This is a genomic window from Streptomyces cyaneus, assembly GCF_004028635.1.
Taxonomy (GTDB): Bacteria; Actinomycetota; Actinomycetes; order Streptomycetales; family Streptomycetaceae; genus Streptomyces; species Streptomyces cyaneus.
Genome location: NZ_RQJW01000005.1, coordinates 510,476 through 620,544, shown reverse-complemented (window position 1 = coordinate 620,544; position 110,069 = coordinate 510,476). Strand labels below are relative to the sequence as shown.

113 protein-coding genes, 1 tRNA gene, 2 pseudogenes and 1 riboswitch (1 of these 117 cut by a window edge) are annotated in these 110,069 nt (G+C 70.6%); of the genes and pseudogenes, 56 read left to right on the top strand and 60 right to left on the bottom strand.

Annotated features, from left to right (window positions below; translation table 11 throughout):
* Positions 1–129: 129 nt before the first annotated feature.
* The gene (locus EHO50_RS21460; RefSeq protein ID WP_128432187.1) at positions 130–1,401 is read right to left on the bottom strand and encodes an MDR family MFS transporter; all 1,272 of its coding nucleotides are present in this window, start codon (positions 1,399–1,401) and stop codon (positions 130–132) included.
* 190 nt (positions 1,402–1,591) lie between these two features.
* Between EHO50_RS21460 and EHO50_RS21455 the strand changes: the two genes are divergently transcribed.
* Positions 1,592–2,353 (top strand): phosphoglyceromutase, encoded by a 762-nt coding sequence (locus EHO50_RS21455; protein ID WP_128432184.1) that lies wholly within the window; start codon positions 1,592–1,594, stop codon positions 2,351–2,353.
* Between the two features lie 96 nt (positions 2,354–2,449).
* On the opposite strand, the gene EHO50_RS21450 is transcribed toward EHO50_RS21455, so the two are convergent.
* The 6 genes from EHO50_RS21450 to phoU all read right to left on the bottom strand — a co-directional run bounded on the left by EHO50_RS21450 (position 2,450) and on the right by phoU (position 6,609).
* Positions 2,450–2,782, bottom strand: a complete 333-nt coding sequence (locus EHO50_RS21450) for a carboxymuconolactone decarboxylase family protein (RefSeq protein ID WP_128432181.1) — start codon at positions 2,780–2,782, stop codon at positions 2,450–2,452.
* A gap of 154 nt (positions 2,783–2,936) precedes the next feature.
* A complete protein-coding gene (locus EHO50_RS21445; RefSeq protein WP_128432178.1) occupies positions 2,937–3,281 on the bottom strand; it encodes a carboxypeptidase-like regulatory domain-containing protein in 345 nt (114 codons plus the stop codon).
* 10 nt (positions 3,282–3,291) lie between these two features.
* Entirely contained in the window at positions 3,292–4,224 is a 933-nt protein-coding gene (locus EHO50_RS21440) for a trypsin-like serine peptidase (protein WP_128432175.1), read from the bottom strand.
* Positions 4,225–4,830: 606 nt separating this feature from the next.
* On the bottom strand, positions 4,831–5,082 hold the full coding sequence (locus EHO50_RS21435; protein ID WP_128432172.1) for an SCO4226 family nickel-binding protein: 252 nt from the start codon (positions 5,080–5,082) through the stop codon (positions 4,831–4,833).
* Positions 5,083–5,107: 25 nt separating this feature from the next.
* On the bottom strand, positions 5,108–5,356 hold the full coding sequence (locus tag EHO50_RS21430; protein ID WP_128432169.1) for an SCO4226 family nickel-binding protein: 249 nt from the start codon (positions 5,354–5,356) through the stop codon (positions 5,108–5,110).
* 563 nt (positions 5,357–5,919) lie between these two features.
* Positions 5,920–6,609: a phosphate signaling complex protein PhoU gene (phoU, locus tag EHO50_RS21420; protein ID WP_128432164.1), complete on the bottom strand. Its 690-nt coding sequence runs from the start codon at positions 6,607–6,609 to the stop codon at positions 5,920–5,922.
* A gap of 374 nt (positions 6,610–6,983) precedes the next feature.
* Between phoU and phoR the strand changes: the two genes are divergently transcribed.
* A complete protein-coding gene (gene phoR / locus EHO50_RS21415; RefSeq protein WP_128432161.1) occupies positions 6,984–8,273 on the top strand; it encodes a two-component system sensor histidine kinase PhoR in 1,290 nt (429 codons plus the stop codon).
* 5 nt (positions 8,274–8,278) lie between these two features.
* Positions 8,279–8,950, top strand: a complete 672-nt coding sequence (gene phoP / locus EHO50_RS21410) for a two-component system response regulator PhoP (protein WP_004000192.1) — start codon at positions 8,279–8,281, stop codon at positions 8,948–8,950.
* Between the two features lie 91 nt (positions 8,951–9,041).
* Here phoP and EHO50_RS21405 read toward each other — a convergent pair whose 3' ends face one another.
* Positions 9,042–9,743 (bottom strand): copper chaperone PCu(A)C domain-containing protein, encoded by a 702-nt coding sequence (locus tag EHO50_RS21405; protein WP_128432158.1) that lies wholly within the window; start codon positions 9,741–9,743, stop codon positions 9,042–9,044.
* A gap of 614 nt (positions 9,744–10,357) precedes the next feature.
* On the opposite strand from EHO50_RS21405, the gene EHO50_RS21395 reads away from it, so the two are divergent.
* From EHO50_RS21395 to EHO50_RS21365, 6 genes are all read left to right on the top strand, one after another.
* Entirely contained in the window at positions 10,358–10,840 is a 483-nt protein-coding gene (locus EHO50_RS21395; RefSeq protein ID WP_128432156.1) for a CarD family transcriptional regulator, read from the top strand.
* A 298-nt stretch (positions 10,841–11,138) separates the two neighbouring features.
* The gene (gene ispD / locus EHO50_RS21385) at positions 11,139–11,891 is read left to right on the top strand and encodes a 2-C-methyl-D-erythritol 4-phosphate cytidylyltransferase (RefSeq protein WP_128432153.1); all 753 of its coding nucleotides are present in this window, start codon (positions 11,139–11,141) and stop codon (positions 11,889–11,891) included.
* The gene (gene ispF, locus EHO50_RS21380) at positions 11,881–12,375 is read left to right on the top strand and encodes a 2-C-methyl-D-erythritol 2,4-cyclodiphosphate synthase (protein ID WP_128432150.1); all 495 of its coding nucleotides are present in this window, start codon (positions 11,881–11,883) and stop codon (positions 12,373–12,375) included. The genes ispD and ispF overlap by 11 nt, the downstream gene beginning before the upstream one ends.
* Positions 12,376–12,463: 88 nt before the next feature.
* Entirely contained in the window at positions 12,464–13,861 is a 1,398-nt protein-coding gene (cysS, locus tag EHO50_RS21375) for a cysteine--tRNA ligase (protein ID WP_128432148.1), read from the top strand.
* Between the two features lie 98 nt (positions 13,862–13,959).
* The gene (rlmB, locus tag EHO50_RS21370) at positions 13,960–14,901 is read left to right on the top strand and encodes a 23S rRNA (guanosine(2251)-2'-O)-methyltransferase RlmB (protein ID WP_128432145.1); all 942 of its coding nucleotides are present in this window, start codon (positions 13,960–13,962) and stop codon (positions 14,899–14,901) included.
* Between the two features lie 134 nt (positions 14,902–15,035).
* Entirely contained in the window at positions 15,036–16,694 is a 1,659-nt protein-coding gene (locus EHO50_RS21365; protein ID WP_128432582.1) for a DoxX family protein, read from the top strand.
* A gap of 386 nt (positions 16,695–17,080) precedes the next feature.
* On the opposite strand, the gene EHO50_RS21360 is transcribed toward EHO50_RS21365, so the two are convergent.
* From EHO50_RS21360 to EHO50_RS21350, 3 genes are all read right to left on the bottom strand, one after another.
* Complete coding sequence (locus EHO50_RS21360) at positions 17,081–17,812, bottom strand: nucleotidyltransferase family protein (protein ID WP_128432141.1); 732 nt, start codon at positions 17,810–17,812, stop codon at positions 17,081–17,083.
* Between the two features lie 64 nt (positions 17,813–17,876).
* Positions 17,877–18,332 (bottom strand): hypothetical protein, encoded by a 456-nt coding sequence (locus tag EHO50_RS21355; protein WP_128432138.1) that lies wholly within the window; start codon positions 18,330–18,332, stop codon positions 17,877–17,879.
* A gap of 231 nt (positions 18,333–18,563) precedes the next feature.
* Positions 18,564–19,652 carry an ABC transporter ATP-binding protein gene (locus EHO50_RS21350; protein ID WP_128432136.1) on the bottom strand — a complete coding sequence of 363 codons (1,089 nt, stop codon included), beginning with the start codon at positions 19,650–19,652 and terminating at the stop codon, positions 18,564–18,566.
* Positions 19,653–19,869: 217 nt separating this feature from the next.
* On the opposite strand from EHO50_RS21350, the gene EHO50_RS21345 reads away from it, so the two are divergent.
* The 5 genes from EHO50_RS21345 to EHO50_RS21325 all read left to right on the top strand — a co-directional run bounded on the left by EHO50_RS21345 (position 19,870) and on the right by EHO50_RS21325 (position 22,424).
* Positions 19,870–19,947: transfer RNA gene (locus EHO50_RS21345), tRNA-Thr, on the top strand.
* A 196-nt stretch (positions 19,948–20,143) separates the two neighbouring features.
* Positions 20,144–20,371 carry a hypothetical protein gene (locus EHO50_RS21340; protein WP_128432133.1) on the top strand — a complete coding sequence of 76 codons (228 nt, stop codon included), beginning with the start codon at positions 20,144–20,146 and terminating at the stop codon, positions 20,369–20,371.
* Positions 20,372–20,740: 369 nt separating this feature from the next.
* Complete coding sequence (locus tag EHO50_RS21335; protein WP_181449667.1) at positions 20,741–21,112, top strand: hypothetical protein; 372 nt, start codon at positions 20,741–20,743, stop codon at positions 21,110–21,112.
* Between the two features lie 341 nt (positions 21,113–21,453).
* The gene (locus EHO50_RS21330) at positions 21,454–21,804 is read left to right on the top strand and encodes a hypothetical protein (protein ID WP_128432131.1); all 351 of its coding nucleotides are present in this window, start codon (positions 21,454–21,456) and stop codon (positions 21,802–21,804) included.
* Positions 21,805–22,076: 272 nt separating this feature from the next.
* Entirely contained in the window at positions 22,077–22,424 is a 348-nt protein-coding gene (locus tag EHO50_RS21325) for a hypothetical protein (RefSeq protein ID WP_246101299.1), read from the top strand.
* A 136-nt stretch (positions 22,425–22,560) separates the two neighbouring features.
* Here EHO50_RS21325 and EHO50_RS21320 read toward each other — a convergent pair whose 3' ends face one another.
* The 3 genes from EHO50_RS21320 to EHO50_RS21310 form a co-directional block, all read right to left on the bottom strand.
* Positions 22,561–22,866 carry a hypothetical protein gene (locus EHO50_RS21320; protein WP_128432128.1) on the bottom strand — a complete coding sequence of 102 codons (306 nt, stop codon included), beginning with the start codon at positions 22,864–22,866 and terminating at the stop codon, positions 22,561–22,563.
* 256 nt (positions 22,867–23,122) lie between these two features.
* Positions 23,123–23,416: a hypothetical protein gene (locus EHO50_RS21315; RefSeq protein WP_128432125.1), complete on the bottom strand. Its 294-nt coding sequence runs from the start codon at positions 23,414–23,416 to the stop codon at positions 23,123–23,125.
* A 506-nt stretch (positions 23,417–23,922) separates the two neighbouring features.
* Positions 23,923–24,408 carry a hypothetical protein gene (locus EHO50_RS21310; protein WP_128432123.1) on the bottom strand — a complete coding sequence of 162 codons (486 nt, stop codon included), beginning with the start codon at positions 24,406–24,408 and terminating at the stop codon, positions 23,923–23,925.
* Positions 24,409–24,879: 471 nt separating this feature from the next.
* Between EHO50_RS21310 and EHO50_RS21305 the strand changes: the two genes are divergently transcribed.
* The 6 genes from EHO50_RS21305 to EHO50_RS21280 all read left to right on the top strand — a co-directional run bounded on the left by EHO50_RS21305 (position 24,880) and on the right by EHO50_RS21280 (position 30,257).
* Positions 24,880–25,698 carry a hypothetical protein gene (locus EHO50_RS21305; protein ID WP_128432120.1) on the top strand — a complete coding sequence of 273 codons (819 nt, stop codon included), beginning with the start codon at positions 24,880–24,882 and terminating at the stop codon, positions 25,696–25,698.
* Positions 25,699–25,788: 90 nt separating this feature from the next.
* On the top strand, positions 25,789–26,067 hold the full coding sequence (locus EHO50_RS21300; protein WP_128432117.1) for a hypothetical protein: 279 nt from the start codon (positions 25,789–25,791) through the stop codon (positions 26,065–26,067).
* A gap of 112 nt (positions 26,068–26,179) precedes the next feature.
* A complete protein-coding gene (locus tag EHO50_RS21295; RefSeq protein WP_246101296.1) occupies positions 26,180–27,439 on the top strand; it encodes a WS/DGAT domain-containing protein in 1,260 nt (419 codons plus the stop codon).
* A gap of 37 nt (positions 27,440–27,476) precedes the next feature.
* Positions 27,477–27,752, top strand: coding sequence for an acyl carrier protein (locus EHO50_RS21290; protein ID WP_128432112.1), 276 nt, complete (start codon positions 27,477–27,479; stop codon positions 27,750–27,752).
* The gene (locus tag EHO50_RS21285) at positions 27,749–28,957 is read left to right on the top strand and encodes a beta-ketoacyl-[acyl-carrier-protein] synthase family protein (protein ID WP_128432110.1); all 1,209 of its coding nucleotides are present in this window, start codon (positions 27,749–27,751) and stop codon (positions 28,955–28,957) included. Before EHO50_RS21290 ends, EHO50_RS21285 begins: the two co-directional genes overlap by 4 nt.
* A gap of 55 nt (positions 28,958–29,012) precedes the next feature.
* A complete protein-coding gene (locus tag EHO50_RS21280; protein ID WP_128432108.1) occupies positions 29,013–30,257 on the top strand; it encodes a wax ester/triacylglycerol synthase domain-containing protein in 1,245 nt (414 codons plus the stop codon).
* Here the strand turns inward: EHO50_RS21280 and EHO50_RS21275 are convergent.
* From EHO50_RS21275 to EHO50_RS21265, 3 genes are read right to left on the bottom strand one after another with little or no spacing between them, the layout of a single operon-like run.
* Positions 30,243–31,394: a DUF4037 domain-containing protein gene (locus EHO50_RS21275; protein ID WP_425472238.1), complete on the bottom strand. Its 1,152-nt coding sequence runs from the start codon at positions 31,392–31,394 to the stop codon at positions 30,243–30,245. The genes EHO50_RS21280 and EHO50_RS21275 overlap by 15 nt on opposite strands.
* Positions 31,395–31,439: 45 nt before the next feature.
* Positions 31,440–31,934, bottom strand: coding sequence for a GNAT family N-acetyltransferase (locus EHO50_RS21270; RefSeq protein ID WP_128432106.1), 495 nt, complete (start codon positions 31,932–31,934; stop codon positions 31,440–31,442).
* Positions 31,935–31,943: 9 nt separating this feature from the next.
* Complete coding sequence (locus EHO50_RS21265; protein ID WP_425472245.1) at positions 31,944–32,858, bottom strand: aminoglycoside phosphotransferase family protein; 915 nt, start codon at positions 32,856–32,858, stop codon at positions 31,944–31,946.
* Between the two features lie 26 nt (positions 32,859–32,884).
* Here EHO50_RS21265 and EHO50_RS21260 point away from each other — a divergent pair, with 26 nt between their 5' ends.
* A complete protein-coding gene (locus EHO50_RS21260; protein WP_181449666.1) occupies positions 32,885–34,291 on the top strand; it encodes an NAD(P)/FAD-dependent oxidoreductase in 1,407 nt (468 codons plus the stop codon).
* Positions 34,292–34,390: 99 nt separating this feature from the next.
* Positions 34,391–37,648: an IPT/TIG domain-containing protein gene (locus tag EHO50_RS21255; RefSeq protein WP_128432102.1), complete on the top strand. Its 3,258-nt coding sequence runs from the start codon at positions 34,391–34,393 to the stop codon at positions 37,646–37,648.
* Positions 37,649–37,820: 172 nt separating this feature from the next.
* On the opposite strand, the gene EHO50_RS21250 is transcribed toward EHO50_RS21255, so the two are convergent.
* Both EHO50_RS21250 and EHO50_RS21245 read right to left on the bottom strand, forming a co-directional pair.
* A complete protein-coding gene (locus EHO50_RS21250; RefSeq protein ID WP_128432099.1) occupies positions 37,821–38,801 on the bottom strand; it encodes a zinc-binding dehydrogenase in 981 nt (326 codons plus the stop codon).
* Positions 38,802–38,880: 79 nt separating this feature from the next.
* Positions 38,881–40,059, bottom strand: coding sequence for an FAD-dependent oxidoreductase (locus tag EHO50_RS21245; protein WP_128432097.1), 1,179 nt, complete (start codon positions 40,057–40,059; stop codon positions 38,881–38,883).
* Positions 40,060–40,234: 175 nt separating this feature from the next.
* On the opposite strand from EHO50_RS21245, the gene EHO50_RS21240 reads away from it, so the two are divergent.
* Complete coding sequence (locus tag EHO50_RS21240; protein ID WP_181449665.1) at positions 40,235–40,930, top strand: pentapeptide repeat-containing protein; 696 nt, start codon at positions 40,235–40,237, stop codon at positions 40,928–40,930.
* Positions 40,931–41,011: 81 nt separating this feature from the next.
* Here the strand turns inward: EHO50_RS21240 and EHO50_RS21235 are convergent, their stop codons facing one another.
* Positions 41,012–41,512 carry a hypothetical protein gene (locus tag EHO50_RS21235; protein ID WP_128432093.1) on the bottom strand — a complete coding sequence of 167 codons (501 nt, stop codon included), beginning with the start codon at positions 41,510–41,512 and terminating at the stop codon, positions 41,012–41,014.
* A gap of 41 nt (positions 41,513–41,553) precedes the next feature.
* Here EHO50_RS21235 and EHO50_RS21230 point away from each other — a divergent pair, with 41 nt between their 5' ends.
* Positions 41,554–42,945, top strand: a complete 1,392-nt coding sequence (locus tag EHO50_RS21230) for a M1 family metallopeptidase (RefSeq protein ID WP_128432091.1) — start codon at positions 41,554–41,556, stop codon at positions 42,943–42,945.
* Between the two features lie 13 nt (positions 42,946–42,958).
* Here EHO50_RS21230 and EHO50_RS21225 read toward each other — a convergent pair whose 3' ends face one another.
* Positions 42,959–43,438, bottom strand: coding sequence for a hypothetical protein (locus tag EHO50_RS21225; RefSeq protein ID WP_128432089.1), 480 nt, complete (start codon positions 43,436–43,438; stop codon positions 42,959–42,961).
* Between the two features lie 234 nt (positions 43,439–43,672).
* Complete coding sequence (locus tag EHO50_RS21220) at positions 43,673–44,248, bottom strand: TerD family protein (RefSeq protein ID WP_030050335.1); 576 nt, start codon at positions 44,246–44,248, stop codon at positions 43,673–43,675.
* A 179-nt stretch (positions 44,249–44,427) separates the two neighbouring features.
* Here EHO50_RS21220 and arfB point away from each other — a divergent pair, with 179 nt between their 5' ends.
* Together arfB and EHO50_RS21210 are read left to right on the top strand one after the other, a co-directional pair.
* Positions 44,428–44,865, top strand: coding sequence for an alternative ribosome rescue aminoacyl-tRNA hydrolase ArfB (arfB, locus tag EHO50_RS21215; protein WP_128432087.1), 438 nt, complete (start codon positions 44,428–44,430; stop codon positions 44,863–44,865).
* A gap of 532 nt (positions 44,866–45,397) precedes the next feature.
* Positions 45,398–46,270 carry a sigma-70 family RNA polymerase sigma factor gene (locus EHO50_RS21210; protein WP_128432085.1) on the top strand — a complete coding sequence of 291 codons (873 nt, stop codon included), beginning with the start codon at positions 45,398–45,400 and terminating at the stop codon, positions 46,268–46,270.
* Here the strand turns inward: EHO50_RS21210 and EHO50_RS21205 are convergent.
* Together EHO50_RS21205 and EHO50_RS21200 are read right to left on the bottom strand one after the other, a co-directional pair.
* Positions 46,267–46,743: a GNAT family N-acetyltransferase gene (locus EHO50_RS21205; RefSeq protein ID WP_128432083.1), complete on the bottom strand. Its 477-nt coding sequence runs from the start codon at positions 46,741–46,743 to the stop codon at positions 46,267–46,269. The genes EHO50_RS21210 and EHO50_RS21205 overlap by 4 nt on opposite strands.
* Positions 46,744–46,809: 66 nt before the next feature.
* Positions 46,810–47,409 carry a flavin reductase family protein gene (locus EHO50_RS21200; RefSeq protein WP_425472237.1) on the bottom strand — a complete coding sequence of 200 codons (600 nt, stop codon included), beginning with the start codon at positions 47,407–47,409 and terminating at the stop codon, positions 46,810–46,812.
* Between the two features lie 338 nt (positions 47,410–47,747).
* Between EHO50_RS21200 and cdgB the strand changes: the two genes are divergently transcribed.
* Positions 47,748–49,403, top strand: coding sequence for a diguanylate cyclase CdgB (cdgB, locus tag EHO50_RS21195; protein ID WP_128432081.1), 1,656 nt, complete (start codon positions 47,748–47,750; stop codon positions 49,401–49,403).
* Positions 49,404–49,520: 117 nt separating this feature from the next.
* Positions 49,521–50,483: a CBM35 domain-containing protein gene (locus tag EHO50_RS21190; protein ID WP_128432078.1), complete on the top strand. Its 963-nt coding sequence runs from the start codon at positions 49,521–49,523 to the stop codon at positions 50,481–50,483.
* A 1-nt stretch (position 50,484) separates the two neighbouring features.
* Here the strand turns inward: EHO50_RS21190 and EHO50_RS21185 are convergent, their stop codons facing one another.
* From EHO50_RS21185 to EHO50_RS21175, 3 genes are all read right to left on the bottom strand, one after another.
* Positions 50,485–51,414, bottom strand: coding sequence for a 1-phosphofructokinase family hexose kinase (locus tag EHO50_RS21185; RefSeq protein WP_128432076.1), 930 nt, complete (start codon positions 51,412–51,414; stop codon positions 50,485–50,487).
* A gap of 142 nt (positions 51,415–51,556) precedes the next feature.
* Positions 51,557–52,768, bottom strand: a complete 1,212-nt coding sequence (gene nagA / locus EHO50_RS21180) for an N-acetylglucosamine-6-phosphate deacetylase (protein ID WP_128432073.1) — start codon at positions 52,766–52,768, stop codon at positions 51,557–51,559.
* Positions 52,768–53,721, bottom strand: a complete 954-nt coding sequence (locus EHO50_RS21175) for an ROK family protein (RefSeq protein ID WP_128432071.1) — start codon at positions 53,719–53,721, stop codon at positions 52,768–52,770. The genes nagA and EHO50_RS21175 overlap by 1 nt, the downstream gene beginning before the upstream one ends.
* 120 nt (positions 53,722–53,841) lie before the next feature.
* Here EHO50_RS21175 and EHO50_RS21170 point away from each other — a divergent pair, with 120 nt between their 5' ends.
* The 3 genes from EHO50_RS21170 to otsB all read left to right on the top strand — a co-directional run bounded on the left by EHO50_RS21170 (position 53,842) and on the right by otsB (position 56,565).
* Positions 53,842–55,122, top strand: a complete 1,281-nt coding sequence (locus tag EHO50_RS21170; protein ID WP_484422067.1) for an extracellular solute-binding protein — start codon at positions 53,842–53,844, stop codon at positions 55,120–55,122.
* 43 nt (positions 55,123–55,165) lie between these two features.
* A complete protein-coding gene (locus EHO50_RS21165) occupies positions 55,166–55,414 on the top strand; it encodes a DUF3263 domain-containing protein (protein WP_128432067.1) in 249 nt (82 codons plus the stop codon).
* A 281-nt stretch (positions 55,415–55,695) separates the two neighbouring features.
* On the top strand, positions 55,696–56,565 hold the full coding sequence (gene otsB, locus EHO50_RS21160; RefSeq protein WP_128432065.1) for a trehalose-phosphatase: 870 nt from the start codon (positions 55,696–55,698) through the stop codon (positions 56,563–56,565).
* Here the strand turns inward: otsB and EHO50_RS21155 are convergent.
* Positions 56,553–58,082, bottom strand: a complete 1,530-nt coding sequence (locus EHO50_RS21155) for an alpha,alpha-trehalose-phosphate synthase (UDP-forming) (RefSeq protein ID WP_128432063.1) — start codon at positions 58,080–58,082, stop codon at positions 56,553–56,555. The genes otsB and EHO50_RS21155 overlap by 13 nt on opposite strands.
* A gap of 97 nt (positions 58,083–58,179) precedes the next feature.
* A complete protein-coding gene (locus EHO50_RS21150; RefSeq protein ID WP_128432060.1) occupies positions 58,180–59,124 on the bottom strand; it encodes a glucosyl-3-phosphoglycerate synthase in 945 nt (314 codons plus the stop codon).
* A gap of 133 nt (positions 59,125–59,257) precedes the next feature.
* Positions 59,258–59,432: riboswitch (SAM riboswitch) on the top strand.
* An 18-nt stretch (positions 59,433–59,450) separates the two neighbouring features.
* Between EHO50_RS21150 and thrC the strand changes: the two genes are divergently transcribed.
* From thrC to groL, 4 genes are all read left to right on the top strand, one after another.
* Positions 59,451–60,737, top strand: coding sequence for a threonine synthase (gene thrC, locus EHO50_RS21145; protein ID WP_128432058.1), 1,287 nt, complete (start codon positions 59,451–59,453; stop codon positions 60,735–60,737).
* Positions 60,738–60,841: 104 nt separating this feature from the next.
* On the top strand, positions 60,842–61,117 hold the full coding sequence (locus EHO50_RS21140) for a ubiquitin-like small modifier protein 1 (RefSeq protein WP_128432056.1): 276 nt from the start codon (positions 60,842–60,844) through the stop codon (positions 61,115–61,117).
* 458 nt (positions 61,118–61,575) lie between these two features.
* Positions 61,576–61,782 (top strand): cold-shock protein, encoded by a 207-nt coding sequence (locus EHO50_RS21135; protein WP_007493268.1) that lies wholly within the window; start codon positions 61,576–61,578, stop codon positions 61,780–61,782.
* Positions 61,783–62,167: 385 nt separating this feature from the next.
* On the top strand, positions 62,168–63,790 hold the full coding sequence (gene groL / locus EHO50_RS21130; RefSeq protein ID WP_128432054.1) for a chaperonin GroEL: 1,623 nt from the start codon (positions 62,168–62,170) through the stop codon (positions 63,788–63,790).
* Between the two features lie 88 nt (positions 63,791–63,878).
* Here the strand turns inward: groL and EHO50_RS21125 are convergent, their stop codons facing one another.
* Positions 63,879–64,553 (bottom strand): class I SAM-dependent methyltransferase, encoded by a 675-nt coding sequence (locus EHO50_RS21125; protein WP_128432052.1) that lies wholly within the window; start codon positions 64,551–64,553, stop codon positions 63,879–63,881.
* A gap of 198 nt (positions 64,554–64,751) precedes the next feature.
* On the opposite strand from EHO50_RS21125, the gene EHO50_RS21120 reads away from it, so the two are divergent.
* Together EHO50_RS21120 and EHO50_RS21115 are read left to right on the top strand one after the other, a co-directional pair.
* On the top strand, positions 64,752–65,879 hold the full coding sequence (locus EHO50_RS21120) for an NADH:flavin oxidoreductase (RefSeq protein WP_128432050.1): 1,128 nt from the start codon (positions 64,752–64,754) through the stop codon (positions 65,877–65,879).
* A 159-nt stretch (positions 65,880–66,038) separates the two neighbouring features.
* Positions 66,039–67,523: an MFS transporter gene (locus EHO50_RS21115; protein ID WP_128432048.1), complete on the top strand. Its 1,485-nt coding sequence runs from the start codon at positions 66,039–66,041 to the stop codon at positions 67,521–67,523.
* A 43-nt stretch (positions 67,524–67,566) separates the two neighbouring features.
* Here the strand turns inward: EHO50_RS21115 and EHO50_RS21110 are convergent, their stop codons facing one another.
* The 6 genes from EHO50_RS21110 to EHO50_RS21085 all read right to left on the bottom strand — a co-directional run bounded on the left by EHO50_RS21110 (position 67,567) and on the right by EHO50_RS21085 (position 71,485).
* On the bottom strand, positions 67,567–68,136 hold the full coding sequence (locus tag EHO50_RS21110) for a hypothetical protein (protein ID WP_128432046.1): 570 nt from the start codon (positions 68,134–68,136) through the stop codon (positions 67,567–67,569).
* Between the two features lie 5 nt (positions 68,137–68,141).
* The gene (locus tag EHO50_RS21105) at positions 68,142–68,720 is read right to left on the bottom strand and encodes a Uma2 family endonuclease (protein ID WP_128432044.1); all 579 of its coding nucleotides are present in this window, start codon (positions 68,718–68,720) and stop codon (positions 68,142–68,144) included.
* A 59-nt stretch (positions 68,721–68,779) separates the two neighbouring features.
* Entirely contained in the window at positions 68,780–69,655 is an 876-nt protein-coding gene (locus EHO50_RS21100; protein ID WP_246101294.1) for a hypothetical protein, read from the bottom strand.
* Positions 69,656–69,886: 231 nt separating this feature from the next.
* Positions 69,887–70,432: a DinB family protein gene (locus EHO50_RS21095; RefSeq protein WP_128432042.1), complete on the bottom strand. Its 546-nt coding sequence runs from the start codon at positions 70,430–70,432 to the stop codon at positions 69,887–69,889.
* 26 nt (positions 70,433–70,458) lie between these two features.
* Positions 70,459–70,662, bottom strand: coding sequence for a DUF397 domain-containing protein (locus tag EHO50_RS21090; RefSeq protein WP_128432040.1), 204 nt, complete (start codon positions 70,660–70,662; stop codon positions 70,459–70,461).
* The gene (locus EHO50_RS21085) at positions 70,646–71,485 is read right to left on the bottom strand and encodes a helix-turn-helix domain-containing protein (RefSeq protein WP_128432038.1); all 840 of its coding nucleotides are present in this window, start codon (positions 71,483–71,485) and stop codon (positions 70,646–70,648) included. The genes EHO50_RS21090 and EHO50_RS21085 overlap by 17 nt, the downstream gene beginning before the upstream one ends.
* Before the next feature lie 115 nt (positions 71,486–71,600).
* Between EHO50_RS21085 and EHO50_RS21080 the strand changes: the two genes are divergently transcribed.
* The 3 genes from EHO50_RS21080 to EHO50_RS21070 all read left to right on the top strand — a co-directional run bounded on the left by EHO50_RS21080 (position 71,601) and on the right by EHO50_RS21070 (position 73,481).
* Positions 71,601–71,864, top strand: coding sequence for a hypothetical protein (locus EHO50_RS21080; protein WP_128432036.1), 264 nt, complete (start codon positions 71,601–71,603; stop codon positions 71,862–71,864).
* Positions 71,865–71,901: 37 nt separating this feature from the next.
* Positions 71,902–72,591, top strand: coding sequence for a haloacid dehalogenase type II (locus EHO50_RS21075; protein WP_128432034.1), 690 nt, complete (start codon positions 71,902–71,904; stop codon positions 72,589–72,591).
* A gap of 65 nt (positions 72,592–72,656) precedes the next feature.
* Positions 72,657–73,481, top strand: coding sequence for an alpha/beta fold hydrolase (locus tag EHO50_RS21070; protein WP_128432032.1), 825 nt, complete (start codon positions 72,657–72,659; stop codon positions 73,479–73,481).
* Positions 73,482–73,526: 45 nt separating this feature from the next.
* Here EHO50_RS21070 and EHO50_RS21065 read toward each other — a convergent pair whose 3' ends face one another.
* The 3 genes from EHO50_RS21065 to EHO50_RS21055 form a co-directional block, all read right to left on the bottom strand.
* On the bottom strand, positions 73,527–74,369 hold the full coding sequence (locus tag EHO50_RS21065; protein ID WP_128432030.1) for an aldo/keto reductase: 843 nt from the start codon (positions 74,367–74,369) through the stop codon (positions 73,527–73,529).
* A gap of 51 nt (positions 74,370–74,420) precedes the next feature.
* Entirely contained in the window at positions 74,421–75,353 is a 933-nt protein-coding gene (murQ, locus tag EHO50_RS21060; RefSeq protein WP_128432027.1) for an N-acetylmuramic acid 6-phosphate etherase, read from the bottom strand.
* Positions 75,354–75,491: 138 nt separating this feature from the next.
* Positions 75,492–76,457, bottom strand: coding sequence for a MurR/RpiR family transcriptional regulator (locus EHO50_RS21055; RefSeq protein ID WP_128432025.1), 966 nt, complete (start codon positions 76,455–76,457; stop codon positions 75,492–75,494).
* A gap of 55 nt (positions 76,458–76,512) precedes the next feature.
* Here EHO50_RS21055 and EHO50_RS21050 point away from each other — a divergent pair, with 55 nt between their 5' ends.
* The gene (locus tag EHO50_RS21050; RefSeq protein ID WP_128432023.1) at positions 76,513–76,899 is read left to right on the top strand and encodes a hypothetical protein; all 387 of its coding nucleotides are present in this window, start codon (positions 76,513–76,515) and stop codon (positions 76,897–76,899) included.
* Positions 76,900–76,948: 49 nt separating this feature from the next.
* Positions 76,949–77,218, top strand: a complete 270-nt coding sequence (locus EHO50_RS21045; protein WP_128432021.1) for a DUF4031 domain-containing protein — start codon at positions 76,949–76,951, stop codon at positions 77,216–77,218.
* A 32-nt stretch (positions 77,219–77,250) separates the two neighbouring features.
* Here EHO50_RS21045 and EHO50_RS21040 read toward each other — a convergent pair whose 3' ends face one another.
* The 4 genes from EHO50_RS21040 to EHO50_RS21025 form a co-directional block, all read right to left on the bottom strand.
* A complete protein-coding gene (locus EHO50_RS21040) occupies positions 77,251–77,724 on the bottom strand; it encodes a carboxymuconolactone decarboxylase family protein (protein ID WP_128432019.1) in 474 nt (157 codons plus the stop codon).
* An 86-nt stretch (positions 77,725–77,810) separates the two neighbouring features.
* Complete coding sequence (locus EHO50_RS21035; RefSeq protein WP_128432017.1) at positions 77,811–78,230, bottom strand: PPOX class F420-dependent oxidoreductase; 420 nt, start codon at positions 78,228–78,230, stop codon at positions 77,811–77,813.
* Between the two features lie 40 nt (positions 78,231–78,270).
* Positions 78,271–79,389 carry a GNAT family N-acetyltransferase gene (locus EHO50_RS21030; protein WP_181449664.1) on the bottom strand — a complete coding sequence of 373 codons (1,119 nt, stop codon included), beginning with the start codon at positions 79,387–79,389 and terminating at the stop codon, positions 78,271–78,273.
* A 27-nt stretch (positions 79,390–79,416) separates the two neighbouring features.
* Complete coding sequence (locus EHO50_RS21025) at positions 79,417–80,061, bottom strand: HD domain-containing protein (protein ID WP_128432015.1); 645 nt, start codon at positions 80,059–80,061, stop codon at positions 79,417–79,419.
* 66 nt (positions 80,062–80,127) lie between these two features.
* Between EHO50_RS21025 and EHO50_RS21020 the strand changes: the two genes are divergently transcribed.
* Both EHO50_RS21020 and EHO50_RS21015 read left to right on the top strand, forming a co-directional pair.
* On the top strand, positions 80,128–80,802 hold the full coding sequence (locus EHO50_RS21020; protein ID WP_181449663.1) for a maleylpyruvate isomerase family mycothiol-dependent enzyme: 675 nt from the start codon (positions 80,128–80,130) through the stop codon (positions 80,800–80,802).
* Positions 80,803–80,891: 89 nt separating this feature from the next.
* Positions 80,892–81,587, top strand: a complete 696-nt coding sequence (locus tag EHO50_RS21015; protein ID WP_128432010.1) for a copper homeostasis protein CutC — start codon at positions 80,892–80,894, stop codon at positions 81,585–81,587.
* Between the two features lie 339 nt (positions 81,588–81,926).
* On the opposite strand, the gene EHO50_RS21010 is transcribed toward EHO50_RS21015, so the two are convergent.
* Complete coding sequence (locus EHO50_RS21010; RefSeq protein WP_128432008.1) at positions 81,927–83,975, bottom strand: HelD family protein; 2,049 nt, start codon at positions 83,973–83,975, stop codon at positions 81,927–81,929.
* Positions 83,976–84,256: 281 nt separating this feature from the next.
* On the opposite strand from EHO50_RS21010, the gene EHO50_RS21005 reads away from it, so the two are divergent.
* Positions 84,257–84,439, top strand: coding sequence for a hypothetical protein (locus EHO50_RS21005; RefSeq protein ID WP_181449662.1), 183 nt, complete (start codon positions 84,257–84,259; stop codon positions 84,437–84,439).
* A 16-nt stretch (positions 84,440–84,455) separates the two neighbouring features.
* Positions 84,456–85,700 carry a glycosyltransferase 87 family protein gene (locus EHO50_RS21000; RefSeq protein ID WP_246101290.1) on the top strand — a complete coding sequence of 415 codons (1,245 nt, stop codon included), beginning with the start codon at positions 84,456–84,458 and terminating at the stop codon, positions 85,698–85,700.
* Between the two features lie 219 nt (positions 85,701–85,919).
* Here the strand turns inward: EHO50_RS21000 and EHO50_RS20995 are convergent, their stop codons facing one another.
* On the bottom strand, positions 85,920–87,563 hold the full coding sequence (locus EHO50_RS20995) for a DNA repair helicase XPB (protein WP_128432004.1): 1,644 nt from the start codon (positions 87,561–87,563) through the stop codon (positions 85,920–85,922).
* Between the two features lie 167 nt (positions 87,564–87,730).
* Here EHO50_RS20995 and istB point away from each other — a divergent pair, with 167 nt between their 5' ends.
* A complete protein-coding gene (istB, locus tag EHO50_RS20990) occupies positions 87,731–88,966 on the top strand; it encodes an IS21-like element helper ATPase IstB (RefSeq protein WP_246101288.1) in 1,236 nt (411 codons plus the stop codon).
* On the opposite strand, the gene EHO50_RS20985 is transcribed toward istB, so the two are convergent.
* From EHO50_RS20985 to EHO50_RS20980, 3 genes are all read right to left on the bottom strand, one after another.
* A complete protein-coding gene (locus tag EHO50_RS20985) occupies positions 88,944–89,150 on the bottom strand; it encodes a hypothetical protein (protein ID WP_128432000.1) in 207 nt (68 codons plus the stop codon). The genes istB and EHO50_RS20985 overlap by 23 nt on opposite strands.
* Positions 89,151–89,248: 98 nt before the next feature.
* Positions 89,249–89,377, bottom strand: coding sequence for a hypothetical protein (locus tag EHO50_RS45665; RefSeq protein ID WP_281288228.1), 129 nt, complete (start codon positions 89,375–89,377; stop codon positions 89,249–89,251).
* 193 nt (positions 89,378–89,570) lie between these two features.
* Positions 89,571–92,138: a helicase C-terminal domain-containing protein gene (locus tag EHO50_RS20980; protein WP_128431997.1), complete on the bottom strand. Its 2,568-nt coding sequence runs from the start codon at positions 92,136–92,138 to the stop codon at positions 89,571–89,573.
* Between the two features lie 268 nt (positions 92,139–92,406).
* Between EHO50_RS20980 and EHO50_RS20975 the strand changes: the two genes are divergently transcribed.
* Together EHO50_RS20975 and EHO50_RS20970 are read left to right on the top strand one after the other, a co-directional pair.
* The gene (locus tag EHO50_RS20975) at positions 92,407–93,444 is read left to right on the top strand and encodes a hypothetical protein (protein WP_128431995.1); all 1,038 of its coding nucleotides are present in this window, start codon (positions 92,407–92,409) and stop codon (positions 93,442–93,444) included.
* 95 nt (positions 93,445–93,539) lie between these two features.
* Positions 93,540–94,169, top strand: a complete 630-nt coding sequence (locus tag EHO50_RS20970) for an HAD family hydrolase (RefSeq protein ID WP_128431993.1) — start codon at positions 93,540–93,542, stop codon at positions 94,167–94,169.
* Here the strand turns inward: EHO50_RS20970 and EHO50_RS20965 are convergent.
* Positions 94,142–94,396 (bottom strand): hypothetical protein, encoded by a 255-nt coding sequence (locus EHO50_RS20965; protein WP_128431991.1) that lies wholly within the window; start codon positions 94,394–94,396, stop codon positions 94,142–94,144. The genes EHO50_RS20970 and EHO50_RS20965 overlap by 28 nt on opposite strands.
* Before the next feature lie 165 nt (positions 94,397–94,561).
* Between EHO50_RS20965 and EHO50_RS45660 the strand changes: the two genes are divergently transcribed.
* Both EHO50_RS45660 and EHO50_RS20955 read left to right on the top strand, forming a co-directional pair.
* Positions 94,562–94,945, top strand: coding sequence for a cold-shock protein (locus EHO50_RS45660; protein ID WP_128431989.1), 384 nt, complete (start codon positions 94,562–94,564; stop codon positions 94,943–94,945).
* A gap of 18 nt (positions 94,946–94,963) precedes the next feature.
* Positions 94,964–95,332: a hypothetical protein gene (locus tag EHO50_RS20955; protein ID WP_246101286.1), complete on the top strand. Its 369-nt coding sequence runs from the start codon at positions 94,964–94,966 to the stop codon at positions 95,330–95,332.
* 16 nt (positions 95,333–95,348) lie between these two features.
* Here the strand turns inward: EHO50_RS20955 and EHO50_RS20950 are convergent, their stop codons facing one another.
* The 4 genes from EHO50_RS20950 to EHO50_RS20935 all read right to left on the bottom strand — a co-directional run bounded on the left by EHO50_RS20950 (position 95,349) and on the right by EHO50_RS20935 (position 98,852).
* Positions 95,349–96,212 (bottom strand): 1,4-dihydroxy-6-naphtoate synthase, encoded by an 864-nt coding sequence (locus EHO50_RS20950; RefSeq protein ID WP_128431987.1) that lies wholly within the window; start codon positions 96,210–96,212, stop codon positions 95,349–95,351.
* Positions 96,202–96,849: a futalosine hydrolase gene (locus EHO50_RS20945; protein WP_246101283.1), complete on the bottom strand. Its 648-nt coding sequence runs from the start codon at positions 96,847–96,849 to the stop codon at positions 96,202–96,204. The genes EHO50_RS20950 and EHO50_RS20945 overlap by 11 nt, the downstream gene beginning before the upstream one ends.
* A 23-nt stretch (positions 96,850–96,872) precedes the next feature.
* On the bottom strand, positions 96,873–97,343 hold the full coding sequence (locus tag EHO50_RS20940; RefSeq protein ID WP_128431985.1) for a DUF2771 domain-containing protein: 471 nt from the start codon (positions 97,341–97,343) through the stop codon (positions 96,873–96,875).
* Between the two features lie 81 nt (positions 97,344–97,424).
* Entirely contained in the window at positions 97,425–98,852 is a 1,428-nt protein-coding gene (locus tag EHO50_RS20935; protein WP_128431983.1) for an MFS transporter, read from the bottom strand.
* 345 nt (positions 98,853–99,197) lie between these two features.
* On the opposite strand from EHO50_RS20935, the gene EHO50_RS20930 reads away from it, so the two are divergent.
* Positions 99,198–100,124, top strand: a complete 927-nt coding sequence (locus EHO50_RS20930) for a DUF3027 domain-containing protein (protein ID WP_128431981.1) — start codon at positions 99,198–99,200, stop codon at positions 100,122–100,124.
* A gap of 35 nt (positions 100,125–100,159) precedes the next feature.
* On the opposite strand, the pseudogene EHO50_RS20925 reads toward EHO50_RS20930, so the two are convergent.
* The 4 genes and pseudogenes from EHO50_RS20925 to EHO50_RS20910 all read right to left on the bottom strand — a co-directional run.
* Positions 100,160–100,408: pseudogene (locus tag EHO50_RS20925) on the bottom strand (hypothetical protein); the annotation flags it as partial.
* Positions 100,409–101,285 (bottom strand): annotated as a pseudogene (locus tag EHO50_RS20920) (hypothetical protein).
* A 40-nt stretch (positions 101,286–101,325) separates the two neighbouring features.
* Positions 101,326–102,189, bottom strand: a complete 864-nt coding sequence (locus EHO50_RS20915) for a helix-turn-helix domain-containing protein (protein ID WP_128431976.1) — start codon at positions 102,187–102,189, stop codon at positions 101,326–101,328.
* A 140-nt stretch (positions 102,190–102,329) separates the two neighbouring features.
* Positions 102,330–102,863: an ATP-binding protein gene (locus EHO50_RS20910; RefSeq protein WP_128431974.1), complete on the bottom strand. Its 534-nt coding sequence runs from the start codon at positions 102,861–102,863 to the stop codon at positions 102,330–102,332.
* A 156-nt stretch (positions 102,864–103,019) separates the two neighbouring features.
* Between EHO50_RS20910 and EHO50_RS20905 the strand changes: the two genes are divergently transcribed.
* Together EHO50_RS20905 and EHO50_RS20900 are read left to right on the top strand one after the other, a co-directional pair.
* On the top strand, positions 103,020–103,895 hold the full coding sequence (locus tag EHO50_RS20905; protein WP_128432557.1) for a helix-turn-helix domain-containing protein: 876 nt from the start codon (positions 103,020–103,022) through the stop codon (positions 103,893–103,895).
* Complete coding sequence (locus EHO50_RS20900; protein WP_128431971.1) at positions 103,892–104,104, top strand: DUF397 domain-containing protein; 213 nt, start codon at positions 103,892–103,894, stop codon at positions 104,102–104,104. Before EHO50_RS20905 ends, EHO50_RS20900 begins: the two co-directional genes overlap by 4 nt.
* Here EHO50_RS20900 and EHO50_RS20895 read toward each other — a convergent pair.
* Positions 104,086–104,760 (bottom strand): contact-dependent growth inhibition system immunity protein, encoded by a 675-nt coding sequence (locus EHO50_RS20895; protein ID WP_128431969.1) that lies wholly within the window; start codon positions 104,758–104,760, stop codon positions 104,086–104,088. The genes EHO50_RS20900 and EHO50_RS20895 overlap by 19 nt on opposite strands.
* Positions 104,761–104,782: 22 nt before the next feature.
* Positions 104,783–106,909: an RNase A-like domain-containing protein gene (locus tag EHO50_RS20890; protein WP_128431967.1), complete on the bottom strand. Its 2,127-nt coding sequence runs from the start codon at positions 106,907–106,909 to the stop codon at positions 104,783–104,785.
* 176 nt (positions 106,910–107,085) lie between these two features.
* Here EHO50_RS20890 and EHO50_RS20885 point away from each other — a divergent pair, with 176 nt between their 5' ends.
* Positions 107,086–107,676 (top strand): hypothetical protein, encoded by a 591-nt coding sequence (locus EHO50_RS20885; protein ID WP_128431965.1) that lies wholly within the window; start codon positions 107,086–107,088, stop codon positions 107,674–107,676.
* Positions 107,677–107,727: 51 nt separating this feature from the next.
* Here the strand turns inward: EHO50_RS20885 and EHO50_RS45655 are convergent, their stop codons facing one another.
* A complete protein-coding gene (locus tag EHO50_RS45655; RefSeq protein WP_281288227.1) occupies positions 107,728–107,853 on the bottom strand; it encodes a hypothetical protein in 126 nt (41 codons plus the stop codon).
* 270 nt (positions 107,854–108,123) lie between these two features.
* Between EHO50_RS45655 and EHO50_RS20880 the strand changes: the two genes are divergently transcribed.
* Positions 108,124–110,069, top strand: the 5' portion of a protein-coding gene (locus tag EHO50_RS20880) for a sacsin N-terminal ATP-binding-like domain-containing protein (protein ID WP_128431963.1). The gene runs 1,186 nt beyond the window's last position; the window shows 1,946 of its 3,132 coding nt (coding positions 1–1,946); it begins with the start codon at positions 108,124–108,126; its stop codon lies beyond the right edge, outside the window.

Below are 110,069 nucleotides of genomic sequence, written 5' to 3'. Positions count from 1 at the left end.
CCACCCCCACCCCAGCGGCCCCAACGGCCCTCGTACCGCAACCTCTTGTATACCCCGCACGCCCCGCGACGCAGGCGGGAGTAGGAGAAGAGCGGCGGCCGGAGAGGAGGGAAGGGGGGAAGGGGGGCGTCAGGCCGCGCCCATCTCCGCCTCCGCCCCGGTCCCGGCCGGGGATTCGGTGGCCGGGGCCACCTCCGTCCCCGTGTCGTCCGGCAGCCTCCGCATCAGCGCCCCGTACCCGAGCCCCGCCACCGTGCCGACCACCGCGCACAGCCCCCACAGCCACTCGGCGCCGAAGCGGTCGATGACGAAGCCGGACATCAGGGGGGCGACCAGGCCGGCCACGGACCAGGACATGGTGTACATGCCCTGGTAGCGGCCGCGCCCATGGACGGGGGAGAGGCGTACGACGAGGCTGGTCTGCGTGGGTGCGTTGACGATCTCGGCGAGGGTCCACACGCACACGGTGAGCGCGAAGACGCCGACCGAACCGGCGAAGGCGGTGAGTCCGAAGCCGTACCCGGCGAGGACGGACGAGATGATGAGCAGCCGCCCTGGATCGCGGTGCTCGATGAACCGGGTGACCGGGATCTGCAGCGCGACGATCAGGATGCCGTTGACGGCGACCGCGAGACCGTAGTCCGCAGAGGTGAACCCGGCCTCGCCCATGGCGACGGGCAGGCCGACCGACCCCTGCTGGAAGATCAGGGCGACGAGGAAGGACAGCCCGACGACGCTCATGAAGCGCCGGTCGCGCAGGACGGTGCCGAGCCCGACCTCCGCCTCGGCGGCCTTGGCCGCGGCCACCGGCTTGGACTCCGGCAGCTTCAGGAACACGACGATCGCGCAGACCATCGTCATGCCGGCCTCGATCAGGAAGCCGGCGAGGTAGCTGACCTCGGCGATGAAACCGGCGGCCATGGTGGAGATGGCGAAGCCGAGGTTGATGGCCCAGTAGTTGAGGGAGAAGGCGCGGACCCGGTCCTCGGGCCGGACGATGTCGGCCATCATCGCCTGCACGGCCGGGCGGGAGGCGTTGGAAGCCATGCCGACGAGGAACGCGACGGCGGCGATCGCGACGGGATCGCGCATGAACCCGAGCAGCGCGACGGAGAGGGCGGTGGAGGCCTGTGCGACGAGCAGCGTGGGCCGCCGCCCGAGCCGGTCGGTCATGACGCCGGCCCCGAGGGAGGAGATCACCCCGCCGAGTCCGTGGAGTGAGGCGACGAGACCGGCGTAGGAGGCGGAGTAGCCGCGGTCGAGGGTCAGGTACAGGGCCATGAAGGTTGCGACGAAGGCCCCGAGCCGGTTGACGAGCGTGCTGGTCCACAGCCACCAGAACTCGCGGGGGAGCCCGGAGACGCTTTCACGGGTGGCGCGTCTCAGGCTGGCGAGTGGCATCGGGACCCCATGGAGGTGAGCGACGGACGTAAGCGACCGGAGGTAAGCGACCGGATGTAAGCGGCTCAGGCGGCGCTCACAACTTACGAAGGTCCACTCCCCGTCGGCTACTCAATTAACAGATGCAGTCAACTGTCCGGCCTTCGGGCAGCCACGCGAGGGGGCGAAAGCGTGGATTACGCTCTGAGGCATGGCCGACGCACCGTACAAGCTGATCCTCCTCCGCCACGGCGAGAGCGAGTGGAACGCGAAGAACCTGTTCACCGGCTGGGTGGACGTCAACCTCAACGAGAAGGGCGAGAAGGAGGCAGTCCGCGGTGGCGAGCTCCTGAAGGACGCCGATCTCCTCCCCGACGTGGTCCACACGTCCCTCCAGAAGCGGGCGATCCGCACGGCCCAGCTGGCGCTGGAGGCGGCCGACCGTCACTGGATCCCGGTCCACCGTTCGTGGCGCCTGAACGAGCGCCACTACGGCGCCCTCCAGGGCAAGGACAAGGCGCAGACCCTCGCCGAGTTCGGCGAGGAGCAGTTCATGCTGTGGCGCCGCTCGTACGACACCCCGCCGCCCCCGCTCGAGGACGGCACGGAGTTCTCCCAGTCGGACGACCCGCGCTACGCCACGATCCCCCCGGAGCTCCGTCCCCGCACGGAGTGCCTGAAGGACGTCGTGGTCCGCATGCTCCCGTACTGGTACGACGGCATCGTCCCGGACCTCCTGTCCGGCCGCACGGTCCTGGTGGCCGCGCACGGTAACTCCCTGCGCGCCCTCGTCAAGCACCTCGACGGCATCTCCGACGCCGACATCGCGGGCCTGAACATCCCGACGGGCATCCCCCTGTACTACGAGCTCGACGCCGACTTCAAGCCGGTGACGCCGGGCGGGAAGTACCTGGACCCGGAGGCGGCCGCGGCGGCCATCGAGGCGGTCAAGAACCAGGGCAAGAAGAAGTAACGCCGACTGGTCAAGCCCCCTACCTGCAGATCTCCTGCGGGCAGGGGGCTTGTCGCTGTCCTGTGGTCGGCTCTGTGGTCGGCCCTGTGGTCGTCTCTACGCCCGGCCCTGAGCCTCGGCTTCCGCGTCCGCGACAGCAATCGTGATGCCGAGCGCCTTGGCGATGTTGCCCGCTGCCGTCATCACACGCGCCGTGCCCACCACGGGGGCGATGGCGACCAGGACATCCTGCACCTGCTCGGCAGTCAGCCCGGCCTGGATGGCAGGGTCGATGTGGGCGACGTACGAGATCGGCGGGGCGTCCGAAGCGGCGAGGGCTGCGATGCGGGTGAGCATGAAGGTCTCCGGGACCAGCCCGCACCGTTCGACCGAGTCGACCGTCATGGCGGCGAGGGTGTCCAGTACCGGGGTTTCAGAGGCTGTGGCCATGGCAGGTCGTCTCCTGTTGGTGTCGTGGGGGAAGTCGACGGGCGGCGCCGGCGCGTGAGGGCACCTCACCCGGTGCAGCGCCCACCGCTCGACCGTAAGTCCGTTTCGCCCGGATCGCCTGTCGAGTGGGCGCCTCCTCAGCCGAGCGTCGGCGTCAGCCGAGCGTCAGCTCGACCCGTACCGCCGCCGCCTCCGTAGCCCCGTCCCCGACCACTGCCCCCACACGCACCGTCGTCTCCGCCGTGCCGGGCGGCCCCATGGCGGGGTCCGCCCGGCACAGGAGGGCGTACTCACCCGGTGCGGGGGCGGTGAGGGAGAACCGTCCCTCGGTGTCCGTCACGGCAGCGATGTCCGGCAAGGGCTGGGGCCCGTCGGTGAACAGGACGTGGGCGCCCGGCACGGGTACCCCCGAGGCGTCGTGGACGACGCCGGTGATCTCCCTGGCGGACCCTGCGGACCCTGCGGACCCCGCTGCCCTTGCCGACCTGCTGTCGTTCATGGGGCTTCGCTCACGCTTTCCAGGCCACGTAGTTGTTGTAGACGGGTGTGGTGAACCGGGTACCCGAGTTCACCCGGGCTCCGCCGTAGGCGTGGATGGCGAAGCCGTAGCGGTTGCCGTTGTCGATGCGGTAGACGGAGCTTCCGCTCTGGCCGCCGGCCGTGTCGATGTCGTAGTACACCTTCCGCGCGGTGACGGAGTCGACGCCGCGGGCCGCGTACCAGAGTGTGCCCGGCGGCTTGTCGCCCGGATAGCCGGCGATGTTGCCGGTCGTCTTGAGCAGGTCCGAGTCGGACCAGACGCCGAAGCCGAACCAGCCGGTGGTGGAGCCGATGTTGGACGGCGTGACGATGGCGCCGTAGTCGAAGTTCTCGTCGCCGTCATTGGTCCAGCCGGTCACGGAGCGGAAGCTCGTGCAGGTGACACTGCCGTACGGCAGCACGGAGCCGTTGCGTCCGGGCATCACCTGGATGCTCTTCACCCAGCCGTCCCGGCCCGCCACGCCGCTGCCCTTGATGTAGACGCAGTGGCCCGCGGTCGCCACGGTGTGCGGTCCGACGAGCCAGCCGGTGCCCTGGTAGAGGGTGTTGTCGCGGGCCGTGATCAGCAGGTAGCAGTGCACCCGCCACGGGTACACCGCGGTGTTGGTGATCTGGACGCGGTCGTCGGGGCCGTGCACCGTCTTCTGCGCCGACGGCGGCGGACCGAACGACGCTTCCCCGATGTCGGGCAGGGCGACCGTCGGGGCGGTCCAGGCCTCGGGCGGGAACCCCTCGGGCAGCCGATAGCCTTCGACCGGCTCCAGTCCCTCGCCCGTGCCGTGCAGTACCTCGCCCTGCGCGCCCTCCGACGGCGGTTGCAGGACGGCTTCCTGCTCGGGGGCCAGAGATACGGTCACGTCCTCCGGCTCGTTCGACACGGCGTTGTGCGGGTCGTGCGGCATTCTCGATCACCCAGCCTCTCGGAGCTGTGTTGTGATGCCTTGCGATGCCTGACGCCGCGGCCGCAACGTTTGGGTCACTGCCCTTCTACTGCCGCCGGACAGGTGCGGCAATGTGCCTTTTGCGCCGACCCGGTGGGTGCCCGCGCCCGCTGCCGGGGGAGTGCGGGGCGAGGGCTGCGGACCTGTCGCCGGAGACCCTTCAGGGCCCCGGGGGCGCGCAGTCACCCGTCGCCCCAGCGCGAGCAGCTGGGCCGGGGCCTCAGTCCCCTAGGGCAGCCCCGGCGGACACGCAGACCCCGAACGCATGGCCGTCCTCTTCCTCGTCTCGTCCCCTGCTCGTCCCGGCCGGCGCCCCACGCCTCGCCCCTCGCAGACCGAAGGGCGCGCGCCGTGCCCTAAATCGATCCCTACAGACAGCAGCAAAAGGGAAGCAAAAGCGAAATTCCACGCTCCATCCGAAATTCCATGCCCCATCCGAACAATCACCCATACCGGACGGCAGCCGCTCAGGAGCGGTGCTCCCGCGGCCATGCGTCGGCCCCCGGCTGCGTCGCCCGCAGGCCGGGGGCCGTCTCCTGCTCAGTTGTGTCCTGCGTCGTGCCGGACTCACACCGCCAGCGGCACCGCGTGGATCTCGTCCGGCGCCCCGCCGCCCCCGCGCTCGTGGGCACGTCGGACCGCCTCGGCCGACGGACCCTCGCTGAGGCAGTACACCGTGCCGGACTCCGGGTCCGCCCAGGCGTGTGCGAAGTGGACTCCTTCTTCCTGCTCGACCGCGGCGGCGGCGTCGTGGCCTTGCTGCAGCTGTTGGGCCGTGATGCCCTGCATTCCGTGGTGGACGTCCATGAACCGCGTCACGGGCCTCGCACCTCCTTCCCGTGTCTCAGACCGACAGCGGGACCGGATGGATCTCGTCGGCCTTGTGGCCGGCGCGCTCGTGGATGCGCTGGACCGCATCCGCCGAGGGGGCCTCGGAGAGGCAGTAGACGACGCCGGACTCGGGGTCGGCCCACGCCCGCTCGAAGTGCACGCGCTCGTCCTTCTCTATGGCGAGGTCCGCGTTGTGGGCCTCCCTTAGCTGGTCAGCCGTGATGCCCTTCATGTTGTGGTGTACGTCCATGTACTGAGCCATGCCTCGCACCTCCTGACGATCCTCGGACTTCTGGTCCTCGGAGTGCGCTCGCCTGATCTCACTCTCCTTCCATGCTGCGCCCGTCCGGGACGACCAGCACGACGAAGAGCGCCGGGCACGGAACGAAGGCCCTGGCATCGACGAAGGGCCCCGGGCATGGAACCAAGGCCCTGGCATAGGACGGTGAAGGGCCCCGGCATCCACGCCGGGGCCCTTCACCGTCGTACGAGATCCACGGCGTCGTACGCCGCAGTACATCCGCACACCTACACCCTCACCGGCTCACCCGCACTGGCAAGGATTCCCCGACTGGCACCCGCACCCGCACCCCGAGCCGCAGCCGCAGGCGCCGAAGAGTGGGAGGCTCCTGATGTCGGTGGGCTGCTCGGACGGGCGTTCCCGGGTGGGGTCGGGTGTCGTGCCGGGGGTGCTGGGGGATTCGGCCATGGTCCCTCCTCAAGGCTGGTGCCTGTGCCCATTCCATGCCCGCCTCGCTGGGCGCATCAACGGCGCACAGAGGCTTGCGCACGCCCCGAGCGGTCCCCAGTAAGCCTGCTTACGGCTTACGCCCCCTCCACACCCGAAACCGGCTGGATGTCGGCCTGCAGCTCATCCGCGTGCTCACCCGTCACCAGGTACACCACACGCTTCGCAACCGCGACCGCATGGTCGGCGTACCGCTCGTAGTAACGGCCGAGCAGCGTCACGTCGACCGCCGTCTCGATGCCGTGCTTCCAGCGCTCGTCCATCAGGTGCTGGAAGAGGGTGCGGTGGAGGAGGTCCATCGCGTCGTCGTCCTGCTCCAGCTGGAGGGCGAGGTCGACGTCCTTGGTGATGATCACCTCGGCCGCCTTCGCCATCAGGCGCTGCGCGAGCTGGCCCATCTCCAGGATGGTGGCGTGCAGGTCCTGCGGGATCGCGCGCGCGGGGTAGCGCAGCCGCGTCAGCTTCGCCACGTGCTGGGCGAGGTCGCCCGAGCGCTCCAGGTCCGCCGACATGCGGAGCGAGGTGACGACTATCCGCAGGTCGGTCGCCACCGGCTGCTGGCGCGCCAGCAGTGCTATGGCCTTGGCCTCCAGGTCGTGCTGGAGGTCGTCGACCTTCTGGTCGGCCTCGATCACGCTCTCGGCCAGCTTCAGATCGGCGTCGAGGATCGCCGTCGTGGCGCGTCCGATCGCCGACCCGACCATCCGGGCCATCTCCACCAGGCTGTCGCCGATCGAGTCCAGTTCCTCGTGGTACGCGTCCCGCATCAGGGTCCCTCTCTTACGTCTGCCTCGGGGGGTTCCGGGGGCCAGGAGACTGTCGTCGAACCGGCAGTCTTGTCGTCCAATCCGGCAGTCTTACTGTCGTGACCTCCGACCATACGGCTGCCGTGAAAACGACAGTCGGACTGTCGTGAAACCGCCAGTGCGATCACCATGCGATCACACCGTGGTCATTCACGCGATCACCATCCGAAATCGCCTGTGCGAACCCCACGCTCCTACCTTCCGGCCGCTACGCGTCCGTTTCCGCCACCCCAAATGAACCAACACTGGCTCCAAGGTGAACTCTGGGCGACGAGTGTTCGAGCTCGCACTCCGACGGCTGTGGCCACCGCCTGCGCCATGCCTAACCTGGACGCATGGACGTGAACGCGGCGGTCGCCGCAGCGGCAGCGATCGCCGGGGTGCTCACCGGCGTCATCGCCATGCTGGCGTTCCGCTGGAGCGAACGCGACCTGAAGCGACCCACCCGAACCTCCCTGCACACCGACCCGGTCCTGCCCCCCGGCGTGGACACGGTCCTGTCGGTGCTGCGCTCCTCCGCCGTCGTCCTCGACGAGGGGGACGCCGTCGTCAAGGCCAGCTCGGCGGCGTACGCCCTCGGTCTGGTGCGCGGTGGCAAGCTCTCCGTCGAACCCATGCTCCAGATGGCCCGGGACACCAGACGTGACGGGGAGATACGGCAGGTCGAGCTGGACCTGCCCAGGCGCGGCACCGGACGCGGCGATGCCCTCGCCGTGTCCGCGCGCGTCGCGCCCCTCGGCTCCCGCCTCGTCCTCCTCCTCGTCGAGGACCTCACCGAGGCCCGGCGCATAGAGGCGGTGCGGCGCGACTTCGTCGCCAACGTGAGCCATGAACTGAAGACGCCGGTCGGCGCGCTCTCCCTGCTGTCCGAGGCCGTCATGGACGCGTCCGACGACCCGGAGGCCGTGGAGCGCTTCGCCGGGCGCATGCAGATCGAGGCGACCCGGCTCACCAGCCTGGTGCAGGAGCTCATCGACCTCTCCCGGGTGCAGAACGACGACCCGCTGGAGGACGCCGAGCCCGTCGGCGTCGACGAACTCGTCGCCGAGGCCATGGACCGCTGCCGGCACGCCGCAGGCACGAAGCAGATCACCATGGCCGCCGGAGGCACGGCGGACCTCAGCATCTGGGGCAACCGCGGCCAGCTCGCCGCCGCCCTCGGCAACCTCGTCGAGAACGCCGTCAACTACTCGCCCGCCCGCACCCGCGTCGGCATCGCCGCCCGCCGGGTCAGCGCCCCGGGCGGAGACCTCATCGAGATCGCCGTGACCGACCAGGGCATCGGCATCTCGGACAAGGACAAGGAGCGCATCTTCGAGCGCTTCTACCGCGTCGACCCGGCCCGTTCCCGTGCCACCGGTGGCACCGGCCTCGGTCTCGCGATCGTCAAGCACGTGGCCGCCTCGCACGGCGGGGAGGTCACGGTGTGGAGCTCCGAGGGACAGGGCTCCACCTTCACCCTGCGGCTGCCGGAGGCCGGTGCGGCCCGAGACCGCGCACAGCAGCACCCCGACCTCGACGACGAGGCCGGACAGACCGCCGGATCGCATCCCCGCAGATCCCCCGACTCACCCCCTGACTCAACCGCGTACGAAACGCTTTCCGCCCCGGAGGTCCTTCCGTGACCCGTGTGCTCGTCGTCGAGGACGAGGAGTCCTTCTCCGACGCCCTGTCGTACATGCTCCGCAAAGAGGGCTTCGAGGTCGCCGTCGCGACCACCGGGCCCGACGGACTCGACGAGTTCGAGCGCAACGGCGCCGACCTCGTCCTCCTCGACCTGATGCTGCCCGGCCTGCCGGGCACCGAGGTCTGCCGTCAACTGCGCGGCCGCTCCAACGTCCCGGTGATCATGGTCACCGCCAAGGACAGTGAGATCGACAAGGTCGTCGGCCTGGAAATAGGAGCCGATGACTACGTCACCAAGCCGTTCTCCTCGCGCGAGCTGGTCGCCCGTATCCGGGCCGTCCTGCGCCGCCGCGGCGAGCCCGAGGAGGTCACCCCGGCCGCGCTGGAGGCGGGCCCGGTCCGGATGGACGTGGACCGTCACGTGGTCACGGTCTCCGGCTCCAAGGTCGACCTCCCCCTCAAGGAGTTCGACCTCCTGGAGATGCTCCTGCGCAACGCCGGCCGCGTCCTGACCCGCATGCAGCTCATCGACCGCGTCTGGGGCGCCGACTACGTCGGTGACACCAAGACCCTCGACGTCCACGTCAAGCGCCTGCGCGCCAAGATCGAGCCGGACCCGGGCGCCCCGCGGTACCTGGTGACGGTGCGTGGCCTCGGCTACAAGTTCGAGCCGTAAACAGCACGACCACCACGACCACCACGGTCGCCACGTAGAAGGGCGGGACCTCCGTTTCCGGAGGTCCCGCCCTTTTATGCGCTACGACCGCTCAGTGACCGGCCGTCGTCTGCGAGGTGCTGTCGGACGGGGTCGCCGCGCCGGCGCCGGTCCCGGCGCCGCTCCCGGCACCGGAACCTGCCGCGGTGCCGGCCTCGTCGGTCGGGGCGGCCGGGGTGCCCTCGGCCGGGGACTCGGTCGGCGAACCGGTCGGGGAGGGCGACTTGCCCGGCACCGACGGGACCTCGCTCGGGCCCCAGCTCTCGAAGTAGTGCTCGGCCGGGACGACGAACGCACGCAGGCTCACATCACCGGTCTTGCTGAAGGTGAAGGTGATCTTCTGGGCGTTGCCGTCCTGGATGGCCTCGCGGCTGCTGGGCAGCACGGCGGAGGCGTTGTCCTTGCCGCCGAGGATCAGTGAGCCGCCGGCCGGGATGGTCAGGCTGCCCCCCTTGGCGGGCTTGAGCTCGGCGGTCTTGTCGGCGCCGTCCACCTTGATCGCGTCCAGCGTCTGGGCGGTCTTGCCGGAGTTGAACAGGGTCGCGGAGACCGCGGCCGGACCGGTCGACTCCAGGTCGGGTTGGGTGATGACGATGGCGTTCTGGATCTTGATGTCGCCAACGGTCGTCGCCGCGTTGTCCGGCTTGATCTCCAGCGTCTGGCTGTTGTTGCCGGCGGCGCACGCACCGAGCGACGTGATCGAGAACGCGATGGCGGCCGCGGCGAGGGCGCCGCGTCGAAGGCTGCTGCTCACGGCGGCGGCAACTCCTTGACTCGAACGGGGCGGGCGCATAAAGCCGCCCTAAGTGTCTGTCAGCGGCCTTAGGTTACCGAGCCGTTCCCGCGCGACTGCACCCGACCCTCCCCTGAGCGGCCATGTGCCGTCGAAGTACCTCTTCCACCACCCATCACTTCACCCACAAGTGACCCGGGAGTCACATTGCCCGCAGGCCCGTCCGCCATTCACATAAGTCCCCTTGCAAGCCCCCGCGCAAAATTTCCGTGAAGGAATGCACGACCCTCCCGAAATTGATCAACGGCTGTGCTGCCGACCTGGCCGTGATCAATTCCGGATTCGTCCGGTACCCGACTCCGGACGCCGAACGGAGTAGCGGAAGTCGCACACTTGGAACCGGACATATGCGGACGTTCGGCCACTCGGACACGCCTCCGGATGTGTGTAACGTGCGCGTTTCACCTCACCCGCAGAGCCGCTCCGACCTGCGAATACCTTCTTCCGGTCGGCCCGCGAAGCACGTTCCTGTTGGAGTTGTCAAGCCCCGAGATATGCCCTGACCTGCGAAAACGCCATTCAGAACCCGCAGTTTCCGTGTTACCCTGGATAGCCACGGAAGGGGTACCTGTCACATGACGTTCAAGGTTGGCGACACCGTGGTCTATCCCCATCACGGGGCCGCGCTGATCGAGGCCATCGAAACTCGCCAGATCAAAGGCGTGGACAAGACCTACTTCGTGCTGAAGGTCGCCCAGGGTGACCTGACGGTACGTGTGCCAGCGGACAATGCGGAGTTCGTCGGCGTGCGTGATGTGGTCGGTCAGGACGGGCTGGACCGGGTCTTCGAGGTGCTGCGCGCGCCGTACGCCGAGGAGCCCACGAACTGGTCGCGTCGTTACAAGGCAAATCTGGAGAAGCTCGCCTCCGGCGATGTCATCAAGGTCGCGGAAGTCGTGCGTGACCTGTGGCGTCGTGAGCGCGAGCGTGGACTCTCCGCCGGTGAGAAGCGCATGCTCGCCAAAGCCCGCCAGATCCTGGTGAGCGAACTCGCTCTCGCGGAGAACACCAACGAGGACAAGGCCGAGGCCCTGCTCGACGAGGTCCTCGCGTCCTGACGCGGTCCATCCGCCTCAGTTCAGCACACGGCTGAGTGTTCATCAGCACACAGCTGAGTTGTTTCAAAAAAGTGCCGCGGTGCCCGATGACGTATTTCTCGTCGCCGGGCGCTGCGGCATGTTCGTACTCGGACGCCGTACGCGGGTTCACCCTCGGAGGAAGATCCCCCGATACTTGGCGTGCCGGGCCCGGGCTGCTGGCTCGACCGGTGTCACGGAAGGGTCCGGTCAAGGCGTCGCGCCCGGCACGCTGAGGCCATACCCACGTAGGCCGAGCACACAAACCTGACAGGAACCGATGTCTGACGATTCGCGCCCTTCGCCCGCGGAACTCCGTACCGCCGCCGTGATCCCGGCCGCCGGCCGGGGCGTACGGCTGGGTCCGGGCGCCCCCAAAGCGCTCCGCGCGCTGAACGGCACGCCGATGCTCATCCACGCCGTGCGCGCGATGGCCGCGTCCCGCGCCGTCTCCCTGGTCGTCGTCGTGGCCCCGCCCGACGGCGCCGCCGAGGTCAAGAGCCTGCTCGACGCACACGCGCTGCCCGAGCGCACCGACTTCCTGGTGGTCCCCGGCGGGGAGTCCCGCCAGGAGTCCGTGAAGCTCGGCCTGGACGCGCTGCCGCCGGTCTACGACATCGTGCTGGTGCACGACGCCGCGCGCCCCCTGGTGCCGGTGGACACGGTGGACGCGGTGATCGAGGCGGTACGCGACGGGGCGCCGGCCGTGGTGCCCGCGCTGCCGCTCGCGGACACGGTCAAGGAGGTCGAGCCGGCCGCCGTCACGGGCGGGCCCGAACCGGTGGTGGCCACCCCGCAGCGCGCTCGCCTCCGCGCCGTGCAGACCCCCCAGGGCTTCGACCGGGCCACACTGGTCCGCGCCCACGAGACGGTCACCGACAACGTCACCGACGACGCGAGCATGGTCGAGCAGCTGGGCGAGACGGTCGTGGTCGTCCCCGGCCACGAGGAGGCCTTCAAGGTGACGCGCCCGCTGGACCTGGTCCTGGCCGAGGCGGTCCTGGCGCGCCGGAGGCTGAACGATGGCTTCTGAGCAGCTTCCGGTCCCCCAGGTCGGCATCGGCACCGACATCCACGCCTTCGAGGAGGGCCGCGAGCTGTGGTGCGCGGGCCTGAAGTGGGAGGGCGAAGGGCCGGGCCTCGCCGGTCACTCCGACGCGGACGTGGTCGCGCACGCCGCGTGCAACGCGCTGTTCTCGGCGGCCGGCCTCGGCGACCTGGGGCAGCACTTCGGCACCGGGCGACCCGAGTGGTCGGGCGCCTCCGGCGTCGTACTCCTCACCGAGGCGGCCCGGATCGTGCGCGAGGCGGGCTTCCGGATCGGCAACATCGCGGTGCAGGTCGTCGGTCCCCGCCCCAAGATCGGCAAGCGCCGCGACGAGGCGCAGAAGATCCTCTCGGAGGCGGCCGGAGCACCGGTGTCGGTGTCGGGCGCGACCACGGACGGACTGGGCTTCCCGGGACGCGGCGAGGGCCTGATGGCAGTGGCGACGGCGCTGGTGGTGCGGGTCGGCTGAACGGCCTTGAGCACGGGGGATGTCACGAATACGTCCCCTTGAGTGGGAAGGTCGCAAGGCACTCGCTCCCGCCCACTACCCTGGACTCGTGACTATTCGCCTGTACGACACCAGCGCCCGGCAGATCCGTGACTTCACCCCGCTCACGCCGGGCTGTGTCTCGATCTACCTCTGTGGCGCCACCGTGCAGGCCGCGCCGCACATCGGGCACATCCGCTCCGGCCTCAACTTCGACATCATGCGCCGCTGGTTCGCCTACCGCGGCTATGACGTGACGTTCATCAGGAACGTCACGGACATCGACGACAAGATCATCACCAAGTCGGTCGACCAGAACCGCCCTTGGTGGTCCATCGGCTACGAGAACGAGCGCGCCTTCACCGACGGCTACACCGCGCTCGGCTGCCTCCCGCCGACGTACGAGCCGCGGGCTACCGGCCATGTCACCGAGATGGTCGAGATGATGCGCGGTCTCATCGAGCGCGGACACGCCTACGAGGCGGACGGCAGTGTCTACTTCGACGTCCGTTCCTGGCCCTCCTACCTGGAGTTGTCCCGGCAGGACCTCGACGAGATGCGGCAGCCCGCCGAGGAGGGCATCACCGGCAAGCGGGACCCGCGCGACTTCGCGATGTGGAAGGCCGCCAAGCCCGGCGAGCCCGACTGGGAGACGCCGTGGGGCCGGGGCCGCCCGGGCTGGCACCTGGAGTGCTCGGCCATGGCCCACAAGTACCTGGGCTCCGCCTTCGACATCCACGGCGGCGGCCTCGACCTGATCTTCCCGCACCACGAGAACGAGATCGCCCAGGCCAAGGCGTACGGCGACGACTTCGCCCACTACTGGGTGCACAACGCCTGGGTCACCATGAGCGGCGAGAAGATGTCGAAGTCGCTCGGCAACAGCGTGCTCGTGTCCGAGATGGTCAAGCAGTGGCGCCCGATCGTGCTGCGCTACTACCTGGGCACCCCGCACTACCGCTCCACCATCGAGTACAGCGAGGAGGCCCTGCGCGAGGCCGAGTCGGCGTTCGCGCGCATCGAGGGCTTCGTGCAGCGCGTGGTGGAGAAGGCGGGCGTCGTCGAGCCGTCCGCCGAGGTGCCGCCCGCCTTCGCCGAGGCGATGGACGACGACCTGGGCGTCCCGCAGGCGCTCGCCGTCGTGCACACCACCGTCCGCCAGGGCAACAGCGCACTGGCCGCCGACGACAAGGAAGCCGCCGTGGCGCGCCTCGCCGAGGTGCGGGCCATGCTCGGCGTCCTCGGCCTGGACCCGCTCGATGAGCACTGGGCCGGCGAGACCGACCGCGGCGACGATCTGCACGGCGTGGTCGACACCTTGGTCCGCATGGTCCTCGACCAGCGCGAGGCGGCCCGCTCCCGCAAGGACTGGGCCACCGCGGACGCCATCCGCGACCAGCTCAACCAGTCGGGCCTCGTCATCGAGGACGGCCCGCAGGGCCCGCGCTGGAGCCTCGGCCCGCGCTGACCGCTTGCGATCACCGAAGATCGATTGTGCCGCCCGGCCCTGCGGGCGGCACACTGCATAGACGTACGAACATTTCACCGACGTAGGACAGGTAGGTCATGGCAGCCAACAACCGCCGCATGTCCGGCAAGAAGGGCGCGCAGGTCGGCAGTGGCGGCCAGCGGCGCAAGGGTCTTGAGGGCAAGGGCCCGACCCCGCCCGCCGAGATGCGCAAGAAGCACAAGAAGAACCGCATCGCGACCGCCAAGGCGAAGCAGGCCGCGCGCCGCCCCGCACCGCGCGGCCGTGGCGGCAAGGGCACGTCCGAGATGGTCGTGGGACGCAACCCGGTCGTCGAAGCCCTGCGCGAGGGCGTCCCGGCCTCCACCCTCTACGTCCAGCAGTTCATCGACAACGACGAGCGCGTCCGCGAGGCCCTCCAGCTCGCCGCCGAGCGCGGTGGCATCAACCTCATGGAGGCCCCGCGCCCCGAGCTGGACCGCATGACGAACGGCCTCAACCACCAGGGCCTGGTCCTCCAGGTCCCGCCGTACGAGTACGCCCACCCCGAGGACCTGGCGAGCGCCGCCTACGACGACGGCGAGGACCCGCTCATCGTCGCCCTCGACGGCGTGACCGACCCGCGCAACCTCGGTGCCGTGGTCCGCTCGGTCTCCGCCTTCGGCGGCCACGGCGTCGTCGTACCCGAGCGCCGCGCGGCCGGCATGACCGCCGGCGCCTGGAAGACGTCCGCCGGCACCGCGGCCCGCACTCCCGTCGCCCGCGCCACGAACCTCACCCGCGCCCTGGAGGCGTACAAGAAGGCGGGCATCGCGGTCGTCGGCCTCGCCGCCGACGGCGAGGCGGAACTCGGCGAGCTGCAGGCCCTGGAGGGCCCGGTCGTCATCGTGGTCGGCAGCGAGGGCAAGGGCCTGTCCCGCCTGGTCGGCGAGACGTGCGACTTCCGCGTACGCATCCCGATGCCGGGCGGCGCGGAGTCCCTCAACGCCGGTGTGGCGGCAGGCATCGTCCTCTACGAGGCGGCTCGTCGACGCGTCTGAACAGACATCCGTGGCATCACCCGTGCGGGTTAATTCTGGTGACAGTGGTGCGACCTGCGCATCCTTGACGGGGTCCGGACAGATCGGACCGGTCAAGGCAGTGTCCTAACCACACGTCACTCGGTTAGTTGAGTGTGGACACCAGAACACCCCGCACACCCACGGGGGACCGCTCGTCGGGATACGACGACGCTCCCGCGCTGAGCATGGTGAAGGTGCCGAGCGATCCGGCGCAGATCATCGTCAATCACGCGAGCTTCCGCGTGCTGTTGGGCACGTCGACGCGGCGCGCCCAGTCCCCGCGGATCGCACGGCACCTGAGCGCCACCGAGGACACCACCCGCATCCCCGTCACCAACGCGGCCGGCAGAGCGGGCGCGGCCACCGGCGCCCGCCGCCGGGTCGCCGTCTGGAACGGCACGTCCGCGCCCGACGACACCGGAGCCCACCGCCTGCTCCAGGCCGTGCGGGACGGCAGCGTCCGCCACGGCGACGAACCGCTTCCCGGTGCCGGGGGCACCCAGGTCATCCCGCGCGTCGAGGTCGGCGGCTATGACCGGGGCTACGAGGGCGGCTACGACGACGACTTGACGCAGACCGTCGAAACCCCGATCGTCGGCCCGCAGCGCACCCACGAGTCCGTCGAGGCCCGGCTGCTGCCGAACATGCGCACGGTCGAAAGCGCATACGACGAGGAACTCCCTTACGAGGAACTCCCCTACGAAGACGAGGAGTTCGACGAGCCCGACACGGCGGACGGGGCCGCCGCGCCACTCAAGCGGCCCGGCGGCGACGACCCCGCGCGGCACGCCTACTACCCCGGCCGCCGCATGAACCTCGGCGTCGTCCTCCTCCCCCTCCGCGTCTTCCTCGGCTTCATCTCCATCTACGCCGGCATGGGCAAGCTCTGCGACCCCGTCTACTTCGACGGCGGCAAGCGCGGCTCGATGGTGAAGTGGCTCAACACCCTGCACCCCTGGGAAGTCGCCGAACCCCTTCGCCAGTTCGCACTCGAGCACCCGGTCGGCTCCGGCCTGGTCATCGCCTTCTTCCAGGTCATCGTGGGCGTCCTCACGGTCCTGGGGTGCTGGCAGCGGGTCGCCGCGGTCGTCGGTGCGCTGCTGTCCGCCGCGCTGCTGGTCACCGTCAGCTGGAAGAGCGTCCCTGCCTACGACGCCCCCGACATCATCTATCTCGCCGCGTGGTCCCCGCTGATCATCGCCGGCGCGCCCGTCTACTCCATCGACGGCCGCCTCGCCGGCATGGCCTGGCGGCGCCTCGGCCCCCGCTCCGACATCTGGGAGCTCCGCAGCTACGTCCTGCGTCGCGGCGCCCTCGTCACCGCGATCGTCACCGGCCTCACCCTCCTCATCGGCTCCGTCCTCGGCGGTGCGGTCCGCGACGCCGACCGCGTCGTCGTCCCCGGCCCCGGCGAGGCGCCGCGCAACGAACTGCCCGGCTCCCCGCTCCCGCAGGAGCCCGACAAGCGGCACAAGAGGACGCCGTCGGCCTCCAACTCGCCCACCCAGGGCGCCACGTCGGGCACGGCCAGCCCCAGCGCGGGCGCCGCGACCACGCCGGGCGCCACCAGCGACGCGGGCACGGCGGGCGCTGGTATGCCCAGCCAGACGCAGGGCACGGCGGGCCAGGCCCCGCCCCAGCAGTCCACCCCGACCGACGAGGCCCCCAGCACCAGCACCGGCCCGACCTCCGGCGGCCCCTCCTCCAGCGGCGGCTCAACGGGCGGCGGCTCACCCGACGAACCTGGCCTGGTAGGTGGCCTGTTGGGATGAACGGACCGGTGGACGACCTACTCGGCCCCAAACCCACCGGCTGACAAGCCCCCCGACGACGATGGGCCCCGGACGCGAATCCGTCCGGGGCCCATCGTCGTGCCGCCCCAGCGGCACGACTGCCCGCGGCCTGACGGGCGGTGGATGGCTGTACCCCCACGGGCCCGCGCCCGCCCACGGCGGGAAGGGGACGTGTCGGGGGGTGTCCGCCCGCAGTGGCCGGCGTCAACACGCGGGACCTTTTGGCTTAAGGCGGCCGCCGGTCCGAGGACGGACACCCCCCGACACGTCCCCGACCCACCCACCGAACCCTGGGCGCTACGCGCACCCCCACCGAACGGCAACGGGCCGCCGCAGGCATCCACGCGCACCCCCACGCGGAGCTCTCAGCGCCCCAGAGCCGCCAGTTCCTTCGCCGCCTCCGTCAGGTCCTTCGCCGTGTCGATGGCTCGCCAGTACGCCCCCTGGGGGATCGGGAAGCCGGCCAGGCGGCGTTCCCGGGCCAGGTGGGGGAACGTGGTGCGTTCGTGGTCGCCGCGTTCGGGGAGGAGGGAGGCGAACCCGGGCGAGAAGACGTAGACGCCCGCGTTGATCTCGAACGTCGACGGCGGGGCCTCGATGAAGTCCGTGATGTGGCCGAAGCCGTCCGTCTTCACCGCACCCCACGGGATACGGGGCCGGGCGAGGGCCAGCGTCGCGACCGCGTCGCGCTCGGTGTGGAAGTCCGCCATGTCGCGCAGCGAGAAGCGGGTCCAGATGTCGCCGTTGGTGGCGTACCAGGCCTTCTCGGGGTGCGGAAGATGCGCGGCCGCGTACTTCAGGCCGCCACCTCGCCCGAGCGGCTCCGTCTCGACGACGGTCGTGACACGGACCGGAAGATCGGCTGACTTCAGCCAGTCCTGCAGCACCTCGGCAAGGTGCCCACAGCTGACCACCACGTCCGTCACGCCCTCCTCGGCGAGCCAGGCGAGCTGGTGGCCGATGATCGGCGTCCCCGTACCGGGGATCTCGACCATCGGCTTGGGCCGGTCGTCGGTGTAAGGACGCAGCCGAGAACCCTGGCCACCGGCCAGAATGACGGCTTGAACGGGGCGGGACGCGGCGTTCGGATCAGTCATGCCCGAACTGTACGCGGCGCCCCGCTCGCGGCATTCGCCTGCAACCGTTCCTTAATCAACCGGGCTAGCTGTGCGCCGCTGCCACCCCCGAAGCGAAGGCGGTGTCGCAGACGGGCCGCGCGTACGACTGCGCACGCGTCGGACCGTACATGCGCACCGCGGCGCGGCCGAGGGCGCGGGCGATCGAGGCGCAGTGCCGGCCCAGGGACGGGCGCTCGTCGACGGCCTGCTGGAGGTGGGTGAGGGCGACGCCCGGGTTCTTCGCCTGCAGCTCGGTCAGGAGCTGGTCGCGCAGCACGTCCTGCGGAGCACGCGGGGCGGTGTTCTTCGCGCCCGCGCTCGTGACGTCGGTCGCGGTGAGCACCGAGTCCGAGGGGTCCCCCGACCAGTTGACCCGGGTGACCGCGAGGGTCCCGGAGAGCACCAGGACGACGGGCAGGACGAGGGCGAGAGTGCGGCCGAGCTGGCGGGCGGGGCCCCGGTGGCCGCGTCGTGTCTGTTGGGTGGTGGAGTGCTTCACGCGAGTGAGAGTAGCGTTCGGTGCTGACATGGCGACATTCGGTCACCGGTTTGGGGGACGGAGCGGGCCCATTTCTCGGCGGTGCGTTGACGCACAGTGCTCGAAATGACCGATCTGCCGGGGTATTTGTCGACAACGAGAAGGGCCCCGCAGGCATCTGCGGGGCCCTCTTCGTCAACCTGGGTGAATTACCCGGGGTTGTGCTGCCTGTACCTGCCCTGAAGCGCGTTCTCAGTCGGAGAGCCGCGCACCCGTGGAGGTCGAGAACACGTGGGTCTCGCCGGAGCGCGGGACGATGTGCAGCGTGCTGCCCTTCTCCGGGACGGCACGGCCGCTGACGCGGACGACGAGGTCCTTGGAGTCCTCGCCGACCTTGGCGGTGCCGTAGACGTACGCGTCGGCGCCCAGCTCCTCGACCACGTTCACGGTGACCGCGAGGCCCTGCTCCGACTCGGAGCCGGCCACGTCGAAGTGCTCGGGACGGACGCCGACGGTCACGGTCTTGTCGGTGGCGGCGGCGAGCGCGTCACGGTCGACCGGGACGACGGAGTTGCCGAACTTCACGCCGCCGTCGGTGATCGGGACCTCGACCAGGTTCATGGCCGGGGAGCCGATGAAGCCGGCGACGAAGAGGTTGGCCGGGCGGTCGTACATGTTGCGCGGGGTGTCGATCTGCTGGAGCAGACCGTCCTTGAGGACCGCCACGCGGTCGCCCATCGTCATGGCCTCGACCTGGTCGTGAGTGACGTAGACGGTGGTGATGCCGAGACGGCGCTGCAGCGACGCGATCTGCGTACGGGTCGACACGCGGAGCTTGGCGTCCAGGTTGGACAGCGGCTCGTCCATGAGGAAGACCTGCGGCTCACGCACGATGGCGCGACCCATGGCGACACGCTGACGCTGACCACCGGAGAGGGCCTTCGGCTTGCGGCCGAGGTAGTCGGTGAGGTCGAGGATCTTCGCCGCGTCCTCGACCTTCTGCTTGATCTCTGCCTTCGGCACGCCGGCGATCTTGAGCGCGAAGCCCATGTTGTCGGCGACGGTCATGTGCGGGTACAGCGCGTAGTTCTGGAACACCATGGCGATGTCCCGGTCCTTCGGCGGCAGGTGCGTGACGTCGCGGTCACCGATGCGGATGGCGCCGGCGTTGACGTCCTCGAGCCCCGCCAGCATGCGGAGCGAGGTGGACTTGCCGCAGCCGGACGGGCCGACCAGAACGAGGAACTCTCCGTCCTCGATGTGGATGTCGAGCGCGTCCACGGCGGGCTTCTCGGTACCCGGGTAGATCCGGGTCGCCTTGTCGAACGAGACAGTGGCCATGGTGAATGGGCCCCCTTCTACCGGCAGGAACGTGCCGGACGATCCGTTGTAGGAAGGTGGTTGGTTTAGTCCACATGTGCGGACTGGCTCTGGACGGTACCTGGCGTTCGCCTGATCTGTCAGTACCTGGAGGCATGTGAACTTCGCGGAAATTTTCGACAGGGCCCACTCGGAACCTGGGTACACTGCACGGGCGCGTGCGTGACAGCGCGTGCAGGCCTCCTTAGCTCAGCTGGTCCAGAGCGGCTGTCTTGTAAACAGCAGGTCGTCGGTTCGAATCCGACAGGGGGCTCCACCCACATCGACAACCCGGCCTGCACCAGGCCGGGTTTGTTTTGTTTCCGTCACCCGTCGGCAACGCTGCGTGCACCCATCTCCCCCCTCGGACACGGGACATGCACCGGCATGGAACGCTGTCGCTACTGCTAGTGTTCGTTCAGTCACAGTAGGCAATCAGCCTCAATGTATTGGTAATGAAAACCGAGGGTTCCATGCGCAAGCTTCACCAGGTCATGATCGTCGCCGCGGCGGCCGGCAGCCTGTCCGCCGTCGGTGCGGGCACCGGCGTCGCCTACACGGCGAGCACCGACCTCTACCGCCCCTACCAGGAGTGCAGCCCGCAGACGGTGGCCGCGACCGACGTCCCGATTGCCGTGCTCGGTCTCTCCGAGACCTTCGACACCACCTGCGGTCAGTTCAACAACGCTTTCACTGGCTGAGGTCGGCGGCGTAGTCGTGCGCGACGCCTTCCGCGGGCCCCTTCGGGGTCACCCCCCGAAGGGGCCCGTTCGCGTACGGGCGCGATGGCAGTGAACTCCGGCGCGTCGATGAGTGGTTGCGCGCGCACGACCTGAACCTCGATGCCCTGAAGCCCTCGGCTCGGGCAGGGGTTGTGGCACCAGCGCCCTCCAGCAGGTCGGTCCTTCACTTCACTTCAGGTCAGTCCTTCACTTCGTAAGCAATGCGGCCCCGCGCGTCCTGGACACGAGTCGGACGCCGGGGCCCGCCTCTCCGACATCCCCGGGGCCTACCGCGGCAGTTCGCGGTGCACGGCACCCGGGGCACCCCTCACAAAGGAGACGCAGGACATGTTCAACGGAAAGAAGATCGCGGCCGTCTCGGGGCTTCTCGGAGGCCTCGCCATGACCTGGATCGGCGTCGGCCAGGCTTACGCCGCGGCGCTGCCGGGCGTCTGTGGCGCCGACGCTCAGGGCAACATCATCTGCACCCAGCGGATCGTGGGTGAAACGAAGGAGGGCGAGGACATCTCCCTGCGCCGGTCGGTGACCTGCCAGCCGACGCAGCCGGTGACCTTGCCCGCGGCCGGCCTGCTGAACCCTGGGCGCGTTCGGGTCGGTCCCGAGATCACCTGCGCCCACGAGGCGCCCGAGCCGTTGGTGCCCCAGAGCGACAACAACAGCTTTGAACCCCGTTTGAGCCAGCTCGGATTGCCCATCTGAGCTCCGGGGCGGAACCTCCCGACTTCCCTGTCTTCAAGCGGCGGATGGCCGGACCAGCGCGACCTGGTCCGGCCATCCGCCGCTTTCGTGTCCATGGACGCTGCGTCGGCAAACGGGTGACCGCTGCGCGCTGCCCGTGACTCGCCCTCGGGGAACTGTCGTTTCTCTCAAGGGAGAACAGTGCCTTTCACGTCCATGGCGAAGCGGACGGAAGGGTTCCTTGGCATGAGCCGACACGACACAGAGAAGGGTCGAAGATCCCAAATTGCTACGGTTCGCATGTATATGCTCACACTAAGTAGTCAACCAGGGCCTCGTGCCCGGGAAGAAAGGGTCAAACTATGCGCAGGTTTCAGCGCGTTGCGGTCGTAGCTGCGGCGGTTGCAGGGCTGTCCTTCGGTGCCGGTGCGGGTGCCGCCTTCGCCGGTGAGGGCGACTGGGGCGGTCAGAACGCCACCGCGGTGGCCACCTCGACTGCCAACGCGGTGGCCACGTGGGGTGGTCACCCGGACGACAAGTCGTACGCTGCCCCCGCTGCCGCCCCCGCTGCCGCCCCCGCCGCCGCGCCCGCCGCCGCGCCCGCGGCCACCACGGAGGCCGCTCCGCAGGCTGCTCCGGAGGTCGCTCCCAAGACCGTCGCCGCTCCGGAATACGGCTACGGCGAGTACGCCGCTCCGACCGCGGCTCAGTAAGGAAATGTCGAGGGGCCGGTGCGCGAGTTTCAGGGCACTGCGGTTGTCGTTGTGACGGCAACGTCGCGACAGGCGCATCGACTTCCCTCGGAACACCGTGGTCAACGGTGTGCTGGACAACACCCTTAGCAAAGCAGCCCGGACGCGCAGCAGACCCATCAGGGTGCGCGGCCGGGCTGCACCCAATCGTATTTCGACTTTCTCCCAGGCTCGGGCGCGTGCCGATCGGCGGCACAGGCGTTCGGGCCTCGATTTGCAAAGGAAGGCAGCACATGATCGGTCGACAGAGGATCGCAGCCGTCTCGGGGCTCCTCGGCGCTCTCGCCGTGCTCTACAGCGGTGCCGCGCCGGCTTACGCCGATGACCCCAAGGGTGACTGCACGATCTCCGAACAGGGCGACATCGTCTGCATCAAGAAGAGCGAGGTCGTCCACAAGGGCAAGCGTGGCAAGTATGTCGTCAAGCAGAAGCAGGCCTGCGAGACGATCGAGCGGCCGCGCTTCGTGCATCCCGAAGGGAACTTCTTGAATGGTGGGGACGTGAAGTCCGGGCCGGTTGTGGAGTGCTCCAACGAGGCGAAATTGCCCAAGGGGTTCAAGATGCCGAAGATCAAGTTCTGAGGGGCGTGATCGGCGAATGCCGGACCGGGGTTCTCCCGATCCGGCATTTCGGCTTTCTGGGGCGACGGGCTGCCGAACAAAAGCCCGGTGCCCCGGCCTGTGCGGCCGGGGCACCGGGAGAAGGACTTGGCTTACCTCACTTGCCGACGGCGTTGTTGCAGCCCATCGACGAGCCCAGGGAGGTCTCCTGCGTGCCGGGGTTGCCCTCGCCGTTCAGCAGGTTGCCACCCAGACCGTTGGCGATGCCGACCTGGCCGAGGACGTCGACGTTGGCGTCGTGCGACCGGCAGGTCGTGCTCTGCAGGATGCTGAGGCTCGAATTGCTCCTGCCTCCGCTCTTCGAGCCCCAGCCGCCCTGGTCGGCGTGTGCGGCGCCGGCGGTCAGGAGCCCGACGCTGCCGAGGGCGGCGACCAGGACGGCAGCCTTGCGAAGCTTGTGCATGTCATCTCCGGTGGAGTGGAGTGGTGCGATCTATTTCAGATCGACTTCGTACGGTTACGGAGGCTAATAGGACGTAATCCAAAGTAATCGGCGGCACGCCGAATTCGGAAAAGTCTCACCACCTTGGCCGATGGCCGGGAAATGCTGACTGCGCGTTGAATATCAACACAAAAAAAGGGGGTCCCGGTACCGTGCCTGAGGCTCGGTACCGGGACCTGTTTCCCGTCGTCGGCCGCCTGTGCGACCCGTCAGGCTCTTAGAAGGCGCTGTTGTTGCAGCCCATGGTCGAGCCGAGGTGGGTGTCCTGGCCACCGGCGTTGCCCTCGCCGTTGAGGCCGTTGCCCAGCAGGCCGTTGAGGATGCCGACCTGGCCGAGGACGTCGAGGTTCAGGTCGTGCGACTTGCAGTTGGAGCTCTGCAGGACGCTGAACTTGTCTCCGCCCTTGCCGCCGTGCCCGTCGTTGCCGTGCGCGGTGGCGGTGCCGGCGCCCAGAAGCCCGACGCTGCCGAGGGCGACGACCAGGACGGCAGCCTTGCGAAGCTTGTGCATGTCATCTCCGGTGGAGTGAGGTGGGTGCGATCCGTGAGAGATCGACTTCGTACAGTTACGGGAGTTAATAAGAAATATCCGTAAATGTCCCGACGACGCGCCGGTGTTCGTGCTCTCGTGGTGGAAGCACCCGGAAGCCGCATTGCGCGCGAGCGGGCCCTTGTCCAGGAGGGACGATCCTCGAGAAAGTACGGGTCACGGCCGCTCGTTGAGAGTGGCGGCAAGGTGTGGCCGGTTCGCGGCGACGGGAGCGCGCGTCTCGGGATCGTGCAGTGGATGCCGCGTGTGCGCGGGTAGTTGGGGTTCGCGCGGGAGCCGTGCGCGCTGCGGGGAGCGTTCGCACCGCGCCGTTGATCGGCTGCCGTTTTGCGTGCTCAGGCGGACGGCCGGACTTGCTGCCCTCGGGGCAACGGTGCGTCCGGCGCCGCCCGCTGAGCCTTCGTCGGATCTTCTCGGGTCGCTCGACGTGATCAGCGCACGACGTCGATCTGCGGCTGAAGTGCGCGCTAGCTGGTGGAGCGGGCGCTGGCGACGGCGTTCGCCTGGCTGTTGGCCTGGTGGCAGTCGATGCCACGGTTCTCGGCGGCGGCGAGTACGGCGACCGGGACAGCGGCGTTGAGCAAGGACTGCGGGCTGCACTCCTGGTACGGGCGGAAGAGGTTGGAGTTGTGCAGCGGGGCTTCCTGCGAGGCCGGCTGAGGGGAGATCTGCGGGTTGATCTGCGGGCTCAGCTGGGGGTTGAGCTGCGGGCTGACCTCGGCGCCCCGCTGAGGGGGTGCCGCCACCTGCCGGTGCGGGGCCGGGGCGTTGGAGGTCTGGACACTGGCCTGCGAGCGGGTCCACGTGGCGGCCTGGGCGTCCGGCCGTGGCGCGGGAGCCGGAGCGGCACCGCCGTACCCGACGGGAGCGTCGGCGACGCTGGGGCCGACGCCGATGGCGGACAGACCACTGGCTGCTGCGACGACGAGCGCGACCTGGTGAAGCTTGCGCATGGAACCTCGGCCCTTCATTGACCTGTGCATGGAACGTATGGAAATGCTATGAGTCGGTGCAGCTTTTGCTTTTCTGCTGCCCTACGGCTGCGATGGGCCATCGCTCTGGCCCTGTGCGGAACGAGATAAGTGCGGGTCCGGTCACGTGGGTGAGGGTGTGGTCACCCATTCGCTTTCCTTGTCGGGGTGACAAGTCCGGAGAACCGGTTATCCGATCGATGGCAATTGAGTGACGGCCTTTTAGATCCCGTGACCTGGCCGGACAAATGTCGTTGCCAGCTGAGAGAGGGCAGCGATCAGGAAGTCAGAGAGAGGGCACGGGATCTGCTGCCGGCTCCGGCGTGAAGTCCACATGACAGCTCAGGCATTACCCCTGTAAGGGCGCAGTACGAATATCAGACTGAGCGCACGCAAGATTGCACTGAAATACAACGGATTTCCCTGCACAGGTAATGAAGGGCCGAGGGTTCCATGCGCAAGCTTCACAAGGCCGCGCTCGTCGTAGCAGCGGCCGGCGGTCTGACCGCCATCGGCGCCGGCGTCAGCGAGGCCGCCGACTACTATCCCCCGGGGTACAGCGGTGCCCCGGCGCCTGCCCCCGAGTACCCGGCGCCTCAGTACGCCCCGGCGCCTGCTCCGTATTACGCGCCGCCGCAGTACGCGGCCCCGGCGCCCCCTCCGCAGTACGCGCCACCTCAGTACGCCCCGGCACCCGCGCCGCAGTACGCGCCGCCCCAGTACGCGGCCCCCGCCCCCCAATACCAGGCACCTCAGCATGCCGTCGCCGAGGCTCGTTCGACGGGTGTCGCGCAGGCCGCGGCTCCGCAGCCGGCGCCTCAGTACCAGGCCCCGGCGCCCGCTCCGGCCCCCGCGCCCGCCCCCGCCCCGGCGCCTGCCCCGGCTCCGGCGCCCGCTCCGGCGCCCGCCCCGCACTACGCCTCCGCCTCGGCCTCGTCGGGCGGCGCCGCGCAGGCCTCCAGCGCGCCGCACGCCCAGCAGCAGGCCGCCCCGCAGCAGTCGCCGGTATCTCAGGTCGTGCCGCAGGTCACCCCGCAGACAGCGCCGCAGGTCATGCCGCAGGTCGCTCCGCAGGTCAACGCGCCTCAGGTCTTCAACCCGGAGCCCCCGCCGCGTGTCGCGCCGCAGGTCAGCCCGCAGGTCAACCCCCAGGTGAACCCGCTCATCAACCCGCTGCTGTCGCCGGCGAGCGCACCGCAGGTTCCCGGGCTCGGCCTCGGCCAGGTCGCGGCGCCTCCCGTGGGCCAGTTGGGGCTGCCCCGGGTCGGCTGAGGGGCCTTTCCGCTGAGGGTCTTTCCGTACGTATCCACCGTCCCAACTCGATCTGCTGCACAGCACATCCGCTAGACCAACGGAGAAGTAATGCACAAGCTTCAGAAGGTCGCCCTCCTGGGCGCCGTCCTCGGCAGTGTCGGTTCCCTCGGCGTCGGCACCGCCTTCGCGCACGGTGAGGGCGGGGCCCACGACCTCGACATCACGCAGGGCATCGAGTGCCGCTCGCACGACATGAACATCGACATCCTCGGCAGCGTCGGCCTCGCCAACGGCCTGGCGGGCAACCTGCTGAACGGCGAAGGGTCGCCGGGTGCGCAGCCCAGCCACCTCGGTTCGGACATGGGCTGCAACAGCGCGGTGAAGTAGCCCGCGTGAAGCGTTAGGCCCGACGCCCGCTCCACCACGGGGCGGGCGTCGGACTGTGAGGTCGGAGCCCGACGGCGGCGGACAGCAAAGGAAGAGGATGGCGACCTATCGCATGAGACTGTCCTGTGCCGACGAGATGTTGCTGCTCAACGGGTGTCCGGGAGTCATCGGACTGGCGGCGGTCTTCGCCGGTGAGCAGCCCGATGTGGCTCAGGTGCGGGCACGGGTCGCCGAGCGGTGGACGGGCCTGGAGCGGATGAACTGTGTGCTCGACCGGTCACCGGGCAACGCCGGGACGGTGCGGCCGGGGCGTGTGCGGTGGGCCGTACCGGGACCGTTCGATCCGGCTGTGCATGTCACCGTGGCGAGCAACAAGTTGGACGACCTGTGGGCGCAGAGTGTGGACCGGCCACTCGTCGGTGGTGTGCCGCCGTGGCGGCTCTTCGTGGTCCCGGACGCGGCGCACGGCGGCGACTTCGCTCTGGCGCTCGTGGCTCAGCATGTGCTGCTGGACGGGCGCTCCCTGGCGACGTTGATGCGCTTGCTGATGGACAGCCCTGTTCAGGCCCGTGAGTCGGGCCGGTCGGCGCCGCTGTCGCGTACCGGGCTGCGGGCTGCGGGCAGGGAGCTCAGGGTGATGGCGGCCGCGGGGCAGGCCCTTCCGATGCGGTCACCGGAGCAGACGTATGCCTCGGTCGCGGTGAGCGAACTGCCCGCGCACACGGTTCGGTCCGCGCGCCGGCAGCCCTCCGACGGCCGGGGCGCGACGTTGAACGAACTGCTCGTGGGTGCGGTGGCCGGGGCACTGCGGGCCCAGTACGGTCCGGTACGGCGGTGGCGGCAGCGGGACGAGCCCGTGTACACGGCCGTACCGTGCGATCTGCGCACCCGGTCGAACCCGAGGGAACTCGGGAACACGCTCACCGTTGTTCGGGTTCCGTTGCCCGTCGACGTGGAGGGGCCCGTGGCGCGGCTGCGGGCGTGTCAGGCCGCGATGGCCACCGTCCCCGACCGGGCCGCGGTGCACGCCACCGTGCTGTTCCCGGCTGCGGAAGCGGCACGCCGGACGGGCCCCTGGGTGACCAGGCTCCTGGCCGATCGCGGTCGGAACTCCTGCTTCGCGGCGACCGCGACCACGGCCATGAAGTGGCCCGGCGGATCGAGCACCTTCCAGGACCGTCGGCTCGTGCGCACGGTCGGGCTGCCGCCCCTGCAGCACCCGGGCACGGTCAGCTTCGCCCTGGCGCAGGCGGCGGACGCGTTCACGCTCACCGCGGTGTGCAACCTGCGCCCGAACGACGCGAGACGGCTCGCCGACGCGGTCGTCACGGAGTTCGAGACATGGGCCCGGACGGCGACGCCGTCGGTGTGAGTCAGCCCTGACGGCACCAGGAGATGGAGGCAGTTGCATGGATGTGGAACACGGCGACGTATGGGAAGCGCTGCGCCCGCTGTGCGCGCGGGTGATGTCGGTGCCGCCGGAGGCGGTCGTGCCGCAGGCCCGGCTGGTGGCCGACCTCGGAGCCGACAGCCTGGACATCACCGAACTGGAAGTGGCCTCGGAGGAGTTGTTCGGAGTGTCCCTGAAGGGGACCGACAAGGCCGGCGTGTCCACCGTGGGTGACGTGGCCGACCTCATCGTGAGGCTGCGCACCCATGACGCCCACAGCCCCCTCGCCCGATGATCCGCCGACCCGCGGTCGCCGTCACCGGCCTGGGAGTGCGGTGCGCCGCCGGAGCGAGTCCGGCAGCGCTGTGGGAGAGCCTGGCGGAGTGCCGTTCGGCGACGTCGCTGCATGTCTTCGACGACGAGGGCGCCGTCGTGTACCCGGCGTGTGCGATGCCCGACTTCGACCCGACCGGCTATCTGACGCCCAAAGAGGTACGACGGGCCGACCGTTCGGTGCAGATGGCCGTGTGCGCGGCCGCGGACGCCGTGGCGGACGCCGGGGGGCTGCAGGTCGGTCCCGGCCGGCGGGCGGTGGTCACCGGTACCGGCTACGGCGGGGTGATCAGTCAGGAGAACGGCATCGGGCATCCCGATGTGCTGTACGCGCCTCGGCTGATGCACAACGCGGGGGCGTACTGGATCAGCGCCCGGCTCGGGATCACCGGCCCGAGCCTCACGGTCTCCACCGCCTGTGCCTCCGGGACGCATGCGGTGGGTGAGGCGATGCAGATGATCCGGGCCGGGTGCGCTGACGTGGTGGTGGCAGGAGGCCATGACAGCCCCCTGACTCCGACGACCGCGCTGGCCTTCGGGCGGGCCGGTGCGATGGTCACCGAGTGCGATGATCCCGCCGCCGCCTCACGGCCGTTCGACGTCGCGCGGCAGGGATTCGTCCTCGCCGAGGGGGCGGCGTTCCTGGTGCTGGAACGGCTGGACCTCGCCCGCGCTCGTGGCGCCCGGATCTACGCCACGCTGACCGGATACGGCCGGACCTCCGACGCCCACCACCTCACGGCACCGCACCCCGACGGTCTCGGTGCCCGGGCGTGCATGGAGCAGGCGCTCGCCGACGCCGGTACGACCGCCGACGCCGTCACCCATGTCAATGCGCACGGCACCGGCACCGAGCTGAACGACCTCGCGGAAGCGCAGGCGATCACCGCCGTGTTCGGCTCCCGTGCGGTGCCGGTCACCGCCCCCAAGGCCGTGACCGGGCACGGGTTGGGGCTGGCGGGAGCGCTGGAAGCCGTGATCACGGCGTGGTCCGTGCACGAGGGGCTCGCGCCTCCGACGGCTCATCTCACGCGGCTGGACCCGCGATGCGAACTGGATGTGGTCACCGCCGAGCCACGCAAGATCCCGGACGGGCCCGTGATCAGCAACAGTTTCGCCTTCGGGGGCCACAACGCCTGTGTCGTGTTCGATTCACCCCACGCCTGATCACGGGAGGCGGGAGGCGAGTACTCAGGGGGGCTTGGGAACGAGAGGCTGGAACATGAGGCTGACGGCCATCGAGGAAGGGCACCTCCGCAACGGAATGCCGGGGACGATCGGCATCGCGGCGGTGTTTCCCGGGGGGCCGTTCGACCTGGCGCAGGTGCGGTCCCGCGTGCGTGACCGGTGGGGCGGACTGGACCGGATGAGCCTGGTCCTCCAGCCCCCCACCGGGCCGGCGGCGCTGTCCGGCCACCGGTGGTCGGCCGCCCGGCCGTTCGATCCCGCCGCGCACATCACCGCCACGGACCAGGAGCTGGAATCCCTGCTCGCCGACGGTGTCAGTCACCGGCTGCCGGTCGAACGGCCCCTGTGGCGGCTGCTGGTCACGCGGCAGGCCATCGTGTTGTTCGCCCATCACGCGCTGCTGGACGGCAGATCCCTGGAGACTCTGTTCCGGCTGCTGATGGACGACGCCGCAGCGCCGGGGCCGCTGGGGCGGGGGGCGGCACACCCGCTCGCGGCGGGGCAACAGCGCCCTGCCGTCGGTCCCGCCGCTGTGTGCAGGGAATTGCGCCGCATCGGGGTTTTCGGCCAGCCCCTCCCGCCGGCTCCCCTCGGCGAACCGCGGCCGTCGGTGGCCGTGATCGAGCTCGACCCGCAGGTCATGCGCACCGCCCGCCGCCAGCCGGCCGACGGGCGGGGATCCACCCTCAACGAGCTGCTGCTGAGCACGTACGCCGGCGCCCTGCGCGCCTGCCACGGCCCTCTGCGGTCCTGGCCGAAGGGACCGACCCCGTTCTACGCCACGGTGCCGGTCGACCTGCGGACCCGCCACAACGCCCACCACCTCGGCAACGGCGTCACCGCGCTGCGCATGGCGCTGCCCGTCGACCTCGCATCCCCGGTGGCGCGTCTGCGGGCGTGCCAGGACGAGGTCGCGGCGTTCGACGGACGCTGCGACGCCCACCGTGCGATCCTTCCCGCACTGCAGGCCGCCGCGCGTACCGTGCCGTGGCTGGCCGGCGCGATGGCCAAGAGGCTGGCACGCCCGGAACTCACCACCAGCCTGTGCACCGCCTTCAAGTGGCGTGACAACCCTAGCCACTTGCACGGCCGTCCCCTGTCGCGCATCGTCCCCCTGCCGCAGCTCTCCCCGCCGGGCACGGCGAACCTCTGCCTCGTCCACACCGCCGACGCCTACACCCTCACCGTCGTCGGCAACCTGCGTGGGGGAGACGCCGGGACGATCGGTGAGGCCGTGGAGCGGGAACTGAAGGCGGTCGCGGCGTCAGATCCGTTCTGAACCGGGCTTTCGCAAGTCCTGGCCGACGGCCCTGGTCAGTTCGGGGCGGGTCAGGACGTCGGTGCTGTCGAGGAACTGGTCCACCGCGCCGACGAGCGGCAGGTCGCGCAGGACCGGGTCGGTGATGCGGGCGGTGAGGGCCTCGGTGAAGCGGTCGGCGCGCAGGACCTGGAAGGGGCGTGAGTGGTACGGGCGCGTGGTGGGGGCGACGCGGTCGGTCAGGGCGAGCTCGTTGTGCAGATGCGCGACGATCTCGTACGCGTGGGTGAGGTGCTGTTCGCGGGTGTGCCAGTCGGTGGCGGCGAGGACGGCCGTGAGGTCCGGGGTCAGGCGGGGGCCGACGCGGCTGCGGGCGAACGCGCTGCCGAGCCACTTGCCGTACGGCGGGTAGCGGCGGTCCATCAGGAGGCAGAGCCGCATCAGGTCGCGGACCAGGCGGGCGGCGGTGACGGCGGAGCCCAGTTCGTCGCCGACCTCGCCCGAGCGGCCCACGAAGGCCTCCTCCTGCGCGATGCGCTGCCACTGGCACGCCAGGACGTACAGCCAGACGTCGTGGGGGTACCAGCGCAGCGCTCGGCGTAACGGGGTGAGCGTGTGCAGGCCGTCGTGGAAGACGGCGCCCGCGGTGACCTCGGCGAGCAGCTGGGTGGGGGTGGCCAGCCAGTCGGCCGGGGTGAGGCCCTGCGCCGGGTCGAAGCCGAGGGTGTCGGTGAACCAGGTGGAGGTGCCGGTGACTTCGACGCGGTGGTGGACGGGGCCGTCGGTGAGCCGCATGACGCGGATGTCCCGGTCCTCCTCTCCCGCCGGGGCGAAGTGGGTGGGGTGGCCGAGGAACGTCTTCGGGAGGTGCTCGGCGAGGACGTGTCTGATGCGGGCCGCATGGCGGGGCACGTCGTGGCGGTGGAGGAAGACCTGTAGGCGCGGGCCCCACTCGTGGTCGGCGGAGCGCGCGGTGTCGTAGCCGAGGACCTCGGAGCCGCTGCCCATGCGGGCGGCGGAGTGGGGGACGCCGGGGGCGGCCTCCTCCAGCAACGGGCGTACGGCGTCGGTGTAGTAGCGGCGGGACAGTTCGAGGCCGGGGATGAAGTCGGGTTCAGGCGCGGGGGAGTTCATGCGGCGCATATTCGTGTGGCTCATGCCGGGAAGCCGTGCCCATTCGGTGGCGTGTCATGCGCAGGACGTTCACACCGCCCCGCGCTCCGGTGCGGCGCCCAGCTCGGCGAGCGCCTCGTCCGTCAGGCGGTACACCGTCCACTCGTCCTGGGGGCAGGCGCCGAGGGCCTCGTAGAAGGCGATGGACGGGGTGTTCCAGTTCAGTACGGACCACTCCAGGCGCTCGTAGCCGCGCTCCACGCAGAGCCGGGCCAGTTCGGTGAGCAGGGCCTTGCCGTGGCCGGCGCCGCGGGCGGTGGGGCGGACGTAGAGGTCCTCCAGGTAGATGCCGTGGACGCCGCGCCAGGTGGAGAAGTTCAGGAACCAGATCGCACAGCCGACGGTCTCGCCGGTCACGTCGTCGGCCGCGATGTGCGCGTAGGCGGCCGGGTGGTCGCCGAAGAGGGCCTCGTGGAGCTGCTGCGGGGTGGCCTTCGCCTCGTGCGGGGCCTTCTCGTACTCGGCGAGTTCGCGGATCAGGGTGTGCAGGGCGGGGATGTCGGCGGGCGTGGCGGGTCGGATCATGGGGCGAGGCTAACCGGGGTGGCTCCGCATGCGCCTCGCGATTTCCATGTGCTCGTCGAGCGGGGCGCCGCCCTCCTCGATCTGCCACAGCGAGTTCTGCAGCACTCGGCCCAGCGTCCAGGCGCGAGCCCGGTCCCGGTCGAGGCCGAGAACCTCGGTCATGGCGTCGAAGCGCCACCGCACCTCGTCCGCGTCGAAGCGGTTCCACAGCGCCGGGAACAGGTCGAACCCGGGGTCGCCGGCCAGCGGCTTGGGGTCGATGGCGAGCCAGGGCGCCCGGTCGGAGCCGAGGACGTTCTCGAAGTGCAGGTCCCAGTGCAGCAGCCGGTCGCCGGGCTCGGCGGCGACCTCGCGCACGGCCGCCGCGCAGTCCGCGACGAGGCGGCGGACGGCCGGGTCCGGGAGGTGCTCCAGGGCCGCCGGCGTCTCGTCCAGCATCTCCTCGGCGATGTCGCCGAGGCCGCGCATGCCCGGTGGGGCCGGGGTGGCGGTGAGATGCGCCAGCAGACGGGCGATGACCACCGTGGCCTCGCGGGAGTCCGGCAGATCGTCCAGGAGCCGGTTCGCGTCGAGCCGCTCCAGCAGCAGCGTGCCCGTTTCGTCGTCGGAGTCCAGAAGCAGCACTGCCCCGTCGCCCCGCCACGCCCGCAGTGCGACCGGCTCTCCCACGGTCTCCTCGTCGACGTCCTGGAGCTTGAGTACGGCCCGTGTACCGTCGGCCCGCAGCACGGGCAGGACCAGCGCGCAGCGGCCGTACATCGTCGGCCCGTCCAGTCGCAGCCGCCAGTGCTCCAGGAAGCGCGCGGCACGCTCCGCGAGCGTGGTGACGTAGGCACGGCCGGCCTCTCCGTCGTAGCGCACGTGCTGGGCGATGAGCGCGTCCGGAATGTCGATCACCTTGTGACCGTACTGGGCTGCCGCAATCGGCTCACCCCAATTACCGTCCTCGCATGAGCAGCTCTGTCAGTGGTGCCGTGAACGGCGGCATTTCCTTCTGGTACGCGGACGACGGCCTCCCCGAGGTGCGGGAGCCGCTCGCGGGGGACGCCTCCGCGGACGTGGTGATCGTGGGCGGTGGGTACACGGGACTGTGGACCGCGTACTACCTGAAGAAGGCGGTCCCCTTCCTCCGGATCACCGTCCTGGAGCAGAAGTTCTGCGGATACGGCGCCTCGGGGCGCAACGGCGGCTGGCTGTACAACGGCATCGCGGGGCGCGACCGGTACGCGAAGCTGCACGGCCACGAGGCCGCCGTACGGCTGCAGCGGGCCATGAACGACACCGTCGACGAGGTCGCCCGAGCCGTCGCCGAAGAGGGCTTCGACGCCGGGCTGCACAAGGGCGGTGTCCTCGAAGTCGCCCGCACCCCCGCCCAGTTGGCGCGACTGAAGGCCTTCCACGAGCACGAGCTGGCGTACGGCGAGAAGGACCGTGAGCTGTTCGGCGCCCGCGAGACCGCCGAACGCGTCAAGATCGCGGACGCGGTCGGTTCGACCTGGACGCCGCACGGGGCAAGGGTGCACCCGGTGAAGCTGGTGAAGGGCCTCGCGGCGGCCGTGGAAGCGCTCGGGGTCACCCTTCACGAGCTGACGCCGGTGACGGAGATCCGGCCCAAGCACGCGGTCACGCCGTACGGCACCGTCCGCGCGCCCTATGTCCTGCGCTGCACCGAGGGGTTCACCGCCGCCCTGAAGGGCCAGAAGCGGACCTGGCTGCCCATGAACTCCTCGATGATTGCCACCGAGCCGCTGACGCAGGAGCAGTGGGAGTCGGTGGGCTGGGACGGGGGCGAGACGCTGGGCGACATGGCGCACGCCTACATGTACGCGCAGCGCACCGCCGACGGACGGATCGCGCTGGGCGGGCGCGGGGTGCCCTACCGCTTCGGCTCGCGGACCGACAACGACGGGCGTACGCAGGACGCGACGGTCGAGGCGCTGCGCGAGATCCTCGTGCGCTTCTTCCCGCAGCTGGCCCCGGTCCGGATCGAGCACGCCTGGTCGGGCGTGCTGGGCGTGCCGCGCGACTGGTGCGCGACGGTCACCCTGGACCGGTCGACGGGGCTCGGGTGGGCGGGCGGCTACGTCGGCTCGGGCGTCGCCACCGCCAACCTGGCGGCCCGCACGCTGCGGGACCTGGTGCAGCAGGACTCGGGCCAGGGCGGGCGCACCGAGCTGACCGAGCTTCCTTGGGTCGGCCACAAGGTGCGCAAATGGGAGCCGGAGCCGCTGCGGTGGCTCGGAGTGCACGGGCTGTACGCCACCTACCGGGCGGCGGACCGGCGGGAGCACACCGCGAACACCGCGGAGTCCTCGAAGCTGGCGCGGTTCGCCGACCGGGTGGCCGGGCGGCACTGACGAAAGTTTCGCCGGCTTTCACCCCTGGATACTCGCGCGTGCGTTGTCGCACCCCTGTGCGACCATCGCCTCAACGACCAATGATCCAGGGGGGATTCCATGTCCGACGACGACTCCTGTCTGCCTGCGAGACGGGGGCGGGCGGCCAGGTCTGCGGCCGTCTTCGCCGCTGTCGTCTCGCTGTTCGCCTCACTGCTGACCCTGACCGGGGCGAGCCCCGCCGTCGCCGCCGACGGGGAGTGCGCGCCGCTCGCGCTCGCGTCCTTCGGCGACCCGGGGGACGCCGTCGGCAAGGCGACCGTGCCGGCCCAGGACAGCGCCTGCTTCTCCGTGACGGCTCCGCAGGCGGGCCTGTACCGGATGTTGCTGGACGACAGCGGGAACAACGCGTACGCGCAGATGTACGCCGCGGACGGCACCCAAGTCGACTGCTACGACGTGCAGTCCTACGACAACGGCTGGTGCCAGGTGCCCGCGGCCGGCACCTACACCGTCAAGGTCGTCAACAACGGCTGGGTGGACCCGGAGCAGGCCGCGGTCACCGTCGTCCCGCTCGGCTCGGCCACGCCGGGCTGCTTCGAGCCGGTCGGCACCTCCTGGGACCTGCCCACGGTGAGCCGGACCTCGGCGAGCCCGCTGGAGGTCGACTGCCAGGCGTTCGAGGGCAAGCCGGGCCAGCGCGTCCGTCTCACCCGGGGGACGAGCGTCTACGGCTTCGTCGTCGCGTGGATCACCGACGCGAGCGGCGCCCGGATCTGCCCCCGCGTCACCGAGGACGACGAGGACACCTTCAGCTGTGTGCTGCCCGGCGAGGGCCCGTACCGGGTGCTGTCCCAGGTCACCGAGGCGGAGAACGGCTTCCCCGCCCAGTACGCGGTCAAGGTGCGCGCGCTGACCGACCCGCAGGGCTGCCGGACCGCGTCCGTGCGCCCCTTCGGGCGGCCGGCGGGCCTGGACTTCGGCACCGACCCCTGCTTCACCTTCACCGTCGGCAAGGCCGGGGCCTACCTGGTCCACGCGGTCGACGACGACTCCGCGAGCCCCGTCCTGGTGTACGACGCGGCCGGGAAGATCGCCTGCCGGGAGAGCGACCCGTGCCGGCTGCCGACCGCGGGCACGTACACCGCGATCCTCGACGGCACCTCCCCCTACAGCGGCGCACATGACGACCTGCTCGTCCTCGACCGCGCCTCGGACGCCGGGTGCGTGCCGACCGGGATGGGGCTGTACAAGGGCGAGTTGAGCAAGGCCGGACAGTACGACTGCCTGACGCTGGACGCCCCGCAGGGTGCCCGGATCGCCGCGCTCACCTCGCTCTCCTCGGCCGGGCTGACCCCCGAGGTGGAGGTCCTGGACCGGGCCGGCACCCCGCAGTGCGACCAGGACGAGCTGAGGGGCGGCGACTGCGCGCTCACCGGCGAGGCGCCCTACCGGGCGCTGGTGCACACCGACGACGAGGGGGACTCGGCGACCGGCGCCTACGCGGTGGCCTTCCACCGCACCGACATCGCGCAGGGCTGCCCCGTCCTGCCCGCCGGCAGCTTCGCCGCGGACGGCGAGAAGGCCACGCTGACCACGGGCGACGGCGTCTTCTCGCAGTGCCTGGGCATCCCGGCGGGCGCGCACACGAACGCCGAGGTCTTCCAGCTGATCGCCACCTCCCAGGCCGCCTCCGCGGAGTTCTCGGTGCTGGACTCCGACGGCAAGCGGGTCTGCGAGCGCTACGCCACCACCAACGGCTGGACCATCTGCTCCCTGACCCCGGGCAAGGCCCACACCGTGCTGGTGACCGGCCGCGACCAGGCCGCCACCTACACCCTGGCCCGGCGGGACGTCACCGCGAGCGCCTCCTCGGCGGGCTGCACGAAGACCGCCGCCGCGAAGGTCGGCGGACCCTCCGTGAAGAGCGCGTACGGCACCCCCGGCACCCTCGACTGCCGTCAGGTGACCACCGCCGCGGACACCGACGTCGTGCACGTCAACGTGCGGGACGCCCTCGGCACCGCCAACTCCGCGGTCGTCGCCGGGGACGGCCGTGTGGAGTGCTCCTTCCGCAACACCTCCTGCGCGGTCACCGGGTCCACCACCCACCAGGTCCTCGTGCAGACCCCGGTCAACCTCAGGGCCGCGCCCGAGTACCGCCTGGACGCCCTGCGCATCGCGACCGCCGACGGGCCCGCGCCGGAGTGCGTCAAGGTGCCGTCCGTGGCCTACGGGTACGGGCCGATCACCGGCACCCTGGACGAGTCGCACACCGCGGTGTGCGCGGCGCTGCCGACCGCCGGGTTCGACCGCTTCGAGACCGACATCAAGGACACCGCCGGCGCCACCACGACGGCGGTACCGGTGCTGTACAACACGTCGACCTGGGACAACGGCTGCACGCACTACATCCCGGAGGGCTACGACTGCGACGCGCTCGGCTCGTCCCCGCAGAGCACGCCGACGCTGTTCCTGCTGGGCCTGCCCGAGAAGGCGCCGAGTACGGCCTACAGCGCCAAGCTGACCTGCACGTCCGCGCCCTGCGGCACCGAGGAGACGGCCGTCACCGCGGTCAGCCCCGACACCGGGGCGGCCGGCGGCAAGGTGAAGCTCACGGTCACCGGAACCGCGCTCGGCCCCGACGTCACCGTCCGGCTGAGCCAGGCCGGGAAGACGATCACGGCGGCGGCCGACTCGGTCTCCGCGGACAACCGGACGGTGACCGCGACCCTCGACCTGACCGGCGCGGCCACCGGTACCTGGAACGTCAGCGTGATCACGCGCGGCTGGGAGTTCGGGCGCGGCACCTTCACCGTGACCGCCCAGCCCAAGCTGGAGAACACGGCCGCCCCCAAGGTGACCGGCACGGCCAAGACCGGCGCCAAGGTGACGGCCTCGCCGGGCAGTTGGTCGGCGACCCCGTCGTCGTACACGTACCAGTGGAAGGCGAACGGTACGGCGATCAGCGGGGCGACGGCGTCGACGTACACCGTCCCCGCCTCGATGGTCGGCAAGAAGCTCACCGTGACCGTCACCGCGGTCAAGTCCGGCTGGGTCAGCGGAACGGCGACCTCGGCGGCGGTGACCGTGGCCAAGGGTGACGCGCCCAAGGCGACCAGGCTGCCGGTGATCAGCGGGACGGTGAAGGTCGGCAAGACGCTGAAGACGTCCAAGGGGACGTGGAGCCTCGCGCCGACCTCGTACTCGTACCAGTGGTACGCGAACGGCAGGGCGATCAGCGGGGCGACCAAGTCGTCGCTGGTGCTGAAGTCGGCGCAGAAGGGCAAGAAGATCACCGTGAAGGTGATCGCGCACCGCACGGGTCACAAGGACGGGTCGGCGGTGAGCAACGCGACGAAGGCGGTCGCCGGCTGACCCGGCGACGGCAGGCAGACCGTCGACGGAGGGTGGGGGAGGGGCTCCGCGGTCCGGTGGGGCCCCTCCCGCCGTTTTTCCCCCGTTTCTCAGGCCCCCGGCTCCGGGGAGGGCTGAGGGATCCCCTCTCGGGAAGGGCGAGGTATCGCCTTCGAGGAGTGCCTGCGGCTGGTCACGGCTCCAGAACCACCTTTCCGGTGGTTCCGCGCGTTTCGAGGGCGCGGTGGGCGGCCGCCGCCTCGGCGAGCGGGAAGCGCTGGACGGCCGGGGTGAGGCGGCCTGCGGCGGCTTCGGTGAGGGCGCGCAGTTCCAGGGTGCGTACGGGGTTGGGGCCGCCGGCCTTCTGCATCATCACGGGGCCGAGGACCTGCTGGGAGACGCCGTCGACGAAGTAGGGCTCGCCGTCGTGCAGCCCCGCGCCGGACCAGCCGAAGACGAGGTGCCTGCCGCCGGGCCCGAGCAGGGCGACGGACTCGCGGGCGACGTCGCCGCCGACGCCGTCGAAGACGACGGTGGCCGGCCGCCCGCCCAGGAAGGCGCGGACCTTCTCGGGCCATGCCGGGTCCGTGTAGTCGACGGCGAGGTCGGCGCCGTTCTCCTGCACCCGGGCGACCTTCTGAGGGCCTCCGGCGAGGCCGATGACGACGGCGCCCGCGTTCCTGGCGTACTGCACGAGCAGGGTGCCGATGCCGCCGGCGGCGGCCGGGATCACGGCGACCGCGTCCGGGCCGAGCTCGGCGAACTGCAGGATCCCCATCGTCGTACGGCCCGTGCCGATCATGGCGACGGCCTCGGCGAAGTCGAGGTTCGCCGGGACCTCGTGGACGCGGTCGACGTCGGCGACGGCCAGCTCGGCGTAGCCGCCCGGCGCGAAGCCCAGGTGCGCTACGACGCGCTTGCCGAGCCAGAGCGCGGCGACACCCTCGCCGAGGGACTCGACGACGCCGGCGACCTCGCGGCCGGGGATCGTGGGCAGCGTGGGCGGCTGCGGCGCCGGGCCCTGGATGCCCTGGCGCAGGGCCGTGTCGAGGAGGTGGACACCGGCTGCCGCTACGGCGATACGAACCTGGCCGGGGCCCGGTTCGGGGGCGTCGACGTCCTCGTAGGTGAGGTTCTCGGCCGGGCCGAAGGCGTGCAGGCGGATGGCGTGCATGAGGGTCCCCCATCGTTTGAACTCGGGTCTGTCAGGCCGCCCACCCCGTCGCCGGAGGCGGCTGCTCGATGCTGCAACCTCAAGCCTGCTTGAGGTCAAGGGCGTGCCGCCCGAGGGCCAGGGACACGGCCGTGAGGGCGCTGTTGAAGGAGACCTCGGACAGGACGCCGGGGGCGGCGACCTGATCGCCCGCCAGATAGATCCCGTCGCCGCGGTCGAGGGCCGGACGGTCGCGCCAGCTGGTGCCGGGCAGGTCGACTGCGCCGGTACGGCCGCTCGCGACGGACTCGCGCCGCCAGGTGACGCGCTCGCGCCAGCCGGGGAAACCGAGGTCGAGAAGCTGCTCGGCACGGGCGATGCCGTCGGCCTTGGACTCGTGCGGGGCGATGGGGATCTGGCCCTGGATCAGCTGTTCACCGGCCGGCGCGAGGGACCGGTCCTGCGCGGTGAACCGCTCCAGCCACCCGGTCTCGTCGAGGTCGGAGACGGCGAAGGCGTCCCCGCGCCGGGTCCGCACGGCGAGGTCGATGAGTGCCGTTCGGCCGCTCGTCCACGTCAGCGAGTCGTCCTTGAGGAGGCGACGGGCGGCGTCGAGGGAGGTGGCGACGACGACGGGCGCGTCGCTCGCCGGGCGGTCGAGGTCGTCGAGGCTGTCGACGCGGGAGAGGGTCTCCATCCGCACCCCGAGATTCCAGGCCCGGGCCGCCATCCGGTCGATCATGGTCGCCCATCCGCCCCGCGGATAGTGCGCCTCCGGCGGCAGCTTGGTGGCCCGGCGCAGCCGCTCCTGCACGAACGCGGCGGACAGGGCGCCGGGGTCGTGGTGGAACAGGGCGACGGCGGAGTAGTGGGCGGCGGCACGGGCGCCCTCCTCGCCGGCGATGTCCGTGGCCCACGTCATGAAGTCGACGTCGACGGGCGCCTGCGGCAGGCCGCGCCGCAGCAGCTTGAGCATGGCGAACGGCGGCGTGCGACGCAGGACGCCGCGGTGCCGCAGCCGCAGCCGGGCGGCCTCCAGGGGCGGGATCGGCGCGAGCGGCCCGATGAGGTCGCGCTGCTTGAGCCAGGCCCAGTGCGGGCCGCCGTTGTACAGGGCGTGCGGTCCTTCGTTCGTCCGGTACGGCCCCTCGGCGGTCCGCGCCCGCCCGCCGAGGGTGTGGTGGGCCTCGTACACGGTGACCTTGGCGCCCGCCTCGGCGGCGGTGATGGCCGCGGTGAGTCCGGCGAAGCCGCCGCCGATGACGGTGATGCGGTGCATGGCTGTGGGTCTCCCTCTGTGTGGGGCTCTTGCTCGGGGTCGCCTTTCTTTCCCTCTGTCGCCACTACGACGGTTCTGGGCCCCGGAATGTGACATCGGTGGTGTCGGCTGTGGCGTCGGCGGGGTGTCGGTGCAGGTCAGGGGGATTGTCAGTGGTGGGGTGCAGCATGGGGTCATGGCGAGGAGAGCGATGGGTGCGGCCGGCGGTCCGGGCAGGGGCGGCGTGAAGGGGGCGCGGCGGCCCGAGGTGCGGTTGCCGCCGCTGGAGCCGTACCGGGACGGGGGGTTGGAGCCGGACGGGGACTACGACGGCCTGGAGTTCCGGGAGGAGGACCTCGGCGGACAGGACGGCGGGGGCGCCCGCTTCATGGACTGCGCGCTGCGGGGCTGCGCCCTGGACGAGACGAGACTCCATCACGCCCGGATCCTCGACTCCGTGCTCACGGGCCCACGGGGCGTCGGCACCGATCTCGCCGAGTCGACCCTGCGTGATGTGGAGCTGGTGGACGCCCGCCTGGGCGGGGTGCAACTGCACGGCGCCGTGCTGGAGCGGGTGCTGATCCGAGGCGGCAAGATCGACTACCTGAACATGCGCAAGGCCAAGCTCAAGGACGTCGTCTTCGAGGGCTGCGTCCTGGTCGAGCCGGACTTCGGGGGCGCCCGCCTCGAGCGGGTGGAGTTCGTGGACTGCGCGGTGAAGGGGGCGGACCTCACCGGGGTGACGCTGGCGGACGTGGACCTGCGCGGGGCGGCCGAGCTGGACATCGCTCGGGGTGTGGAGCGGTTGGCGGGGGCGGTGATCAGTCCGGGGCAACTGCTGGATCTGGCGCCGGTGTTGGCGGCGCAGTTGGGGATCCGGGTGGAGGGTTAGAGGGCGGTCCGAGGCAGGTCGGTCGATCCGGGGAAGGCGGGAGTCGGCGGGGTCGTCCGACGTGCTCGGGCTGAAGTGCGCTCACCCCACCCGGGGAAACCGTGCCTGGAGTGTCCAGATCGCCGGGTTCTCGGCCAGGTCCTCGTGCAGGTCGATCAGGTCGGCGATCAGGTCGTGCAGGAAGTCGCGGGCCTCGCGGCGCAGCTCGGTGTGCGAGAAGGTCAGCGGGGGCTCCTCCGTCGGCATCCAGTCCGACTCGATGTCCACCCAGCCGAAGCGGCGCTCGAAGAGCATGCGGTCGGTGGACTCGGTGAAGTCCAGCTCCGCGTGCTGGGGACGGGAGGCGCGGGAGCCGGCCGGGTCCTGGTCCAGCTGCTCGACGATGTCGCACAGGGCCCACGCGAAGTCAAGCACCGGCACCCATCCCCAGGCTGTGGACAACTCCCGGTCCGCCTTGGTGTCGGCGAGGTAGACGTCGCCGCAGAACAGGTCGTGGCGCAGGGCCCGGACGTCCGCGCGACGGTAGTCCGTCTGCGGGGGGTCCGGGAAGCGGGTGGAGAGGGCGTAGCCGATGTCGAGCACGGGGGTGATGGTGTCACGACCGACCTCATAGGATCACTGGCGTGTCCCGTTTCGCACCTGTTGCCCTGACCGTCACCTCCGCCCTGCTCGTCCTCACCGCGTGCAGCAGCGGCGTCCAGGGCACCCCCGGCGGCTCCGGCGTGCGCGACCCGTACTTCCCCAAGTCCGGCAACGGCGGCTACGACGTCACCCACTACGCCCTCGACCTCGCCTACGACCCCGACGACGACCACCTCACCGGCACGGCGGAGATCACCGCACGCGCCACCCAGGACCTCTCCGCCTTCGACCTCGACCTGTTCGACATGGACGTCGAACGGGTCGGCGTGGAGGGCCAACGCGCTCGCTGGAGCCGCAACGGCCAGGAGCTCGTCGTCCGTCCGCACGACGAGCTCGACGAGGGCGAGACCTTCCGGCTCACCGTCCGCTACTCCGGCACCCCCGAGACCGTCACCGACGCCGACGGCTCCGAGGAAGGCTGGCTCCCCACCGCCGACGGCGCGCTCGCCCTCGGGGAGCCGATGGGATCCATGGCGTGGTTCCCCGGCAATCACCACCCGTCGGACAAGGCGACGTACGACATCGACGTGAGCGTGCCGGAGGGCCTGGAGGCCGTCTCCAACGGGGAGTTGGTGAACCGGACCACCAGCGGCGGCCGTACGACGTTCCGTTGGCACACCTCCGAACCCATGGCGAGCTACGTCGCCACGCTCGCCATCGGCGACTACAAGATCAGCCGCTCCACCACCGACGGTGACCTGCCCGTGTACGTCGCCGTCGACCCGCAGCAGGCGGACGACAGCCGCGAGGTGCTCGCCGAGCTCCCCGAGATCATGGACTGGGCGGAGGAGAACTTCGGCCCGTACCCCTTCTCCTCCACCGGCGCGATCGTCGCCGACGCGGACGCCGCCGACTACGCCCTGGAGACCCAGAACCGGCCCGTCTTCCCCGGCGCCCCCGACACCGAGCTGCTCGTCCATGAACTCGCCCACCAGTGGTTCGGCAACTCCGTGACGCCGAAGAGCTGGCGGGACATGTGGCTCAACGAAAGCTTCGCGACGTACGCGGAATGGCTGTGGGAGGAGGACGACGACGGCGACAGCGCGCAGGAGACCTTCGACGCCCTGTACGACCACGGCGAGGACGAGCACGAGGGCCTCTGGGACTTCCCGCCCGCCAAGCCCACGAGCGCCGCGCACATCTCCGACGCCCCCGTCTACGAGCGCGGCGCGATGGTCCTGCACAAGATCCGCCAGGCTGTCGGCGACGACACCTTCTACGACATCGTCCAGGGCTGGGCGGCCGAACACCGGCACGGGAACGCGGACACCGACGACTTCACGGCATACGTCGAGAAGAAGGCACCGGACGAGGACTTCACGCCCATCTGGGAGGACTGGCTGTACGGCGACGGAAAACCCGACCAGCCGTAATGCCGGCCGCCCTTCAGGCCGGCCCCTCCAGATCCCGCCGCATCGCCGCACGCGCCGCCCATATCGCCTCGGCGTGCCGCAGGCGCCGCTCCTGCAACTCCGGGGAGTCGAGCGGCGGATCACCGGCGGCGAACACGTCCTGGAGCTCCCGCAGGGTTTCGTAGACTTTTTCGAGTACGTCCGACATCTCCTGAGGGGCGCAGATCAGAGCGGTCTCACGGGCCTCGTCGCAGCCCGACGCCCGGAACGCCTCCCGTACCGCCGCGGCCGTCTCCCGGGCCCCGTCCGCTTGGTCGCGACCGGTGACGGCCGCCGCGTGCATGGCCTCGTAGGCCAGCCGGTACTTCGTCAGGACAGTCACATAGATCTGCCTGCGTTCCTGCCGGGTCCGGTCGGCCAGATCGCGGCGCCAGCGGGCCCGGTCGGCGAGCAGCGTCGAACCGACGCCGACGACGGCGCCCAGCGCGGTGCCGGCCAGGGTCGTCCAGTCCACGTCGGTTCAGGCCCCCCTTGCCCGCGTCCCACTCGTCCAGCAGCCGTGCCAGATCCGGTGGCCACACCGCCTCCGGGGCCGAGGAACACGTGGGGCAACTTATCGAAGCCGCGATCGACGTCCCCGAACGCCAAGCCCTCCAACGCCAAGCCCTCCAACGCCAAGCCCTCCAACGCCGGGAGCCCCCGGCCACGGCGTACCGCAGCAAGGGGCTCCTGCTCAGTGCAGCGTCCGTCAGACGTTCACGCCGAAGTCCTGCGCGATGCCCACCAGGCCCGAGGCGTAGCCCTGGCCGACCGCGCGGAACTTCCACTCGGCGCCGTTGCGGTAGAGCTCGCCGAAGACCATGGCGGTCTCGGTGGCCGCGTCCTCCGACAGGTCGTAGCGGGCGATCTCGGCGCCGCCGGCCTGGTTGACGATACGGATGTAGGCGTTGCGCACCTGGCCGAAGTTCTGCGAGCGGTTCTCCGCGTCGTAGATCGAGACCGGGAAGACGATCTTGTCGACGTCGGCCGGGAGGCCGGCGAGGTTGACGTTGATCGCCTCGTCGTCGCCCGCGCCCTCGCCGGTGCGGTTGTCACCGGTGTGGACGATGGTGCTGTCCGGGGTCTGCTTGTTGTTGAAGAAGACGAAGTGGGCGTCCGAGTAGACCTTGCCCGTGGGGTTGACCGCGATCGCCGAGGCGTCGAGGTCGAAGTCCGTGCCGGTGGTGGTGCGGACGTCCCAGCCGAGGCCCACGGTGACGGCGGTCAGGCCCGGAGCCTCCTTGGTGAGCGAGACGTTGCCACCCTTGGACAGGCTTACAGCCATTGTTGGGAGTCCCTTCCCTCGTTGCGGTACGGCTAGAAGCTACAGCTACCCCTATGAACGCGAAGAGGGGTACCTCAAGTTCCAGGTGTCTTTACTTTCTTTGCCAAAGAGCACTCTCAGGGGCTCTCAGGGGCTGTCAGGGGATATTCGCGTGACGTGGACCGGACAGGACAGGGAACATGGACGGCATGTCTGGTCCCTACGTCATCCGTGGCTCCGTCTCGCTCCCCGAGGCCGAGCTCATGTGGCGTTTCTCGCGGTCGAGCGGCCCGGGCGGCCAGCACGTCAACACCAGTGACTCGCAGGTCGAGCTGCGGTTCGACCTGGCGAAGACCGAGGCGCTGCCCGAGGTGTGGAAGCAGCGGGCGCTGCAGCGGCTGGCGTCCCGCCTCGTCGACGGCGTCGTCACCGTCCGCGCCTCCGAGCACCGCTCCCAGTGGCGCAACCGCGAGACCGCCGCCGTACGCCTCGCCGCGCTCCTCGCCGAGGCGACGGCCCCGCCGCCGAAGCCGCGCAAGCCGACCCGGATCCCCCGGGGCATCAACGAGCGGCGGCTGAGGGAGAAGAAGCAGCGCTCGGACACCAAGCGGGGACGGTCCGGGCGGGACTGGGGGTAAGAACTCCGGCCCCGGCCGGCACGCACCCTGCGCCGGGGCAGCGCTTCACGCCGTGATCGGCACCCTGCACCGTGGCCGTGCTTCCACGCCGTGATCGGCACCCCGCCCCGCAGCCACACCTCCGAACAGACCCGCACCGCGCCGTCCCACATCCGCACTCGCGCCGCCGGGCGCCCGCGCCGGACGGTCGCGCATCCGCACTCGCGCCGTCGGGCACTCGCACCGGACGGTCGCGCATCCGCACTCGCGCCGCCCCGCGCCCGCACCGGACGGTCGCGCATCCGCACTCGCGCCGCCCCGCGCCCGCACCGGACCGTCCCGCACCCGCACTCGCGGCGTCAGGCACCCGCACCGCGCCGCCACGCACTCACACCGGACCGTCCCGCGCCCGCACCGCGCCGCCACGCACCCACACCGGACCGTCCCGCGCCCGCACCGCACCGCCACGTACCCACACCGCGCCTGTCACATCCCCGTCGCGCGGTCCGTCATGCCACTGATGGCGGACCGCGACGAGAGGCGTGACGGACGAATGAGTGACAGCGACTTCCTGGCCCAGCGCTTCGAGGCGCACCGTGCCCACCTGCGGGCCGTCGCCCATCGCATGCTGGGGTCGGCCGTCGAGGCCGATGACGCGGTGCAGGAGGCGTGGTTGCGGGTGAGCCGCTCCGACATCACCCGTGTCGACAACCTCGGCGGCTGGCTGACGACCGTCGTCGGCCGGGTCTGCCTGGACATGCTCCGCTCCCGCAAGTCCCGCGCGGAGCAGCCCCTGGACACCACGGCACCCACGGCCGCCGCTCCGGCCGCTCCCGCCGCCTTCGCCCCCGCCGGAGCGAGCGACCCCGAGCAGGACGCGCTTCTCGCCGACTCGGTGGGCGTGGCCCTGCTCGTCGTACTGGACGCCCTGACGCCCGCCGAGCGGCTGGCGTTCGTGCTGCACGACCTGTTCGGGGTGTCGTACGAGGAGATCGCGGCCGTGGTGGACCGTACGCCGGCCGCCGCCCGGCAGCTCGCCAGCCGTGCCCGGCGTCGGGTGCAGGGGGCGGACGCGCCCGAGGCCGACCGCGCCCGGCAGTGGCAGGTCGTGGACGCCTTCCTCGCCGCCGCGCGGGACGGTGACTTCGACGGGCTGCTCGACGTCCTGGACCCGGACGTCGTCGCCCGCACCGAGGTCGGGGTGGCCACGGGCGCGGCGGCGGTGGCGCGGGGCGCGGCGACCATCGGGCCCCTTGCCGGTGCTGGGCGGCCCGCGCTGGTCGACGGCGTCGTCGGGTACGTGGTGCTCGCCGAGGGGCGGGTGGAACGGGTCTTGAAGTTTGCGTTCGTACGGGATCGGATCGCCGTGATCGACATCGTGACGGACGCCGAGCGGGTGTCCCGGCTCGAGGTGGCTCTGATCTAGCCGAGCTCCAGCACGCCCACCGTCTGGCCCCCTGACGTCTCCCCATGGGTGCGGAAACCCAGCCCTAGGTAGAACCCCTCCGGGCCGTCGGGGCCGGGATGCCAGGTGACGTACATCTGCTTGCCGCCCCGGCGGCGGATCTCCGCGGCCACGGATTCCACCGCGAACCGCCCGTAGCCGTGGCCCTGTTCCCCGGCCGCGATGTTCAGCCGCCACAGTCCGGAACGGAAGACGGTGCCGTCGCCATGCCAGTCGATGTCGAAGAAGGCCATCAGGAACCCGACCGGGCGGTCGTCGTCGACGATCAGGCGCGGCCAGGCGACGCCGGCGGGGTGGACGTATGCCTCGGCGAGGGACTGCATGACGGGGGAGACCGCGTGTTCCTGGTCGGGGCGGACTCTAATACCGGTGGCGGCCTCGAAGTTTCCGGGTGTGATCTTTTCGAGCCGGGGCGCTGAAGTGGTCGACGTCATCCCGGCACGGTAAGGCGGATGATCAGTTGTGGGCCATGGAATTGTTCCCGCCCCCGGCTGCGGAGTTCACCCCAACTGCCGGTACCGTCCCCGGAAATACGTCAGTGGCCCGCCGTCCGAACTCGGCAGCGAGGCCGACAGGACACGGCCGATCACCAGAGTGTGGTCGCCCGCCGTAACCCGTTGCTCGGTGCGGCACTCCAGGGTGGCCAGCGCGCCACCCACCAGAGGGGCGCCGCTCTCCTTGCCGCGGATGTAGGGGATGTCGGCGAACAGCAGTCGGTCGCTGACGCGGCCCTTCATGGCGAAGCGGCCGGCGATGTGGCGCTGGCTCTCGGCGAGGACCGAGACCGCCCACAGGGGCTGCTCGGCGAGCAGGTCGTCCATGCGGGAGCCCTCACGCAGGCTGACCAGCACCAACGGCGGGTCCAGGGACACCGACATGAACGCCGTCGCCGTCATGCCGACGTCCTCACCGGCCGGCGCGTGCGGGTCGTCCGGGTCCAGCGGCGGCTCCAGCGCGGTCACCAGGACCACACCCGCGGCCAGCCGCGACATGGCGGCACGGAACTCGTCGTTGCTCACTCCCACAGCATGCCCGCAAGCACTCCGGGCGGTGGGGAGGAGGGCGGTCACGGGCGGCGCGGGGGGAGAAGTGTTCGGCACGCCGAAAACGCTAATGTCAGTCCCGCACACGCCACATCGGCCCTTCGCCCGAGAACGGACCTAGGACTCCGGACGGACTCCGGACGCGCCTGTTCAGAACCGGTTCGTGGCATCTCCACACGCACACAAAGTTTGCGTTCAGTAAACGCACAGGAAAAACGCAGAAACACCGCTCAATTGTTCACGTTTACCTGTGACTTGAGTCACAAGGGCCATTAATTGTTGACCCTGTGTACCGAGTGGGCAGCGCGCTGTGATTCAGTGGCGGGGACTAGCAAGGGACGTTACGCCGAAGTAGGACCCTTGATTCGCTGCGAGGTCTCGGGGGGAGGGCGAGCATGGAGACCGAGTCGGAGCCGTATGTCCGTCTTGCGACCCTGCGACAAGTGCACCAGGTCATGGCTGACATGAATACGGCCCGCAGCCTGGCGGACACGCTGCAGACCGTTGCCGACGGCGTTGTAGCCGGCCTCGGCTACGAGCTCGCGTGCGTCAACCTCGTACGCCCCGACGGCGATCTCGTCGTCGCCGCCTTCTCCGGCAACCCCGCCGCCGAGGCCCTCATCACCGGCCGCGTCGGCTCCCGTGACTCCTGGGAGCGCCGGCTGGCCATGGGCGAGCGCTGGGGCGACCTGGTCTTCATCCCGCACACCGAGGGCTGGATACTCGACGACGACGACGTACCGCAGTGGTACACCGACGGCCCCGCGCCCCGCTTCGAGGACGAGTGGCACCCCTCGGACCGGCTGTTCGCGCCGATGTACACACCCGGCGTGCAGGGCAGCGCATGCGGTGAGCTGATCGGCGTCCTGTCCGTGGACCGGCCGCGCAACGGCCGGCTGCCGGGCGCCTGGGGGCGCGAGGCGCTCCAGATGTACGCGTTCCAGGCCGCCATCGCCATCAGCAACGCACGTCTACGCGCGAATATGCAGCGGGCACTGGTCCGGCTGGAACGCGAGCAGCAGGCCCTGCGCGCGAGTGAGGAAAGCTTCAGGCAGGCCTTCGAGTACGCCCCCTCCGGCATGGCCATCGCCGAGATGGGCGGTGACCAGCACGGCCGGATCCTCCGGACCAATGACGCGCTCTGCCGTCTGCTGGGCCGCCCCGCCTCCGCGATGCGCCGCTACTCCTTCTCCGACCTCGTCCACCCCGAGGACATCGGCACGCTGCTGCGTACGTCGGCGGAGGGCGGCCGGGCGGAGCTCAGGCTCGGGCGCCGTGACGGGTCGTACGTCTGGGTGTCCCTGCGCAACAGCGTCGTCGCCGACGCCGCCGACGGCCCCCGCTTCCTGCTCACCCACGTCGAGGACATCGAGGAGCGCAAGCGCCGCGAGCTCCAGCTCGCCCACCGCGCCTCCCACGACTCCCTCACCGGCCTGCCGAACTCCGCCGAGCTGCGCTCCCGCCTCTCCGCGCGCCTGTGCAAGCGCCCCGCCCACGCGGGCGCCCTGGAGTCCACGGACGCGGCCTACGGCCACCCCGCCGTCTACGACGCCAACGGGCACGGCTTCGACTTCCCCGGCGCGGCGGCGTACGACGCATACGACCATCACGTGCACACCGTCGCCCCGGTCGAGGGCGGGCGCGACGACGGCGCCAAGGGGCTCGCGGTCCTCTTCTGCGACCTCGACGGCTTCAAGTCGATCAACGACCGGTTCGGGCACAACGCGGGTGACGCGGTTCTCATCGAGGTCGCCAGGCGGCTGACGCGCGGGGTCCGCGACGGCGACACCGTCGCCCGGCTCGGCGGCGACGAGTTCGTGATCCTCGCCGACGGGCTCGGCCGGGCCGACGCCCAGGACCTCGCCGTACGTCTGCGCAACGAGATCATCCAGCCCATCCGGGCGGAAGGCCGTGCCGTACGGGTGGGCGCCAGCTTCGGCATCGGGTGGGCGCACTGCGGGATGACTGCGGACGAAGTGTTGAAGTCCGCCGACGAGCGGATGTACGTAGAGAAACGATCTCGTCCCAAACAGCACAGACGCGCTGGGTAACTCCCAGGTCAGCGAGCTGATGCGATCCGAGTCACCCGTTTGGGTCAGCAGGAGCGGGTAGGCTCGCCATTCTGACCCCAATCGCATCCGCCCGCACCTGGTGAGGAGTACCTAGGGATGACGTCCGGCAACAACGGCGCCACTACGCCCGAGGACGACGACCCGTTCGGCTACCTCTACGCCGACGGGCAGGCCAACGGCGCCCAGCCGCCGTCCGGGGGCGGGGGCTACGGCTACCCGGGCTCGGTCAACCGGGTGCGAGCGGTCGGCCAGCGCCAGTACGGCCAGCAGCAGTCGACGGCGGCCTACGGCCAGGTACCGCAGCAGCAGGGCACGTACGGCCAGCCGAACGCCCACTACTCCGCACCGGAGACGTTCCCCGGCGGGGCACCGACGGCCCAGCAGCAGCCGGCGTACAGCGGCGGCAGCGGCTCCGGGGGCGGCCGCGGCGGGGGCCCCAACACCAAGGGCCTGCTGATCGGCGCGATCGCGGTGGTCGTTGCGGTCGTCATAGGCATCGGCGTGGCGATGCTGGGCGGCGACGACGACAAGGGCGACAAGGGCAACGAGGCGCAGTCCACGCCGTCGCAGTCCCAGCAGAGCACCGCGCCGAGCCCGTCGAACAGCAACAGCCAGGCGGCCGAAGAGGACCTCCCGACGATCGACGTCAAGGCCCTGGCCCTCGGCGGCACCGCCGCCACCGCGTCCGACATCAAGGGCGCCAAGGCGGACGGCGGCGTCTACGTCCAGGGGTTCAACCAGGTCGGCTCCTCGGTCACCTGGACCGTCAACGGCATCCCGAAGTCCGGCAAGTACACCGTGTTCGTCGGCTACAGCGTCCCCGGCAAGGACCAGAACGCCACCCTCACGGTCAACGGCACGCCCTCCGACTCCCCGGTCGACCTGAAGAACTGGTCGGGCGGCCCCGAGGGCGACTACGCGAAGGGCTGGACGAAGACCTACAACTGGATCCAGCTCAACAAGGGCACGAACACGATCAAGGTCTCGTGCGAGCAGGGCAACCAGTGTGACGCGCTCCTCGACCAGATGTGGCTGGTCAAGGGCTGGTACGAGTCGTAGATCAGGCCGCGGTGACCTCCCCGGTCACCGCCACCCGCCCCAGCAACTCCTCGTAAGCCCTCCGCTCGAACTCCCCCGCCACCGGTGCCAGCACGGTCGCCGCGCTCAGCGCCGCCGCGCGGGCCAGCCGGTCCGGCCACGGCAGGTGCTCGACCAGGCCCGACAGCAGGCCCGCGACCACCGCGTCGCCCGCGCCGGTCGGGTTGCCGTGGAGGCGCGCGGGTGGGGTGGCTCGCCAGCGGCCCTCGGGGGTCGCCGCCAGCAGGCCCTCCGTGCCCAGGGAGGCGATCACCGCGCGCGCCCCGCGTCGACGGGCGTCCTGGGTGGCGCGCAACGGCTCGTGGGAGCCGGTCAGTTCGGCCAGCTCGTCGGCGTTGGGCTTGATGATGTCCGGGCGGGCGGCGACGCCCCGGCGCAGTGCCTCGCCGCTGGTGTCCAGCAGCACCGGAACCTCCGCCGCGCGTGCGGCCCGTACCAGACCGGCGTACGCCCCCACCGGCACGCCCGGCGGCAGGCTGCCGCACAGGGCCACCGCGGAAGCCGACGGGAGAAGATCCTCGTACGCCTCCTGGAAGGCGGACCACTCGGCGGAGGTGATCGTCGGGCCCGGTTCGTTGAGCTGGGTCGTGTCGCCGGTTCGCTCGTCGACCACGGCGATCGTGCGTCGGGTCGCGCCCGTCACCGGGACCAGCGCGTCCACCACGCCCGGCGTGGCCGTGAGCTGCTCCTGTACGACGCGGCCCGTCGCGCCGCCCGCGAAGCCGGTGACCGTCACCTCGTGCCCCAGGGCCGCCAGGACGCGGGCCACGTTCAGGCCCTTGCCGCCGGGGCGCTCTGTCACCTCGGAGACCCGGTGGGACGCGTGGGGCCGCAGTGCCCGTACGCGATAGGTGATGTCGAGAGCGGTGTTCAGCGTGACCGTGAGGATCACCTGGGCCGACCTCCCCCGAAGAAGTTCGCGATGTGTTTGCCGTCTGTCTGCCGGACGCTTCGCCCGGAGGCCTGATCATGCCAAACGGGCGGCGGCCGTCCCAGTCTCCCAGGACAACCGCCGCCCTCAACAGCGGGACACATCACCCCAGTTGGGGTTCAACCACCCATTCGCCCCGGCGCATCACGCCCTTGAGGTCGAAGTCGGAGTCCAGCAGGACCAGGTCGGCGTCCTTGCCGGGCTCCAGTGAGCCGATGCGGTCGTACCGGCCGAGCAGCCTGGCGGGGTTGGCGGACAGGGCCGCCACCGCGTCCTCGACGGGCAGTCGGTCGATCGTCACCGCCCGCTTGAAGGCGCGGTCGAGGGTCAGGGTGGACCCCGCGATCGAGCCGCCCTCGACGAGGCGGGCCACACCGTCGGCGACTTCCACTTCCAGCGGGCCGAGCATGTAGCGGCCGTCGCCGAAGCCGGCCGCGTCCATCGCGTCCGTGATGAACGCGACCCGGTCCGCGCCCGCGTGACGGAACGCCAGCCCCAGGGCGGCCGGGTGCAGGTGGGTGCCGTCGTTGATCAGCTCGACGGTCACCCGCTCGTCCTCCAGCAGGGCCGCGATCGGGCCCGGCTCACGGTGGCCGAGCGGCGGCATCGCGTTGAACAGGTGCGTGGCGACCGTCGCGCCCGCCTCGATCGCCTCCACCGTCTGCTCGTACGACGCGTCCGTGTGCCCGATCGCCGCGATGACGCCGTGCTCGGCGAGGAGGCGTACGGAGTCGAGGCCGCCGGGGAGTTCGGTGGCGAGGGTGACCATCGTGGCCCTGCCCCGCGCGGCGTCGATCAGCTTGCGGACCTCCGCCGGGTCCGGGTCGCGCAGCAGTTCCTCGGAGTGGGCGCCCTTGCGGCACGGGGAGATGAACGGGCCCTCGAAGTGGATGCCGGCGATGTCGCCCTGCTCGGCCAGTTCGGAGAGGAGGCCGGCCCGCTGGGTCAGGAAGTCCATGTCGCCGGTGACCGTGGAGGCGACGAGGGTGGTCGTGCCGTGCAGGCGGTGGGTGTGGATGCCCTTGACCACGTCGTCCGGCGTGCCTGAGGTGAACGAGGCTCCACCGCCGCCGTGGTTGTGGATGTCCACGAAGCCGGGTACCAGCCAGTGGCCGGTGAGGTCGATGCGGTGAGCGTTTTCTGAAGCTGTGTCGGCGATTCGGGTGCCGTCGACGATCACTTGGGCGTCTTTGAGGGTTCCCGTCGGCATGACCACGTTGGCGCCGGACAGGACGAGGGGCGCCTTGGCGGTTGCGGGGTGCGGGTTGTGTGTGGTTGCTCGCGCAGTTCCCCGCGCCCCCAGGTCGGCTGCCATCAGGGAGTTACCTCCGTACGGTTGATGTGGTCGAGGAGATCCCAGGCCAGTAGGCCGGCGCCGAGGCAACCGGACGTGTCTCCGAGGGCCGCCGGGACGATCTCCGGCAGCTTCTGGAACGTGACCCGCCGCCGGACGGCGTCCCGTAGCGGTGTGAACAAGGTTTCCCCCGCCTCGGCCAGGCCGCCACCGATGATCAGGGTGCGGGGGTCCAGCAGGGTGAGGGCGGTGACCAGGCCGTCGGCGAGGGCGTCCACGGCCTCCTGCCACACCCGTACGGCGTTCGGGTCGCCGGACGCGACGGCCTTGGCGCAGTCCGCCGCGTCCGCCTCGGGGTCCCCGCAGGCGGCGGCCCACGCCTCGCTCACCGCCGCCGCGGAGGCGAACCGCTCCAGACAGCCGCGCTGCCCGCACGGACAGGCGGGCCCGCCGGGCCGTACGACGATGTGGCCGATCTCGCCCGCGAAGCCGTGCGCACCCGCCTCGACCCGGCCGTCGATGCCGATGGCGCCGGCGATCCCGGTGCCGAGCGGTACGAAGAGGAAACGGTCGGCGCCCTTGCCCGCGCCGATCCGGCCCTCGGCGAGACCGCCGGTGCGCACGTCGTGGCCGAGGGCGACCGGGATGCCGCCGAGCCGTTCGGTGAGCAGCTGCCGCAGGGGTACGTCCCGCCAGCCCAGGTTGGCCGAGTAGGCGGCGATGCCGCGCTCCTCGTCGACGATGCCGGGGACGGCGACGCCGACGGCGGCCGCGGGCTCGCCGAAGTGCTGCTCGCCGTGCGCGCGCAGCTCGGCGGCGAAGTCGAGGATGCCCTCGACGACCGCGTCCGGCCCGCGCTCGCGCCCGGTCGGGCGGCGGGCCTGGTGGAGCAGGGGCGTCACAGCGCCGCTCGCTGCCGCCAGGGCGGCCTTCATCCCGGTGCCGCCCACGTCGAGGGCGATGACATGTCTCACGGGGAACAGTGTGTCTTGCGCACCCGCGAGAGGTCTAGTCCACTTACGTGGTGTAGACCTTATGGGGGCAATATGTATGACGTTTCGAAAGTTTCGAACATGGGTGTGGGGCGGGTTTGCGTGCAGCGGCGTAGGCGTACGGGACGTACGGGAGTGATCGCGGCGGTGTCCGCGCTGGGCCTGACGGCGGTTCTGGGCGGCTGCGGGCTGACCGGTGGTTCGGACGAGGTGACGCTGAGGCTGGTCGCCGCGGACTACGGGGACAGTGCGGCGAACGGTTCCCAGAAGTACTGGGACAAGCTCGTCAAGGCGTATGAGGCCGAGCACCCCGGCGTGACGATCGACGTCACGGTGTACTCCTGGAACGACGTCGACGCCAAGGTCAAGGAGATGGTCGACGCCGGGAAGGCGCCGGACATGGCGCAGATCGGCGCGTACGCCGACTACGCCGCGAAGGACCTCCTCTACGAGGCCGACGACCTGCTCTCCATCCCCACCCAGGCCGACTTCGTCCCGCAGCTCGCGGACGCCGGGCAGGTCAACGGGGTGCAGTACGGCATTCCGTTCGCCTCCTCCACGCGCCTGCTCTTCTACAACAAGACCCTCTTCCAGGAGGCCGGCCTCACCGCGCCGACGACCTGGAAGGAGCTGGCCGCCGACGCCGCGGCGCTCAAGGCGGACGGCGTGAAGTACCCGTACGCGCTGCCGCTCGGGCCCGAGGAGGCGCAGGCCGAGACCATGCAGTGGCTGCTCAGCGGCGGGGGCGGCTACACCGACTACGGCCTCGGCACGTACAGCATCGACTCCGCGGAGAACGTCGCCACTTTCGACTGGCTCAAGAACAACCTGGTCGGCAGGGGGCTCACCGGCCCGGTCGCGCCCGGCGAGCTCAACCGGGCCGACGCGTTCTCGGCGTTCGCGGCCGGTGACGTCGGCATGCTCAACGGTCACCCCTCGCTGATGCAGATGGCCGCGAAGAAGGGCGTGAAGTTCGGCATGGTGCCCATGCCCGGCGTGGACGGTCCCACCAAGATGTCCATGGGCGTGGCCGACTGGATGATGGCCTTCAAGCAGAACGGCCATGCCGAGCAGGTGGGCGAGTTCCTCGACTTCGTCTACGACAAGCAGAACGTCCTGGACTTCTCCCGCGAGTACGACCTGTTGCCCGTCACGAACTCCGCGTCCACGGTGATGACCGAGGCCGACGGGGACGCCGACCTCAAGCCCTTCCTCGAGGAACTCCCGCTGTCCGAGCTCTACCCGGTCGGCCGGACGTCCTGGGCCGCGGTCAGTGCGGACATCAAGAAGCGCATCGGCAAGACGGTCTCGTCCGGCGGCAGCCCGGCGGCGATCCTCGGGCAGCTGCAGTCGACTGCTACGCGGGCGGAGAGTGCCGAGTAGGCCGCTTGGCTGTGTGTCAGTGGCGGGCGTTACGGTGCGAGACATGAACCAGGACCAGCCCGAGCCCGCCGCTCTCGCGGAGCGCGAGCAGGCCATTCTTGCTCTTGAACGCCGGGGCTTTGCGGGGCCCGGCGCGAAGGAGCGGGCGATACGCGAGGAACTGGGCCTGGCCCCCGTCCGCTACTACCAACTCCTGAACGCCCTGCTGGACGACGCCCGGGCCCTGGCCCACGATCCGGTGACGGTGAACCGGTTGCGACGGGTGCGGGAGGCTCGGCGGGGGGAGCGGTGACGGGGGGTGCCGCAGAGGGTTTTCGCCCCCGCCGCCCCTACCCTTCCCGTCCCTGGGGGCTGCCGCCCCCAGACCCCCGCTTCGGCCCTGAACGGGCCTCGTCCTCAAACGCCGGACGGGCTGAAAAACTCAGCCCCTCCGGCGTTTGAGGAGCGGGGGTCCAGGGGGCGGAGCCCCTGGCGGGGTCGAAGGGGCGGAGCCCCTTCAAGGACGGGAAGGGTAGGGGCGGCGGGGGCGAGGAACTGGACCGGTGCGTGCCCCTCCCTGGATAAGGTCGTGCCATGGGCAGTCACAAGGATCTGACCGACTCCGGCTCGACCAACTCCACGGACCCCCTGCCGACCCCCACGACCCGACCCGGCCGCGACGGCCTCGCCGCCATCCTCGCCCGGCCCGCCCGGGCACTGATCGCTCTCGACTTCGACGGAACGCTCGCGCCGATCGTGCCGAACCCCGACCAGGCCCGGGCCCACCCCGACGCCCTGCCGGCGCTGGCCGCGCTAGCCCCGAACGTGGCCTCCGTGGCGGTGATCACCGGCCGCCCGGCCGACGTCGCCGTGCGGTACGGCGGATTCGCCGGGGCCCCTGGGCTGGAGCACCTCGTCGTGCTCGGGCACTACGGCGCCGAACGCTGGGACGCCGTCAGCGGCGAGGTCACCGCCCCCGACCCCCACCCCGGCGTCGCAGCCGTCCGAGCCGAACTGCCGGGCCTCCTCGACCGCACACAGGGCGCGTGGATCGAGGACAAGGGGCATGCCATCGCCGTGCACACACGCCGCGCGGCCGACCCCCAGGGCACCTTCGACGCCCTCCGCGAGCCCCTCACCGACCTCGCCACCCGCCACGGCCTCATCGTCGAACCGGGCCGCATGGTCCTCGAACTGCGCCCACCCGGCATGGACAAGGGCGTCGCGCTGAGCGAGTACGTCCGCGGACTCGGCGCCGAGTCCGTCCTCTACGCCGGCGACGACCTCGGCGACCTCCCCGCCTACGCCGCCGTCGACACCCTCCGCTCCGACGGCACCCCCGGCCTGCTCGTCTGCAGCGGCAGCGAGGAGGTCACCGAGCTGTCGAAGAAGGCGGACGTGGTGGTGGACGGCCCGGCGGGGGTCGTACGGCTGTTGCGGGCGATCGCCGATCAGACGGGCTGACCAGCCTCCTGGCCCTCCTGGCCCTCCTCGTTCTCCCCGTCCAGCGCATGCAGCTGGTCCAGGAACCACTGGGCCGGTGGGAGCGCGGTCGCGGCCGCAGCCAGCCTCTTCGACCGTTCCGCCCGCTCCTCCGGCCCCATGGACAAGGCCTCGTGCAGCGCCCGCGCCGTCTCCATCACGTCGTACGGGTTCACGGCGATCGCGTCCTCGCCCAGCTCCTCGAACGCCCCCGCCTCCCGCGACAGCACCAGCGCGCACCCCTCGTCGGAGACGACCGGCACCTCCTTGGCCACGAGGTTCATGCCGTCCCGGATGGGGTTGACGAGGGCCACGTCCGCCAGGCGGTAGGCCGCCAGTGAGCGGGCGAAGTCGTCCTTGACGTGGAGGACCACCGGGGTCCAACCGGGCGTTCCGTACTGGGAGTTGATCTCCTGCGCCAGGCGCTGGACCTCCGCCGTGTACTCCCGGTAGACCGCCAGGTCCTGCCGCGAGGGATACGCGAACGCCACATGCACCACCCGCTCACGCCACTCGGGGTGGTCGTCGAGCAGCTGCCGGTACGCCAGCAGGCCCCGCACGATGTTCTTGGACAGCTCGGTCCGGTCGACCCGCACGATCGTCCTGCGGGCCCTCCCGTCCGGCCCCGCACCGATCTCGCCCCGCAGCGCCGCCATCCGTTCCTCGACGTCGGCCTGGTGCGAGCGCGCCCGCAGGAACTCGGCGTCGGCGCCAAGGCCGTGGACGCCGATCCAGGTGGTGCTCAGGGGCGGCCCGCCCGTGGGCGTGTGCCTGATGTGCTTCGGCTCGCTCGGGACCGGCGAGTACACGGAGATCCGCTCGGCGTCGATCTCGTTCGCGCAGGCCATGAACTCGAACGCCCAACGCCAGGTCAGGAAGCCGAGCCGGTCCGCGCCCAACATGCCCCACACCAACTGCGCGCGGATGTCGTCCGGCAGCATCCGGAAGTACGGGCTCGGCGCCCACGGCGTGTGCGAGAAGTGGCCGATACGGAGATCTGGGCGCAGCTCGCGCAGCATCCCCGGCACCAGGCACAGGTGGTAGTCCTGGACGAGGACCGCGGCGCCCGGCGCGGCCTGCCCCGCCAGCGCCTCGGCGAAGGCCCGGTTGTACGTCTCGTACGCCCCCCACTGCCGCCGGAACTCGGCGTCGAAGACCGGCTCCAGCGGCGTCTGGTAGAGCATGTGGTGGACGAACCAGAGGACCGAGTTCGCGATGCCGTTGTACGCGTCCGCGTGCACATCGGCCGGGATGGGCAGCATGCGCACGCCCTCCTCGCCGACCCCGCGCCGCACCGCCTCGCGGTCACCGTCGGACAGCGCCGAGCACACCCACAGGGCACCGGCGTCCGGCCCGATCGCCGACAGCCCGGAGACGACTCCGCCGCCGCCCCTCCTGGAGTGCAGCGAGCCGTCTTCGCGCACCTCGTACGAGACCGGGCCGCGGTTCGACGCGACCAGCACCTTGGCAGCACCCTGCGCATCCTGCGTGGAAGCCATACGCCTCAACCTAGCCCGGCCCGGAACCGCTCAAACGTGCGGTTCACCTCACTGGCAGGGGCCGTATACGACGTTTCGTACGAGCCTCGGGCCGCCTTCAAGCCACCTTGCGGGAGGCGTACTCCGCGATCTCCGCCATCGGCGGCCGCTCCTCCGTGTCCACGGAGAACGTGCGCGGCTCGAAACCGTCCTCACCCCGCTCGAACTGGGTGAGCGAGGGGCGGATGAGGTGCCCGCGGGCCAGCCGCAGCTGGGCCGTGCGGTAGATCGCGGCGGACATCCGGCCGAGGGCCTGACCGTCCTGGTGGCGGTGCTTGCGGACGCCCACGTCCACCTGGGCCAAGGCGTCGAGCCCCACCAGGTGCAGCGCGTCGACCAGCATGCCGAGCTCGACGCCGTATCCGACCGGGAACGGGAGCTGTTCCAGCAGCGAGCGGCGGGCCGCGTACTCGCCGCCCAGCGGCTGCACGAAACCGGCCAGCTGCGGCCAGTGCATGTTCAGCAGCGGGCGTGCCATCAGCTCGGTCACCCGGCCGCCCTGCCCGGCCGCCCCGGCGAGGGGACGGTCGTACATGGCCTTGACCAGATCGACCCCGGGGTCGGTGAGCAGCGGGCCCACGATGCCGGAGACGAAGTCGGAGGAGAACTCCTTCAGGTCGGCGTCGATGAAGCAGACGATGTCGCCGCTCGTGACGAGCAGTGAGCGCCACAGCACCTCGCCCTTGCCGGGCACGGTCGGGATGCGGGGCAGGATGTCGTCGCGGTGGACGACCCGGGCGCCCGCGGCGGCGGCCACCTCGGAGGTGCGGTCGGTGGATCCCGAGTCGACGACGACGATCTCGTCCACCAGGGGAACCTGCTGCATGAGGTCGTGACGGATGATCGCGACGATGTCGCCGACCGTCTCCTCCTCGTTGAGTGCCGGCAGCACGACGGAGACCGACTGGCCCGTGCGCTGCTTGGCGGCCAGGATCTGGTGGAGCGGGCGATCGGTCACGGACCAGGAGCGGGTGCTCAGCCAGCGCTCGACTTCTTCCAGCACGGTTGGCGGCTCCTCACGGTTTGTCTCGCGGTTCGGACGGACTCTCTCAACTGTCCTGGCCGTCGGTTACAGTCTTGAACAACGCGGATGACCATCGCATGTCCGGGGTCAACCGCCGTTAACAACCGAATACAGCTCATCCAGAGGGGCAGAGGGAAACGGCCCGATGAAGCCCCGGCAACCCTCCAGTCGGTTCTCGTAGCGATCACTGTCGATCTGTCGATCTGACGATCGTCACCGCGAGGCTCCCGGCTAGGGAAGGTGCCAAATCCGTCTCACGGCGAGATGCGTCGTGAGGAAGATGAGGAGAAAGGGCCTCGCCTCACATGGCTGTGCAGACTGTTGCAAGCACCACCGAATCCACCGTAGACCTCGGTCCCGCCGCGGCGCTGTCCTGCCGCGAGTGCGGTCACCGGGTACCCCTCGGACCGGTCTTCGCGTGCGAGGAGTGTTTCGGCCCGCTGGAGATCGCGTACGACTTCTCGGCCTACGACACCGAGGAGCTCCGCAAGCAGATCGAGGCGGGCCCCGCGAACATCTGGCGCTACGCGCCGCTCCTGCCCGTCCCGGCCGACGTGGCCACCAAGCCGAACATCAACCCCGGCTGGACCAAGCTCGTCAAGGCCGACAACCTCGCGCGTGAGCTGGGCGTCGACGCCGGCAAGCTCTTCATCAAGGACGACTCCGGCAACCCGACGCACTCCTTCAAGGACCGTGTCGTCGCCCAGGCCCTGGAGGCCGCCCGCGCCTTCGGTTTCACCACCCTCTCCTGCTCCTCGACCGGCAACCTGGCCGGTGCGGTGGGTGCCGCGGCGGCCCGCGCCGGCTTCCGGTCCTGCGTGTTCATCCCGCACGACCTGGAGCAGGGCAAGGTCGTCATGGCCGCGGTCTACGGCGGTGAGCTCGTCGGCATCGAGGGCAACTACGACGACGTGAACCGTTTCTGCTCCGAGCTGATCGGCGACCCGGCCGGCGAGGGCTGGGGCTTCGTCAACGTCAACCTGCGGCCGTACTACGCCGAGGGCTCCAAGACCCTGGCGTACGAGATCTGCGAGCAGCTCGGCTGGCAGCTGCCCGACCAGCTCGTCGTCCCGATCGCCTCCGGCTCGCAGCTCACGAAGATCGACAAGGGTCTGCAGGAGCTGATCAAGCTCGGGCTCGTCGAGGACAAGCCGTACAAGATCTTCGGTGCGCAGGCCGAGGGCTGCTCGCCGGTGTCGACCGCGTACAAGGCGGGGCACGACGTGGTCCGCCCGCAGAAGCCGAACACCATCGCCAAGTCGCTGGCGATCGGCAACCCGGCGGACGGCCCCTACGTCCTGGACATCGCTCGCCGTACCGGCGGTGCGGTGGAGGACGTGACGGATGAGCAGGTCGTCGACGCGATCAAGGTCCTTGCCAGGACCGAGGGCATCTTCGCGGAGACCGCGGGTGGGGTGACCGTGGGTGTGACGCGCAAGCTGATCGAGAGCGGTGTGCTCGACCCGACGAAGACGACGGTTGTTCTCAACACCGGTGATGGTCTCAAGACGCTGGATGCGGTGGCCGGGACGGGGCTTACTGCGACCATTCGTCCCAGCCTGGACTCGTTCCGCGAGGCTGGGCTCGTCTAAGACCGTTGCTCGCTGCGGGCCGGTGGGGGCTGGTCGCGCAGTTCCCCGCGCCCCTAGGGACGCTGCCCCACCGAACCTGCATACCCGACCGGAGGTCACACCGCATGAGCGTCAACGTCCGCATCCCCACCATCCTGCGCACCTACACCGGTGGGCAGGCCGAGGTCGCCGCCGAAGGTGCCACCCTCGGCGAGGTCATCGCCGATCTGGAGAAGAACCACACCGGGATCGCCGCCCGGGTTCTCGACGACCAGGGCAAGCTGCGTCGGTTCGTCAATGTGTACGTCAATGACGACGACGTCCGTTTCGAGCAGGGACTGGAGACGGCGACGCCGGACGGTGCGGGTGTCTCCATCATTCCTGCCGTGGCCGGTGGCTGACCTTCTGACAGGCTGACCGAATGACCGATCATTACCGTTGGTAACACCGGTCACCAAGAGTTCATCGAATTGCCCCCTCCGTGAGAGAAGCGGAGGGGGCAATTCTGTGTGGTTGAGCGAGGTACAGTTGGGGAACATGCCGCCGATTCACGGGTCGGTGGCCCTTGATTTCTGCCGCGCGCCCGACAAGAAGTAGCCAAAGTGTGCGGGTTTTTTGCGGCTTTTGTTCCTTTTATCGGGTCCGACTTGACCTGAAGTCAGGGGAATTGTCCCCACATTCCCGACCGGTCGTGCCTGGATTTCTCGTCCGATTGACCTGTTGCAGACGGCAGTTGGGCAGATACATTCAGCCGCGGTCGACGCGTTCCGGCGCACGCCCCCGACCGATGGGGGGTGAGGTCTGACCCGGATCCGCGAAGTGTGGATCTGTGCAAGGGCCAGTAATAGGGGAGTTAGGCATGGCTCAGGGCACCGTCAAGTGGTTCAACGCGGAGAAGGGGTACGGCTTCATCGCGGTCGACGGTGGTGCGGATGTTTTCGTCCACTACAGCGCGATCCAGATGGACGGGTACCGCACCCTGGAAGAGGGCCAGCGAGTCGATTTCGAGATCTCGCAGGGTCAGAAGGGGCCGCAGGCGGACATGGTCCGGCTCGCGACCGGCTGAAGCACGCGTCGACTTAAAGCAGCGACGTTCTTCTTCGAAGGGCCCGCACCTCCCGGGGTGCGGGCCCTTCGCCGTGCCCGGGTGTGGGCCCCTCGCCGTGGCCAGGCCTGTGCGTGGCCTGCCCGGAGCTTGCCGGGAGGCTGCCCGGGTCCTGTTCGCGCCCCGCCGAGCGCCCCGCCCGATCCCCGAGAGCCGCTTGCACTCGCATGGGCCGAGTGCTAATCATTGGCGTTAGCACTCTGAAGGTGAGAGTGACAAAGAAGGACCGGGTCGGTGAGGCCCGCAGGCCAGGTGGGGCAAGGAACCACGAGGTGTGCGAGCCGTCCGTCGCGGGCGCGGGCGCGGTCCGAAGGAATCACCCCCAGTCCTGGAGGGACCACTTCACATGGCCAAGATCATCGCGTTCGACGAGGAGGCGCGGCGCGGCCTCGAGCGCGGCATGAACCAGCTCGCGGACGCCGTGAAGGTGACGCTCGGCCCCAAGGGCCGCAACGTCGTCCTCGAGAAGAAGTGGGGCGCCCCCACGATCACCAACGATGGTGTCTCCATCGCCAAGGAGATCGAGCTCGAGGACCCGTACGAGAAGATCGGCGCCGAGCTGGTCAAGGAAGTCGCCAAGAAGACGGACGACGTCGCCGGTGACGGTACGACCACCGCGACCGTTCTCGCCCAGGCCCTGGTCAAGGAGGGCCTGCGCAACGTAGCCGCCGGCGCCAACCCGATGGCCCTCAAGCGCGGTATCGAGAAGGCCGTCGAGGCCGTCTCCGCCGCCCTGCTCGAGCAGGCCAAGGATGTCGAGACCAAGGAGCAGATCGCTTCCACGGCCTCCATCTCCGCCGCCGACACCCAGATCGGCGAGCTCATCGCCGAGGCGATGGACAAGGTCGGCAAGGAAGGCGTCATCACCGTCGAGGAGTCCCAGACCTTCGGTCTGGAGCTGGAGCTCACCGAGGGTATGCGCTTCGACAAGGGCTACATCTCGGCGTACTTCGCCACCGACATGGAGCGGATGGAGGCGTCGCTCGACGACCCGTACATCCTGATCGCCAACTCCAAGATCGGCTCCGTCAAGGACCTGCTCCCGCTCCTGGAGAAGGTCATGCAGTCGGGCAAGCCGCTGCTGATCATCGCCGAGGACGTCGAGGGCGAGGCCCTGTCGACCCTGGTCGTCAACAAGATCCGCGGCACCTTCAAGTCCGTCGCCGTCAAGGCCCCGGGCTTCGGTGACCGCCGCAAGGCCATGCTCAACGACATCGCCATCCTCACCGGCGGCGAGGTCATCTCCGAGGAGGTCGGTCTCAAGCTCGAGAACACCTCCCTGGACCTCCTGGGCAAGGCCCGCAAGGTCGTCATCACCAAGGACGAGACCACCATCGTCGACGGTGCCGGCTCCTCCGAGCAGGTCGCGGGCCGGGTGAACCAGATCCGCGCCGAGATCGAGAACAGCGACTCGGACTACGACCGCGAGAAGCTCCAGGAGCGCCTGGCGAAGCTCGCGGGTGGCGTGGCCGTCATCAAGGCCGGTGCCGCCACCGAGGTCGAGCTCAAGGAGCGCAAGCACCGCATCGAGGACGCCGTGCGCAACGCCAAGGCGGCCGTCGAGGAGGGCATCGTCGCCGGTGGTGGCGTGGCCCTCATCCAGGCCACCGCTGTCTTCGAGAAGCTGGAGCTCGAGGGTGACGAGGCGACCGGCGCCCAGGCCGTGAAGCTCGCCCTTGAGGCCCCGCTGAAGCAGATCGCCGTCAACGCCGGCCTCGAGGGCGGCGTCGTGGTGGAGAAGGTCCGCAACCTCACCCCGGGGCACGGCCTGAACGCCGCGACCGGCGAGTACGTCGACCTGGTCGCCGAGGGCATCATCGACCCGGCGAAGGTGACGCGCTCGGCGCTGCAGAACGCCGCGTCGATCGCCGCGCTGTTCCTCACCACCGAGGCCGTCATCGCCGACAAGCCGGAGAAGAACGCCGCGCCCGCCGGTGGCGGCATGCCGGGCGGTGACATGGACTTCTGAGCCTCTTCGTAAGAAGGCTCGGACCCGGTCCGCAAGTACCGAGGGCGGCACTCCCTGTTCCGACAGGGGGTGCCGCCCTCGGGCGTTTTCAATGGCGGTGGCCGTAGTGGGAGCCGACCGCAGGCTGGCCCGTGTAGTTCGGGCCCGCGCCAGGGTCGGCGCCCAGGTAGCGGAACGGGAGCGTGACCTCGTGCCCGCCTTCCAGGGTGAGCCGGTGGTGGCGGGCGCTGTAGCGAAAGCCGGCCGACCGCAGGGCCGAGACCACTGCCCGGCCCGCCGCCGAACCGTCGGCCCAGCGGACCGACTCCGGGTCGAAGTGCGCGGCGAGCAGTCCGTCGGGGGCGAGCCAGGAGGCGGCGCGGGCGAGGAGACCGAGCTGGTCGCCGACGTAGTGCAGGCCGTGTACGCAGGTGATCAGGTCGTACGTCCGGGCCGGCGCCCAGGACGACACCGAGGCCACGATCTCCGTCAGCGTCGGCGGGGCCGGCCTGCGGACCAGTGGGCCGACCAGGTCGAGGCCGGTGAGGACCGCGTCGTCGGGCAGCGCCGAGGCGGCCTCGCGCAGGGCGCGGCCCTCGCCACTGCACAGGTCCAGCCAGGAGGGGGCGTCGGGTCGGGCGGCCAGCCAGGACAGGGGGTCGAAGCCCAGTTCACGGGCGTAGCTGTTCACTCCGGCGAGTCCGCGTTCCCGGTTCATCGTGTTGTTGGCGACGACGGAGGAACGCTCCAGCTCGGTCGTGGAGAGCAGTGGGGGCTTCGGCATACGGACATTCTCGGTGGCGGGCAGGGCAGGGCAGGGCAGGGCGGGGCGGGGCGCGGCATGGCGGGGGTGGCCGGGATCACGGACGGATACGGCAGCCACGGAATGCGCGGACCCGCATAATCGGTTGCTTAAGTGGGTGCAACAATGCACACGCACATACCACCCGGTCAACCGAACCCTTATCCCAGGAGCCCCCGCGTGACCGTCACCTCCACCCCCGCCTCCCGTGCGGCTCAGATCCTGTCTCGGCCGACCACGATCAACGGCCTGACCGTCCCCAACCGCATCGCGATGGCGCCGATGACGCGCATGTTCTCCCCGGGCGGCATCCCCGGTGAGGACGTGGTGTCGTACTACGCGCGCCGCGCCGCCGCCGGCGTCGGCCTGATCGTCACCGAGGGCACGTACGTCGGGCACGACTCGGCCGGAGACAGTGATCGCGTCCCGCGCTTCCACGGCGAGGAGCAGCTGGCGGGCTGGGCCAAGGTCGCCGAGGCGGTGCACGCGGGCGGCGGCACGATCGTGCCGCAGCTCTGGCACATCGGCATGGTCCGCCGGCCGGGCAAGCTGCCCTACGCCGACGCCCCGGCGGTCGGCCCCTCCGGTCTGCGCATCGGCGCCGAGGAGGCCACCGGCAAGGCGATGACGCAGAGCGACCTCGACGACGTCATCGGCGCGTTCGCCGAGGCCGCCGCGGACGCCGAGCGCATCGGCTTCGACGGCGTGGAGATCCACGGCGCCCACGGCTACCTCGTCGACCAGTTCCTGTGGGAGGGCACCAACCGCCGCACCGACGCCTATGGCGGCGACCCGGTGGCCCGTACGAAGTTCGCCGCGGAGATCGTGGCCGCCGTACGCGAGAAGGTCTCCGCGTCCTTCCCGATCATCTTCCGCTACTCGCAGTGGAAGCAGGAGGCCTACGACGCCCGCCTCGCCGAGACCCCGGAGGAGCTGGACGCCATCCTGGCCCCGCTCGCCGCGGCCGGCGTCGACGCCTTCCACGCCTCCACCCGCCGCTACTGGATCCCGGAGTTCGAAGGCTCCGACCTCAACCTGGCCGGCTGGACGAAGAAGCTCACCGGCAAGTCCGTCATCACCGTCGGCTCGGTCGGCCTCGACGGCGACTTCATCAAGGCCTTCGTCGGCGAGGGCTCCCCGGTCAAGGGCATCGACGACCTCCTGGACCGCCTGGAGCGCGACGAGTTCGACATGGTGGCCGTCGGCCGCGCCCTGCTCCAGGACCCTGAGTGGGCGGCGAAGATCCTCGGCGACCGCCTCGACGAGCTGAAGCCGTACGACGCCGCGGCGCTGCAGACGCTGAGCTGACCCCGGCTCGTCGCGCAGCACAGTCGCTCAGGGCAGCCCCGTGCCTCTTGAAGGCGCGGGGCTGATCTGTGCCGCTTGAGTAAGTCAATCAACTGACTTAAGGTTGCCTCGGTCAATTACGCACCCCTTTTGTGCCTGTACGCCGACGGAGGCTCCGCCATGTCCCACGCCCCTGCCCCTCCCGCCGAGGCCGGGGGTGGCGCCCCGCCGAGGTCGAACGCCGTGGTGGCGGTGCTGGCCTTCGCCGGGATCGTCGTCTCGCTGATGCAGACCCTGGTCATCCCGATCGTCCCGGAGCTGCCCCGGCTGCTCGACGCCCCCGCGTCGGACACCGCCTGGGCGGTCACGGCGACGCTGCTGGCCGCCGCCGTCGCCACGCCGGTGATGGGGCGGCTCGGCGACATGTACGGCAAGCGGCGGATGCTGCTGGTCAGCGTCGTACTGCTGGTGAGCGGCTCCGTGGTCTGTGCCCTGAGCGAGTCGCTGGTCCCGATGATCGTCGGACGGGTGCTCCAGGGTCTGGCGTCCGGTGTGATCCCGCTCGGCATCAGCATCATGCGTGACGAACTCCCCGCGGAGCGCCTCGGCTCCGCCACCGCCCTGATGAGCGCCTCCCTCGGCATCGGCGGCGCGCTCGGCCTGCCCGCCGCCGCGCTCATCGCGGACAACTTCGACTGGCACGTGCTGTTCTGGACGTCGGCCGGTATGGGTGTCGTGGCGCTGCTGTGCGTGGTGCTGGTCGTGCCCGAGTCGAGGGTGCGCACGGGCGGGCGCTTCGACCTGGTGGGCGGTATCGGGATGGCGGTCGGTCTGGTCTGTCTGCTCCTGGCCGTCTCCAAGGGCGCAGACTGGGGCTGGGGCAGTGGGACGACGCTGGGGCTGTTCGCCGCGGCCGTAGTCGTCCTGCTGGCGTGGGGCTGGTGGGAGCTGCGGGTTGAGCAGCCGCTGGTCGACCTGCGGACGACGGCCCGCCGTCAGGTGCTGGTCACCAACCTGGCCTCGATCGCGGTGGGCTTCGCGATGTTCGCGATGAGCCTGGTCATCCCGCAGATCCTCCAGCTCCCCGCGCAGACGGGCTACGGCCTCGGCAAGTCCATGCTCGTCGCCGGTCTGTGCATGGCGCCGTCCGGCCTGGTGATGATGGCGACGGCCCCGGTGTCGGCCGCCATCTCGCGGGCCAAGGGGCCGAAGGTCACGCTGATGATCGGTGTCCTGATCGTGGCCGCCGGCTACGGCCTCAACATCGTGCTGATGTCCGAGGTCTGGCACTTCGTCCTGGTGGCCTGCATCATCGGCGCCGGCGTCGGCTTCGGCTACGGCTCGATGCCCGCGCTGATCATGAGCGCCGTGCCCGCGTCGGAGACGGCCGCCGCGAACAGCCTCAACACGTTGATGCGTTCTCTCGGTACGTCCACGGCGAGCGCGGTCGCCGGCGTGCTCCTGGCCCAGATGACGACGAACCTCGGCGGTTACGCCCTCCCGTCCGAGAACGCCTTCAAGGTGGTCCTGGCGGTGGGCGCCGGGGCGGCGCTGCTGGCGTTCGTGGTGGCGTCGTTCATCCCGCGGCAGCAGGGGGCTGCCGCCGGTGGGGGGCCGGTGTCGGAGGGGGCGGTGGAGCAGGTGGGGGCGACGGCGAAGTCGTAACGGCGAACGGCGGACGGCGAACGCCGAATGGCGGGACCGGGGCCTACAGATTCCCCATCGGCTCGATGTCGACCTTCACCGGCGTACCCCAGACGCGCAGCACCTCGTAGTCGGTGAACTCGTGCACGAGCCGGTAGGCCATGGCGGGGCGTGGGCCGCGACGCGCGGCGGCGAGATAGAGCTCGGCCTCGCGGCGATCGCGGCGCGGGGTGCCGCACAGCTGCCACTCCTGCCCGTTCCACAGCTCCGGCAGCCAGCGCTGCTGGGGCTGGGGGCGGTCGCCTCGGACGCCGTAACGGGAGGGGGCGGTCTCGGTGGTGGGCGGGGGGACGGGACCGCCGTTGTACTCGGCTCGGCGGGCGGCCCGGCGGCGGGTTTCGCAGAGCAGGCACAGGTCGTGGGCGTTCTCGTCGACCGGGCCGTTCGGGTGCTCGGGGCAGCGGGTGGTGGGAGCGGCGCCGGTGACGCTCTCGTCGAGGAGGTCCAGGGCGCGGCGGAGGTCGGCCTTGACCTCGTGCAGCCTGGCGTCCGGGGTGTCGGCGGTGAGGGCCTCGCCGTGCTCGCCGAGGAGGCGGAGGGCGCGGCCCAGGGCGGTGAGCTGGGCGTGGTTCATAGGTATCAGTCTGCGTAGTCCTTGAGCTTCTCGGTGCTCAGGGTGATGTTCACGGGGGAGGGGATCTCCGCGGTGGCTCCCCAAGGGTAGGACGGGGACTGCTGGTAGCGGCCGTCCTTGGGCTCGCTGTAGACCGTGATCGTGTTGTTGTCGCGGTCGATGAGGAGGTAGGCGGGGATGTCGGCTTCGGCGTAGCCGATGGGCTTGTCGATGCCGTCACGCTTGTTGGTATCGGGGTCGTGGGAGGTGATCTCCAGGGCCATGAGTGCGCCGTCCGGGTCGGACCAGTTGCCGTGCCCCCTGAAGTGGTCCACAGGCGCGAGGAAGCCGTCAGTGATGGCACGGCCCTTGCGGTGTACCTCGGCTTTGACGCCTCGCTCGGGCATGAGATCCAGGTCAGGGCGTTGCAGCAGGCATTGCCGTAGCAGCCACATGAAGATTGAACCGTGGTTGCCATCCGGCATTGCCTTGACCTCGAGTTTTCCGTTGATGTACTCAAGCCGGACGGTCTCCGGCGCCCGGCGCTCCAGTTCCTCGAAGTCCTCGATGGGCATCTGCGGACGTTCGGCGGTGCTGGGGGTCATGGCTTCGCCTCCTCCCCTCCATCGTGCCCCGGGGTGGTGCCGTCGGACCGTGGGCGCTGTCATGCGAGTGTCCTTTCGTGTCGTCGTACGGACATTGCGGCACGAATCTCTGCTGCTCGGGCGTGGATTACGGAGGCGTGCAGGGGTGTGTGAGTGCGGTCGGGGGCGCGTTCGCATCGGCACGCGCTGCAGATGCCGCCGGGCAGAGCCTCCGGGCGGCCGGGGACCCCGCACTCCGCGCACTCCAGGATCCGGCGGGGAGAGTGTGGGGCCGGTGCGGGTTCGGGTGGGAGCTTGTCGGTCAGGCGGCGGCGGAGGAGTGCCGCCGGGTGGTGGACCGGCGTGGGGAGGCCGGTCGTCAGGGCGCGGACTACGTCCGTGTCGGTGGCGCCTCGGGCGTGCCAGGCGGTGACCAGCGGGGCGAGGGCCGCGCAGTCGGCCTCGGAGAGGGAGAGGGCGGGGGTCTCGCGGCCCAGGGCGGCGAGCAGGATGTGCGCGCGGGAGCGGGTCGGGCGGGGGTGGTCCGGGGGCTCCTGCGGTACGTCGCCCCGGGTGAACGTCGCCCACCAGTTGTCGTCGCGTGCGGTGCGGGTGAACCACGATCGGGTGATCCATCGCGAGCTGCCCTCGCCGGTGATCCGTTCGCGGCCCCGGCGCAAGTGGCCTGCCCGCTGGAGGTTGTTGAGCGCCGTGCGGAGGGCGCACTGTCCGTACGGGAGCTGCTTGGCCAGCGTTTTTACGGAGATGTCGGCGCCGTCGGGGAGGCGGTCGATGTAGGCGGCGATGGCGGCTTCGCGGGGTGGGAGGGCGGCGAAGTCGTGGGCGGCGCGGGGGCGTTGGTCCGGGGCGCTGCGTTTGCCGTAGCCCGGATTGGCCATGGGGTGTGGGGACGCGTGCGCGGGCAGGGAGGCAGCACTAAGCTTGGCATCAGCCATGGGATCGAACTTGTCCTTCGATCTCGTAGGTCAAGCCCCCGCAGGTGTTGGTAGCACCTGGCGGGGGCTGTTCGTTATGCGGGCACGCTAGACGATCGTTACGGTGCGTGGCAAGCCGAACGCGTCAAGTCAACTCGCCGGGTGGGTGGGTGGGTTGAGGCCCTCCAACCATTCCTTACAAAGAGAGCTCGGGGCTGGACGCTTGAGCTTCGGGCCGGGCGAATCGGTGCGTCAGCCCATGCTCTTCGAGCCGTCCAGGCCCTCGCGGATGATGTCGGCGTGACCGGCGTGCTGGGCCGTCTCGGCGATGATGTGCAGCAGCACCCTGCGGGCCGACCATCGAGCCTCGGGCTCGAACCACGGGGCCTTGGGCAGCGGGTGGGCGGCGTTCAGGTCGGGCAGGGTGGCGACCAACTCGTCGGTCCGGCGCGCCACTTCCTCGTAGTCGGCCAGCACGCCGGCGAGCGTCTCACCCGGGAGCATCCGGAACTCGTCGGCCCGCTTCGCGAAGTCGGCCTCGGTCATGGCCGTGAAGTCGGGCATCGCCGACGGGCCGTGCTGGATGAAGGCCGCCCAGGTCCCTTCCACCGACGTGACGTGTTTGATCAGGCCGCCGAGACACAGTTCGCTGACGGTGGTCCGCTCGCCGGCCTGCTCGTCGGTGAGGTCGCGGGTGGTGAAGCGAAGGAAGTACCGCTGCTTGGCCAGCGCTTCCAGCAGGTCGGCGCGCTCGTCGGTGGCGGTGACGGTGACGGGGCTGTGCGTGGTCTCAGTCATGACAGCCACGTTAGGAGCCGACTAGGTCAGATCCTGACCGCTTTGACGAAGGCCGACCAAGCCGATGCTCGGAATACGAGCTTCGGGCCGTGGGGGGTCTTGGAGTCGCGGACGGGGACGAGGGTGGGGAAGTCGTGGGTGACTTCCAGGCACTCATTGCCGCCCCCACCGCTGTAGCTCGACTTGTGCCAGACAGCCGTGCTCAGGTCGTACTCAGGGATGTTCCTCATGTGCGTAATCCTGCGCCACCGCCTCGATCAACGCCAGGGACTTCTGCGGCGAAAGCGCGGAGGCCGTGAGGAGTTCGAAGGTGAACCTGAGTTGGGCGACGGTGGCCGGGTCGTCCTCCAGTCGTCCGGTGCTAGGCCCCTCGAGATAGACCAACGGAGGGGCGTCCTCGAAGTCCATCAACCGCAGCGAACCCTCCATCGATTTGTGCGCTCCCGCACTGAAGGGAAGTACCTGCACGATGACGCGGCTCCGTCGGGCCAGGTCGGCGACGTGGCGCAGGGCCTCCGCCATCACCGCCCGCCCGCCGGTTTCACGGCGCAGTACCGCCTCGTCAAGCACCATCCACAACAACGGGGTTGTTGGGTTGTTCAGTAGACGCGTCCGTTCCATCCGGCCCGCCACCCACTCGTCGATGGTCTCCTCGGATGCCGTCGGGTCATACGCGCGGTTCACGGCATGTGCGTACGCCGGAGTCTGCAGCAGCCCCGGGATCAGGAGTGGTGCGTACTGTCTGATCGCCGTGGCTTGAGCCTCGGCCTCCGCCGCCTCCGCGAAGTGCTCCGGGTACCTGGACTTGTTGGCCGCCTCGCAGTTCCGCTCGAAGAACCCGTTCGTGCCCAGTACCTCATCGACCAGCGGCGCGATATCCGGCCGCAAGCGCCGCGTACCCGCCTCCAGTTGGCCCACGAACGTGCCGCTGACGAACAGTTTCAGGCCCAGGGCCTCCTGACTGAGGCCCTTCTTCTCGCGAGCGTGACGTAATTCCGCCCCAAGCAGCGCGCGCGGCGATGACGACGGGTCGAGGTCCTTGGGTCCCGGCATGGCAGCTCCCGGTCGAACATCGGAGATGTTGGTGTCCCCTGTATGGCCAGGCTAGAGGCGGGCCCGCCACGCTGTGTTGTGAATCGCAAACTCTGCGTGGAGAGGTGAAGCCAACGTGCGGTCGACCGAAGAAGTCGTGGTGTCCCTGCGGGAGGCGCTCAGGGGTGTGGGCGTCGTGCTGCCCTCCCTGTGCGTGGATCCAGTAACCGGCGCCAGTGACGAGCCGTTCGCTCTGGTCCAGCTCGGGCGTTGCAATGTCCGCACCGCGGAGCGGCTCGCGGCGGTGTTGCGGGGGGAGCCCGTGGAGCCCGCGCCGACGAAGGAGGAGCTGTTGGCGCGGGTTCGGCAGGTCAACAGGGAGGGGAGACTGCCGCGTTAGGGACTGTCAGGCGGGTTGGAGTCAGGAGATCACGCCCATGTCGCAGCCAGAGATCGATGCCGTCGTGTTCGATGTGCTCGGCACGCTTGTCGACGAACCCGCCGGTATCCGGGCCGGCATTCGTGAACTCGATCCCTCGCTCGACGATTCCAGGGTCGAGGACCTTTTGTCGCTGTGGCAACAGCACATCGACCGCGAGCAACGTCGCGTGCTCGACGGCGCCCGGCCTTACCTCACCAGCGACCTCCTCGACCTGGAAGCCGCTCGGCTCGTCGCCGATGCCGTCGGAGTCGACGACCCGATCGCCGTGGCGGCGCTGGCCCTGTCGGGTCGCAGGCTCCCGCCGTGGCCCGACACGGTGGCAGGGCTCGCCCGACTCGCCGAGCGGTTTCCGTTGATGGCACTCTCCAACGCCGGCCGGACGGCGCTGCTGGGACTCAACGCCCATGCCGGACTGCGCTGGCACCAGGCCCTGTCCGCCGAGGACGCCCGGACCTACAAGCCGGACCCGGCGGTCTACCAGCTGGCCGTCACCGTCTCCGGCCGACCGCCGGAGCGCCTTCTGATGGTCGCCGCCCACGCCTGGGACCTGCGCGGAGCACAGAACCTCGGCCTGCGCACCGCCTACGTCGCCCGCCCCGTCGGCGACCCGCCCACCTCCTCGGACCGGTTCGACCTGTACGCCGACGACCTGGCCGACCTGGCCGACCGACTCGACCGTGGCTAGGGCGGCTGCCCCCAGCTGCGGAAATTCGGTGGACCGGACCGGATGTACCGTGCAACGGTCCCGGCATGCCGAGTGCGATCGAGTTGTCAGAGTTCTCCGGGTCCTTCGTATCGTTCGAGTCCTTCGACGGGACAGCCATCAGCTGTCGACAGCTCGGCTCCGGGCCGCCGGTCGTCCTGGTTCACGGTTCCGGCGGTGGGCTGCACTCTTGGCAGCCGGTGGCTGAACAACTTGCCGACCGGTTCGAGCTGTGGCTGCCCGCCCGGCGCGGATACGCCCCGAGTGGGCCGGGCCGGTCGCCGAAGTGCTTCGCTGACGAGGTGGGGGATCTCAGGGCGTTGATCGACAAGATCGGCCGTCCCGTACACCTGATCGGCATGTCCTACGGCGCCACCGTTGCCTTGCACGCCATGGCAGCCGGACTGCCGGTTCGCTCCCTGGTGCTGTGGGAGCCGCCGCTGTACGCGGCGGGCGAGGAACTGGCGCCTGTGCTGGCTGAGTTCGAGGAACTGACCGCGCGCGGTGACCGGCGGCGGGCCGATCGTCTGCTGGGGGAGAAGGTGGCCCGCGTCCCGGCCGCGCTGCTGGACCTGATGGATGCCGGCGAGTCGGACGACAACCACCCCGACGACGCACCCGGCTGGTGTCGTGACCTCGAATCGATGGCCGCCGACTCGGTGGACATGGAGCGGTGGTCCGCTGTCACCGCACCGACGCTGCTGATGCGCGGGGCCGACACCTGGCAGCCGATGCCCGCAACCCTCGACCGGCTCGCGGCCGTACTGCCCCACGTCACCCTCACGACGTTCCCCGGCCAGATGCACTTCGCACCGTCAGTCGTCCCCGAAGCCGTGGCGGCGGAGATCGCTCGCTTCTTGCCGCGCTCCTGAAACGGTCCCTGAGCGGATCCCCGGCCGGAAATGAACTCGATGGACCTAGGCCGACTCGGAGGCGCGGTTCAGGCGGTCGTACTGGTCCTGGGTGAGGCGGACGGCGTTCGCGCCGAGGTTCTCCTCCAGGTGCGTGATGCTCGTCGTCCCCGGGATCGGGACGATCACCGGCGAGTGGGCGAGGAGCCAGGCCAGGACGACCTGCGTCGGGGTCGCGCCGAGTTCCTTCGCCACCGCGGCGATCTCCGACCTGGCCCCCGACTGTCCCGCCGCCACCGGCCGCCACGGCAGGAATGCGATGCCCGCCGACTCGCAGGCCTTGAGTACGGGTTCGTGCTCGCGGTCGAGGAGGTTGTAGCGGTTCTGGACGCTTGCGATGTCGACGACGGTCCTGGCCTCCGCGAGCTCGGAGGCCGTGACCTCGGACAGGCCGATCCGGCCCACCTTGCCCTCGTCGCGCAGGTCGCGGAGAGCGCCGAGCTGGTCGGGGAGGGGTACGCCCGGGTCGAGGCGGTGGAGTTGGAGCAGTTCGACGCGGTCGAGGCGGAGGCGGAGCAGGGCCTCGTCGACCTGGGCGCGGAGGTCGGCCGGCTCGCCCGCGTGCCGCCAGCCCTCGCCGGAGGTGGTCCGGCGGATACCTGCCTTCGTGGCGATCACGAGGTCGGCGGGGTACGGGTGCAGGGCCTCGGCCAGCAGATCCTCGTTGGCGCCCCAGCCGTACATGTGCGCCGTGTCGATCAGCGTGACACCCAGTTCGACGGCCCGCCGGGCGACCGCGACGCAGGCGGCACGGGCCTCGGCGGTCTCCGGCCGCAGGTGCATCGCCCCGAATCCGAGTCGCCGTACTTCCAGGTCGCCGCCGATGCGGAAGGTGGTCGGTGCCGTCATGTGGTCACGCTAACAGGGGAGTTGTCCGTACGGCGGCCCTTGAGAAGTGGGTCAGGTAGCCGCCGCGAGCGCGGCGCGCAGGTGGCCGTCGGATTCCTCCAGGAGGCGGGCGGCCGTGGGGCCGTCCACATCCCCCAGCAGGATCAGGATCGCCGTCTTCACCTCGCCGCCCGCCTCCGTCAGGGCCCGCTCGATGTCGGTGTCGTCCGCGCCCGTGGCCAGGGCGACGATACGGCGGGAGCGGGCCCGTAGCTTGTCGTTGGAGGCGCGGACGTCGACCATCAGGTTCCCGTAGGTCTTGCCCAGGCGGATCATCGTGATCGTCGAGAGCATGTTGAGGACCAGTTTCTGGGCGGTGCCGGCCTTCAGGCGCGTCGAGCCGGTCAGCAGTTCCGGGCCCACGACGATCTCGATGCCGTGCTCGGCGGCAGCGGCGAGGGCGCTGTCGGGGTTGCAGGACAGGCCGATCGTCAGCGCGCCCTGCGCACGGGCGTGTTCGACCGCGCCGATCGCGTACGGGGTGCGCCCGGAGGCCGAGATGCCGACCACGGTGTCGGCGACGGTGAGCGCGAGGGCGTCGAGGTCGGCGCGGGCCAGGTCCTTGGAGTCCTCGGCGCCCTCGATCGAGGTGACCATCGCTTCCGGGCCGCCCGCGATGAGCCCGACGACCTGGGAGGGGCGGGTGTTGAAGGTGGGCGGGCACTCGGAGGCGTCCAGCACACCCAGGCGACCGGCCGTCCCCGCGCCGGCGTAGATGAGCCGACCGCCCTGCGCCATCCGGTCGGCGATGGCGTCGATGGCGGCGGCGATCTGGGGGAGGCGCGAGGCCACGGCGGTGGGCACGGAAGTGTCTTCGCCGTTCATGAGCCGGGCGATGTCGAGGGTGGGGAGCTGATCGATCTCGGCGAGCTCGGGCCGGAAGGCCTCGGTGGTGAGGGAGTCCAACTCGGCGCGGAGATCTCGAGGGTTGGAAGTCGAGGTCATGAGAGACGGCTCTTTCTGATGTGCGGTGTCCTGTCCGACCTTCAGGGGCGCGGGGCTGTATTGATATGCGGCTCCGCCGCGTGGGCGCGACCAGCCACGACGGACCCGCAGACGACCCGCGACCGTTGGACCTACGGTCTATCGACGATGGCGATGCGCCAGTGCCTCATAAGACGCGGCCAACGCAGGCGCCGCCATCTCGTAAGTCCGCTGAGCAACCCCCACGAACAGACAGTCCACCACAAGCAGCTGACTGGTCCGGGACGACATCGCCGCCGGCCGCAGCTCACTCTCCCGAGCCGTCGACGTCGTAAGGATGTGATCGGCGTACTGAGTGACGGGCCCGTCCGGGCGACCGGTGATGGCGACCGTCGTGGCCCCGTGCTCGAAAGCGACCCGCAGCGGCTCGATGACGTCCCCCGTCGACCCGGAATGCGTGATGGCGATGGCCACGTCACCCGCACGGAGCTGCACGGCGTTCGTCACGGCGAGGTGCGGATCGCTGTGCGCGTGGGCTATCAGCCCTATGCGCAGGAGCTTCTGCGTGAGGTCCTGCGCGACCAGCCCTGACGCGCCGACGCCGTACACGTCGATACGGCGGGCCGCCGCGGCAGCCGACACCGCCGCTCCCAGCTGGACGGTGTCGAGGCCGGCGGCCGTGTCGGCGAGGGTCTGCTGCTCGTCGTAGGCGAGTTTCGCCACCACGTCGGCGATGGGGTCGTCCACCGCGATGTCGGTCGTTATGGCGGGGGCGCGGCCCGACTGCTGCTGGGCGGCGAGGCCGGCGAGGGCGAGGCGCAGGTCGCGGTAGCCGGGGTAGCCGAGGAGGCGGGCGGTGCGTACGACCGTCGCCTCGCTGGTGCCGGTGAGTTCGGCGAGGCCGGTGACCGTGAGGGCCGCGCAGCCCGCCGGGTCGTTCGCGACCGCTTCGGCGACGCGCTGCATGGAGCGGGTCATCGACGGGGCGAGCGTGCGCACCTTGGCCGCGAGGGCGGCGGGGGCGGGCGGGGGTCCGCTCGGGCCCGACCCAGCTCCTCCCGACCCGGCTCCTGCGCTGCCGCTGCCACCGCCGCTGCCGAAACTTTCCTTCACTCTCTGGGTCACGTATGAAAGATATTTTCGGCTCGGTGTCTTGGTCAAGAGTGCGCACAATAGGTGCATGGAACCCATCAGTCCGCTGGAGCAGGCGCTGCACGCCGCCCGCGCCCTCGTGCTCGCCGACCTGGTCGCGGGCAAGGTCGCCGAGGCGGACGTCGTGTCGCTGGTCGAGGAGTCGGTCGTACAACGGCGCTGGTGGGTGGACCAGTGGCCGGAGGGTGTGCAGTACGTGGCCGGGCTGGTCGCCCAGGATGTGCAGGACGCGCTGCTGGAACGGCACGGCCGCTGGCCGCTGTGCCCGGTGTGCGGCACCGGTGACCCGCATGCGCTGGACGTCGAGCCGGAGTTGGGGCCCGATCCGCACTGGGTGTGCCACCAGGCGGGGGTGAAGGTCGCGGCGGTGGGCTCGCTGGGGTCGTCCGGCCTGGGCGGGGCGCCGTCCTCGTGAGCCGCGTGAGCCGCGTGAGCCACGTGAGACGCGTGAGACGCGTGACGTCGTGACGATCTATATCGACCCGCCGACCTGGCCGGGGCACGGCCGGATGTGGTCGCACCTCGTGAGTGACGTGTCGTACGACGAACTGCATGCGTTCGCCGACGAGTTGGGCGTGCCGCGGCGGGCCTTCGAGCGGGATCACTACGACATCCCGTCGGATCGGTACGCCGATGTGGTGCGCGCGGGTGCCGTGGAGGTCAGCAGCCGTGAGGTGGTGCGGTTGTTGACGGAGGCGGGGCTGCGGCGGCCGAAGGGGCGGGCGGCCGGCTAGCGCCCCCTCGGTCTCGCGCGCAGTGCTCCCGGCTAGGCGAACTGGCCGGGCTGGTAGCTGCCCGCGGGCTGCTGGATCATGACGTTCAGCCGGTTGTAGGTGTTGATCATGGCGATCAGGATCACCAGGGCGCCGAGCTGTTCCTCGTCGTAGTGCTTGGCGGCGTTCTCCCAGATCTCGTCCGGGACCCCACCGGCGCCGTCCGCGATGCGGGTGCCCTGCTCGGTGAGTTCCAGGGCGGCGCGCTCGGCCTCGGTGAAGCAGGTGGCCTCCCGCCAGGCCGCGACCAGATTGAGGCGAAGCCAGTCCTCGCCGGCGGCCACGGCGTCCTTGCTGTGCATGTCGGTGCAGAAGCCGCAGCCGTTGATCTGGCTGGCCCGGAGCGTCACAAGGTGCTGGGTGCTGAGCGGCAGCGGCGAGTCGTGCACCACCTTGCCGGCCGCCCCGAAGTGCTTGATGACCTTGCCGGTGATCGGGTTCTCGAGGAGGTTCAAGCGGGCGTTCATGGCCAACTCCCTTGCCGTTGTCGTCGGGTTACGCAGATATGACGGAACGGTCGGGCGGGATGTGACATGAGCGAACGTGACGTGGGTCACGCGTGCGTGGCCCGGCGCATGGGGTACCAGGTGTCCCCGGACGGCCGGGGAGGATCCGACAGGTTCCAGCTCCACGAGAGCGTCGGCGTGATGCGCAGATAGTGACCGGGACCCACCATGCCTTCCCGCTCCACGGGGCCGTCCGCGACGCCGTACACCCGGATGCCGCGGGCGACGAACGGCTCGATGGAGAGCAGGTCGTCCACGACGAAGGCCACCTTGTCGCGGCCGTGGGCGACATTGCGGAACTTGCGGGTGCCGAGGACTTCGGAGCGCGGGCCGCCCACCCAGAAGTGGGTCCCGTCGAACTCCAGGGCCACCGGCACCACATCGGGCTGCTCGCCTGCGCAGAGGCTGGCGAAACGGGCGAGCGGGTTGGAGCTCAGGTAGGCGATCTCCTCGTCGGTGAACGACATGGCGGCTCCCTACGGCGGTGCGGGTCGGCTCCGCCCCAGGCTAGGCCGCCGTGGGCCGCCCCCTGCGGACGTACAGCCGGAGCGTCGGGTCCATGTCGGGCCCCTCTTGCACCGCCCGCTCCTCCTCGACCGTCGCCCGCACATACCCGGCGCGCGTGGCGACGCCCTGTGACGGGTGGTTGTCGGCCTCGACGGTGGCGCAGAGGAGTTGTACGTCGTCACGGGCCAGGGCCCACTCCGAGAGCGCGGTGAGCGCCTCGCTGGCGTAGCCGCGGCCGCGGGCGCCCTCCACGAGGTCGTAGCCGACCTCCGCCCGGCCGTCCTCGTCGGGGACGCCGTGGAAGCCCATGCCGCCGACCGCGAGGTCGTCCTCCTTGCGGACGAGGACGAAGAGGCCGAACTCGGGTCGGTGCACGCCCGTCTCATAGGCCTTCATCGTCATCCCGGCCGCCTCCCGCGTCCCCTCGAAGGGGCCGCCCACGACCCAGGTGAACCCGCCGTCGCCGCCCGCGCTCAGGTCGGCGGCGGCCGCGGGGGTGACGCCCTGGAGGGTGAGGCGGTCGGTGGGGATGACGAGGTTGTTGCGCCAGCGCCATTCGCTGACCGGCGCGCGGCCGGGCAGGTCACCTCGGCCGGTGGCCCACAGCAGGGTGCGCCAGTGGTCGGGCCCGGGCTGGACGTGCGGGAAGATCCGGGTGAGGACGAACTCGGGGAGTTCGGCGGGCGGTTCGTAGGTCAGGCCCAGGCCCTCGGCGATGTCGTGCGTGTGGAGGAGGACCTCCGCCACGCCCATCGCCGCGAAGCCCTCGCGGTTCGCGCTGCGGAAGGGGTAGGGGTGGAAGGCGCGCACCTCGGGGGGTGTGGTGCGGATGGTGGCGGTGAGGAGGGCGCCGGTCGTCTCGATGACCTGCAGCAGGCCCTCGTTGTCGGTGCCGTCGTCCAGGGTGATCTCGAACGGGACGTAGTCGTCCTGCGCGCGTCCGGCCAGGTTGGCGGCGTAGGCGATGAGGTCTTCGGCGATATGGAACGCGGTGGCGTGGCAGTCCCACTCCAGCCGTCCGGCGCTGACGGCCGTCCAGTCCCGGTCCGCCGCCGTTCGCAGCAGCGCCACGCAACTCGCGACGGCCTGTTCCACGCGTTCCCCGCTTATGTCTCGCATGCCGAGCAGGCTACGGCGGCGGGCTGGTCAGAGCGACAGCATTTCCAGCTCGGAGGAGAGGTTGTAGCGGGCGGTGGCCTCCCACTTCTCCTGCCCGTACGGCGTGCTGAACAGGCTTGGCAGGTCGAGGAGTTGGCGCAGGATCGCGGCCCGGCCCTCGCGGAAGGCGTCGTTCGGGACGAAGTGGTACTCCTCGCGGACGGCGGCCGTGTAGGCGGCGTACGCGGAGGGCGGGGCGGCGAGGATCGCGAGGTCGGCGTCGCACAGGACCTGGCCGTCGCGGTCGTCCGGTGCCGGGGCGTGGGTAGTGGTGAGGCGGACCAGGCGGGCCACCTCGGCGGTCCGCTCGGCGGGGACACCGGCTTCCGGGAGGGCGCGTTCGGCGAGGCGGGCGGAACGCTCCTCGTTCTCCGACCGGTCGGGCAGGTACACCGCGTCGTGGAACCAGGCGGCGAGGCGTACGACGTCCGGGTCGGCGGCGTGGTCGGCGAGCTCGTCGATGCGGTCCAGGACCGCGGTGAGGTGGGTGAGCGTGTGGTAGTGGCGCTGCGGTTCCTGCCAGCGGGTGAGGAGGTTGTCGGCGTACGGGGCCGGGTCGGGGGTGGTGGCGGGGGAGCGGGTCGCGTCGAGGGCTTGGGCGAAACGGGTGCGCAGGGCGTCGAGATCGGCCATGGAGTCATTCTCCCGGGTGCGCCCGCGTTCTCCCGGCCACGCGCCCGGCCCCCTAGCGTGGAGGCCATGACTACTGCTGACGTGCACGACGTACGGGATCCCGAGCTGCCGGGGCGGCTGCTGGTCGTCGAGCGGGATGCGCTGGTTCCGCTGTTGCGGGCGAGGTCGGAGGCCGACTTCGCGCTGCCGACCGCCGCGTGTCCGGGGTGGTCGGTGCGGGATGTGCTGGCGCACTGTTCGGCCGCGTTGATGCGGGTGGTGGAGAACCGGTTCGAGGAGGGCGTCTTCTCGCCCGAGTCCAACGACCGGGACATCGCCGAGCGGGCCGACTGGACCGACGCGCAGGTCGTCGACGAGCTGGAGCGCGGGATGACCGAGGCCGGGCCGGTGATCGCCAAGGCCGGCGGGGCGCTGGACGGCATTGCGCTGGGGGAGTGGGTGCACGCCGGTGACGTACGGGAGGTGCTCGGGGAGCCGGGGGCGTACGCGGGGGCCGGGCTGCCCGACGCGCTCCGGCTGCTCGCCTGGCTCACCCGCGAGCGGCGGCACACGCCCCTGCACGCCGACCTGGACGACGTCGACGAGCCCCTGCGCCTGGGCGACCCGACGGCCCCACGGCCACCGGCCCGCTACATCGGGGACGCCGCCACGCTCGTACGGCTGTATGCGGGGCGGCCGGTGGAGGGGGCGTCGTACGAGCTGGCGGGGGCGGAGGTGAGGGAGCTGAACATCTTCGCGTGACCCTGCGCTCCCCCGGGCGAGCCTCCACCCCGTACCCTTGGATTGGACTAGACCTGTAGTCGTCGTCGAATGCCGAGGAATGGGGTCCCATGAGCAAGCGTGCAGTCCTGGAGGTGATCGCCCTCGGTGTCGAGGACGCGGTCGCCGCCCAGGCCGGGGGTGCGGACCGGCTCGAACTGGTCACCGACATGTCGGCCGACGGACTCACCCCGCCGGTCGAGACCTTTGCCGGGATCCGGGCCGCCGTCGACATCGATCTGCGCGTGATGCTGAGGCCGGCGGCCGGGTTCGCGGTGGGGGACGTGCGGCGGGTCGTACGGGCGGCGCGTCAGCTGCGGGACGCCGGGGCCGACGAGTTCGTGCTCGGGTTTCTCGACGCCGACGGTGGGGTTGACCTCGGGGCCGTCGAGCGGGTGGTGGGTGAGCTGGACGGATGCCGGTGGACCTTCCACCGCGCCATCGACCGGGCCGCCGACCGGGATGCGCTGCGGAAGCAGCTGGATGGGATGCCGGGGTTGGACACGTATCTCACGGCCGGGTCGGGGGCGGGCGTGGACGACGGACTTCCCACACTGCTCACCGAGGCGGCCAGGGGTGGGGAGCCCGGGTACGAGCAGCGGATTCTGGTGGGTGGAGGGCTACGGCTCGATCATGTGCCGGTGCTGCTGGGCGCTGGGATCGATGCGTTCCACATCGGCGGGGCGGCGCGGCCCGGGGGGTGGGACGGGCCGGTGTCTGTGGCTGCAGTGGCTGAGTGGCGGGCTGTGCTGGACGGGGGTTCGTAGGAGCCTGGCATGGGGGCCGGCCGGGGGCGGGTCGCGCGGCCCGGCGCTTGCGGGGCGCCGCGTCGGCTGCAACGCCCTAAGGGGCGCGGGGAACTGCGCGACCAGCCACCGACTACCCGCAGCCCGGCACGAGTCGTCGCACCCCCGGGCCTCTCGCCAAACCGTGGGACGGGCGCCGCGCTAGGCGCAAGCAGCCCGCGCCTTGGCGAGCGGCATCCCGCAACTGTGTCGGCTGCGTCGCCTGCAACGCCCCAAGGGGCGCGGGGAACTGCGCGACCAGCCACCGACTACCCGCAGCCCGACACAAGACGTCACGCACCCCCGACCCTCCCGACGACGTCACCCCAACTGCGTCGGCAACGGCGCCGCATGCACCACGATCAACCCCGACACCGCCCGCGTCAGGGCGACATACAACCGCCGCAGCCCCGTCCGCTCGTCCGGCTCCCCGTCCACCACCGCGCGCGGCTCGTCCAGCACGACGTAGTCGTACTCCAGACCCTTCGCGAGCGACGCCGGGACCAGCGTCAGGCGGGTCTGCCGGGTCGTCTCCTCACCCGGGGCCAGACAGGTGATCCCCGCAGCCGTGAGCGCCTCCGACAGGGCCGGGATCCGGGCGTCCGCGGCGATCAGGCCGATCGAGCCCTCGTTGCGCAGCAACTCCCCGCACGCGGCGACGACGTCGGCCGTCTCCGACACTCCACGGACCTCGAAGAACCCGGGGTTCTCACGGATCGACGCCACCGGCGTCAGGCCCGGTGCGATGTGGGGCAGGAGGCGGGAGGCGTACGTGATGACGTCCGTCGGGACGCGGAAGCCGGCCGTCAGCTCCTCGATGACGCCCTCCGACTTGCCGAGGTGGGCCAGCGCCTCGTCCCAACTCCGCGTCGCCCAGGGGGTCGTACCCTGCGCAAGATCGCCGAGCACCGTCGCCGAACCCGTCGTGCAGCGGCGGCCCACCGCCCGGTACTGCATGGGCGAGAGGTCCTGCGCCTCGTCGAGGACGACATGGCCGAGGGAGGGCGTGCGCGCGACGATGTCGTTCGCCTCGTCGATCAGCACGGCGTCGGCGGCGGACCACTTGGCGGACTTGACGCTGCGCGCCGGCTTCGCCCACAGGATCGTCTTCTGCTCGTCCTCGCTCAGCAGCCCCTCCGCATGTACGGCGAGGAAGTCCGGCTCCGCGAGCAGGCGCAGGACGAGTTTCGCCGGGTCGACCGGCGGCCAGATCGCCTTGACGGCGGCCTTCACCGCGCTGTTGCGGGCCACCGCGTCCTGCACCCGGTCGTCCGGCGCCTCGCCGGACCGCTCCATCTGCACCAGCACGGCGTGCGCGATGCGCTGCGGGAGGGCCTCGCGGGCGGCACCGTAGCGGATGTCGCGGGCGAGCAACTCACGTACGGTCTCTTCGAGTTCGTACGCCGGGACGCGCCAGCGGCGGGATCCGCGTACGACGACCACCGGCTCGGTCGGCATGGTCACGTGCGAGTAGACGGCGCGCCGCAGCACCTCCGCCATCCTCGCGTCGCCCTTGACCACCGCGGCCGCCGCGTCGTCCGTGCCGCGCACCTCGACGTGCGCGACGAGGTCGTCCACCGTCGCCTGTCGGACCGCCAACTCGCCCAGCGCGGGGAGGACTTGCTCGATGTAGTGCAGGAAGGACCTGTTCGGCCCGATGACGAGCGTGCCGGTGCGGGCGAGCCGCTCGCGATGGGCGTACAGCAGGTACGCCACCCGGTGCAGGCCCACCGCCGTCTTCCCGGTGCCCGGGCCGCCCTGCACGCACACGGTTCCGCCGAGCCCGGACCGTACGATCTCGTCCTGCTCCGGCTGGATGGTCGCCACGATGTCGCGCATCGGGCCGACGCGCGGGCGCTCGATCTCCTGCTGGAGCAGCTTGCTGGTCCGCGCGGCCTCCGACGGGTCGGACAGGTGCTCGTCCTCGTACGCCGTGAGGTCGCCGCCGGTGTAACCGAAGCGGCGGCGCAGCGCGATGTCCATCGGGTCCTTCTTCGACGCCCGGTAGAAGGGCTGGGACACCGGCGCCCGCCAGTCGATGACCATCGGGTCGCCCTCGGCGTCGTGCACATGCCGGCGCCCGATATAGAAGCGCTCACCTTCCGCGCCCTCCGCCCCCTCTGCACCGGGTGCGTGCAGATAGTCGAGCCGGCCGAAGAACAACGGGGTGTCGCTGAGGTCGGCCAGGGCCTTGATGCGCTCGTCGATCTGGCGGGCGAGGACTTCGGCGTTGACCCAGTTCGCGGTGACGTCGCTGATGTCGAGGGATTCGACGTCCTCCCGCATGGCGCGCAGGGCGGACCGGGACTCGGCGAGGTGGGAGCGCTCTCGCAGGAGCGGGTCCAGGGAGTCGTCGACGGGCGTGGACAAGGGGGTGCCTCCGGAGGGACCTACAGGGGGGTGACAGGCAGGCGGTCGTCGAGAGAACCGACCGGTTTCCGTCCGGGCGGCGGCACTCCGCGGGGGAGGCGGGCAAGAGCGGAGATTTTAGGTGAGCGGGGCAGGCGAACGCCAACGAATATTCCGCCCCCTAGGGGATGCGGCCCTACTCCTTGGGGGTAGGGGGTCCGTCCGGAGGTGTACGGAGGCAGTACACGGCTTGGCACCGCAGGCCGATGCGTTCTTTATGGCCGCGAATCCATCATGGAGACATGAGCGCAGCAACCATCAACCCGGCCCCCGTGGGCCCCCACGGAGCGACAGCGCTCCAGGGGAGTCACCACCGTCATCGCATCGGCGAAGCCCTGCGTGCCGTCAAGGTGTTCGCAGGTGCCGCCTTCGACGTGATCATCCTCGGCGAGTACGGCGAGGAGGCGGGCGTCCGCCACAAGTGACGCCTAGGGTCACTCTGTGACCCGTCGATCACACTCCGCAACTCCCTACTGCCTACTGGCGGGTTCCTTCCTCGCCTGCACAGCCCTCGCCCTCTGCGTGCAGCAGCACCTCCCGATGGCCGACGCGCTGGTCTACCGGGCGGAAGGAGAAGCCGTCCTCCGCGGCGGCGCCCACCTCTACGACTTCACCGTCACCGAGTGGCACCTCCCCGCCACCTACCCGCCCTTCGCGGCCCTCCTCTTCGTCCCGGCGGCACTGATCCCGGTGACGGCCCTCAAGGCGACCTTCCTGGCGGGCAACGCGCTCCTGCTCGCCGTACTCGTCCAGCTCTCCGCCCGGTTGTCGGGCCTGGCGAGGATCCGCCTCCCGGCCCTCTGCGCCGCCACGGCCGGGGCCCTGTGGCTGGAGCCGGTCTTCCAGACCCTCCTCTTCGGCCAGATCAACCTCGCCCTGGCCTGCCTGATCCTGTGGGACCTCACCCGGCCGTCGGGCGCCCGCTGGAAGGGCGTCGCGGTCGGCATCGCGGCCGGGATCAAGCTGACGCCGGCGATCTTCATCGCGTACCTGCTGCTGCGCGGGCGCCACCGGGAGGCGGGCACGGCGACGGCGGCCTGGGCGGGGACGGTCGGTCTCGGCGCCCTCGTCCTCCCCTCCGCGAGCCTCGACTTCTGGACCCGCCGCCTCTACGAGACGGACCGCGTGGGCAAGGCCTGGATCGTCGACAACCAGTCGCTGCAGGGCCTGATCGCCCGCGCCCTCGGCGACCCGACACCGGGTCCGGCGGCCTGGGCACTGCCCTGCGCGGCGGTCGCGCTCACCGGCCTCTGGCTGGCCGCACGAGCCGCCGATGACCGCCACGCGATCCTCCTGACGGCGTTCACGGCACTGCTCGTCTCACCGATCAGCTGGTCCCACCACTGGGTGTGGTGCGTCCCGCTGATCGCCGTACTCCTGGCAGAGGGCCGTAAGCGTACGGCCGCACTCGTGGCGCTCGTCTTCACCGCCCGCACGATGTGGCTGCTGCCGCACGAGGGGGACCTGGACCTGCAACTACCGTGCTGGCAGCAGCCGTTGGCGTCGCCGTACCCGCTGCTGGCGCTGCTGCTACCGACGGCTGGGCTTGCCTCCCGGACCTTTGCCCACCCGCCCACCCGTCTCGGTCGGCCAAGAGGCTGGACTCGAAAAGACCCCGAGGGCCCGCCCTTCAGCGTCTCCGCTTCTCAACACCGACCCAGGCATTCCAGCCCACCCGGCGTCTGAGGCCGAGCTCCGCCATCCCGATTCCCCCACCCACCCGTAGGGGCCTTCACCTCTCGACGCCGGTCCAGGCAATTTCAGCCCGTCCGGCGTTTGAGGACGAGGCCCGTTCAGGGCCGAAGCGGGGGTCTGGGGGCGGCAGCCCCCAGAACGCGGGGTCGAAGGGGCGGCAGCCCCTGGAGGACGGGAAGGGTAGGGGCGGCGGGGGCGAAAACCCTCCGCTCAGCCCCCCGCCAGCAACTCGTCCGCATCCATGATCCGGTAGGCATACCCCTGCTCCGCCAGGAACCGCTGCCGATGCGCGGCGAAATCCTGGTCGATCGTGTCGCGGGCGACGACCGAGTAGAAGTGGGCCTGATGACCGTCCGCCTTGGGCCGCAGCACGCGGCCGAGGCGCTGCGCCTCCTCCTGGCGGGAGCCGAAGGTGCCCGAGACCTGGATGGCGACGGTCGCCTCCGGCAGGTCGATGGAGAAGTTGGCGACCTTGGACACGACGAGGACGCTGATCTCGCCCTCCCGGAAGGCGTCGAAGAGCTTCTCGCGCTGGGCGTTGGAGGTCTCACCCTTGATGACGGGGGCGTTCAGATGCTCGCCCAGTTCGTCGAGCTGGTCGATGTACTGCCCGATGACCAGGATCTGCTGCCCGGCGAACCGGCGGACGATGGCCTCCGTGACCTTCCGCTTGGTGTCGGTCGTCGCGCAGAACCGGTACTTCTCCTCCTGCTCGGCGGTGGCGTACGCGAGCCGCTCGGCGTCCGTGAGATTGACCCGCACCTCCACGCAGTCCGCGGGCGCGATGTAGCCCTGCGCCTCGATCTCCTTCCAGGGCGCGTCGAACCGCTTGGGCCCGATGAGCGAGAAGACGTCCGACTCACGCCCGTCCTCCCGCACGAGGGTGGCCGTGAGGCCCAGTCGCCGCCTCGCCTGCAGATCGGCCGTGAACTTGAAGACGGGGGCCGGCAGCAGATGCACCTCGTCGTAGACGATCAGCCCCCAGTCGCGGGAGTCGAACAGCTCCAGGTGCGGATAGACACCCTTCCGCTTGGTGGTGAGCACCTGATACGTGGCGATGGTGACGGGCCGGATCTCCTTGCGCGTCCCGCTGTACTCACCGATCTCGTCCTCGGTCAGCGACGTCCGCTTCACCAGCTCGTGCTTCCACTGCCGGGCGGAGACGGTGTTCGTGACGAGGATGAGGGTGGTCGACTTGGCCTGGGCCATGGACCCGGCGCCGACAAGGGTCTTCCCCGCCCCACAAGGCAGGACCACGACCCCACTGCCGCCGTGCCAGAAGTTCTCCACGGCCTGCTTCTGATACGGCCGCAGCGCCCACCCGTCCTCGGCCAGCTCGATCGGGTGCGCCTCGCCGTCGACGTACCCCGCGAGGTCCTCGGCGGGCCAGCCCAGCTTCAGCAGCGTCTGCTTGATCTGCCCCCGCTCGGAGGGATGGACGGCGACGGTGTCCGGGTCGATACGGGCGCCGACGAGGGGCGCGATCCGCTTGGAGCGGAGCACCTCCTCGAGGACCGGACGGTCGGTGCTCGTCAGGACCAGCCCGTGGGCCGGGTGCTTGCTCAGGGTCAGGCGGCCGTACCGGTCCATCGTCTCGGCGATGTCGACCAGCAGCGCGTGCGGCACCGGATAGCGGCTGTACTGCACCAGCGCGTCCACGACCTGCTCGGCGTCGTGCCCCGCAGCGCGCGCGTTCCACAGCCCCAGCGGCGTCACCCGGTAGGTGTGGATGTGCTCCGGCGCCCGCTCCAGCTCCGCGAACGGCGCGATGGCCCGACGGCAGTCGTCGGCCTGCTCGTGGTCGACTTCCAGGAGCAGGGTCTTGTCGGACTGGACGATCAGTGGACCATTCACGCGCGGCAACCTTTCCGTACGGCCGGACGGCGCGACCAAACGTCCAGTGTGCCTGATCGTTCCCCAGGTCGGGACGGTCGGCGCCTCCGGTCCTACAGGATGTCTATTCAGTCCTGTGGGTGGTTCGGTTGAGCTGTTCGGCGGTCGCTTCCGAAGAATGGCGGATCGTGACGACGACGACAATCGGCTACGCCCTGTTCGCCACTCGCTGGCTCCAGGCCCCGTTGTACTTCGGCCTGGTGGCTGCGCAGGGCGTGTACGTCTACAAATTCTTCTACGAGCTGTGGACCTTACTCGTCCGGTGCGTGAGCGGGCAGGCGACCGAGACGTATGTGATGCTCGCGGTGCTCAAGCTGGTCGACGTCGTCATGATCGCCAATCTGCTGATCATGGTGATCGTCGGCGGCTATGAGACGTTCGTCTCGCGCATCGGTCTGCAGGGCCACCGTGACCAGCCCGAATGGCTCTCGCACGTCAACTCCAACGTACTGAAGGTGAAGCTCGCCACCGCCATCGTGGGCATCTCCTCCGTCCATCTGCTCCAGATGTTCGTGGATGTGCACCACACCTCGCACCACTCACTGCTGTGGGGCACGGTGATCCACATGGCGTTCATCGCCTCGGCGGCGATCCTCGCGTACATGTCGGGGCCGATGGCCGCCCTGGCCGCCTACCGGGCCGATCACGCACCGCACAAGGAGAGCCGGGGGCAGGGAACCGACGCGGCGTCGTCCGCGGCGTCGACGGAAGCGGTGACCGCCGCACGCTCCGTGCCGATCCCCGCCCAGGCGTCCGCCCCGCACCGGGCCGACGACGCCGGCACCGAGGCCCGTGTCCGGGCCGCCGGGTTTCCCGCCCGCAAGCTCCTGGAGGACTTCGACGAGGAGCACCCCCGCGCCTTCGACCGGGAGACCGTGGCCCGGCTCGGCAAGCTGGACTTCGTCGCCGCCCGCCGGAACGTGGTCTTCGTCGGCCCGCCCGGCACCGGCAAGACGCATCTGGCCGTCGGCCTCGGCGTGCGGGCCTGTCAGGCCGGCCACTCGGTGCTGTTCGCGACGGCCGGTGAGTGGGCCGCACGGCTGGCCGGCGCCAAGGACGCCGGCCGGCTCGCCGAGGAGCTCACGGCGCTCGACGAGCACGCCCTGCTGATCGTCGACGAGGTCGGCTACACCCCCTTCGACGCGGAGACCGCCGCCCTCTTCTTCCAACTGATCGCGCACCGCTACGAACGGGCCTCGCTGATCGTGACCAGCGACCGTCCGCTCGGCCGCTGGGACGAGATCTTCGGCGGCCCCTCCGCGCTGGCGATGGTGGACCGGCTGGCCCACCACGCCGAGGTGGTGCGGATCGACGGCGACAGCTACCGGATGCGCCGCGCCACTACTTCAGCGTGGGCAGATTGAGGTTGTTGACCAGCGGCTGGGCGAACAGGTGCCCGTCGACATTGACGAGGGGCTCGCCTCCGGCCCCGGTCGCCGGGAGGGGCAGGGGCAGCGCGGAGGCCGGGGTTGCGGCGGTCACAGGGGCGAGCACGCCGATGAGGAGGGCGGCAGCGACGGTGGCGAGGCGGGCGGGGGTGGGGCGCATGGGTGCGTGTGGGCCTTTCTGATGCCGGGGTGTGACAGTGGCGAGCCGGACGGGCCGGACCCGAGCACGGGTCCGGCCCGACGCGTGCGGGGGCGGGGTCAGACCGGCGGCGTCTCGATGATGAACCCGGCGATGTCGATTCCGACCGCCGCGGCCTGGGTGGCGAAGGCTCCGATCATGGCGGCCGTGGCGGTCAGCACGGTGGCGATGCGGCGCGCAGTGCGCATGGGACAACTACCTCTCTGTTGCGCTCGCTTGAGAGCGTGATCAGGACACCGGGTGGCTGCCCTGCGCCGCGCGAGGCGATGCGGAAAGGCCCGCAAGGTCCCTCAAGAGTTGGAAGAGCCCGGCGTGGCGTGCATGGAGTGCCGCGTACACCCGAACGAGTGGGCCGTCGGATCCGGCCGTCAGATCCGGCCGTCAGATCTGGTCGTCCGCCAGCTCCGCGACCCCCGTGATCCGGTGCAGCGGATACGTCCGGACCTCGTCCGCGGTGTGGTCGTACGCCGTCACGAAGCCGCCCTCGACCCGTACCGGGGCGATGACCCGTTGGCTCGCGGCGCCCTCGGCGTTGACGTAGCCGATCCACAGGGCCTCGCCGGTGAGGACGGCGGCCTGCATGGTGGCGAGGGTCTCCGCGGAGGTCGTGCGGGGGAGTTCACCGCCGGTCACCGGAGCCGTGGCCCCGCTCGGCTTGCGGGGTGTCGTGGAGGCGAGGTCGCCCGCGCGGATGGCGCGGATCGCGGCCGCCAGCAGGGTGGCGTCCGGCGTCGGCGGGCCGTCGGGGACCGGCTCGGGGGCCGTGCGCGGTGGGGTGCGGTGGGCGTCGGCGCGGGTGATCAGGACGTCGCCCTCCGCCGACTCGGCGGCCGGGGCGAAGCCCATCGCGCGCAGGCCGTCGAGCAGCGCCGCCGGGTCCGCCTGGGTGGCGAGCACGGTCGGCGCCAGGCGGCGCAGGCGCAGGCCCGCGGCCCGCTTGTCGGCGAGGATCTCGTTCAGCAGCGCGTCGTCGTCGCAGCGGACGTACGCCGAGGCGGCGCCCACCCGCAGATGGCCGTGCTTACGGGCCACGTCGTCGATCAGGTACGCCAGCGGCTGCGGCACCGGCGTGCGGGAGTGCTCGGCGAGGAAGGCGTGCAGGTCGGAGGCGCTGCGGCCGGCGTCGAGGGCGCGGCGTACCGAGCCGGGCGTGAAGCGGTAGACCGTCGCGCCGCCCTTCGACTCCACGTCCGCGAGCACCCCCAGCATCTCGGCGAGCGGGCGCTGCAGCGGACCGGGTGCCACGGCCGTGAGGTCGGCCTGGAGGAGGACGTGGTCGAGCGGTTCGGGCAGGAGCGGGGTGAGGAGGCGGGCGGCGGCCGCGGAGGCGACGGCCTGCTCGGCCGGGGAGAGAGGCTCCGGGGGAGCGGAAGGGCGAGGGTGCTCGTGGTGGACCGGGAGCTTGTCGCCGGGGCCGGCGGGCCCGACGTCGCGCGGGGGAGCCCCGGACTTCCCGGCGGCCTCCGTCGAAGGCGCCGCGCCCAGCAGCGCCCGCCCCTGCGCCGACAGTGCCCCCCGCCCCGTCACCCCCAGCAGCTCCGCCTCGTTCAGCGTCCACCGGGCGAGGCGGCTGCGCAGGTCGTCGTCCTGCTGCGGCCCCCGCAACGGCCGCTCCCAGCGCAGCCGCGCCAGCACCGACTCGGCGGACGGCGACGCCCCCACCGGCAGCCCGGCGAGCAGGGTCAGCACCCGGTGCCGTACCTCCGGCGCGGCGGAGCGGTCCAGGCCCGGGCCCAGCGCCGACAACGTACGGTCCTTCGCGTCCCGCCCCCCGACCACCCCCGCAGTCCGCGTCGCCGTCAGCCACGCCTCCGCCAGCCGCACCCAGCGCTGTGCGGCGGGCTGCTCCAGCCACTCGTCGTAGGCGGGCGTCGCCGCGTACCGCTCGTCGGCCTCGCCGTCGGAGGCCAGCAGGCCCGCGGCGTAGGCGAGCTCGACCCAGAACGCGGCCATGGGCTCGGAGACGTCGAGCGCGACGGCGGTCCGCTTGAGGTCGCGCACGCTCAGGCCGCCCGCCCGCAGCACGGTCGGCCCGCCCTCGTCCCAGTCCTTCAGCAGTTCCTCCACGGTCGCCAGCGCCGTGTAGGCCTGTCCGGCCGCGGTCGTGTCCACAACCTGTGGATGGTGCGTCGCGGCCGCCTCGACGGGCGGCGGCAGCGGCTCGGTGGTGCGGTGCGCGCGGCCGGCCCGCAGATGCAGGGCCACTTCTCGGGGGAGTACGACCGTGCCGGGCGCCGTCGGCAGGAGCAGGCCGCGGTCGAGGAGCCAGCGCAGCCGGGGCGCCGGATCCGCGGTGACCTGGCCGTACGGCGGCCCCCAGACCAGGCGGGACAGCACCTCCCGGGATTCCTCCGGGGCGTCCGCGAGCAGGTCCGCCATGCGCCGCCGGTCGGCGAACAGCGCGGTGAGCGACGACACGGCGGACACGGCGTCGTGGGTCGAGGCCAGCCCGGCCGTCGTGACGATCTCCTGGATACGGCCCGGCGACATACCCGCGGTGGCTTCCTGCACGGTCGGGCCCAGGCCGGTGGGGGAGGGGTGCTGCGGTGAGGGGGCGAGCAGCTCACGTGCCGTACGGACGAGCCGCAGCCGGTCGTCGGAGCCCCACACCAGGGCCTGGTCGCGCAAGGCGCCGAGGGCGTGCGGCAGGGCGCCCGCGACGGCCTGGTCGCCCTCGTCACCGGTCATCAGGCCGAGCAGTTCGTCGTACGTCGCCGGGTCCGCCGCCACGGCCAGCGCCTCCGCCGTCTGCAGCGCGAAACGGTCCAGCCGCTCCAGGGCGCGCACCACCGAGGCCCGCGTGCCGGCACGGGTCGCCAGCTGCGTGAGGTCGGTCGGGACGGGGGTGATGAGGTCGGGGCGGCTGCGCAGGAGCACGGCCAGGGAGGCGTCGTCCCGCGCACGGAGGGCTTCCGCGAGGGAACGGGGCGGGGTAGCCGGGTCGCTCATCCTGCCCACGTTAGCGGGTGGGGCGACGGGGGAGGGGGTCTGCCGGACGCCTGGAAGACCGTCCGACTCCGCCAAGATCGTCTCCGACGAGTGCCTGGCCGCCCAACTACCCGTACCGGCAGACCGACTCTGCTCCGAAGTGCACAACTGCGGGGAGTGCTGCCCGCTCTGACCCGCACCGCCCGCCGCTGCGGTCGCCCCACCCACGTTGTCCTGCGCTAACGTCGTCCCACCGGGTATCCAACACACCCACCCCGGAGGGGACTTCGTGGGGATCGAGAGCGACCAGGTCGTCTACGAGTATCTGAGCCGCGTCGGCGACGTGGCCCAGCAGCGGCAGTTGCCGTCGGCCACCCGCATGCGCCTGGTGAACGAGCTGCGCGGCGAGATCGACCGGCGGCGCGCGAAGGCCCCCGTCGACAGCCCCGCCGCCGTCCGCCGCATCATCGCCCGCCTCGGCACCCCGGACGAGGTCGTCACGGCCGCCGGGGGCACCCACTCGGGGGGAGGCAACGCCGCCCCCGCACCCCAGTCGCCGGTCACCTCCGTGCCCGTACAGCCGGACAGCAGGCGTGGACGGGACAGCGAGGCCGGCGAGGCACGGCCCAAGGGGTTGCGCCGTATCGTGCCGCGCCCGCGCCCCGCCGAGACGCCGGCGGTACCCGACGATGCGCCCCCGCCGCCCCACTTCGCCAGCACGGAGGACCTGGGCGGCAGCGCGACCCGGCCGGACTGGTGGCGGGTGGACAGCAGCCCCTTCGGCCCCGGCGAGGACGTCCCGGGATTCGTCGGCGGCGTCGAGATCCCGGAGATGCTCAGACGCCCGCCCGCGGCGGAGGAGACGCGGCTCAAGAAGACCGGGCCCACCGAGGACCCCGCCCCGGCCGCCGTCGAGGAGGCCGACGACACGGAGGCGGACGCCGCCCCTCGTCGCCGCCGTCTCCTGCCCCGCCCGACCCTCCCCACCGGCCGCTGGAGCAACCCCCTGCTCCTGCTCGCCGCCGCCCTCCTCGTCGCCGGTGCCGTCCTCGGCAACCTCATCGCCCTGCTCCTCGGCTGGCTCATCGCCTGGGGCTCACGGCGGCTGAGCGACGCCGAGACCAAGTGGGCGGTCGTGATCCTGCCGGGCCTCGCACTCACCGCCGGAGTCGTCTGGCTGTGGGGCCGCACCGAGGGCCGCTGGGGCACCCCCATCGCCGAGGGCCACATGAACGCCGCGATCAGCGAGACCTGGCCGTGGGTGCTGCGGGGGGCGGCGGTGACGTCGGCGCTGTTCATCGTGTGGCGGTCGCAGAAGGAGCGTTAGTCCACCCCCGGCAGTCCCCGGACGAGGAACAGGTCCGAGCTACTGGGCGCACATCACACCCACCCCGCGTCTGCCTCTCCCCCCACCTGGGCACAATGGCCCATATGGCACTCACCGTCGGCTTCGACCTCGACATGACCCTCATCGACTCCCGCCCCGGCATCCACGCCTGCTACACGGCGCTGTCCGAGCGGACGGGGACGTACGTCGACGCCGACCTGGCGATCACGCGGCTCGGGCCACCGCTGGAGGAGGAGCTGATCAACTGGTTCCCGGCGGAGCAGGTCGCGGCGACAGCCGACCTGTACCGCGAGATGTACCCGACGATCGCCATCGCCGCCACGCCCGCCCTCCCCGGCGCCCGCGAGGCGATCACCGCCGTACGGGAGACGGGCGGACGCGCGATCGTCGTCACCGCCAAGTACGAGCCCAACGCCAAGCTGCACCTGGAACACCTCGGCATCCAGCCCGACGCGGTCATAGGCAACCTGTGGGCCGAGCAGAAGGCGGAGGCCCTGCGCGAGTACGGGGCGGGCGTCTACGTCGGCGACCACGAGGGCGACGTACGCGCCGCCCGCGCGGCCGGCACCCTGTCGGTCACCGTGGCGACCGGCCCCTACAGCGCCGATCAGTTGGGCGCGCTCGGCGCGGACGTCGTCCTCACCGACCTGACGCGGTTCCCGGACTGGCTCGCCGGCTACCTCGACGGGACGCCGCGCGCCTGACGCCGGCCGGCCGCGATCGACCGGAACACACCGGCTCCGGCGACGAGGAATCCGACGCCCATGAGCATGCTCAGTCCGAACATGTATGTCGGAAATGGCGTCGTACCGAGCAGGAACGGGGCCACCGTGACCAGAGTGGCCACGGCACCGATGAAGAACACGACCGCACCGGCACGGATCAGTCGGTCGCCGGGAGCGGCGGAATTCGTTTGGGTTTTGTCACGCACCGGACCAGGGTAGTTCCCTGCGCGAAGGAACAACCGGGCGACGTCTTGTCACGGGCTCCGGGAGCATTAGCCTTGGTAGCGGCGGGTCATGGTCGACCCGCTGTAGTGCTATCAAGAGCCGTTTTCAGAAGCAGTTTTCCGACGAGTACGAGGACGAGGACAGACGTGCCTACCGGCAAGGTCAAGTGGTTCAACAGCGAGAAGGGCTTCGGCTTTCTCTCCCGTGACGACGGCGGTGACGTCTTCGTCCATTCCTCGGTCCTCCCCGCCGGAGTCGAGACACTCAAGCCGGGCCAGCGAGTTGAGTTCGGCGTGGTCGCCGGCCAGCGCGGCGACCAGGCACTTTCGGTCACGGTCCTGGACCCGACCCCGTCGGTCGCGGCCGCCACCCGCAAGAAGCCGGACGAACTGGCGTCCATCGTCCAGGACCTGACGACGCTCCTCGAGAACATCACCCCGATGCTGGAGCGGGGCCGCTACCCCGAGAAGGCCGCAGGAAAGAAGATCGCGGGCCTGCTGCGCGCGGTCGCCGACCAACTCGACGTGTAATCCCGCAAAACGGCCGAGGTGAGCGACATACGCACCGAACTCGACGGCGGGGCCACGACCCGGGCCCCGTCCGCCGAGGTGCGCTTCGACGTCCTGCTCGTGCTCGCGATGGCGTGCACCGCCCTGCTCGGCTGGCGTCGGCACCGGGCCGTCGCCGTGGCGGCCACCGCGACGGCGGCGCTGCTGATCTGCGACGCGTGGTTCGACGTGTCGCTCGCCCTCGGCACCCCGGACGTCTGGCTGTCGGCCGGGCTCGCGCTGTGCGTGGAGCTGCCGCTGGCCGTCTACCTCATCCGCAAGGTCCTGGGAATGCTGTCGCTGGCCCAGTGGCCGCCCCGCACATCCCTGGCCGACGGCGACCACGAGCCGGCCCAACAGGACTGCTGAGCGGGCGGGTTCGGGTTCAGGGGAACGAGAGCGCCGCGGGCCCGAGCGCCGGCACCAGCCCCTCGGCCGCCGCACGTGTGAGCAGGCCGCGTACGGCCGCGTAGCCGTCCACGCCGAGGTCGTGGGTGAACTCGTTGACGTACAGCCCGATGTGCTGGTCGGCGACGGTCGGGTCCATCTCCTGGGCGTGTTCCATGACGTACGGGCGGGAGGCCTCGGGGTCGTCCCAGGCGGCGCGTACGGAGGTGCGGATCGAGTCGGCCAGCAGCGTCAGCGTGGCTGCGCCCAGTGAGCGCTTGGCGATGATCGCGCCCAGCGGGATGGGGAGCCCGGTGGTGTTCTCCCAGTGCTCGCCCATGTCCGCGAGCTTGTGCAGGCCGTAGTTCTGGTACGTGAAGCGTGCCTCGTGGATGACGAGCCCCGCGTCGACCTTGCCGTCCCGCACGGCGGGCATGATCTCGTGGAACGGCATGACCACGATCTCGCCGACCCCGCCGGGGAGCGTGTCGGCCGCCCAGAGACGGAACAGCAGGTACGCCGTCGACTTCTCGCTCGGTACGGCGACCGTACGGCCGGTCAGGTCCACCCCCGCCACGCGCGTCAGCACCAGCGGGCCGCAACCCCGGCCCAGCGCGCCCCCGCAGGGCAGCAGGGCGTACTCGCCGAGGACGTACGGCAGCACGGCGTACGACACCTTCAGCACGTCGAACTCGCCGCGCTCGGCCATGCCGTTGGTGATGTCGATGTCGGCGAAGGTGATGTCGAGGGCGGGGGCGCCGGGGACGCGGTCGTGGGCGAGGGCGTCGAAGACGAAGGTGTCGTTCGGGCACGGGGAGTACGCGATCTGCAGAGGCTGTCGCTGCTGCTGCTCACCGGTCATGCGGGTGCCAACCTTCCAGGACGGGTGCGAGCTTCCCGAAGGCCTCGGTGAGGGCGGCGAGGGCGTCGCCGATGCGCCAGGCGGCGCGGTCGCGCGGGCCGACGGGGTTGGAGACCGCGCGCAGCTCCAGCACGGGCGTGCGGTGCGCGGCCGCGGCCTCGGCGACGCCGAAGCCCTCCATGGCCTCGGCGAGGGCGGTGGGGTGGCGCTCGCGGAGCTGTGCGGCGCGGACGGCGGTGCCGGTCACGGTGGAGACGGTGAGGATCGCGCCGGGGCGCGCGCCGGTGGCGGTCGCGACCTCTCGTACGAGTGCTTCGGGCGGACGGTGGGTGACGGTGCCGAAGCCCAGCTCGGTGACGGGCAGGAAGCCGTCGGGGGTCTCCGCGCCGAGGTCGGCGGCGGTGATCTCAGCGGCGACCACGAGGGCGCCGACGGGGGCGTGGGGCGCGAAGCCGCCCGCGATGCCGGCCGAGACGACCAGGCCGTAGGGGGCGCCTTCGAGGGCGGCCGTGGTGAGGGCCGTGGCGGTGGAGGCGGCGGCGAGGGCGGGGCCGACGCCGGCGGCGATCACGTCGATGCCGGGTCGCGCGAGGGCCTGGGCCACCGCGTCCCGCTCAGCGGGGACCGCGGTGGCCACCAGGACACGTACGGCAGACGTAGTCAGCTGTCCTTCTCGAGCTTGAAGGACCACAGACCCTTCACGTCCTGCTCGCCCTCCTTGATCGACACCAGCGTCGAGTCGCCGCTGGCGCCGTACTGGGCGTTGAAGAACACGCTGCCCGGGATGGTGCGGTACGTCTTCTTGCTGGAGTCGGTGAGCGGCTGACCGTTCATGAGGACGGTCCAGCCCTCGTCCGCGATCTCCGGGTCGACTCCGAAGCGCACGGTGTCGTCGGGGTCCACCTTGATGGACTTGATGTCCTTGTCCTTCAGGCACTTGGCCAGGTCCGCGGTCTTCAGGGCGTCGCCCTCACCACCGCAGGTGGCTTCCGCGTTGACGGAGGAGGTGCCGACGGTGATCGTCGCCATCGGCGTCGGCTTGTCGCAGGCCGACAGGACGAGCAGTCCGGCGGAAACGGCGCCGGCGGCGGCGAGCGCGCGGCGGCGTCGCACTACGGATTGCATGGTCATGGGCGAAGGCTATCGGGCCCGTGTGACGCTCTCTCTACGCGGGGGCGGCGTGCCGTACGTCACGGGGGCGCAGCGAGCGTGTCAGTCCACGCGTGGCCGTGCGTGGCCGCCGTGCCGGGCCGAGCCGATCAGACCCTTGATGGTGGTGAGCCAGCCGACGGCGACGATCGCCGCGCCCACCAGCAGGCCCAGGGAGCCCCGCAGCGGCAGCACGATGCCGACCGCGCCGCCGAGCACCCAGGAGACCTGCAGCAGCGTCTCGGAGCGCGCGAACGCCGACGTACGGACCAGCTCGGGCACATCCCGCTGGATCAGCGCGTCCAGCGACAGCTTGGCCAGCGCCTGCGCGAAGCCTGCGGTCGCCGCGAGGAACGCCACCACAATCGCGCCGAAGAAGATCGCCGCCGTGAGCGCCGCGAGCAGCACGAAGCCCACGACCGTCACGATGATGATCTCGGGGGCCCGGGAGCGCAGCCATGCGCCGACCGCCGTACCGAGGGCGTTCCCGATCCCGGCCGCGGCCGCCACTATGCCCAGCGACACGGCCGCGCTCTGGCCGGACATCGGGTGCTCGCGCAGCAGGAACGCGAGGAAGAAGATCAGGAAGCCGGTCAGACAGCGGATGGAGGCGTTGGCGCCGAGGGCGTGGGTGACGGCGATGCCGACCGTGCGCAGCCCGGGGCGTTTGACGGGCTTGCGGTGCGGCCCGTGCAGATGCTGCTCGTCGGCCGCCAGCAGCGCGGTGTCCTCGCCCTTGGCCGAGTCGACCTTCGGCGGCAGGGAGAACGACAGGAACGTGCCGGCGATGAAGATCACGAAGGCGCCGTACAGCGGATAGCGCGCGCCGAGCGCCTGGAGTCCCGCGCCGATGGGCGCCGCGATTCCGGTGGCCAGGAGGCCGCCGAGGGTGACCCGGGAATTGGCCTTCACCAGGGAGAACGCGGGTGGCAGCAGCCGGGGGACCACGGCGCTTCTGACGACGCCGTAGGCCTTGGAGGCCACCAGCACCCCGAGGGCGGCCGGATACAGCTCGAGGCTGCCGGTGACGACCGCCCCGGACAGGACCAGCGCGAGCATCGCCCGGGCGAACATGGCGCCGGCCATCGCGGCGCGGCGGCCATGGGGGAGACGGTCCAGGAGAGGGCCGATCACGGGCGCGAGGACCGTGAAGGGCGCCATGGTGATGCCGAGGTAGAGCGCGACCCGGCCGCGGGCCTCGTCGGTGGGGACGGAGAAGAAGACGGTGGAGGCGAGGGCGACGGTGATCATCATGTCCCCGGCGCCGTTCACCCCGTGCAGTTCGATCAGTTTGCCGAGGCCGGACTCGCCCGCCCCGTGCGCGTGGGTGGCCTTGCGGATGCCGCGGGCGGTGCCGGTGAACGGGAAGTGCAGGGCACGGCCGACCGCACGGAAGGAGCCGCGCGTCCGGCCCGATCCGCCACCTCGATTCCGGCCCCCCTTGGCCCCACCGACACCGGTGGCTCCTTGGGGCGGCTTCGCGGTTGCCACGACGCAATAGTGCCCCGAGATGGGGGTGGGTAGTGCGGTTACGGCGCGTATGGAGGGCAATGGAGGGCAAGGTCTCCGGTCGACGGAGGGTGACTCTCGGGTCGTGGGCGCGGTTCGGGCGCGGTTTCGGCACCCGCCGCGCAGCGGTGAAAGGGCCGTCGGTGTAGGCCCAGCGCTCGCGAACAGGTAGCGTGCGTATCTCAGCCATCCCGCACAATGGATGACGTAGGTGCGCCCGAGCGCGATTCGGATGCGGACGTCGACGCGGCCCACAGGTCCGCTCCGTTCGCTCCACCGCCTTAAGGCACCGCACCCGAGAGACGGCGTAGGAGAGAAGCGATACCTGTGAGCGCAGCGACAACGCGAAGCCGCACCCCCGACCGTCTGTGCGCCGAGGCAGTCGACCTCGCCCGCACCGCAGCCGAGGAGGCCGCCGCGCCCGGCGTCGTGGGCGAGCACGCGGGTCTGGTCTCCGAGGGCGACCGCGTTGTCACGCACTTCTTCGAGTGCAAGGAACTCGGCTACCGCGGCTGGCGCTGGGCGGTGACGGTGGCCCGCGCGTCCCGCGCCAAGGTCGTCACGCTGGACGAGGTGGTGCTGCTGCCGGGTCCGGACGCGCTGTTGGCCCCCGAGTGGGTGCCGTGGAGCGAGCGGCTGCGCCCCGGCGACATGGGCCCCGGCGACCTGCTCCCCACGGACGCCGAGGACCTGCGCCTGGAGCCCGGGTTCTCCGGCGAGGACGAGCCGGTGCCGAGTTCTGCCGTGTCGCACGAGATGGCGGAGCTGGTGGAGGCGGAGGACGCGGACGTCACGGCCGGCGTCCCCGCGGACCTGCCGATGGCCCCGACCCGCGGCTCCATCGCCGCGGTGGCCGAGGAACTGGGCATGCGCCGCGCCCGCGTCCTGTCCCGCTACGGCCTGCACGTCGCCGCGGACCGCTGGGAGGAGGCGTTCGGCGCGAAGACCCCCATGGCCCAGGCGGCCCCGGCCTCCTGCGTCACCTGCGGCTTCCTGGCCCCGATCGGCGGCTCCCTGGGCCAGGCCTTCGGCGTCTGCGCGAACGAGTTCTCCCCGGCGGACGGCCGGGTGGTGTCCCTGACGTACGGCTGCGGCGGCCACTCGGAGGCGGCGGTCATGCCCTCACCACCGCGCCCGGCTCCGCCGGTGATCGACGAGACCCGGGTGGACCCCTTCCCGCTGCGTCCGGCGCCGGATTCGGGGTCGGTGTCGGTCGTCTCCGACGAGGATGCGGCGGAGCTGGGGCACTCTTAGCGAGGTCCGCCCGCTCCGCCGACTATGGCCGCTGACTACTCGGCTTCGAAGATTTCTTCTGCTGTCGGGGCGGTGACGGCGCGACGGTGCCAGCGGTCCAGGATCTCCAGGTCGCCGCACCCGGTGATGCGCTGACGGGCTTCTTCCGGGATGTCGATGCCTCGTTCAGCCAGGACAGCCAGGAGGTCCTTGGCGGCGCGTCGTGCCTCGCCCTCGGCACGGCCTTCGTCCCGGATCTCTTCTGCGATGTACGACTTGTAGAAGGAGAGGTCCACGGCCACCAGCTACTCGTCCGCGAAGATCTCGTCGGTGGAGGGAGCCGTGACGGCGCGTAGGAGCCAGCGGTGCAGGATCTCCAGGTCGCCGCAGCTGGTGATGCGCTGATGGGCTTCTTCCGGGACGTCGATGCCTCGTTCAGCCAGGACAGCCAGGACGTCCTTGGCAGCGCGTCGTGCCTCGCCCTCGGCCCGGACTTCTTCAAAGAGGGGCGACTTGTAGAAAGAGAGGTCCACGGCCACCAGTTTCCTCCACAGTTCTGCGGCCGGGTGCTTGCCCAGGCCTCGTGCGACGAGTTCGATGATCGGGTCGGTGACGGTTCGGGGTGTGTCCTGCAGAACGGTCGTCACTGCCTTCAGTATGGCCCCGACGTCCGGATTCCTGGCGTGGGTGATCGCGGACAGTGTGGCGAGCGCGAGGTCCTTGCGGACCTCGGCCGGATCGGTGATCACCGGCATGTTGTGCGGTCCCGCGACCAGCGGGCGCAGGGTGAGCAGAGGCCACTGACGAGGGCCGAAGTCGACCGGGCGGGCGGCCCATTCCGCGGTGGCGCGGTCCTGGCAGATGACGAGCAGCATCGGCTGCAGCCGGTACTTCGTGAGCAAGTACGAGGCGTAGTACGCCCAGCTCGCGGGCTTGTCCGGGACCTGCTTGCCCTGGGCCTCGACCGCGAGGAGTAAAGGCTTCCTCGTCGTCCTCCGTCTCCAGCCGCAGGAGCGTGTCCACACGGCGTTCGACCGGGCTGACCTCGGTGAGGTCGTTGGGAAGGACGGTGACTGAGGTGGGCGGGGCGAATTCGATGCCCAGCACCTCGGAGACCCGGGAGAAGAGCCCCGGATAGTCCTGGAAGATGCGGTGCATCGCCTCGTGGGACGAGCTGACCATGGTGCGGTTACGGGCCTTTCGTTGGGTACGAGGTAGCCGCTCAGGCGGCCTGTGCGGGATCGGGCGTACGGCAGGCGCGGCAGCTTCCGGGCAGCGGTGCGCGGAAGGCGCGGTCGCAGTCTTCGCAGGTCTGGAAGGGGTGCCGGACGGGCGGCGGTGGTGCGGGTGCGCGGAAGGCGGGTGGGGGTGGCAGCTGGGTGGTGAGGCGGTGGGCCAGGAGGGCTGCCGGGCGGCACAGGGGCTCGGGTGGCAGGTCGGTGGTCAGGGCGTGGCGTACGGCGGTGGGGGTGAGGTCCCGTTCCAGCCAGGCCGCGACGCCGGGGGCCAGGTGGGCTGTGTCGTGCTCGCTGAGCAGTAGGCGGGGGTCGTGGTGGCGCAGGTCTGCGAGGAGGTCGGTGGCCGTCTGGAGGAGGGTCGGGGCCGGGTAGGCGGGTTGGGGTACGGCGGGGAGGGGTTTGCGGGGTGCCGGGGTTCGCTTCTTCCGGGGCGCGGCCGGGTGGGCCTCGGCGTGGCGGTGGCCGGGCTGGTTGCAGGAGATCGTGCGGGTGATGATGCGGCCGTTCGGGATGCGCTTGCGTTCGCGGCGCAGGTAGCCGTGGGTCTCCAGCTCGCGCAGTGCGGCGGCGATACGGGTCGTGCCCTCGGGGAAGCGGGCGGCGAGGGTCCTGATGTCGACGCGGGCGCCTGCGGGGAGCGACTGGATGTAGACGGCCAGTCCGATCGCCAGGGCGGATAGCTCCGGGTGTTGGGCGAGGTGGTTGCCGATCACCGTGAAGCGGGTGGTGTGGCGGGTGTTGTCGTGGACCAGGCCGCTGCCGGAGTGAGGGTGCCGCTGGTTCGGGTTGTTGTTGGCTGCAAGCCGGGACTGGGCGCGCGGGGGCGCGCTAGGGTTCTGCGTATCCATCGGGAAGGGGCTTTCTTCCTTGGTGGTCAGGCCCTCGCACTGGGATTGCCGTCCCGGCGAGGGCCGTTGCATGTCTGCGGTTGTGTTGCGGCGAGCGTAAGGCAGGCAACCTGTCCCGAATCCAGCCGAGTTGGTGATGTTCACCCGGGTGGGTGAGTTTGAGCCGGGGGCGGGAGGGGTGGGGCTTGGTGGGGTGCTTTGACCTTTGTTTCTTGTTTGGGTTGATCGCTTGCGCCACCGAAGCGCGGGCTTCCGGGTTCCGGTGCGAGGTCCACTTCGGCCCAGACCGTCTTGCGTGGCGGCAGCCCCGGTGTGACGCCCCAGCGGTCGGCCAGGGCAGCCACGATGACCAGGCCGCGGCCCGACTTGGCTTCGGCGGTGGAGAGTTCGGTGTCCGGTAGCCGGTCGGCGCGCGTGTCGGTCACCTCGATGCGGACGGTGTCGCCGGCGGCGTGAATGAGGAGCCGGAAGTCCCGTCCGGGGACTCTGCCGTGGGTGACCGCGTTGGCCGCCAGTTCCGCCACGATGTGCGCCGCCGGGTCCAATGGCAGGCCCCAGCTGCGGAGTTGCTCGGCCGTGAGCAGGCGGGCGAGGCGGGCGCCGCGTGGGGTCGAGGACAGTTGCAGGCTGAAGCGGCGGGTGGGGGTGATGAGTTCGGCGGATTTCTGATTCACGTCACTCAGAGTTGCGGTGCGTGCTTACCGTGAACAGTGACTCAGCGGGTGCGTACGGTGACTGTCCGGAGCTTGTCCGGTCGTGTCCGGTCTGTCGGGGCGTTACGTATGGGTAGGGCGCTGCTGCACTGCGGCGGTACGACGGAGGGGTTCGGGATGTCGGTTGAGGCGGACGCGGGGCGGCTCAAGACGGAGGCGGATGAGCCGGGTTGGGAGGTGGATCCGGACGACGAGTGGGGTGTGGCGGTGATCGCGACCGTCGGGCGACAGCTGAAGCTGCGGCGGGAGGCGGTGGGGATGCGGGCCGCCGAGTTCGGGAAGGCGGTCGGGTACGGGGAAGACCTGGTCTACAAGATCGAGGGTGGGAAGCGGATCCCGAGGCAGGAGTACCTGGACAGGGCCGACGAGGTGTTGGGGGCGGGTGGGCTCATCGCGGCGACTTGGGAGGACGTCAAGAAGGTCCGGTACCCCAAGAAGGTTCGGGAGTTGGGGAAGCTGGAGGAGAAGGCGGCCGAGATCGGCGTGTACGAGTGCAACATCATCGCTGGGCTGTTGCAGACGCCGGAGCACGCGCGGGCCCTGATCGAGGCAGCGCAACCGCCGTATGCGCCGGACGATGTGGAACGTATGGTGGCCGCTCGCTTGGCCCGGCAGTCGGTCTACGAACGGGACCCGGCTCCGTCGATCCACTTCGTGCTGGAAGAGGCCCCTCTGCGTCGACAGGTTGGGGGCACAATGGTGTGGCGACAGCAGCTCGAACGTCTGCTGGAGGTAGGGCGGTTGAACAACGTCACGCTTCAGGTCATGCCGACGAACACCGATGCCCATCCAGGGCTGGACGGCAGGATCGAGCTGCTGAAGTTTCCGGATGGTACGGCGGTGGGGCGCTCCGACGGCAAGTTCAACGGGCGGCCTGTCTCTGACCCGAGGCAGCTCCGCATCCTTGAGTTGCGGTATGGCACTATCCGGGCGCAGGCCCTCCCGCCACGGGGGTCGCTGGCCTTCATCGAGAGACTGCTGGGAGAGACATGATGCGCAAGGCCTCCGCCGGGGACGCCTCCGAACTGGCGTGGTTCAAGAGCAGCTACAGCGGCGGCACCGATGGCGAGTCCTGCGTCGAGATCGCGGTAGCGCCCCGCGCGATCCACGTCCGCGACTCCAAGCACCGCGACGCCGGCCCCCGACTCGCCCTCGCGCCGCGGGCCTGGGCTGCTTTCGTCACCTACGCGTCGGAGGGCTGATTCCCGCCAGTGACTCTCTGGCGGATCAGCTCCAGCCATTGCCGGTGTGACATCCCATCCGGTGGCAGAAGGTCGAGCCCCAACGCTGTGGTCGCAGTGTGGAGTTCCTGATCCGAGGACACCATGGTCAGGAGTTCAGTGATCTCCTGCGCTGCCTGCGCACGGTCTTCCGGTTCGGACTGGCTGACGTACTCATCGAGAGCCTCATCGCGAGAATCGTAGATGTAGGAGAAATCCCGGTGAAAGTATGCGCCGAGCAACTGGCTCAACTCGGGGAATCGCTCGTTCCATTCCCAAGAGTTCTGCGGGTTCATCTGGGGAATTCGTGACGGATCTTGCAGGAGTCGGTAGAGGTGGTCCCTCGTGATGCGCAGGCAGTCCTCCACGCTTATGCCCATCGGAGGGCGGATGTGTGGTAGATCCTCTACGTCATCTGCGATTTCTTCGGAGAAGAGGCCAACGGAGAGTAGGTCCTCGATTTGATGGACGGCCGTTTCGGCGCGTACAGGATCCCGTGCGGCGATCCTGAGATAAGAGGCCAGGCCAGGGCCCGGGGTTTCTGTGGTGTCGGTGAATGTGAAGCCGGTGTACGCATAGGCCTTTAGTAGGTCGGCGAGTTCATAAAATCGCTGCCCTGGTGGAAGTGCCGGACTCATTGATTGGCTCCAAGTGTGCGTGTTAGGGCTGGGGGTACGAGGTGAGGACGCGGTATCCGGACGGCGCCGAAGGGTCGCCCTTGAGGATGACGCGAACCCCTCTCACCCACTTCGTCGGTTGCCCGTGGGTGAAGTCGTAGCGAGTGAGGTGGAGTCCTGTGTTTTCGGTGAACTCTGCTTCCAGTCGCAGCGGTCGTTTCGCCCCATCGGCTAGCCAGGAAGATATCTTCCGTTGGTTCTCCTTGGTGGCGAGAGTCTTGTCGGTGAAGTGTTGTGCCGCATCGGTGTCGACGTAGCGTGAGTCCGCTGTGAGATCCGGGTCCTCACGGAAGCGCCTACGCATGCCGGCAATGGTCTTGTCGACGTGCCTGTCGATCGTATGGGCCTTGCTCTTGCCGCCAAGGCTCTTGCCTTCGTCACCGCGGACATCAGCCCGGTGCTCGGGCTTTTGACGCCCCTTGCGTTTGTTCCTCGGCCACGCGTTGTAGTCCCCGCCGGACCCATTCGAGGCGCCCAACCCCATGAGGACGAGCCCGGCCGTGCCGAGGAGGCCGGCGTTGAGGGCCGCCTCGGCTGTGAGCGCGCCGACCGCGCCACCCCCGGCCAGCGCGAGCCCTCCGGGAGGGAACAGGGCGAGCAGGGAGAGCAGGAGCAGGGCGAAGCCGAGGTAGACCAGGAAGGTGTTCAGGGTGTCGAGGAGGTGGAGCGTGCGGATGGCTCTGCCGTCGGGGCCCGCGTCGCCGAGCCCGCGCCACAGCAGCAGGACGCCGGTGGTCGCCGCTCCCAGCGCGGTTCCGAGACGGAAGCGGTGGGCCGCCAGCAGTTCACCCATCGGCTGTGCCGACACCTGCTGCCAGCTGCGCAGCAGGACCGTGAGCTGGTAGGCGATCCAGACCAGGGCGGCTATGCCGAAGCCCATGAGGATCTTCGGCCCGGCACCGGTGCTGAAGAACTCTTGGAGGCCGGCGGTGGAGGTGAATGAGCCGATGCCCAGGAACAGCAGCGAGGGGAGCATCAGCACGCACGGGATCAGCAACAGCCAACGCTCCCGCGAACGGCGGGCTGCCCGGCTCGCCTTCAGCCACGTGCGGATGTTCAGCGTCTGCCAGGCGCGCTGGTTGTCGGACGCGTCCATCCGGGCCGTGATCCCCTCGACGACCTGGCGAAGTTCCCCGGTGGCCTCGGACGGCGCCGACGCGGCGGCGTACAGCAAGGAGCGCCGCAGTCTGACGTAGCGCAGGACGATCAGCAGGCTCCATGGCAGACGCCAGGCCGCGTAGCGCAGCAGGGCGCCCAGGCTGTCGCCTTCGGCGCGCTCGGAGGTGAGGAGTACGTCGGGCACGGTGCGCTTGCCGTGGTGGAGTTGGCGTACGTCCACGGCCATGGCGATGGCCAGGCACACGAGGGGCGCAGCCCACGCCAGCCCGTCCAGGGACTCCAGCCACTCCCTGGCCCAGCCGGTGTGTTCCTGTACCGCGTAGTTGTTCACCGCGTGATGCACGGCGGCGGCCGCGATCGGAAGGGTCGACAGCAGGCGTACCCAACCGCGTGCGCGCCACAGCAGCCCGACGCCGAAGCCGGCCATGGCCGTGAACACCAGGTGCGTGAACGTTTCCGTGACGGGAGGGCCGCCCAGGTCCAGTTGGCTGAACGGTGCCGGGAGCCAGGACGTCAACACCTGCCCCAGGCCCGGAACATAGGGCGGTGACAGGCTGTCGGGGACGATCCAGCCCTCGCCGCGGACGATCGCCCGGTCCGCGTCCAGGCCGAACCGGAGAACCGCCTCCAGCAGCCCGAACCCCGCCCCCAGAGCCGCACCCACCACCACGAAGTCGGTAAGCCCCCACTGTCGGCGAACCCGCAGGCTCAGCCCCGCCAGCAGCAGCGGGGCGACCTTGAGTAATTCCTCCAGCCAAGGGGCCACCGTGTAGCTGGTGGTGTTCACCACCGTCACGAGGGACTGGCCCGACTGATCTGCGTAGATACGGGTGTAGGCGAGTTGCACCAACGCCGTCGCCACACCGCACCCGTACACGCCCACTGCCAGCGCCAGCAGCACGGTCGACAGGCGCACCGAACGCGTCGGCCAGGACAGCGCGAACAGTTGCAGCACGCCCCAGACGGCTGCCACCGCCATCACCAACGTCACGCCAGGCCCCCCAAGCACCGGAACAGTGTTCGATTCGCGATAGTGAACGCGATGCTATGCAGTCAACTGCGAACCCAGCAAGCGAGTTGGGCAAGAGTGTCGATTCCCCGGGACGGGTCCCGTGCGGGTGCCGTGACACTGCCGTCGGTGATCGGCTGATCGAGAGGAGATCGCTGGTGTCCGGCAGGAAGACGCACATCCGCATGACCGTCCACGTGCTGTTCACGGCCGCGATGACGCTCGCCTTGCTGATGGTCACATGCGGTTCGTCCGTGGCGCAGACCCGGTGTGAATCCCGTGGTCAGGTGTACGCCCAGAAGGTCATCGTCACTCACGAGGGCAAGAAGGGGCTCGATTCGATCACGCTGTTCCTGGTGTGCCGACCGAACGGCATCGTGGGCATCGTGGACCACGAGGGCAAGAGCTACCAGGACTTGGACGACTTCCGCGCGAACAACGAGATCCTCAGCGAGGACGACGAGATCACGTTGCCGCGGGACTTCCCCTCGGTCGACACATCGAGGGAGCTCGAGCTCATGACGGTCTCGGGCAAGACGCATGGCAGCGCCCCATGGCTGTGGTGGCTGACCGGCGGAATTGCCCTCGCACTGGTCACGGGCGGCGGTGGGGCCCTGTGGCTGCGTGCGCGTCGACGAGCTGTCCAGGATGCGGACTCTTCAGAGTCTTCAGACTTTTCAGGCTCTTCGGATTCTTCGGACTCTGACGCATCCGACGTAACGGTCACGCCGAGTGCCGCGAGTGAATGACCGTCCCGGCGGCGGTCCTGGCCGGCCTGGCCGGGATGTCGGGTGGGCGGATCAGGCGCGGCGGGCGCGGCGGATCAGTCGGGATGCCGTGAGATACAGCGCGGTGATGACCGCCCAGGCCGCCAGGAACTGGAGCGCGAGGTTCTTGTCGCCCCCGCTCCAGACGATGGCGGTCACGGCCGGACCGCCGGACCGCCGATCCACCAGACGAGCAGGACGATTCCGACGACCAGCGTGACCAGTTGACCGAGGGCCTCCTTGATCAGGTCCAGCATTGTCCGGCGCTCCCCGTGCAGATGAGACGTTTACATGATCAACCGGCTCGGCTCGGGGACTCCTGACCGAGTGACGCGAGTCGCCTCAGGCTCCCGATGAGCGCGCATCCTGTGCTCCGTGCCCCGCTCCCCAAGCGGTACCTTCAACATCACGCCGATGAGGAGAGTCAACGTGAGCAAGTTCGTGCGGCCCGCCCCCGAAGGTGCCGACCCCTTCGGTACGGCCCGTCTGCGCCGCGGCGTGCTGGACGCCTGGGCCACCAGCCCCGCCCGTTTCCGCGAGGACGCCAACGCCGAGGAGGATCTCGTCCTCGGCGGGTATCGGGACCGGCTCGTCGTCGAGCTTGCTCAGAACGCCGCCGACGCCGCCGCCAGGGCGGGAGTGGCCGGGCGGCTTCGGCTCACCCTCCGTGACGGGGTTCTCGTCGCCGCCAACACCGGCGCCCCGCTGGACGCCGCCGGCGTCGAGTCGCTGTCCACCCTCCGTGCCTCCGCCAAGCGGGACGCCCAGCAGCAAGGCGCCGTCGGCCGGTTCGGTGTCGGCTTCGCCGCCGTCATCGCCGTCACCGACGAGCCCGCCGTCGTCGGGCGGCACGGTGGTGTCCGGTGGGGCCTCGCCGAATCCCGGGAACTGGCCCAGGACGTCGCCCGGCACAGTCCCGGCCTCGGAGACGAGATCCGGCGCCGCGACGGGCACGTCCCGCTCCTCCGGCTGCCGTTCGCCGCCGAGGGCACCGCCCCGGACCCGTACGACACCGCCGTCATCCTCCCCCTGCGCGACACCGCCGCCGCCGATCTCGCCGAGCGGCTGCTGCACGCCGTCGACGACGCGCTGCTGCTCGCCCTGCCCGGCCTGGAGGAGGTCGTGGTCGAGGTCGGGGAGAGCGAGCCGCGCACGCTGCGGCGCCGGGTCGACGGCCCGTTCACCGTCGTGGAGGACTCCGACAACGGCGTCACCCACTGGCGTACGGTTGCCGCGAACGGCCCGCTCACGCCCGAGCTTCTCGTCGACCGCCCGGTGGAGGAGCGACTGCGGCCCCACTGGTCGCTCACCTGGGCCGTCCCCGTCAACGCCGCCGACAGCACCCCTGACCGGCCCCGCACCGCACCCGTCGTGCACGCGCCGACCCCGAGTGACGAACCCCTCGGCGTCCCCGCCCTCCTCATCGCCTCCTTCCCCCTCGACACCACCCGCCGCCACGCCGCCCCCGGCCCGCTGACCGACTTCCTCGTGCAGCGCGCGGCGGACGCCTACGCCGAGCTCCTCGCCGACTGGCGCCCGGTGGGCGAAGGCATCATCGGACTCGTGCCCGGGCCGCTCGGCAAGGGCGAACTGGACGGCGCCCTGCGCCAGGCGATCCTGGAGCGGCTGCCTCGTACGTCCTTCCTGCCGCCCGCCGTCGAGCCTCGCGAGCACGACCCCGAGTTGCCCGAGTCGCTGCGGCCGCGTGACGCCGAGGTCGTCGAAGGTGCCGGTACCGAGACGGTGGGTGTGCTGGCCGAGGTCCTGCCCACCCTCCTACCCGCCGGGCTCGAACGACGCGTGGAACTGCGGACCCTGGGCGTCGCCCGCGTCCCGCTCACCGACGCCGTCGACCGGCTCGCCGGGCTGGAGAAGGAGCCCGGCTGGTGGCGGCGGCTCTACGACAGCCTCGCCGGGGTCGACCCGGACCGCCTCTCCGGCCTCCCGGTACCGCTCGCCGACGGGCGCACCACCATCGGGCCCCGGCAGGTCCTGCTCCCCACCCCCGACGGCGCCCGCATCGACCCCGAGATCCTCGCCCGCCTCGGCCTCAAGGTCGCCCACCCGGACGCAGCGCACCCGCTCCTGGAGAAGCTCGGCGCCCTGCCGGCCACGCCCCGCGCGGTCCTCACCACGCCCCAGGTGCGAGCCGCCGTAGCCGCCTCCCTGGACGAGGACGGCGGCGTGAGCTGGGAGGAGGACACCCCGGACGCCGAGGAACTGGCCGACACCGTCCTCGCCCTGGTGCGGGACGCGGGCCTGGAGCCCGGTGACGAGCCGTGGCTCGGCGCCCTCGCCCTGCCCGACGAGGACGGGGAGTTGGCGCCCGCCGGCGAACTCGTCCTCCCCGGCAGCCCCTTCGCCCAGATCATGCG

What these genes read in the sequence shown, in the direction of transcription:
- EHO50_RS21460 (WP_128432187.1), bottom strand. Translation starts at nt 1,401, where the DNA reads ATGCCACTCGCCAGCCTGAGACGCGCCACCCGTGAAAGCGTCTCCGGG.
- EHO50_RS21455 (WP_128432184.1), top strand. Translation starts at nt 1,592, where the DNA reads ATGGCCGACGCACCGTACAAGCTGATCCTCCTCCGCCACGGCGAGAGC.
- EHO50_RS21450 (WP_128432181.1), bottom strand. Translation starts at nt 2,782, where the DNA reads ATGGCCACAGCCTCTGAAACCCCGGTACTGGACACCCTCGCCGCCATG.
- EHO50_RS21445 (WP_128432178.1), bottom strand. Translation starts at nt 3,281, where the DNA reads ATGAACGACAGCAGGTCGGCAAGGGCAGCGGGGTCCGCAGGGTCCGCA.
- EHO50_RS21440 (WP_128432175.1), bottom strand. Translation starts at nt 4,224, where the DNA reads ATGCCGCACGACCCGCACAACGCCGTGTCGAACGAGCCGGAGGACGTG.
- EHO50_RS21430 (WP_128432169.1), bottom strand. Translation starts at nt 5,356, where the DNA reads ATGGCTCAGTACATGGACGTACACCACAACATGAAGGGCATCACGGCT.
- phoU (WP_128432164.1), bottom strand. Translation starts at nt 6,609, where the DNA reads ATGCGGGACGCGTACCACGAGGAACTGGACTCGATCGGCGACAGCCTG.
- phoR (WP_128432161.1), top strand. Translation starts at nt 6,984, where the DNA reads ATGGACGTGAACGCGGCGGTCGCCGCAGCGGCAGCGATCGCCGGGGTG.
- EHO50_RS21395 (WP_128432156.1), top strand. Translation starts at nt 10,358, where the DNA reads ATGACGTTCAAGGTTGGCGACACCGTGGTCTATCCCCATCACGGGGCC.
- ispD (WP_128432153.1), top strand. Translation starts at nt 11,139, where the DNA reads ATGTCTGACGATTCGCGCCCTTCGCCCGCGGAACTCCGTACCGCCGCC.
- ispF (WP_128432150.1), top strand. Translation starts at nt 11,881, where the DNA reads ATGGCTTCTGAGCAGCTTCCGGTCCCCCAGGTCGGCATCGGCACCGAC.
- rlmB (WP_128432145.1), top strand. Translation starts at nt 13,960, where the DNA reads ATGGCAGCCAACAACCGCCGCATGTCCGGCAAGAAGGGCGCGCAGGTC.
- EHO50_RS21360 (WP_128432141.1), bottom strand. Translation starts at nt 17,812, where the DNA reads ATGACTGATCCGAACGCCGCGTCCCGCCCCGTTCAAGCCGTCATTCTG.
- EHO50_RS21350 (WP_128432136.1), bottom strand. Translation starts at nt 19,652, where the DNA reads ATGGCCACTGTCTCGTTCGACAAGGCGACCCGGATCTACCCGGGTACC.
- EHO50_RS21340 (WP_128432133.1), top strand. Translation starts at nt 20,144, where the DNA reads ATGCGCAAGCTTCACCAGGTCATGATCGTCGCCGCGGCGGCCGGCAGC.
- EHO50_RS21335 (WP_181449667.1), top strand. Translation starts at nt 20,741, where the DNA reads ATGTTCAACGGAAAGAAGATCGCGGCCGTCTCGGGGCTTCTCGGAGGC.
- EHO50_RS21330 (WP_128432131.1), top strand. Translation starts at nt 21,454, where the DNA reads ATGCGCAGGTTTCAGCGCGTTGCGGTCGTAGCTGCGGCGGTTGCAGGG.
- EHO50_RS21325 (WP_246101299.1), top strand. Translation starts at nt 22,077, where the DNA reads ATGATCGGTCGACAGAGGATCGCAGCCGTCTCGGGGCTCCTCGGCGCT.
- EHO50_RS21320 (WP_128432128.1), bottom strand. Translation starts at nt 22,866, where the DNA reads ATGCACAAGCTTCGCAAGGCTGCCGTCCTGGTCGCCGCCCTCGGCAGC.
- EHO50_RS21315 (WP_128432125.1), bottom strand. Translation starts at nt 23,416, where the DNA reads ATGCACAAGCTTCGCAAGGCTGCCGTCCTGGTCGTCGCCCTCGGCAGC.
- EHO50_RS21310 (WP_128432123.1), bottom strand. Translation starts at nt 24,408, where the DNA reads ATGCGCAAGCTTCACCAGGTCGCGCTCGTCGTCGCAGCAGCCAGTGGT.
- EHO50_RS21305 (WP_128432120.1), top strand. Translation starts at nt 24,880, where the DNA reads ATGCGCAAGCTTCACAAGGCCGCGCTCGTCGTAGCAGCGGCCGGCGGT.
- EHO50_RS21300 (WP_128432117.1), top strand. Translation starts at nt 25,789, where the DNA reads ATGCACAAGCTTCAGAAGGTCGCCCTCCTGGGCGCCGTCCTCGGCAGT.
- EHO50_RS21295 (WP_246101296.1), top strand. Translation starts at nt 26,180, where the DNA reads ATGAGACTGTCCTGTGCCGACGAGATGTTGCTGCTCAACGGGTGTCCG.
- EHO50_RS21290 (WP_128432112.1), top strand. Translation starts at nt 27,477, where the DNA reads ATGGATGTGGAACACGGCGACGTATGGGAAGCGCTGCGCCCGCTGTGC.
- EHO50_RS21285 (WP_128432110.1), top strand. Translation starts at nt 27,749, where the DNA reads ATGATCCGCCGACCCGCGGTCGCCGTCACCGGCCTGGGAGTGCGGTGC.
- EHO50_RS21280 (WP_128432108.1), top strand. Translation starts at nt 29,013, where the DNA reads ATGAGGCTGACGGCCATCGAGGAAGGGCACCTCCGCAACGGAATGCCG.
- EHO50_RS21275 (WP_425472238.1), bottom strand. Translation starts at nt 31,394, where the DNA reads ATGAGCCACACGAATATGCGCCGCATGAACTCCCCCGCGCCTGAACCC.
- EHO50_RS21270 (WP_128432106.1), bottom strand. Translation starts at nt 31,934, where the DNA reads ATGATCCGACCCGCCACGCCCGCCGACATCCCCGCCCTGCACACCCTG.
- EHO50_RS21260 (WP_181449666.1), top strand. Translation starts at nt 32,885, where the DNA reads ATGAGCAGCTCTGTCAGTGGTGCCGTGAACGGCGGCATTTCCTTCTGG.
- EHO50_RS21255 (WP_128432102.1), top strand. Translation starts at nt 34,391, where the DNA reads ATGTCCGACGACGACTCCTGTCTGCCTGCGAGACGGGGGCGGGCGGCC.
- EHO50_RS21250 (WP_128432099.1), bottom strand. Translation starts at nt 38,801, where the DNA reads ATGCACGCCATCCGCCTGCACGCCTTCGGCCCGGCCGAGAACCTCACC.
- EHO50_RS21245 (WP_128432097.1), bottom strand. Translation starts at nt 40,059, where the DNA reads ATGCACCGCATCACCGTCATCGGCGGCGGCTTCGCCGGACTCACCGCG.
- EHO50_RS21240 (WP_181449665.1), top strand. Translation starts at nt 40,235, where the DNA reads ATGGCGAGGAGAGCGATGGGTGCGGCCGGCGGTCCGGGCAGGGGCGGC.
- EHO50_RS21220 (WP_030050335.1), bottom strand. Translation starts at nt 44,248, where the DNA reads ATGGCTGTAAGCCTGTCCAAGGGTGGCAACGTCTCGCTCACCAAGGAG.
- arfB (WP_128432087.1), top strand. Translation starts at nt 44,428, where the DNA reads ATGGACGGCATGTCTGGTCCCTACGTCATCCGTGGCTCCGTCTCGCTC.
- EHO50_RS21210 (WP_128432085.1), top strand. Translation starts at nt 45,398, where the DNA reads ATGAGTGACAGCGACTTCCTGGCCCAGCGCTTCGAGGCGCACCGTGCC.
- EHO50_RS21205 (WP_128432083.1), bottom strand. Translation starts at nt 46,743, where the DNA reads ATGACGTCGACCACTTCAGCGCCCCGGCTCGAAAAGATCACACCCGGA.
- cdgB (WP_128432081.1), top strand. Translation starts at nt 47,748, where the DNA reads ATGGAGACCGAGTCGGAGCCGTATGTCCGTCTTGCGACCCTGCGACAA.
- EHO50_RS21190 (WP_128432078.1), top strand. Translation starts at nt 49,521, where the DNA reads ATGACGTCCGGCAACAACGGCGCCACTACGCCCGAGGACGACGACCCG.
- nagA (WP_128432073.1), bottom strand. Translation starts at nt 52,768, where the DNA reads ATGGCAGCCGACCTGGGGGCGCGGGGAACTGCGCGAGCAACCACACAC.
- EHO50_RS21165 (WP_128432067.1), top strand. Translation starts at nt 55,166, where the DNA reads ATGAACCAGGACCAGCCCGAGCCCGCCGCTCTCGCGGAGCGCGAGCAG.
- otsB (WP_128432065.1), top strand. Translation starts at nt 55,696, where the DNA reads ATGGGCAGTCACAAGGATCTGACCGACTCCGGCTCGACCAACTCCACG.
- EHO50_RS21155 (WP_128432063.1), bottom strand. Translation starts at nt 58,082, where the DNA reads ATGGCTTCCACGCAGGATGCGCAGGGTGCTGCCAAGGTGCTGGTCGCG.
- thrC (WP_128432058.1), top strand. Translation starts at nt 59,451, where the DNA reads ATGGCTGTGCAGACTGTTGCAAGCACCACCGAATCCACCGTAGACCTC.
- EHO50_RS21140 (WP_128432056.1), top strand. Translation starts at nt 60,842, where the DNA reads ATGAGCGTCAACGTCCGCATCCCCACCATCCTGCGCACCTACACCGGT.
- EHO50_RS21135 (WP_007493268.1), top strand. Translation starts at nt 61,576, where the DNA reads ATGGCTCAGGGCACCGTCAAGTGGTTCAACGCGGAGAAGGGGTACGGC.
- groL (WP_128432054.1), top strand. Translation starts at nt 62,168, where the DNA reads ATGGCCAAGATCATCGCGTTCGACGAGGAGGCGCGGCGCGGCCTCGAG.
- EHO50_RS21125 (WP_128432052.1), bottom strand. Translation starts at nt 64,553, where the DNA reads ATGCCGAAGCCCCCACTGCTCTCCACGACCGAGCTGGAGCGTTCCTCC.
- EHO50_RS21115 (WP_128432048.1), top strand. Translation starts at nt 66,039, where the DNA reads ATGTCCCACGCCCCTGCCCCTCCCGCCGAGGCCGGGGGTGGCGCCCCG.
- EHO50_RS21110 (WP_128432046.1), bottom strand. Translation starts at nt 68,136, where the DNA reads ATGAACCACGCCCAGCTCACCGCCCTGGGCCGCGCCCTCCGCCTCCTC.
- EHO50_RS21105 (WP_128432044.1), bottom strand. Translation starts at nt 68,720, where the DNA reads ATGACCCCCAGCACCGCCGAACGTCCGCAGATGCCCATCGAGGACTTC.
- EHO50_RS21100 (WP_246101294.1), bottom strand. Translation starts at nt 69,655, where the DNA reads ATGGCTGATGCCAAGCTTAGTGCTGCCTCCCTGCCCGCGCACGCGTCC.
- EHO50_RS21095 (WP_128432042.1), bottom strand. Translation starts at nt 70,432, where the DNA reads ATGACTGAGACCACGCACAGCCCCGTCACCGTCACCGCCACCGACGAG.
- EHO50_RS21090 (WP_128432040.1), bottom strand. Translation starts at nt 70,662, where the DNA reads ATGAGGAACATCCCTGAGTACGACCTGAGCACGGCTGTCTGGCACAAG.
- EHO50_RS21085 (WP_128432038.1), bottom strand. Translation starts at nt 71,485, where the DNA reads ATGCCGGGACCCAAGGACCTCGACCCGTCGTCATCGCCGCGCGCGCTG.
- EHO50_RS21075 (WP_128432034.1), top strand. Translation starts at nt 71,902, where the DNA reads ATGTCGCAGCCAGAGATCGATGCCGTCGTGTTCGATGTGCTCGGCACG.
- EHO50_RS21070 (WP_128432032.1), top strand. Translation starts at nt 72,657, where the DNA reads ATGCCGAGTGCGATCGAGTTGTCAGAGTTCTCCGGGTCCTTCGTATCG.
- EHO50_RS21065 (WP_128432030.1), bottom strand. Translation starts at nt 74,369, where the DNA reads ATGACGGCACCGACCACCTTCCGCATCGGCGGCGACCTGGAAGTACGG.
- murQ (WP_128432027.1), bottom strand. Translation starts at nt 75,353, where the DNA reads ATGACCTCGACTTCCAACCCTCGAGATCTCCGCGCCGAGTTGGACTCC.
- EHO50_RS21050 (WP_128432023.1), top strand. Translation starts at nt 76,513, where the DNA reads ATGGAACCCATCAGTCCGCTGGAGCAGGCGCTGCACGCCGCCCGCGCC.
- EHO50_RS21040 (WP_128432019.1), bottom strand. Translation starts at nt 77,724, where the DNA reads ATGAACGCCCGCTTGAACCTCCTCGAGAACCCGATCACCGGCAAGGTC.
- EHO50_RS21035 (WP_128432017.1), bottom strand. Translation starts at nt 78,230, where the DNA reads ATGTCGTTCACCGACGAGGAGATCGCCTACCTGAGCTCCAACCCGCTC.
- EHO50_RS21030 (WP_181449664.1), bottom strand. Translation starts at nt 79,389, where the DNA reads ATGCGAGACATAAGCGGGGAACGCGTGGAACAGGCCGTCGCGAGTTGC.
- EHO50_RS21025 (WP_128432015.1), bottom strand. Translation starts at nt 80,061, where the DNA reads ATGGCCGATCTCGACGCCCTGCGCACCCGTTTCGCCCAAGCCCTCGAC.
- EHO50_RS21020 (WP_181449663.1), top strand. Translation starts at nt 80,128, where the DNA reads ATGACTACTGCTGACGTGCACGACGTACGGGATCCCGAGCTGCCGGGG.
- EHO50_RS21015 (WP_128432010.1), top strand. Translation starts at nt 80,892, where the DNA reads ATGAGCAAGCGTGCAGTCCTGGAGGTGATCGCCCTCGGTGTCGAGGAC.
- EHO50_RS21005 (WP_181449662.1), top strand. Translation starts at nt 84,257, where the DNA reads ATGAGCGCAGCAACCATCAACCCGGCCCCCGTGGGCCCCCACGGAGCG.
- EHO50_RS20985 (WP_128432000.1), bottom strand. Translation starts at nt 89,150, where the DNA reads ATGCGCCCCACCCCCGCCCGCCTCGCCACCGTCGCTGCCGCCCTCCTC.
- EHO50_RS45665 (WP_281288228.1), bottom strand. Translation starts at nt 89,377, where the DNA reads ATGCGCACTGCGCGCCGCATCGCCACCGTGCTGACCGCCACGGCCGCC.
- EHO50_RS20980 (WP_128431997.1), bottom strand. Translation starts at nt 92,138, where the DNA reads ATGAGCGACCCGGCTACCCCGCCCCGTTCCCTCGCGGAAGCCCTCCGT.
- EHO50_RS20970 (WP_128431993.1), top strand. Translation starts at nt 93,540, where the DNA reads ATGGCCCATATGGCACTCACCGTCGGCTTCGACCTCGACATGACCCTC.
- EHO50_RS20950 (WP_128431987.1), bottom strand. Translation starts at nt 96,212, where the DNA reads ATGACCGGTGAGCAGCAGCAGCGACAGCCTCTGCAGATCGCGTACTCC.
- EHO50_RS20940 (WP_128431985.1), bottom strand. Translation starts at nt 97,343, where the DNA reads ATGACCATGCAATCCGTAGTGCGACGCCGCCGCGCGCTCGCCGCCGCC.
- EHO50_RS20915 (WP_128431976.1), bottom strand. Translation starts at nt 102,189, where the DNA reads ATGGATACGCAGAACCCTAGCGCGCCCCCGCGCGCCCAGTCCCGGCTT.
- EHO50_RS20905 (WP_128432557.1), top strand. Translation starts at nt 103,020, where the DNA reads ATGTCGGTTGAGGCGGACGCGGGGCGGCTCAAGACGGAGGCGGATGAG.
- EHO50_RS20900 (WP_128431971.1), top strand. Translation starts at nt 103,892, where the DNA reads ATGATGCGCAAGGCCTCCGCCGGGGACGCCTCCGAACTGGCGTGGTTC.
- EHO50_RS20895 (WP_128431969.1), bottom strand. Translation starts at nt 104,760, where the DNA reads ATGAGTCCGGCACTTCCACCAGGGCAGCGATTTTATGAACTCGCCGAC.